This is a genomic window from Neisseria mucosa (assembly GCF_003044445.1).
Classification (GTDB): Bacteria; Pseudomonadota; Gammaproteobacteria; order Burkholderiales; family Neisseriaceae; genus Neisseria; species Neisseria mucosa_A.
This window is the reverse complement of the sequence record NZ_POWX01000008.1, coordinates 1-108,092: the sequence shown is the minus strand read 5'-3', so window position 1 is coordinate 108,092 and position 108,092 is coordinate 1. Positions and strand designations below refer to the sequence as shown.

Sequence of the window (108,092 nt, the reverse complement as noted above, 5' to 3'; positions counted from 1 at the left end):
CGAATTTCTGAGTATGTCCCCCAGACACACCCAAACAACGAATTTCTGAGTGTGTCCCCCAGACACACCCAAACAACGAATTTCTGAGTGTGTCCCCCAGACACACCCAAACAACGAATTTCTGAGTGTGTCCCCCAGACACACCCAAACAACGAATTTAATTTCCGCAACTGGCTCAAAAATCCGACCAGTTTACCTACTTAGCCCGAGGAGCTTTTTCATGAGTGCAAAACACCGTATCGTTATTCCGCCTTTCGCCATTCAAACACCGCCAGAATGGTCTCAGAAAATACCGACGGTCAAACAGTCGTTCTTCTCCAACGGGTATGACTATAACGGCGAAGAAAAGCGGTTAGGCAATTTGTTTGGCGGTGTCCACCAGATCAATATTTTTAACGTTAAAAAGGATAATTCTGAATATGAGGCGGTGCGCCAATTCTCCAGTCACAGACAGTTGCTTCAAAAATATATCCGAGACAAACGTCTAGCCCCTCTTATGGGAGCTGATAGCATCAATCCATTTTTTAAAAATGCCGGTGCTACTTTGGAAGACATCGAAATTTTTATGAGCGCTGATTCCAAGTTTGACAGTATCGGCAAACTGCGTGATGTCCAGCAGGACTATGTGTTGCTGCATACCAAACAGGCGGTACGTGCATGGGAGGGGATGAATGATAAAAACCGTATCCGCGAACGCTGGCCGGGTATCCGTTATGTAATGGCATTGACGGCTGAACTGATTAAAATGACCCAAGACGGTAATCCGTTTGCCCATGCCGCACTAATCAAGTTCGAACACGAGTTGTCTCAGACTGCGGATTTTTTGAAGGCCGAAACCGATAAAATGCGTTTGTTGGTGGAACGGGTTAACACTTCCGGAATCCATATCGGTGTGGTTGAAAACGAGAAGCCGGTAAGCATTCCTGTCGGCCATATCCGTGGTTACGGTTTTAGCCTAATCCAACTGTTGACGGCATACGACATGTATATCCGTCTGGCCAAAACACTGATGCTGAAAGGTCTGTTGGAAAACTCGGTATGTAACAAAATCATCCGTGAGGGCGGTTCGCATATCAGAAGACTGAACCAAAATCTGTACTTGGTTACGATGAAAATGCGCAAGATTAAAAACCTTTCACGTCACGACTTCCTGAATGATGAAGACGGTTCGCTGGGCAAACGTCTGAAAACAGCGATTGATGAAAAAGCGGTTGATCCTATTCCACACAATGTGTTGATCTATGAAACCGTACCTCAATACATTTTCCTGCGCTGTCCGTTCTCGGCTGCCGATTTGGAAAAAATGACGGCTTATGCGGCGCAATACGGGCTTTTGGCTATCGGGGAAGAAGCATAAGAGTAAATTTTCTTCGGTGGAAAATTCGTGTAATTAAAGTCAACGTACTGAAAGGCTTTTAAGGGTAAGGGGTGAAGCTGCGGCAAAATGCTGTTCACACTGTGAACACCTGAAACCGATTACCGAGACTGTACATACTATGCAAACCCAAACAACGAATTTCTGAGTGTGTCCCCCAGACACACCTCAAAAATGAAAATCAGGGTGTTCACCCCCTGAACACCCACAGAAACATACAGCAGAGTGTATACCCCCTATACACCCTGTTTGCAGACACAGCATATGCGTTGCGGACATTTCCGTCATGGCAATATCGTGGGTTGATTGGAAATTATTAACTGGCAAGTGGATAGCATGAAACGACAAGATATAACTGCGGATACGCTATACGGGCGTTTCGGCAGTTTGAAACGTATTAAGGGCATTGATGCCGTAAATGGGCAAATCTGCCGTTTTGAAACAGAATGGCGCGAGCTGACCATGGATGCGAAGGTGTTTGTTGCAGAAGTCAAGGAAATGCGAGAACAGGGCATTTTGTTTCTAGGGGTTCGTTCCCGTAGGAACTACGGTATGGGTAAAAACCTACCGCATTATCCTCGGGACGAGTACCACATTCCCTATGTGTGCTTTTTGTATCGAGGGCAGAACCTCAACGAATGGGAACAGGTTTTCGAATTGCTGCAAAAAAAGAACTCATCGTTCGATGAAATCATGATTCACTTCCAAGTGCATTTTGCCATGAAGGACTATTTCCACCGTGCGGGGTTGTTAGTATTCAGGCTGAGGCAGCTGTACGACATGAAAGTGGAAATTGAGGCAGCGTTGGCTGTGAGCGGTTTTGAAAAAAAGATGCTGCCCGACAGGGTGCGTTACAACCCGATTGAAGAAGACCTGCCCGGATATTGAGGCAGAAACCGGAGGTGTTCAGGGCTGAACACTGACTGTGTACAGTATGCACACCTAACCGATTACCGAGACTGTTCACACTGTGAACACCTGAAATCAACAAGGAGTATGAAATAGATAATCTGCAAATGATGCAACAACACACTGGGAACCGGCAGACATTTAGATGGCTGGAAGAGGAAGCGGCCCGAAAGCAACTGTACCGGCCGGCGGCATTTCGTGATTTTGTGTACCGGTTTGCGGTTAAGTTGGGCAATATGTACCGGCAACTGGGGATCGAGCCCACAGCCGCCAATGTAGTCATGACGACTGAGGCATTCATATTGCAGTTAGATCCATCGGAACAAGATATTTGTATCTTGAAACAGTAATTAAGCCTTAGTGCCGAGAAGGAGTTGGAAGTGATTGTGGAATTATATAGCCATTATAGGGATGAACAGGATATTTGCTATTTGAAATCCGATTTGTCTGAAGCGGAAGCTAATATCCGTTGTGCGTACATTCAAATACTGCTGTGTGAACTTCCATGCGGTGATGAGAATCCTTTTAGTGCAAATGAAATGAAAGAACTGTTATTGGAATTGTATCCGGCAGAATTTATGGAATCTCAAAATCAAGGAAGAGCAGACTATTCCATGAACTTATACGAAAATTGGGAATATTGGTGTGCAGGACACGGAACTTTTGCCGACAGTACGGCCTATTTGGAAGTTTTAAACCGTATTGAAGCCGCTGTGGATGCCCGACCTGCCGTATTGTCGATGTTTATACGTCAAATAGAATCTTCTTGGCGGGATGACATAGCCAATAAAGACATTCTGCTTTCGGAATTAAAAAATAAGTTGTTGGAAGTACCGAGTTCAGACGGTCATGCGTAAAGGTAATGTTGCATGGTAAGCACGCAGACCGTCTGTCAGCTGGCTATTTTAGGTTTTCGTTTAAAATTTTCTCAACGTAGTCGATTAGTTTATCTGACATATGGGGTTGTAATTGAAGATAATCTGAACCAATCGATATTCGCTCGGCCTTAACCAGATTGTCCAGCCTTGGAATTTTTTGTTTTCCTGTCGGTGGTGTATAACATGCCACCCAAAACCCTGTCGGTCGAGAGTTTTCTATCCATAAAAGGTTGAAATCCTCTAGACTACTATCGAACCAGCAACGAGTCCATAAGGTACGGGTGTATTGCTTGAACACCTTTTTATCTTGTTGAGGGAAATCTGCCAGCGTGCATAATACATAGGGCAACTCATGTTCCTGCAAACCTTCGTATTCCCATATGCGCAACCGATTTGCTTCTTTCAACAAGTTTCCCAATTCGGATGGGGCGAGATTTTCGATTAAGTTTTTCCGAATAAATTCGTAATGTTGTTTCCAATTTTGTTTAAACTGTTTTTTCAGATACGAGGCTTGTTCAAGATTCGGTTTTGTCGGGAATTTGTTCAGATACGGTCTGGCATTTAGAACCTTGGAGGGACAGGGACCGCTTTTTTGCATATGGGCAAAGTGAGCGTGAGTATGGGATGTAGAGGCAGCCCTGATCTGCATATCCTGTTTACAGAAGCGGCAGCGTGGTCGTGGCCGTAAATCATGTACAGAGCCGATGATGCGCATTCCAAATTCTTTGATATATTCATCAGGAGTCATTGTGACATCCTTGTGAGGATGCAAAGCAGTTAGCATATTTGTTTCCTTTTTTGGTTGGTTATCGGGGTTGGAGCCATAACTATACCAAAAACGTCGGCAGACGCTAAACTGCTGACAACCGGGAAAGACCGGTATCAATTTCCGTACTGTGCAGGGTATGCACAGGCAATCAAACACCGTTCACACTATGAACAGCACCGGCAAGGCCGTCTGAAAGTTATTTTCAGACGGCCTTGCTGCCGCCGAAGGCAAAGGTGTTCAGTGGGGGGGACACCCCTGATGTTGTTCCTGGGAGTAAAACCTGTGGCAGCGATCGAGGTGTATACCCCCTATACACTCGCAGAAACGGATATGAGCCGGAGGCTTGTGTGTACTACGCTTCCTGTGGCAGGGTTACGCTTATTTCATTTGTTTTCAACCGTTTGGGTATTAAAATGGCCTTCTGTAAAATTTTCAAAATAAACTATTGACAAATAAAAAATGCGGGAGTAAATTTCACTCTACCCCCATCTCTATCGGTAGAGCTTCTGTTCTACCGTATTCAAAGCACAGGCAATCCGAAAGGAATGCCTGCTATGTCTATTGATCTGAAAATCCGAGGTAATCTCGGTCAAAATATTACCCTCAAAAAAATCCAACGTTCTGGCGGCGAAGAAGCCACTGTATTGAACTTTTCCATCGCCTCTACCGAATACCGTCCCGATAATTCGTCGGGCGAGCGCCGTTATGTCGCAGGCCATACAGAATGGGTCGAATGCGAATACTGGGAGCGCCGTGCCGAGCATTTGGCCGGTATTCTGGTCAAGGGTCTGCCGGTAACGATTACCGGCCGCGAAAGCATCGGTTCTTACGAGAAAGACGGTGTGGTTCACCGTACCCGTAAAATCCGCGTAGAAGACATCTACCTCAATCTGGATTCGACCCGCATCGAATCCGTCACCTTACGTCCACCCCGCCCGAACGATTCCGAAGCGGACGACGCGCCGTACTGATTCCCTGCTATACGGAATAAGGGCGGCCTTCTGCCGCCCCTGGCTACTCTCACTTTGGGGCAAACATGTCTAAACCCGATATTTTTGAAATCAACCGCAACCGCGACGGCGGCCGTCAGTTTGTCAGTCTGATTGCCGGCGACGATGCGGACGGAATTTTCTATTACGAAAACGAAAATGCGATTGCGACCATGGGGCTGTTCGATCCGCTTCCGGGCTGGAATGCGGAAATGGGCAATTCCTTTGACGAATTGCTGGAAATCCAATATCCGGCAGGCACGCTGATGTCTTTTCACAATTTCGGTATCCCCGATATTGACGAAGTAACCGGCCGTTACGAGGCGGAGCGCCTGGGAGCCTCCGGCGACGAATCGGTCGCTTTGGCCAAAGAAGCGGTAGCCGGACGTGCCGAATACCTCCGCTTGGGAACGAAACGCAAACTGCTGCATGCCAGCGATGCCAAAATCCTGCAACCGGTGTGTACTTGGACGCTCAAGATTCCGCTTAAAACCAAACGCCCTTTGGACGGCTCGGAAGAGGAATACCGGAAGTTTATGAAGGAATGTGAGGGTTTTAAACGGTTGTACAGCCAGTGTCTGAGCCAGTTGCGCTCGGCCGGTCTTAATATCCGATTGGCCGATCGTTCCGAGGCGATGGCGATTTTACGGCGCCCCTTTGATATGGACGGCAAATGGGACGGCGGAATTGATGAGGAAATGCCGTTGAATGTGCAGCTTTTCCCACCGGGAACATCGGTGGACTGGGGAGTATTCCGACAGGGAATGCTGCTCTGTAAAGGCTTTTCGCATGACGGTAAAAATCAAAACGTCGGCATTCTGACAATCGACCGTTATCCGACCCAAGAGAAGCCCTGGCATATGTCGCGCATGATCGATTTGATCGGTCATCCGAGCGGCAGCGGCCCGCAGCCGGGTATGCCGTATATGTTCCAGACCACGATTCATTTTCCAAATCAGGATAAAAAGCGCAGCAAGGTCAGCTCCAACCACCTGATGACGGAACGGGCAGCCAAAGTACCGGGAGCATTGAATATTTCCCCTCGGCTGCGCCGCCGTCTCGCAGGTTTCAAAATGATACAGGAAGAAACCACTAAAGGTGGGCAGATGGTCGAGGTCTGCACGACGTATTCGCTGTTCCATCATTCCCGCCGGCAGATCCGTGAAAGTTTGGCACGCATGGCGGCATATTTTCGCAGTAACGGCTTTCTTATGCGTCAAGAACGGCTGTTACCGGCAGTCAGCTTCTTCAATACGCTGCCGATGAACGCATCGCCAGAGAGCATCAAACGGACTTTCCGTTTTAAAACCATGCCGACCGCTCTGGCGGCACACCTGCTGCCAGTGATGGACGAATGGCGGGGTTTCGGCAATCGCAGCATGTTTACCACCCGTCGCGGCAAACCTTTCCGATTCGGTATTTTCGACTCGCAGAACTCAAACTACAACGGTCTGATCTTGGGCCAGTCCGGCCAGGGTAAATCGGTACTATCTCAGCGCATGATTCAGGACGAACTGTCGCTGGGAACCAAGGTTTGGACCATCGACCGGGGTATGAGTTATGTGGCGGCGGCACAAATTGCGGGCGCACAGGTTATCGACTTTCATCCGAACTCCGACATCTGCCTGAATCCGTTTACCCGTATCAGCGACATCGAGCGTGAGATGGAAATCTTGATTCCGATTTTCGGGAAGATGGCCAAACCGACCGAAGGTTTGGACGATTTGGAAAGCGCCTTGCTGATGGAAGCGATCCAGTCGGTATTTACGGCCAAAGCCAATGATGCCGAAGTAACTGACGTGATTCAGTATTTACAGGCACAAAGCGGCCATATGAGCGGAAAACAACATGAGTTGGCCATGCTGCTGATGCCTTTCGGCTCGACCGGCAGCATGGGGCGTTGGTTCCGGGGTAAAAACAACCTGCGGACCGAGGCGGACTGGACGGTGCTGGAAATGTCGGGACTGGCGACCAACCGCCATCTGCACGATGTGGTGCTGATGATGACGGCAACTGGCATCAGTCAGGAAATGTTTATTAAACATGACGGTCGCAAACGGCTGTTGTGGCTGGAAGAGTGCGGTGACTTGCTGAAGGATGCGCCGTTCGCGCAATGGACAGGGCAGTTGTGTTCCAAAGTCCGTAAAGAAGATGGCGGAGTATGGGTAGTCGGCCAAACCTTCAACCAAGTATTCGCCACCAAATTTGGTTACGACATCATGGGTTCAACCTACACCAAATTCATGTTCCGTCAGACCGGCGATTCGTTGGAACAGGCGACGCGGGAAGGCTGGTTCAAGCCCTCTCCCTATATTTCGAACCTGTTGCAGAAAATTCATACAGTCAAAGGCGAGTACGGCGAGTTCGTTTTGATTTCCGGCGAAGAGACGGCTGGTATTGTGCGGCTGATCGAAACCCCGTTCAACCGCGTACTGTTCAGTACCGAAGGGGCATTTTTTACCGATTTGAAAAACCGCATCCGTGCCGGTGAGAAAGTGGCAGACCTTATCCGCCGCGAAGCCTGGAACCGTTACGGCGACGGTACGTTTGACTAAAACAAGGATTATGCAATGAGTACGACATTCTCATTCGGCGATTTGGTGTATTACCGCGAAACACCAGAAATTACCGGCGTGGTGGTCGGTAGCGAGAACGATGGTTGGATTGATGTGGTTTTCGATATGGCGGAAGGACCGCTGACCGAACACTTCGAAGCCGGCAAACTGGTATTGCTCCAAAGCCGCGAGCAGAGCCGTCTCGATACAGCACGCTGTGACTGGCTGGATGAAAAATTCGAACATTACGATTGGGAACAGGTAGCCCACTATTACTGGGATGGAACGGCCCGTCAAACCATTGACGGCCTGATGGTCGAGGCCGCCCGTTACGAAGGCAAAACGGCACAAACGGAATCTGAAAAGGAGCAGGCATGAGCAGCAAAACCAAAACAGACAATCAGCAGGAAACAACCGTCCGTCCCGATGCGGCCGACAACGGTTCCGGCAGCCTGCTGGCCTTGGGATTGGCGGCGGTGGCACTAATGCTGGCCGGCTACAACTTTTACCAATCGTCGTTCGGCCTTATGGCCAAACCTGCCGCAGGATTTTATGTAGTCGACAGCGACCGCTTGGCGGCGTCTTACCTGACACAGGCAATGAGCAGGTCGCAAAACCAAGACCCTGACGAGGTGCGCCGGATGCTGACGCAGAATCTTGAGCAGGTGCAGGAGAAACTCAGCCAGATGTCCGATGACGGCATGATTATCGTCCAACGCTCGGCCGTCGTAACCTACCCTAAAGGGGCGGACATTACCGAGCGGGTGGCGCAGGAACTCGGCATTACGCTGATTGCACCGCAAACAGGTGTTTCTCCCGATGCCGTGCTGCCGCCGACTTCCCTGCCTCAAGACGGCGGCTTGCCGGCAACCGGTACGGCAGGTGGCGGAGCGGAGTTGGACTGATGAAAGTGTTGGGGAAAGAGCTAACCCGGAACGACTGGCTGCGCGGCCTGTGGGCGGTGCCGTTGGTTTTGGCGGTCAAGCTCGCCTCGGTCGGCATTACCGAGCGTTACGGCATCATGCTGGAGCGCACGATTTCCGGCTGCCTGCCGTGGTCGGTCTATCTTTGGGATAAAACAGAAGCCGTCGGACAGTTGGAGCGTTACGATTTGGTGCTGTTCCCGGCCAAAAACATGCAACCGGTACTGGCAGACGGCGAGACGGTCGGTAAGCTGGTTGCGGGACTGCCCGGAGACATGGTGACGATCAAAAACGGCAATCTGTACATCAATGGCAAATTTTTGGGCGATGTGCGTTACGTTGCCAGCAAGTGGAACAAACCTCTGACGGCATGGGATACCGAATACCGTCTAGGAAAGGATGAAGTTTTCGTATATGGAACGGAAAAACACTCGTATGACTCCCGTTACTGGGGTCCGTATCCTGTCAGCGCTTTGGCTGGCCGCCTACGCGTTCTGTTTTGAGGCAAAAGCCGATGATGCGGCATTTTTAAGCGACCTGATCCGGCAGCAGAAAGCACGCAGTGTGCAGTTTACAAAAGAGGCCGAGCAACTGACGGCGGGGAGCCGCCGTCTGCCGACCGGACAGAATCCGACCATGGAGGAATTACAGCACACGCGTACAGTGGTCTTTTTAAGCCGTTCCATGCCGGAACAAATTGTGCTGGGTCTGTTGGAACAGGGGGCCGGACGTAAAGACGTGGTGTTTGCTTATCGTGGTTGGGGGAACGGCAGTGTGGAGGAAATGTTCGATTATACCGACACCCTCTATAAAAAACTGTCGCAGCGTGCCAAGAAAAACCTGCCGAATATCATCGTGCAGCCGGCTGCATTTGCCGAATACCAGATAACCTACGTTCCGGCACTGGTGCATCAAGACACCGACAACAAATGGTATCTGGTGCAGGGTGTACAAAACATCAACGCCTCGGTCAATGCAGTCAAAAAGCGCAGTTTCAACCAACGCCTGAGCCAGCAGTGGCGAGTGAGCGAACCTGATCAGGCAGACGTTATGCGCCGACAGGCACAAAAGCGCGACTGGAACAAGGAAGCGGCACAAGCCAGTCAGGATGCACAGGCAGCTTTGGCAGGCCGTCTGAACCTGCCGGCAGCCACTGAGCGCAAAATTACCCGCCTGATTCCTTATCAGACGGCTGCTTTCGACATTCGCGATCCGAAGACCGGCAAGGTTCTATATCCGCGCGGAACACGTTTCAATGTTTTGGCCTTGGATCCGGCCGGCGTGCGCGGTTTGGTGGTCATCGACGGCCGCAATGCCTGGCAGGTACGTTTCGCCCAAGCCATGAAGAAATACCATCCTGATCTGGTGGTGCTGTACACACGATTAGGTCGTTTGGGCGGGGCGGAGCTAAATGCCGCTCCGTTGAACGACAGAACCCGTAAGCTGTTGCAGGTCAAAGCCGTACCGACCTATTACCGTCAGAACGGCAAGCATTTCGATGTCGTCGAAGTGAAAAATCCGTAGGAGTTTGTCATGTTGAAAAAAATGCTTGCCACTCTGCTTTTTTGTACCGCAGCCGGTTTTGCTTCAGCTAATAGTTGTTCCAATGCCGGTATGGGCGCAATCACCGACTTCTGCTTTGATTCTGCTTTCCCTTTACGCATCATGGGCAACACCGTTATTTCCGGTAGCGACGTACCCAATCCACCGCACGCGACCAATAAGAGTATCTGTAAATGTGGCAAAGAACCGTATGTCCGCTACGGCTATACGCGCGGTATGTGGCTGCCTACCCGCTTGGTCGAAGTCGTGCGCAATCCTTCCTGCTCGCCTGTTTACGGCGACAAAGTCGGACAGGTTCTGAAACAGATGTCCCGTGTTGGCGGACTGACCGGCGAGGTTTCCGCCAACGGCGGTAGCGTCGGCCAAGGAAAATATGATACTGGTTTCTATCACTACCACAGCTGGGAATTCCCGCTGTACAACATTTACGGCTGGACACCACGCTGTTTTTATCGCGGCTCTTTCGAGAGTTCGGTATTGCAGCCTACTTGGTCGAAAAGCGACGTGGTATGGAGCAACCTGCTCTATCCGGAGTGGATGGCCATCGGCAGTGTAGTCAACAATCCCCTGTTCGATATGTCGGCGCATACTGCCTCCTGTGTGGCCAATACCACCGGAGTCGGTTGGGGTTATGCCGACGATACCGCTTTTTGGTTGGGCGGCTGCATGGGGAATAACCTTCCGGCCGTCGGTTCGCTGTCGGCCGAGCGCGACAGCACCGTCGCCACCTCGACGATTCTAAACCGGTCCATCATGGTATCCAACCGCACTGGCGGTTTTGCCAGCATGAGTACCGTCGGCGACAACGCATTGTGTTCTCCGATACCTGCTCCTTATCCGCGCAAATCCGAATTTAAGTCCACCATGCTGTATCCGTACAGCGAATCTTCTTCCGGTTCGGCTTCCGGCAGTGCCGCGGGTTTGAATTTGGGGGCAGCCGTCAAGCAAGGCGCGGGAGAGGTGGCGAGCTTTTTGAACATTACCAGTCGTTGTGCCCATCGTCTCGGTGCCAGCAGCCTGCGTTGGGGTATGGGCCGCAGCGAGAAAGGTACGAAAACCGGTGACGAAGATGCAGTTTACCTGTTGTGGCGTTGGGTGGACTGCTGTGAATTTGATTGAGGAGTGAGAGATGAATACCGTTAAAACCGCTGCCGTCTGTCTGACTCTGTTGACCGCTCTGAATGCGGCGGCACAGGACGGCAAACAGGAAATGGACAGAAAAGTTTTCGGTGAAGAGCGCCGCAGTATCGGTAAGCCGGCTGCCAAAGCACCGGCAGAGAAAAAAGCGGACAGCACTGCCCCGAAAACCGGTTACAAGCGTAAACCAAGCGAACAGGAGGCGGCACGACAACTGTACGAACGCTTTACCCACGGCGACAACCTATATGCAGCCAAGCTGAGGGATGCGGCCAACGGAGGCAACCGTTGGGCTTCGCTGTATTACGGCTACCTGGCCGAAACCGGCAAACTGTCCGGCCGTCAGGATATGCAACTGGCACTGCGTTCCTATCAAAAAGCAGTTAAGAATCCCGACGGCAGTCTGACCGGCAACCATTTGGCCGCCTACAACCTCGGTTTGGCCTACTACTACGGCAAGGGTGTGGCGGCGGACAGCCGCAACGCATTGAAATGGTTTCTGACCGCGATACAGGCATACCGCGAAAGCAAAGGCCGCAACGCCGTGTTTTGGCCGGCCGAATACCATGCCGGCCTGATTAAGGAAGCAGCTGCCAAAACCGCACCGGCGCAGCTGGCCGAGGCGCGCAGCCATTATGCCAATGCCGCCCGGATGCGCGACCCGAACGCGCTTTACCGTTACGGCCTGCTGATTGCCACTGAAAACCAGCCTGCGGCGCTTCCCTACTACAACCGTGCTGCCGACCGCTGGCACAGCGGCGCGATGGTGGCTTTGGCACGCTATTACGGCAAAGGTGACAGCCTGCACAAAGCAAACCGTCTCGAAGCTGCACGCTGGTTGCAAATCGCGGCGGCAACCGACAAACGGTACGCATCTTATGCCAAACGCGCCATGAACAGCCTGAAGCCGGACGAGCAGAAGCGGGTCGGCAGTTCCGTCACCATGTGGCTGCAACGCCGGGGCATCCGCCCTGCTCCGTTCGACTACGCCGCCCCGCTGTTTGAAGACCCTGCCACCATACGATAGAGGCCGAATACGATGAAAAACTGGAAAACAAAAACCGCCGCCGGTCTGATGCTGGCCGCTTTGGTCGGTGCGGGTTGGAGCATGCAGGCACTGGCAGAGGGTTCCGCCTTCGGCAAGGCTATCGACGACGGCTACTTCTGGTACAAGGACAGACCTGCCGCTAAACCCAAACCTAAGTCCAAAGGAGAGCCCAAACCGGAAGCTGTGCCGGCTCCGAAGCCGTATGAAAAACAAGAAGCACCCAAGACCGAAAAAAAGGCTGAGTTCGGCTCCGCCACCTGGATACGCGACAAACAGAAAGAGTTGCTCGAGCTGGCGATTTCCAATCCGACCGAAGAGAACGTCCGCGCCTATCTATACGTCAACCGGCTGATGCTCGATAAGGCCGACGAATTTGCCCGTATGAGCAAAAAAGTCACCGATGCCGACCCGATGTTGTCAGAATCGGTGCGCGTACCGATTTCCGCCTTGGCACGCCAACAGGTACTGTGGCAGATCGACCAGGCCAAAGAAGGCATCATCAAGGATTTGAGCCGCAAAGCTGGTATTTGGATGTTTTTCGACAGCAGTTGCGCCTTTTGCCAAAGCCAGTACCAAGTCACCAAGATGCTGGAAAAGAAATACAACATGCAGGTGCGCTATATCAGTACCGACGGCGGTGTCATCAACGGCATGAAACCCGCGCAAATCCGTTATGACCGTGGCGGACAACGCGCACGCAGCATGGGCATCCAACTGACACCTGCAACCATTTTGGTTGCCCCGCCCGACCGCGTGGCCGTCGTCGCCCACGGCGCAATGAGTATGAGTGAATTGGAGCAAAAAATCGTCATGGCGGCCATCGACATGAATCTGGCTGATCCGAACCTGACCAACATCGCCAAACTGAACGAACGCGGAATGATCAGCAGCAAGGATCTGAATGCCGCTAAAACCAAGTTGGAAGACCCAGACAATATGGACGAAGTGGTCAAAATGCTGAACGGCATCATCAAAAACAAAATGTAGGAGACCCAAGTTATGTCGATTCTGAAAAACAAAGCCAAAAGCACTTACGCGACCATCAAAATCGGCGTAGTGGCCGCCTCACTGCTGTTTGCCGCCCTGCCTTCGACCGTTCAGGCCGACATCGCTTCCGGCATGGATGCGATGTGGACGACGACCTCTCCCGAATTGGGAGCTGTCAACGGAAACTACGGCGGTTCGCTTGGTGGTCTGAGTATGCGTTCGCCAGTGCGTTCGTTCAATATTCTGGCCTACGACCCGCCGCGCTTTTCGGCCGGATGCGGCGGTATTGATGCCTACTTTGGTTCGTTTTCCATGATCTCCGTGGACAATATGCGCAACATCATCCGCGCAATCATGGCCAACGGTACCGGATATGCCCTCAAAATCGCTTTGAACAATATGTGTCCGTCCTGCGAAAACATTATGAGCGGTCTGCACGACATGACTAGCAAGATTAACGGAGCAGCCAAAAATACCTGCCAAATCAGCAGTGCGATGGTTGAAGCGGCACGCGGCGACACTTCACAGATAAGTAGTATGCTCGGCGAAACCAAAGGCAGCTTCGAGGCGGCATGGGGCGCGGCCAAAGGTGTGGTTTCCGATTTTTCGGAAGCCCTGCAAAAGCGCAGCTATTCCGGTAAAAATGCCAATCGTCCCGATGATGCGGCTGAACAGTCTACCATTTACGGCAACAACATGATGAACACCCTAGCATCCGCAGGCGTATTCGGCAAAAACGGTCAGAGCGGAGGCGGTATCAATACCGAGCCTTACGGTGGCGACCAGAGCTACCTGCAACTGGCGATGAACCTGTACGGCACCACCATTGCGCTGACCGGAAGCAATGCCGCTTCCAGCACTTCCGGCGGCATGTTTGCTAAGGAATCCAAAGAAAAAGGCGATAAGGTGTATGAACCGATTTGGTCGTTCCGTGATTTGGTGTATGGCAGAGAGACCGGTGCGGCATTGGACGGCTACAAATGTTCCGATTTCAACATCAATAAGGCCGACAGCTGCCAAACTGTGACCATGGCTGAAACCGAGTTTCCCGGCGTGAAACGCTACATCATCAATATGATGGCCGGCAAACAGACCGCTTACGGCGACAGCAGCAGTATGGGTGACTCCGTCGTAACCGCTATCGCTTCCGATTCGATTATGGCGCACCTGGCTGACAATACCATCCCCCAAAGTAACAAGCAGATTGCCTTCGTTAATTCGATTCCGGAAGAAATCCGCAGCAAGTTGGCCGCAGCAGCCAAATCCGGTACGCGCCTGCAAACCCAGGCCGTCTCAGCATTTGCTGATGCATGGGCGGAGCAGATGGGCGCAGAACTGGTGATGGCCATGAACAAAAACATCGCCTCGGCCTACTCTGCCAATGTGACCCAAAACGGCAAGCACATCGTGCCGCTGAGTGACAGCCAAAAAACACAAATGGCAAAACTGGAGCAAGAAGCCAACAACCGCCTGGCCTTCAATGCGCGTTCCCAAACAATGCAGAACCTGTCGCAGATGCTGGATACCGCATTGGCGATTAAAAACGGATTGACCTCCGCAGCAAAATAAGGAAACCGTATCATGCCTTACCTGAAACGCCACCTTGCCCGCCTCAGTGCTGTTTTGGCTTTATTGGCGGCTTTCGTACCCGCCTATGCCGCCATTCCCGACAGCGAAATTCCCGGAAATGCCGATATTTCGACCATTTGGGTGGTCGGTGACATCGACATGGTTGCCCGTACCTTCAGTATGATTGCCATGCTGTTCAACAGCGATTCCGGCTCTATGGTCATCTCCGCCATTCAGCTGGCCATCCTGATTGCCATCACGCTAATGTGCCTGAGCGCGGCAACCTCGATGAAATTAGAGCCGTTCAAAACCATCCTGATGATCATCTTTTTGGCGTTCGCGATTATTCCGACTACGCCGGTATATGTTGCCTCCTATTACGACCAAGCATTGAACAGCAATGCCGGAGCGGTGCGTTTCCGTAAGGTGGACAACATCCCGGTTGGTGTGGCATGGACGTTGGGCTTGTTCAGTAAGTTGGGTAAGAGTTTTACCGAAGGCATCGACACGGCCAGTAGCGTAGTGCCCGATGTCAACTGGACGGGTACGGCAGCTGTCGAAGGGCCGGTAGCCGGCAATCTGTCGGTACACGGAACGCAGGGCTTTTTTAGTCCGCTGCGTACACTGATGCAGTTGCGCCGTCAGTTCAATACCCCTGAAAACGCCTTAATCATGACCAATATGGCCATTGCTACCCGCTCCTGCGGCTGGAATGTGCGTTGGAGCGACGTGAGTAAAGAAGGCTTCCTGCGCGTGCTGACCAGCGGACATCAAAGCGGTATGACACAGATTATGGTTCCCGATCCGGCTAGTGGCGGCAAGGCTATCCAAACTTCGATGAACTGTGCCGATGCCGGCAAAATCATCGCTGCCCAAGTATTGAGCCACACTACTCCGGCAACCGCGCAAAGCGCTTCGGCAGCTGCCAATCAGATTGTGGCTACCCGCAACATGAGTGGCAGCTCCGGTGTAACGTTAGACTCGTCTGCGCGTGCAGTCAAAATTCAGACCGAGTTGGATGAATTACCCGGTGCATTGGCGAACCAGGTCAGAGGCTCTTCTGGCAGCAATCCGCGACCGGCGGACGTATTGACGACGGCCTACGCTATGGCAAAGCAGAGCGGTACCCTGACACCAAATGCCCTGGCACAGTATTACAGTGCCGGCGTGCAGATTGATGCGGCTTCGATTCAGGCTTCGATGATTTTTAATCAAATCGCAAATCAGTGTATCGGCGCACAAGATGCCTCCTGTACCCAGGCCGCCGCCATGATGACGGATGCCATCGGTACTTCCGCCGTGGATGCCGCCGGTGAAGCGTCGATTTTTCAGACGCTGGCCGAAGGCTTCTTGAACCTGATGCTGTGCCTGTATATAGGGGTGACCCCGCTGATGGTATTCATGATAGTGATTCGCGGCTGGGCGGGTTTCAAACTGTTGGGCATGTACATCATGTTGGCGGCGTGGATTAACGCCTGGTTGCCGATTGACACCCTGATTGCCCATTTCATGCAGCAAAACCTGATGGACAACCTATACAAAGCTACCTTGGCCATTATGTACAGCGGTACGCCGAACGTGGTGCTGTCTCCGGGATTTACCGCCGGACTGTTCGACAGCATCCAAAAATCCATCCTAACCGGTTCATCGCTGATGGCCTATATACCGACCATTCTGTTCTTTATTTTGAGCGGTTCAGCCTATGGATTTGCGGCGATTGCCAACCGTGCCAACTTGGTTGGTCAAAATGCCATCAAGGAAGAACTGGAAGCGCCAGATCTCCATAAAACCAGCGTCATCGGTGCAGAGAGGATGATTCAGAATGCGACTCAATACGGCCCTGTGGAAAGCATGGAGGATTTGCAGTCCAACGCCTATGCAAACAGCCCAACTACTTTCAACCTCGCCATGACCGACAGTCAGACCGAAACGGCTAAGCGCGTACTGTCCGCACAGGCCAGTGCGTTGGGTACGACTGCAGAGCAGATGACGTTTGCCCATGTCGATTCAGACGGAGTAGCCACCTCTTCCGGCTGGGTCATCGACCAGGCAACCGGTCAGCAGGCTTCGGCGCGTTATGTGGAAGCGGGTACGCATGTGATGGCGGATTCAACTACGAAGGGAATAGGAGGAAAGGTATATGCGGGAGCTGATGCTTCATTAAAACTATCTACTCCGGGAGCAGAATTGCTAGGCTTTGGTGCATCTGCAAGTGCCAAAGCAGGAGGTATGGTTGAGCTTTCTGCAAATGGCCAAACTTCCGACACCAACAGCACCAGTACCGGTAGCGAGAAATCGGAGGATACGACGACCAGCAGCAGTGTAACCAACCGCAACGGTCTGACCATGACGGCGGCAAGCCTAGACTCGCAGACACTGCAACAGGTTCACAGCCAGACCCTTTCCGATTTGCGTTCCGATATGAGCAGCCTGGAAAATGCCGCCTCCCTGCAACAATCTGGCAGCAGTGCCACCAGCATCGACCAAAAAATGTTCAACGAAGTCATGATTAATGTCGACCGCGACAGTCAGGCCGCTGACATCCAGCGTAATGCGGCTATTACCGCTGCCGAGAAGTACAGCGGCAAAGTGGCTCAGACCATTATGGATGCAGGTCGTTTCGGCGGTAATGCCAATGGTGCACTGTTCGACAAATTGATGGCATTCAATGCCGGAGGCAGCGACGAGGAACGGTTAGCGGCCAATGCCGCCATGCGCGAAATCTTCACCCACAGTGATATGCAGGGTATCGAAACCCACAAAGCTATGCTGGAAGGCCGTATGGATATGCTGGAACATCAGAAGATGATGCAGGGACAGGCAGCGGCGCGTATCAACCAAGACGTCGACCCGCAGAACGCAGCTTCCGCCGGTAGTTTCCGTCAGGATTTGAATGTCGGCGAACGGCTGGGCGGTACCCGCAACCTCGGTCCGCAGGTCGGCGAAAAGGTCAACAGCATGGGCATGACCATCGCCGAGCAGCGTAAGGTTATTGAGGCCAACAATGCCATGAAAGTGGCTGCGATTGAGGAGAAGCAGGCGATTGAGAAGCAACTGCGCCAACGTAGTAGTCTAGAAAAAATTGCTGATGGTGCGGCATCTATTACTCATCTAACAGAAGAAAGTGGGGGGGGCTTACTGGGTAAAACAGCCGTATTTAGCGATACTGATGCTCTCAATAAACGCTATGCTGAACTGAACAAGATGTTGGACAACTACAATCCCAACGATTCCAGCAAAACTTTTAACGGCTCGTCGGTTGAAAGCATTATCGGCCGCAAACTGACTGCACCGACGGCAGATCAAATGCTGGATTACAGCGACCAAAATTATGCACCTTCCTCCAGTGGCCTGCACAAAACCTCGTTGAATGCACAGGACGGTGGCAGTTACCTGCCCACTGACCGTGAAGGACTGACTACATTGGCACACAACAAAGCCTTTGGTGGCGAAGCCAAAAACGGGGTGAAAACCCGGGAAGGTGTATTAGCGATGGCGCACGCAATGGAAAAACTGTTCGATACCGACAAACAGGATGTCCGCTTCAGTGCTTTCAACGACTCCTATCATGTCGATCACCGTCCAAACAGTACACATGTACGCGGTTTGGCACTTGATATGGTTTTAGATCAAGAAGGCAAAAGCACGCAGGCTTTGGGTACCGGCCATACCAGCTGGATGGCGGCAGAACATAAAATCCGTGACTTTATGCAGCAAAACGGATTCAGTGACAAAGACTATTATGTGGATTATGAGAAGAAAGGCGAAGGCGGTGCCACCGGTGACCACATCCACTTCAACTTTAAGAATCAGGCGGCTGCGGAGCGCTTCGAAAGGCTGGCCGAATCCGGTCAAGTACGCGGTCTGGGCGAAGTTACTTCAAGCAGTTCAACTACTGCATCCGCAGCACCGGACAATGCCGCGCCGATGTCAGCATTGCGCTCCCTCATCAGTAAAGGAGAAGGCGGTTACAATTCGGTCAATTTAGGAGAACGCTACGGACAGAGAGCCGCTACACGCAATTTGACCAGTATGACGGTAAACGAAATCATGGCCGCCCAACGAAAAAAGGAGTTTAATACCGTCGGCCGCTATCAGATGACTCCGCCCACCTTCGCCTCTGGTGTCAAAGCATTGGGGCTGTCCGGTAACGAAAAATTTACGCCGGAATTGCAGGAGCGTTTCTTCAGCGAATACCTGATTGGCAAAGCAGGCGGCGGTGCGGCTTTGGACTTTATTAAAGGCAAGCACAACGACCTTGATAAGGCGATGATAGCCATGGCTCAGGAATGGGCCTCCTTCCCTGTGCCGCACGCCATGAAAGGCCATGTGCAGCAGGTGGCTGCCGGCCAAAGCTATTATCACGGAGTGGGCAAAAACAAGGCCCATTTGAGCCTGAGTGATGTTCGGGCTGCGCTGCTACATGCCAAGAGTACGTTTGGTGGAGCATAAAAAAGAGCTGGCTAACCAGCCAGCTCTTTTTTAAAAAGTCATTCTAAATTAACCAAATATAAGTGCATAAACAGTAAAGAGAACGGGTACCATGAATATGCTTCCTACTATTAAAAATATAATTGCAGCAAAGTTTTTTGCAATTTTATTTTGGCGTTTATAGTATTGTGTTCCTTTAAAGGCATCAATCAACCGATCCATAGATTCACTATCCAACTGGGTCAAATCCACTTTGGTCAGGTCGATGTTCTGATTATTCTGTTTCATAGCCTTACTCCTGTCGAAGATTTCCAAAAATATCCCGTTTGTTTGTCCGAGGTATTGCAAAATGAAAAAAAACGTCGTTATCGTTTTGGCGGCCGTACTTTTGGCCGCACAACCCGCTTTCGCCAAAAGTGCCAAAGAGCAGGTAGAGGGGTGTCTGCAAGGCAAAATTGCTAACAAATCCTGTCTGACGATGATTGCAAACTACTGGAAATACAGTCCCGCCATTGAAAAAATCGCACGCGAGGAAGGTGTTGATCCAGATTTGTTCAAGGCACTGGTGGCTTACGAAAGCCGTTACAACCGCAAGGCGGTTTCACAGGTCAAAGCGACAGGTCTGACCCAAGTCATGCCAGGTACCGCTGCCGATTTGGGTGTGCACCATTTGCAGTTATTCGATGCCGAAGTTTCCATCCGTACCGGTAGCCGCTATTTGCGTAAGATGCTAGACGAATTTAAATCCGTCGATCTGGCATTGGCTGCCTATAATGCGGGACCGGGAAAAGTCCGCAAATACGGTCACAGTATTCCCCCATTTAGGGAAACCCGCGCCTATGTCCGCAATATTACTTCCCTATACCGTCTGTTTCAAGAAAAATCATCCAAAACAGAGAATTATAGACAGGGAAATCTGCAAAAAATTTCCGTTTCCGCAATGGCTGAAACACCCCGTGTCAGCCTGCCTTCCAAGCCAACGCCGATGCGCGGGTCTGGCCGTCTTAACACAGCCCAAGCCACTAAAAAATCCGTTAAGAAACAGGAAGGCTATTTCCATACAACTGAACGCACTGCCGTGCGCCCAAGTAGTAGCGGAAACTTCCAGTCCACCGGCAAGGCCATATCCCATGCTGCGACCGATACCGGCGGCTATTTCCAATCTACTGGCAGTTGATGCGGGTTACGTTTAATCAAAGCGGAATATCATCAATACTGCTGTACATCTTCATAATTTTCTTAACCGTAGTCGGGCTGCATTCTGCCAATTTTGCTGTTTCGTTGATGCTTGTACCCGCATTGCGCAACCGGAATACGTTGCGGTGTAGGTTGACATCAGGGCGGCGGCCACGGTATTTACCCTGTTGCCGCGCTTGCCAGATACCTTGATGTTGTCGTTCCTTGCGGGTCTCGTAATCCTGACGCGCAATCAGCAAAGCGACTTTCAACAACATATCTGACAGGCCGTTCAGGTAAATCTTGGCAATTTCCGGCTGACCATCCATGTTCAGTTGCGACAAATCCAACAACCCGGGAATCGACAATACCGCCCCCTTGTCTTTAATCCGATTGACCAACCGTTCGGCATCCGGCAGCCGCAGACGGCTGATCCGGTCGATGTTCTCGGCAATAACGACATCTCCGAGTTGCAAATCGTCGATCAGTTCGTTCAGTTTAGGCCGGTCGGCCGTTGTTCCCGAAGCCTTTTCCATATAGGTCTTAGCAACATAATAACCTTGTTTTCTAGCCTCTTCTTCCAAACGGTACTGTCGTTTGAAATCTTGGTCATCCGTACTGACACGGCCGTAAATACGGGCTATTTTCATCACAATCCTGCCTTGGCGGAACATTTTTGCACAGTCATGTCAATTCTGTCGCCGTGATGTTCGCCAGTTACTTTCAGCTTGCGCCCTTCCGGTCTAAGCATTAAAAACGAACGGCTGCCGGCACCTTCGCTGATTTCGACTGCGGCGGCAACAAACATACCGTCCGTTTGGTTGGTGCTGATGATGCGTGCCGGTGTGAAATCCGTAAACTGGGTAAATGAGTTTTTGCCGATACGCAACCATTCAGCCGGATCGCTGTTCCGGCAGTTAGCCGCCCAAGCGCCACGGTATTTTTCAGGAAATACGATTTTGTCTGTAAAAATGTAACGGCCGGTATAAACGGTTTTTTCTGTTTTACTGCAACTGTTACCTGCCGAAAGTTTTAAAACGCCGACCTGCTCCCATTTTGCCGAAATCAGACATCTGCTTTTGGCATCATCTTCATAATACGGGCTGGTTTGGCCGAATGTGTAGTCATTTCCGGCTACCGGTTTTTTGGTATTGCGGGATTGGTAAAGAATACCGTTTTTCGTCATCGGCCGGCCTGCACTGTCGGAAATATTCAGGCTGTACACAACCGTAGCGTCATCGGGATGATGTGAAAATACAATCCGCCGCCCTTCACTGCCGGTATATAAGCCTTGATTGACCGCAAAGGCTGCTCCGCTAAAACCTAAAGCCACCGCCGCTAAAATCAATTTCTTCATTTCAAATCTCCTCAACTTTGTCTTGCACCTTGCTCAACCGGTAAATCCGCGACTTGTTACTGCCTTCCCCCACCAATAAATCCGCCTCTACAAAACCGGCCAAGTAACGTCGGATGGTCGGAGCCGATTTGCCAGTCAGTTCTGCTGCTTTCTGTGCGGTAATGGTATGGTGGTTAGTCAAATATTTCAAAATGGTCTGATAGACCTCGGTTGCCTTATCGCTCATTTTGTCGCTCAAGTTATCGCTCGTCTCGTGAGCGATAGGCATGACCGGATATTTTTTAAGGGTTTGCAGGATCATATCCAGCATGAACTCAATGAATCCGGTGGAATTATTGGCTGCATCGGCTTTTCTCAGCTCCCGATAATAGGCTTCCTGATGCTCATGTACCATCGTCTCAACAGGCAGCCATGCGAATAACGGATTCCAGCGACTTAATAATACGCTTTGCCATAAGCGCCCCATCCGGCCGTTACCGTCTTCAAAAGGATGAATCATCTCAATTTCATAATGGACAACGGCGCTTTTAATCAGCAACGGTGTTTCGTCCTGTTTAGCCCATTTAAATAAATCTGCAACCAATCCTTGCACAAATTGCGGTCTTGCCCCGACATGAATGACCTGTCCTTGGGCATTGTAAATACCGACATCGCCACTGCGAAAGCGACCGGACTGTTTGACTAATCCCTGCGTAAGCAATTTGTGTGCTTTTAAAAAATCTTTTGCGCTAAATGGATTGTAGGTCAAGATTTCCTCATAGGCTTCGTAGGCATTTTTGACTTCCTGAATGTCTTTCGGAGGCCCCAGTACCCGACGGCCGTCCAAAATGGCTGTTACCTGTTCTAAAGAGAGGGAATTGTTTTCAATGGCGAGCGATGACTGGATCGACTGAATCCGGCTTTCTCGCCGCAATGCGAGGTTGCGCTCATGCTGTACTTGCAACTGACCGATCAAGCGGGAAATTTCCACCATATCGTTCAGCATCTTATTGGTCAGATTAAAGGGAGGTTTCATCATGATGGCATCCGGTTATGGGTTATAAAAGACGGCATCTGTCTAAACATGCCTGTACGTCGCCCGTTAACAGCGTACGCTGCTTTTGCAGTACGATCTTTTATCTAATTTTTATCAACCCTGTGGGGATATACATCCCAACAGGGGCGGTATATCCCCCTTTTTTATGGAGGATGTACCTTTATGATTTACAAAAACTCCGCCGTATTGACGGCAAAATGGGAAAGCGGCAGCTTTCGGGAGGGACGAAATGTTAACCCTTTTGTCTAAGCTCCTGTTTTTGAAACTACCGCCGAACGAAAGAATGTTCAAATTTTGGTTTGACTTCTTCGAGTGGGCATTCAGGCTTTTGGTCGCTGCCGAATCATCACTTGTGTATTATGTGATTTTTGGCAAAGGCAGTTTTAATGAGAATGCTTTACCCATGTTGATGCTGCTAATCCCCACATATACTGCATATTGTGCAATTCACTTTATGAATGATTGTGAGGATTTTTTGAAAGGAAAGGATTGAATCATGGACTTTGGTAATGAGGCAATGCTGTAATTGTTTTGTCTTTAATTATTACTGCTGCCCTTCTCTTGATTATGGCTTGTTTCAAGCATCTTATTAATGAAGAGAAAAAACGACGCGGTTTGAAAAAGTAACCTTCCCTCTTAACTCTGTCGGCCGCACAGCTAACTAATATCCGAATCGGATATTGAAGACCCTGCCCTGCTTTGAAGCGGCGGGGTCTTTTTTTGTTTATACTAGGTCACTTAGGGTATAGCCTAAGTGACCTAGCAATTTTAGTAGGAATTTTAATTAGTGTCTAATTTAAAGTGCCTATTACAAGCTGACCTACTTAAAGTTACCATAAATCAAATTAATTAATTAAAAAATACATTTCGATTGTATTTTGAAATTAAATTTATATCGTACGATATAAATTTAAAAAAGAATGAGAATTAAAAAATAAATTTTTGTTTAGGTAACAGTTCTGGCATCGGAAACCCAAATACCAGATGAAATTTCTCTAAAGTTGCTCCAAGCAGCTTTGGGGAAATTTTATCCGCCAACCGGAGGGCGGCAGCAATAGGGTACCGACTGCAACAACTGTTGTTTTGTACTCAAATCGTACAATAAAAAAACGGCCACATCAGTGGCCGTTGGTTTGTACGGATTACACGTTTGCAGCCAGCTTCTCCAGCTTGGCCACAATATCGTCGTATCCGCCTAAAAGGTTATGCAGATATACGCTCAGATCGAGGAAATACACCGAACCCGTCCAGTCGTTACTGAAATTCAGAAAAAACGAATGGTTCCAGTTGCCTGAAAAAGCATGGGCGTACACTTTGACAAATTCCAAGCGGATTTTGCCTTCGTAGCCGTCTGAATCAACCCAGCACTTCGCACCAGCGTGATGCAGGGCATCCGGGTGTTGGTGCAGGACTTTCAAGGCGGTAATCAGCGACGGCAGATAGAGGATGACCCGTAAATCCGGGACTGCCAAATCATACTCGTCGCTGCACGACACATTCTCCAAATCGTTGCATTCCGGCGGTAAAACCAGCTGCAAGGCGGGTTGGCCGCTGTGTTCGATGCGTTCGAACTTTTGCATAGCAACATCAAAATTTTCTTGTTCCATCATAAACTCCATTTTAAAAAAACGGAGGCAACCCCTTGGGGATTGCCCCCATAGGGTTGCGATTGTTTATCGGACGGGATTACTCGTCTTCATCATCGTCGTCTTCGTACTCATAGCCGAAGTGTTCGATGGCGAATTTGCGGTAATCATCGTCTGCACAAGGGTTGTCGTACAAATCGGGACCGATGTTGTCGTAGTAACCGGCGAAACACATACCGTCTTCGATGTATTTGCCGACCAGTTCCAAGTCAGGATAGGCGGCACAGATGGCTCTGTACACGCCCTCCGGCGGAGACCATGCGGTTTCGAAGGATATTTCCAACAGGCCGTCTGAACGGCTGATGTAACAACAATCGGCGTTCCACTTGGTTCCCCGAATTCGCCAATTGTACCAGCCGGGTGCGCCGTGGTGTTTGATGTTGTAGGCCGTCTTTCGGGCGGCATCGGGGTTTAAGCCGAGGCTGCTTTGAAGGTCGGGACACACATCATTCAGCCAGCGGTTGACGTGGCCGATGGTCAGTTTCTGGCAATCGAACGTCTTTTCCAATTCGGCTTTGAGCTTTTGGTAAAACCCGTCGCTGATTGCACCGGCAATTTGCGGCATGGTCAGACTTTCGTCAAGACCGCCCCAATAGATTTCGTCTTCAGAACAAAACGAGCTGACATTCAACAAATCTTCGGGCATCGGGCAGATGCCGTTGAAATCGAAAGTCATCTCTGTCGGCTTGTCCGGATGGGGGCGGACGATTTTTTCGGCCAGCTCTGCCACTTTTGCGGCATCGCCGGAGACGGTCATGTGGTTGGAACACCAATTAGGCATGATAAAACTCCAAATAAAAGGCGGGTTATCATGCCCTTGCGGGTGTGATAACCCGCAGGGTTGGTAAAAAAAGCCGCCGCTGGAGGATTCAGGCTGCACATTTCAGACGGCAGGTGCATGAGGGGAAAGACTAGCCGGGTTGCGCGGTTTCCAAATGCTGTTGCAGCACGGCTCCCGCCCATTTGCACACGACTTCCCATTTGGCCGAAGCCGGATTGTCCAGCGGCCACAACACATCGCAATGGAATGCATACAGGTCGGTCAAGTGTTCGCACATCCATTGGCTGATGGCCTCCTGATGGCGGTGGTACAGCCAAGCGGTATCTTCTTCGGTCAATTCTCTATCCAAATATGCTTCGTAGTTGGACAGGTTCAGCTCCGAAAAACACGTTTTCAGCAGATAGGCGATGTCCTGCAACGCTTCATCCTGTTCCGCCAGAACGGTCGGAACAAACACCGCCGTCGTATAGCAGTTGCTGCTGCGGCTGGGGGTGTTTTCATAGAGGTTTTCGCGTTCTAGGTACTCGACTACCGTATCCACCATGGCAATCCGGCTTTTCGGATAGCCTAACCGCACTTCCATAAAGCGGCCGATGGTTTGCTCCGGTGTTTCTTCCGGTGTCGCCGGTTGAAATACAGTTTGGCCGTTTAACGCGGTTGCGACTTCTTCGGCTTCATCGTAGCAGTCTTTCAACCAGACGATGTAGGTTTGGGTAGGTTGTTGCATGGGTTGCTCCTTAAAAAAACGGGGGAACAACCCGCAAGGGGATGTTTCCCCCTATGGGTTAAAAGCCGTTTATCCCCCGAATGTGTGGATAAACGGTGTGGCAGATACGCCGGAGTACGGCATGATGCTGCTTTGCTAAAATGCTTAATTTTTAAGCAATGGTGCGGAAGTTTCAGACGGCCGAGGCCGTCTGAAAAAACTTCTGCGGGTTAATAGTCACTCGCCAGCAAAACCGTGGTCACGCTGCGATCCTCCTCGGTAATGACGTAGATTTTTTCGCCCAATACAGTGTATGCTGAAAGAATCCGTCCTTCGTTACCGGGTTCGAGTGAGGCATAGTTCAGCCGTTGGTCGCTTTTATCCAATTCATCCCAGCAGCCGGTGCTGTGGGCGCGAATCAGAATACACGCCCACAGATTGTCCTCCAGTAGTACTTCGGGCAGATTGTCTGCCGCCCACGATACGACGTTGCGGGTACAGACGGTCTGGCCGAGTGCGAACAGTTCGGGTTTGCTGCGAGCGAGGTATTCGGACATCAAAGCGGGAAGCGCGGTTGACGGTGTGGGTAGAGAGGCTTGGGGTTGCATAGGGTTCTCCTGATGGAAAACGGGTATGCAACCCCGTTACGGGCGGCATACCCGTAGGGTTTGAAAAAAGAAAAATACGTTTACTTGATGGTCAGTACATCACCGAACTCCGCGCTGCCGGCCGTGAGGTCGATGGCGCGGATGCTGGGAACGAAGCGGTCGAGGTTGGTGGTGACGTACTGCACGCTGCCGTCGTCTTTTACCTGCTCTTCCGTGGTCGTTACCTTGGTTTTGTGCGTACTGCCTTTAATCAGCAGCCGTCGGCCGTCGGGTGAAGTAACGATGCCGTTAACCTGTCCGGCGGCCAATGCCAAAGCAGCGTGCCATTTGCCCAGCGCACACAGCGGCCGACGTTTTTCCTGCAACAGACCTTCGCCGAAAAACGAACCGAAATGCGGCCACAGGGTCTGCGGCATCAGCGTTTCCAGCTCTTCGGCCAAACCTTCCGCTTCCACCGAATAATTCAGCGGCCGGAACGGTTTGACGGCCGATTCGGGTATTTCATACCAAAAATCGGTTTCTGCCTGATCGACGGGGACGGCAGTCTCCGGCTGCAACAACATCTGCTGTTGCTGTTTGATCAGGGTTTTGCCGATGCCGTTGCGGTTTTTGGGTTTGATACCGAAGATGACAACCTGACGGTAGGTATCGACGGCGGCTTTATACATCCGCAGACCGGTAAAGCGTGAAGCGATTTCAAAGGTCAGCTTCTCGGTCAGCGCGGCCACCGGAATAACCAGCACCATCACGCCCTCATCCTGCAACGCTGGAACGGTCAGGTCGAAAAAAATTTCTTCCAGCCGCTTGGTACGGTTGTTGCTAAGGTTGTCGGCGGCGGTAAAGCCGTAAGGCGGATTCAGGAACAGCAATCCGACGGTACGCGGCTGCAAAATGCAGCTTTCGATGTCGCCTTGGATGACGGTATCGAGCAGGCTTCTTGCCGTTTGCGCACGGCCTTTATCCAATTCGACACCGAAGCTGTGGCAGGAAGCACCGCTCTCGGCGAGGTGTTCGCCGATAACGGCCAAAGCCGAACCGGTACCGCAGCAGGGATCAAAAATACGGATGTCGCCGCCGGCGATGTCCAAACGTGCCGTAATACCGGCAAGCGTGGCATCGTCGGTCGGGAAATAGCCGTTGTCGGCATGGTTGTGCGCTGTGCGCGGGTGCATCAAATGGTTGGTGGCCATGGCATTCTCCAAAGAAACAGGGAAACGCCATGCCCCGAGGGGAACGGTGTCCCCACAGGGTTAAGTAAAATCCCACCGTCGCACACAAGGTGCAAAGCGGTGGGAAGGTAGGCTCAATCGAGCCGGATTGGATAAAAACCGGTTAACGGTTGTGTTGTTCCTCGTTCAAATGGTCGTTTTCAAGCTGTTTACTGATCCAGTGATTGAAAGCAAGCAACAAAGCGAGGATGAATAAAAGTCCGCCGATTAACATGACGTGTCCTTTCGATTTAATGAATCACGGTGTTTGCGTAATTTGTCGGCACTGATTTGGGCGAAATACCCAATAACGGCCAATACCACTACGCCGATAGCGCGTTCGGTCAATGAATGCGAATTGAGCCAGAGCAGCGGCAAAACCGCAATCATTGCAGCTTTGGTCACATCATCCAGCAATTTAATCCACGATTCAAGTGTTTCCTTGTGTAACGGGAAACTGAATTTCAAGTATTTGAAAAATTTCACATTGGTGTCTCCATAAAAAACGGGGACACACCAATGCCCTTGTGGAGATGATATGTCCCCACAGGGTTGATAAAGAGTTTAAAAAATAGCCGTACACCTACGGATAGGCGGTGGCAATGTTTAACGGCAGTACCCAGACAGTAAAACGACTGTCGGCGTGTAAAACGCTATCAGCACAACCCCAATTCAATCTGACGGGTCATGGCCTTGAAGTTTAAAAAGCCTCGCGGGTCTTGGCTGGGGCTGCTCGGCACGGGGCATTTTCGGTCGCTTTCGTGTTTCAAGCAGCCGTGTTTGCGGTGGCCTTTGGGTATGAACATCCATTTGTCGCTTTCAACCAATGCGGCAACGTAATTATGAAAATCCTTATTCTTGCTGTATTTCATTGGTCTCTCCTGCAAAGCAATGCGCTTTTTCAGACGGCCTCAAACCAAAGCCGTCTGAAAAAGCCCACTGACGTGGGCAAGGCAGTTTAAAAAACTGCGGGTTGGTGCTGCGTGTCCAGCAGGCGTTTGGCCAACTGAACTTCGACCGAATCTTCGGCCTGGTTCAGGATGTCCAAACCGGTATCGGGCATTTCGCCGGATGTGGATTGCGCGACGGCGATTTTCTGTCCCATCAGTTCGAGACAGATCTGCTGTGCGGTGTCCATATAGCCTGCAAAATACACTTTGACCGGTTCTTTCTGACCAATCCGCCACGAACGTCTGGCCGCCTGCATCAGCGTATAGACGTTGTAGCCGGTCTGCATGAAGTAGATGGTTGGAAAGGCCAATAAATCAAGACCTGTTTTAACCAGCTCGGGATTGCAGATAATGACCTGATAACCATCATCCAGCTTTTCGGCTACCCAGTCTTCCCGTACATCCGCTTTCACGGAAGCACGCATGACCGCCGCTTTGATACCGTTGGCTTTCAGGATTTCCTGCAAGCGTGTGGTGGTATCGCGGGTATCGGTGTAGATGGAATACACAAGGCATTTGCGTCCGGCTGTCAGTTCGGTTTTGACGACTTCGAGCATATCGGCCTCTTTGGGCGACAACTCGTATTCGTTAAACACCGCCGGCGCGGAAAACAAAACCTGTTGTTTGCTTTTCCATACCACATGCTCGGGATTGTGACCGCAATCGGGCCAAGCCAACAGCGTATTGGTAACAACGCCGGTCAGGGTGTTGTCGCCTTTGGCCAAAGCCTGTTTCAGTACCTGCTGCAAAGATGCGCTCATTTGCTTGTACACGTCTTCCTGCTTTTCGGTCATCGCCACCGGCCGGAATATTTCCTCATACGGCGGCAGCACCCCTTTGCCCAAATCTTTGAGCTTCAAGAATACCGTCATCGGCAGGATGTAGCGCATGATACCCAGCGGACTGAACCCCGGTGCTTTGGCGGTACGCACGGAACTGCGTTTGGCTTTGGAACTGGTAAACGATCCGCCGTCAAACTCGCTGCCGTTGCTGCGTATGATGTCCTTTAAAACACCGTGTTGGCGCATAAAGGCCATGGCCGCCGTACCGAGCGTATTGGACTTGTTGTAGCCGAAACCGTCTTCCATCATCGCCTGCGGGTGCAAACGCCATAACAGATAGAACAAGTCGTCGGCGTAACCGCCCATCAGCGTGCCGGTCAGACAGATGGTCTTTTTGACACAGCGTGCCAATACCCCCATCGCCTGACCTTGAGCCGTGCCGTAGTTCTTGTACTCGTGGCCTTCATCCACCACCATCAGCCCGAAATAATGCTTGGGCAGATAGCGTTTGATGAACTCGGTCGGCTGATAGCCGCCCAAACCCAGCGAGAACTCGGTTTTACTCAAAGCGCGGTCGAGACGGGCGGCCTGACGGTCGTCAAACACAAACTCGCCGTGTTCATCCATCAGATTGGAAAACGCCTGAATGTTGTTTTCCAAAATACCGGCCAACATCTCTTCGCCGAACTGCGCAACCAGACGTTCCGCCGTTTTCGGGCCGAGACCTGGTAAAGCGGCAACCGCACCGATAACGCGCTCATACACGCTCTTTTGCGGGGCATTGCTGTCTTTACGGCACAATGTCCACAACGGCTCACCGCAGACCTTACGGTTCGCGCCTTTGCCGGTAGTAGCGGTACAGAAGCGACGGGATTTGCCCAGTGCGGCGACAACCTGCTCTTCCCAGTCAAACGGCTTGCCATCCTCATCCGTGATTTCCCGACTGCATTTCGGGCAGCAAAAGGATTTGGCGGCAACACGGTAGCGGTTGCCCTCGGCATCCAAATGGGTGTCGTAGCGCTTGCGTACCGAATACGCCGGCCGCCAGTGGTAGCCCATACGCATTCTGACCCGTCCCATCACAAAAAATTCCGGAACGGTCGGTGCTTCGCGCATCTGACGGATTTTAAGCAGCTTGGCCAAGGTATCGGTGCCGTTCAAAATCCACACCCGCGCATTCGGCACGGTACTGAGGATTTCGCGACGCCACTTGTACACCAAATGCGGCGGACTCAGCACCAAAGTACGGTGCAGTCCGGCAGCGTGGGCGGCTGCGGCACAGGCAATGGCCATCATGGTCTTACCGGTACCCATTTCCGCATTGATGACCGCCGCTGGTTGGTCTTCTTCCAACAGCAGTTGGTTGACCGCACACACGACTTCGCGCTGCGCCGGAAACAGCTTGCGCGTCAAACCGTCCAGCGCCGTTTCGTGCGCCGGATAAGTCTGACCCTGATACAGCGGTTGGTTTTGCTCGGTAACAGCCTGAAACAGGCTGTCGCCGAAATCGGCCAAAAACTGGGACAGGGAAAGATCGCTGCTTTTAAGCTGGGACAGCAAAAGATTGAACTGGTTGACGGCTTCGATATGCTGGGGCAGTACCGGCTGGGGAGCAGGTACCGTATCGACTACTTCGAGCAAATCGAGCGCTTCGAGTTCTTTGAAGACTTGTTGTAAAGATACGGGGTTTTGCATGATGTTCTCCTAAAAGAAAACAGGGCAAAACCCCGCAGACGGGGAATTGCCCCGTCAGGGTGGGAAGTAAAAAATAAAGCGGTAAAACGGCTCAATCGGCCAATACTTCATCCGCCCAACGATAATACCAATCGGGCAGTTTGGGTGCATCGGCCGGATAATGGCGTATGGACTTGGCCAAGCAATAATCGTTCATCTCGTCGGCAGCCTGTTTGAACGTCTTATTCGAACCGATAAAGTCATCAAACGCATGAACCTGATACCAAGAAGGTTCGGTACTGCGCTCCTTATCGGGCGCTTGCGCTTTCAGACGGCCTACCGATTCGTCGGTAACCAACTCATCACCGTCCAATTCGGCATATTCGAAACAGGCATCCATATCGCCGGACAAACATATCGACTGACTGCGAGAGTAGTCAGGGTAATGGCTTTCGACAAAATCCCAATCTAAATCGGGTCTGATAACAACGACATCACTACGATGACCGTTTTGCGTGTCGGCGGAAGTAATGTGATACATGGTACGTCTCCTAAAAATAAAAACAAAAAGAAAAGGGACATACCGCCCTATGGGGAGTATGTCCCCACAGGGTCAAATCAAAATACGGTTTACTTACAGATATTCGCGGACGGTATCGAAGATATGATGTCATTTATCAATCGCATCATAATCCACGGCAGCAACCGCCATCGTCAGTCTCGGCAGAATTTCCGCCACTGTCATATCTGACAAAGTGTCATACAGCGGTATTTTGGCGCTCTTCAAAGTTAGGAACGGCAAACCGTCGCCGTATTCTCTGATGATTTCTTTTTGAGCAAGTTCAAATATATCCGAATCGCCCAAACCCAGCTTCGTCAGCCTCTTCAGTTCTTCCTCGTCCAATACGTCTTTTCTTCTGCAAACGTATCGCGGTAGGAAAAACGGTAGAACACATCGTTGTTGGGGGCAAACCAATAAACCGGCACATGCGGCAGGGTTGAATCATTCATGGCACATCTCCTTAAAAAAACAAGGATATGTCGACCCGGTGGGACGTATATCCCCACAGGGTTGGTTAAAAAAACAAGAAAAAAGGTTGGAATAAAAGCCGTACCGCACGAATGCGGTTGATGATGGTTAACGGCAGCATCAAGACAGTGAAACGACTGTCGGCGTATGAAACAGGTTTTTTCAGACGGCCTCAGTCAAAGCCGGCTGAAAAAACCTGCTATTGCAGGTTTGGGATCGATCAGCAATAATCGATCGAATAACGGTGATTCACAATCGCAGCCACTGCCTGAAGCAGCGCCATGTTGTAAATACCGTTACGCACACAGGAAAGCGGATAGATGTTGTCGCCGACCGGCAAAGGCTCGGCCGACCACACCAACACATCTTCGTTCGGTGCGCTGCCGTCAAATAGGAACTCCGATTGGGAGAGGCTGTTCAACCGCAGGGTTTCAGGGCGGATGTCCTGATTTTCATCCAGCTCGACCACGCAATGAAAACGGATATGGCCGCCGTAAACGGGAACGTCCAAATCCGCATATTTCAAAAACATGCTGTCGTCGGTGGAATAGAGGTAAACACGCAATTCATTCTGAACCATCATGATTTATCCTCCTATGCAGCCGCCAGTTGCGGATGATAGCGTGCCGAAGTCCATGCCGAAGTACGGAACGACAGGCGTTCTGAACCGATATGGCGCTCAAAGATTTTAAGCACCTTATCACTGACAGCCGCCATCTCACGGGACAAACCGCCGCAGTTGAGCGAGCGGATGGCCGAAGCCCAACGCGCCCGTTCGCCGGCATTGCAGTAATGCCAGTCAATGCGATAGCTGTTCGGATCGGATTCGATACCCCACACATACTGCTGCCACTCCTCGTTCGGGGCGACCACAATCGCAACGCGATCGCCATCGTAAGTCGAAGCAGCAATCACAGCCATGCGGCCGACGTAGCCCAGCACTTCCTCATTGTCGCGGCTCAACCAGTTGTCGCGGTAAAACATACCCGCACCGGAAGGAGCTTCCGCCGCTTCAAAGCCTTTCAGTTGCGATTGCAGCAGTCCGAGTATATCCGCACGCATACTGTCATGCTCCCAGTCGAAATCTTCAATGACTTCGCCGTCGCCGTGACCGTATTCGTCCACATACACCATCCAAGTGTATTCCTCGGTTTGCTGTTGCTCCATGATGGCGGAGCGGTAAAGATAGTTTCCTGCACCCATGATATATCTCCATAAAAAAACGGGGATATATCAATCCCTTTGGGGACGGTATATCCCCACAGGGTTGGTTAAAAAAACAAGAAAAAAGGTTGGAATAAAAGCCGTACCGCACGAATGCGGTTGATGATGGTTAACGGCAGCATCGAGACAGTGAACCGACTGTCGGCGTATGAAACAGGTTTTTTCAGACGGCCTCGGTTAGAGCCGTCTGAAAAAACCTGCTGACGCAGGTTTAAAGGCTAGGAAGTATGAAGCACCCCGGCCTTAATCCAATGGCTGACCTGAAGGTCGAAGTCATCGGGAATACGGATACGGCAAGCCTGTACGCCGACAAGGGCGGCTTCTTCGCTGATACCCGGCGGATACATCCTGACGCATTCCTGCTGTTGCAGATGCGGCAGCACGGCACCGGCCCAACTGTCGAGCAGCGGGACATCGGTCAGACCGTTGATAACGCGCCAAACCTGATCGGTCAGATCGGCTTCGGTATCGGCTGAAACCAGCCAAGCGGTTTTGCTGTCGAGGTTGTATTTGACGATTTCCGACGAATAGACAAACGCATGGGTCAATACACCGTAGTTACGGGTCGGTATCTTGGTCATGTGTTTGTACAGGTCGAAAAAGTAACGGGCTGTGGTGCGCGGGGGATGGTAGCGTTGGTCGTCCGCATCACGGAAACCCAACGGACCCAAATCGACACCGCCGTTATTGTTCATCAAAGCCAGCATGGACAGCATATTGGCATCGCGTCCGTAGAGCGAAGCAAACATCAGCCGTTCGTTGAGGATGAAAAAAGCATCGGCAAACAGATCGTGAGTGGAGGTACGGTACATCTCATTCCCTCCAATACGGATCGTCGAAACGGCGGAAACGGTTGTCGCGTCCAGCAATCAGAACGCCTGATTCGCCGAAATGCATGACCACACGTTCCACATCGGCAGTCGAAGCATTTAACACAACGAAGTCTGACTTGGTGTGCCTGCCTGCTTTCAGATGTACCGGCATGAAAAAACTGCCGTCCGAAATCCTGATTTCATTGCCGGCTTCCTCGGTCATACCGCCGAAACGCGCTTTGGACAATTTCATACGCATCTCACACCTCCTTACTCGGCCAAAATCCAAGACTGGTCAACCGCATTGAAGCGGTAGCCTTTAGCCTTGAGTTCGTCGCGCAGTTTGCGGAACAGCGTACGGTCTTCCATGGTCGCATCCAGCTTGACCGGTTCGGACAACGAGATACGCAGTTGCAGCGTATGTATATCCGAAACCAAGTCATCGTCGTCGATGGCGGCAGAGGTCGTCTGAACGGGTGCTGCCGGTTGGGAAACAGGTGCAGGCGTTTCAGCTTCAACAGAAGCTGTTTCTTCCGCTACCATTTCCGCAACGGCCAAACCGGTACTCGGAATCGCTTCCTCGGATTGAGCCATAATGCGCAAGGCTTCCCAATCCAAATCGGCACAGAGTTTCGTCCAAGTGCCGTTTTTCCAGGTCACGCTTTGCGTATAAACACGGGTAATGATGAACACACCTTGATAACTGCCTTCTTGGAATTGCTCCAATACACGGTGTTTGAGGTCGAACGTACCGATGTCGGTAATGAGTTCGGCCACCATAAATGCACCTTTGCGGCCGGTGCGTTCGATTACATTGAGGGTTGCAGGGATAGAATATGACATGGTATATCTCCAAAAGAAAACGGGGATATACCTATCCCGTTGAGGATAAACATATCCCCAAAGGGTAGAAAGAAATGCCTGAATCAGGCGGATAAGAATTGGCGGATAGCCTCGGGACTGCTGCGCAAACCCAAACGTGTCAGCAGGCGTTTGTCGGCCTGATGCAGTTGACTGGCTTTCTTCCACAGGGCTTCGATTTCGAAGCCGCAGCGGAGTTTGTAGCCGCGCAGGCAGTATTGCTGTGCCAGCTCTTTTTCAGACGGTCCGAACAGGTGTCCGTAGTCGTCTATCAAAAGCAGCCCGCTTGATGCAGCATATACCGCTGTGCGGCGCGTGCCGGTGGGCAGATGAGTCAGAACCATACCTTTGCGGATTCCCGCAGATTTGATGGGGAGAACGCCGGTATTTCGGCGGGAAAAGAAATGAAACATGGTGCACTCCAAAAAAAGGGACACCAAACCCGCCGGGGAAGGTGCCCCGATGGGTTGAAAGAAAAGGCCGTACCTGATGAACCAGGTTTGCACTGTTTAACGGCAATGCAGAGAAAGAAGGCAGTCTTTCAGCTGTGAAATAGGTTTACCAAAAGCTCCGGCCTTTGGTAAACCCGCTCGCAGCGGGCAATAGCCGCATCTTGGATATACGGCGAGTAACGAAAACACCACCCTGTCCTTCGACAACAGGGGCAAGGGATATTGATACGGTCAACATCCAGTGTCGCCGTAGAGCAAGGCTTGTCAAAGTGTTCCGTTTTAAACAAGACAACCGGTAAACACCGTGGGGAGGAATACCGAATTGCCCCTGTAAGATTGACAGTTCCACAGGGGGAGATAGAAAAAAGCCGCGTCCATACGAATATGGCTGATGCTGTTTATCGGCGACATCGAGACTGATATAGCTAGTCAGGCTGTGGGAACTTTTATCCTCCCCTACTTCAGAGGATTCCAGCATGCTTATCCGAAAATACGAGCCATACGTTCGGATAAGCCTGCTGATGCAAGCTTACCTAAAAAGACCTAAAACAAGGTCATGCAGCCGGAAAATACCGGCTGCGTATATAAAATCAAGTCCAAATTGTTAAGGAGCAAAGTGAAAACCGATTATTTGCTTGCAGATACCGGCCCAAAGACCGGCATCGACAAAAAAACAATCGTTAGAAAGCTCGTCCGATAAAGGCCGGACGTACCTTTTTTGACATTGGAAGCAGAAATTATAAGATGATTGAGAAGACAGTTGTCCAAATATAACTTGGCTTGAAAAATTGCATTTGGACAACTGTCAGAAAGATATAAAACAAAATTTTAGAAGTATTACACAGCCCTCGCCAATGAAGGCGGTACGGATTAGGGCATCCGCACATATCTACCGCTTATCTTGAATTGTAACCGATAAAATCGAATTTTACCAAGATAAGGTAGGTTTTCCGGAGAAATCTCTCATAAAATCTCTTTGGAAAACCTACGCCGAAGCGCAGGTTTTTAAATTTCAGGTTACTTATTTTACAGAATGTTTTTTGCGCGTTTAAATAATCTTCTCATGTTTATCCTCCGTAAAATGAATTAAAAAAGCCGGGATAAACACAAGCCCCTACGGGATAGTGTTTATCCCGGCGGGAAAATAGCAAAGCGAAAGTCCTAAGACTTTCGCTTCAAAGACAGTAATTACTGTCGGTTATTCGCGGTGCGAACCATAATTGTCCTGATGAAACTGTTCGGGAACAGCATTATCGGAAGCAGCAGAATCCACTGCCTGATTGACATTAGATTCATCACGATAGAACACTTCGCCCCGTACTTTCAGATATTTGATTCTGATCAGACGGCCGTCAATAGTCGGAGTCAGGATTTTTTCTCCTGTCTTCCGGTCGTTGGCTTCATACGTTTTTGCGTAAATATCGCCGACACGGAAACCGATGGTAACGGTTGGACGTTTTTTGTAGTCATCGGACAGCAAATCAGGATAGGCTTCCAATAAATCTTCAAAAACCTTCTGTGCTTGTCCACCAACGACGCGAACGTCAAAGCGGGTCTTGTCTTCTTCGTCGCCACGAAGTGCCTGAATGGTACAGGCAATATACTTACTTTTCTTACTTTCAACCCAGCGGGGGCGGTTCATATATCCGACACCTTCGCAGGTCAGGTTGAAGAAAGTTTTTTCAGTTTTGCTGGTTTGCATGATGTATCTCCATAAATAAATTAAGGGGATACGCCATGCCCTTTGGGGATGTGTATCCCCAAGAGGGTTAGATAAAAAGCCATGCCCGAATAGACGGGTGTATGCGTGAATGGCGACATACCGTACTTTTTTAGTGAAAGTACAAAACACATGAAACATTTTTATATTGAACGATTTAAAATTCTCTGTCAAGATAATCAGTTTAATATTTTTACCATACTCAGTAACTTCCTAACAGCGCGTCTTTCAGCGCGCCCCAACGGGACTTGTTCAACTGCGTATCGTGGTGTGCGGCAATTTTTTTAGCCTTTTCAAATACCTTTTCCAACTCAACAATACTTTTAGGATTCCCGGAGTTGTCTTTTTCCTCAAATGACTGTTCCAGCAACAGAAAAAATAATTCATCACTAGATAATCCTGTCCAAAGGGATTTTGCAGACTCATAAAAACCACCTACACCGAGTGACCAAGGCATTTCATATACCTCTCCAGTCTTATTGCCGATGAAATCATAACCGTATACTTGGAAAATATCACGCCACCCAACCGTTCGGACGCCGTAATTTCTCATAATACGGTCTGTTAAGCGAGGAAACATGACCTTTTGTACGATCTTGCCATCCAATACAGCCCAATATTGTGTTTCATGAGCGGTTTCCCGGAAAACCAGTTGAATCTGTTCTGGATCGGGATAGTTGTATTCGCTGATATTGACCGCTAGCTTGGGTTGTTGGTGCTTGCGCATAAACGCTACTCTGCGCTTGCCTTCATGAGCAACAATGAAACCTAATGGTTTGAAATACATGTAACTGCTTGCATTATCATGACTAAAACAGGTTGAGTATTTCTGAATGCGCTGCTCTACTTCATCCTCCGGTACATCATCAGGATAACCGTTTATGCTCGTACTGATAACACGAGAGGGAGAAACATATGCCGGATATGTTGGGCTTTTTTCACGAGAGAGGGACAAAAACGGTACTATTCTAGATAAAAACGTATGCGGCCACATAGCACAATTTAAATTGGCATGTAAGCTGTCACCTACAAAATCCAGGCCTAAGTCGTAACGGCAATACTGATCCAGATCGACCTTCAGGCTGCTCAACCACTCTACCGCTGAAACCATATTGGCAGGGATATATTCCTGCTGTGTGAAATCGGTTACGGATTCCATACCAGACTACCCCCTCCATTCACGCAGACGGCCTGTATCAACGTGGGTAAAGGTATTGTAATGCCCTACTCCGCCGCCATTAAAATGTTTGGCCATTTCAGCAACCTGCCAGTTTTCAATTCCGCGCACAGTAATATCTACAGCTTTCCCCTGAACATGAAGAGAGTTTAGTGCCGCACCTTCAATTCGTGCATTTCTACGCCGGGTACGGTAGGCGCTATTGATAGTAATCAGAGGGTCGGACTTACCGGCCATACGTGCCCACTCCTGTATCGCATACAGAAGATTCAGAAGCTGTACGTCCATTTGTGCAACGGAATTATTGTCTTTAGCATCCCGCAGATGCCAGCAGGCTTTACGGTATCCCTCTTTCAGATAACCGTACTGCCTGGAATAATGTTGGATAACGCCCTTTTCGCCAGTGTCGGCACGTCTGAAGTGAATCAGACGGTCACGCTGCCAAAATCCGTTATCATCTGACAAAGCAAATGCCTCATCAGGAAAAAGAAGCCCGGCGGCTCCGACTGCATAAACTGCCGTGACCGACTGGAGGGCTTTAGTCAAAAAGTCCCTTCTGTTCATACTGCTGCTCCAAAATCAAAAATTCATGGACGAGGGGCAATCATGCGTGTATTGCGCAAACACATTCTGTTTTGGCTGCCTCCTCTGCTGCAGTTAAGCGAAGTAAAGACATAAGGTTCGGTAGCATGTTTAGGATAATCTGGATTCTTACGGATATAACCCAAATCCAACAAAGCACGGTAAGTCAGCTTACTGTCAGAGTAAACAGTCTCATCTAACGGGTCGTTGGATTTCTTCTTTGATGTTTTGGAACCTGCATTCGCAACAGAATCCAGTGCGGCATTGGTACCAGAAATACCGGCATTGATTTTCTGCGCGGCACGCTCAATCGGATTATCGGCCCAGTTGATGCTACCGTCAGGATTGGTGGAACATGCGGCCAACAAGCAAACGGCCAAGGTGGGGATTAACATCTTTTTCATCTGAAATTCCTTCTTGTTTGAATGTTGAAATAGGTATGCTGCATCAGTAAAAAAAGCAGACTGCTGTATGACAACTTAAAGTTAAGGTTGTTCAACTTACACATCTCACTGCAACCACTCAAAATGCCTGCATTCGGGGTACTTAGAACACCCCAAATACTTTTTCTCAGGCGCATTCTTCAGTGTTCTTTCCTGCAACACGCCACCGCAATCAGGGCAGGCATCGCCGGCTTTATGCTTGGCCACATTTTTCGGCTTACCGGAAGTCGCCGGTTTTGCCACTCTCAGCCGTTTGGCGGCATCGGCTTTGGCCTGATCGACTAGCTGTCGGATCAAGTCTTCCTGATAAGCCATAAAATCCTCCATGGTCAACTTGCCCGATTCTATGCCGGCCAGAGCCAGCTCCCACTTGGCGGTAGTAACGGGATCGGCCACCATTGCCGGTATTTGGGCAATCATTTTGCGGCCTTTTTCGGTGGAAACAATTTTGCCTTTCTGCTTCTCGATGTAGTTCATCTCAAACAACCGGTCGATGATGTTGGCACGAGTAGCTTCAGTTCCCAATCCTTCGGTACTGCGGAGGATTTTTTTAATCTGTTCATCCTCCACAGTTTTGAGGAAGTCGGACAGCGTTTGCATTTCATCCAGCAGCGTCGCCTCGGTAAAGCGCGGCGGCGGTGCGGTTTTCTTGGTTTCAGGGTTGCTGCTGGTTACGGTCAGTTGTTGGCCGTCTGAAATGGCCGGCAATACGGTACTGTCGTTATCATCGCCGCCGTCTTCGTCGGTTTTACCCAACCATGTTTTCCAGCCCTGAACTTTAGGGGTTTGGCCGGTGGCTTTGAATTGTTGGCCGCAGCTTTCTACCAAGATGACGGTCGCGTCGTATTCGTAGTCGGGATAAAACTGGGCGATGTAGCGGTTGCGTATCATCAGATAGATTTCACGCTCGTTTTTATCCAGTTGCGACAAACTGAAATATGCGGTCTTGGTCGGGATGATTGCATGGTGCGAATGCTTATTGACCTGACCGTCGTTCCATACCCGCGACGAGCTGTTCGGGTCGGCTTTGGCCAACACCGATGTCAGGCTGCCGTCGATAGCGGCCATGGCCGCAAACACCTCGGCCACTTCGCTTTGTTGCGACTGAGGCAGGTAACGGCACGGTGTACGCGGGTAAGAGGTAATTTTGTGCTTCTCGTATAGCTCTTGGGCGATTTTCAATACCTTGGAGGCGGAAATACCCAGCTTTTTACCGGCTTCTTTTTGTAAGGCTGAAAGACTGTACGGCAACGGAGCCGGTGTTTTTTTGCGCTCTGTCTTGGCGGAAACGACAGTACCTGTCGCGTTGGCCAACTGTTTGGCCAAGTTTGCGACAAATGCTTTGTCGGTACACAGGCCGTCTGAATTTTTCAGCGCATCGGGAATCTGCCATTGTGCTGCAAACTGTTCTTTTGAGATCGTCTGAAAAACAGCACTCAAAACGTAATACGGATAGGGTTGGAAATTTTCGATAATGTGGTCGCGGCGTACCACCAAGTTCAAGGTCGGGGTCTGAATACGGCCAATGGACAACGTATGTTCTTTGCCGAAACCCTCGGAATACGCCACGGTGTAAGCGCGGCTCAGATTCATCCCGACTAGCCAGTCGGCGCGGGAACGTGCCAAACCTGCCTGATACAGGGTTTCCTTCTGTTTGCCGGGCATAATGGAAGCCAAGGCTTTTTTGACTGAGGCAGTATCCAAACCGCTGGTCCAGAAACGGGAGACTTTTTTGCGATAGCCGCACAGATCCAAAATTTCCCGTGCGATTACTTCGCCTTCGCGGTCGGCATCGGTGGCGATGACGACCTCGTCGGCTTTGGCCAACAATCCCTTAATGACTTTGAACTGCTTGGCCGCTTTGGTCTGAACTTCCATTTTCCAGTTGTCGGGTAGTACAGGCAGTGCGTCGATGTTGCCGAAATCGGCGAATTCCTCCCCGTATGCGGCAGGCATGGCTTGACTCAAAATGTGGCCGAACGCCCAAGTAACGGCCGTATCGCCTTTTTGGAAGTAACCGTCGAAACGTCCGCCGGTTACACCCAGCACCTTGCCGATGTCTTTTGCCTGGGAAGGTTTTTCACAAAGAAAGAGTTTCATCACGCCCTCCTGTCTGCCCTTTTATCGTTATAAGGGGATACTGGCTGAAAATAAAGCCAACACACCTGCTGGAATCACAATGAGGCAGGCAATAATACCGACCACGGCCAACAAACCTTTCCATCCACCGAACATCATACCGATAGCGGCCACCAAAATGGCGATTAAAACGATGAATCCACCCATACTGCCTTGCATCATACTGAGCAGCCAGTCGATACCGTCTTGGAAGGTTTGGTCGCCACCGGCATGTGCTGGTGCAGATACAGCAGCAAACAGTAAAGCCGTTAATGTTGTTTGGCGTGCATTGGAATATTTCTTCTGCAATTTTTTGGCGATATTCGTCTGAGCCATTTTCATTTCCTTTTTGTGAAAAAACATGAGTTAAAAAACTTACTGCAACGGCGGAATCACACCGGCCGGTAAAGAATCGGGAATCGCCTGATTGTCCTGCTGGCGGTTGTTTTGACGTGCGGACGGTACTGTTTTCGCGGTTTCTTCGGCTGCTTCTTGGGCAGTGTCTACATCACTTTCAGTTTCCGCTTCATCCTGCTGGGCTACGACCAGTGGTGTAATCCGCCGTGAACTTTGCAAACCCTGCGAGGCGGAATAACCGACATCCCACTTCCTCGGCGTCACTTCGGAAAATACGCGGCTCGGATAAACCAAATTACCGCTTTCATCTTCGTAGGCATTGACCCATACGCGCATGACTTTGGCAGGTTCCAATAACGGTTTTGGTTCGCCGATAGCTGCTACATTAGGTACGCTTTCCGGTAAAAAGGGAGCTACGCCTCCTGATGTTCTCTTGTTTTTGCCGCCTTTTTCATCGACCAATCCGATTTGGATGACTTCGTCAGGATCGTATTCTTGCGCCGCATAGTAGGCGGCTCGAACGGTAACGCAAGGCATGCCTTTTACCGATTGCGGACAGGAAAGTTTGCTGCTGTCGCCGACGTTGAATGTTGAGGAGCAAGCTGAAAGTAGCATTACCGGCAATACTGTCGCTCCCAAAATTAAGGATTTCATTTGCGGCCTTTCTTTGTGTCATGAACGATGTGTAAAAATACCCCTTGAGTCAGAATGATTTCCCCTGTGCGCAACGGCTCGACCTCAACCACCGGAATGGCTTGCGTGCCATAACTGCTGTAAATATCGGCGATACGGTCAAAAGTTTTGCTGGCCGCTTTACCGGCTGCCTGTCCGCTGACTCCGCCTAAGTTGATTTGCGTACTAGTAGAGGTACTTCTCGAACTACCGGTATTGATATTGATGCCGTTGGCGACCCCGGTGGCAATATTGGCCATGGTTTCCATCGCGCCGACTTTGAGCAGTTGTGAAATCACTTTGCCGGTTTTGGAAACCAAACGGCCTTGGAAGCCCGGCTTCCCATCTTCTCCAAATACTGTCCCTTGGATGTTTGCTTCGACCGCTTTCCCATCATTGCGGATACAGGAAATGGTTTTTGTGCGCATCATGGCGCGGGAATCCATGTATTGCCCAAAAGTTGAGGCTAGTACGAAACAGTTGGATAAATCGGAACGGTAGCCGTTAGGCAGAATGGCCGTTCCCCTAACCTGCATCAACACTGGCAACGGATCTTTGCTGTCATTGTTGGTATTGGTCGGTGCGTTGACACCGGACAGAAGCGCTATCGACAAGGTAGCACCTGGGGGCAGGTAGGTTTTACTTTCATCATCTGCATCAGCAGCCTTCTTGGATGTCCCTGTCGCAGTTTTTTTAACGCCACCGGTACTTTGGAAGGCAGATTTTGATTCATCACCCTGCTCTTCTTCCGTCGGTACGGTTTCAGACGGTAAAGTGACTTTGCTGCCATCTCCGTTGCCATCGGCAAGCGGAGCGCCGGGATTGACCGTGTCACGCTCGGAAGCACCTTTAGCGGCTTCTGCTGCCTGCAATGCGTCAGCAATCTTGCGGTTTACCTCGTCTTCACTTAAACCCTTTTCCTGCACCCCTTGTCCTGGCTGCTGCGTCATACGTTCGCGCCGGTCGGCTTCCATCTGCTGTCGCAGTGCTTGAATTTCTGCCGCCATTTTCTCTTCGTTCATATTCCGTGTTGCAGGAGTTAAAACTTGGGTTTCAGTATTCTTCTCTGGCTTACGCAGCATCCCGTTGCTGTAATCCCGCATGGCGGCGGTAATCAGAATCAACAGACCGAGACCGCCGACGCTACCAAGTACGGCGATCTGTTTCTGTTTGCCGGTCATGTTCGACCATTTGCTTTTGAGGCTCATTATTTCGCTCCCAGTTTTGATACCATGATCAGCACATCTGTGGTTTCGCCCGGATAAACGCTGACTTTAGGGTAGAAAGCTACGGCCATCACACGTTTGTTGGCGCCGAACATTTCTTCAGCCAGCACTTGAGGCGTATCGGTCGTATTGGTCAGGCGGTAGCGATATACGTCAAACTGGCTGCTGCTGTACCGTTCAACCGGTACCGAAGCCATACCGTTGGCCATGCGCATTTTTTCACTCAGAGGACGGACGGTATAACCGGTCGGTACAACCCCTTTGACAATATCCTGTAATACAGCCGACAGCATTTGGGTAAACTCGCCCTGCTTACCGACACGGGTACCGCTTTTTTCCAAGGGAGAAAGCCCGCCCGTCGCCAGACTGATGGTCTGTGAATTTAATTTGGCTTGCGGCGATAAAGTCAGAGACACAGGCAGCGTCGGATTACCCTCGTCGTATACCATGACCATGAATTTCTGTGCCGTATTTGGTTTGAGAATGAAATTCGGACCATGGATTTCTGCGTCATACAGTTTTTTGTTACCCACCATTTTGGGATTGGCAAACGGCGTCATAATAATGGACGGATAATTCAAGGCAATCGGCACAGTATGGTTTTCGCCGTAAAGTGAAGTAATATTGTGTACTCCACGCACCATGCCTTCTTGGATATTGTCCTGATAACCGCCGCTGACAGGTGTTTTAATCTGAACAACACGGCGTTGCGCATAGCTGCTTTTATTGGGCAGATTGGCATTTTTAGTAGTTATAGCTTTGCTGCCTTTAACTGTCGTTTTCTTAGCAGGTTTGGCCACCACATCCGGCCAAACTTCTTCTACCGGCCGGTAAACCTCCTCTTTGGGTTCGGGTTGTGATTGTGGTGCCGATACACAGCCTGTCAATGCCGTTAAGACGGCCAAACTCAACAAACGGTAATTTTTCATGGTCTTCCTCACGGTAAAATGTCCTCTTTGCCGACTGGCGGCTCTACACCGTCAATACTGGTACCCGAAGGCTGCAATCCGACTGGGTTGGTTGTTTCTGTCGGAACTTCCGATACCGGTTGCGTGACTGGGGCGCTCTGAACCGCTTGCTCCAACTCGGTAGCCTGTATTGTTGGATCCCGTTGTATTTCACTTTCACGGGCATCGGGAACAACCTGTTTCATCCGCTCCTGACGTTTTTCAGCCTGGTCTTTATGGGAGCGCACCCATTCTTCGGTCATCGGCTCACCTACATAGGCTTTGAAGTAGCTGACTCGCGGAAGACCGTTTTTCATATACATCTTCAATTCGTAAGTAGCCTGTACCGAACCGATACTCTGTACTGCACCTTTACTGTACGCTGACGAAGTAAGTTTGCCGCTAACGTAGAATTTTTTAGTGGAAGGTTCGTAAATCACGCCGTTGGTCGGTTGAAAATAACTCATGGCATTGATGCCGTTGTATTTTGGATTACTTTTTACAGCCAACAACTGCGGTCTTAACGAAACCCACACCTCTGGATCAAAAAACTGTTCCATACTGTCTGAAATAAAGTCCACGGACTCCGGCACAACTGAAGAAATGGTTGAAACGATGTAAATCGCCATCGGTTCGAAATACTCAACGGAAGCGTGGTCAAATGCAGCAACTGCACTTTTAGTCAAGTTCGGCGGTTGGATGACAATGCGCTCGTGCATGGTGGCAACTTTATAGGTCAAACCCACACTAACAATCCCCAAACACAGGCAGACAATTTTCAAAGTCCGGTTTTCGCCCAATAAATCCGCCATCTTCTTACGGGCTGTTTTCAGTTGCATATCAATCCTCCACTCGACGCAACAGGCCATTGTTAAAGACTTTGTTCAGCGGTAGGCCGCATAAGTAAATCAGGTGGATAAACGCGCCGGGCAAGGCATTCCGTTTCAATCTGATATACATTACACTCATCAGGATGCCGCCAAGCAGCCCGAATATGTACAGCATGGGTGAACGGACCTGCATATTGATAATGGCCGCTGCCGCCAACCCCAAAAAGATAGGCATCAGATCGTCGGCTTCAAAAATTAGAACCTGCTGCATGGTATCGATACATTCAGGGTAATACACTTCTTCATTCGTCATTTTCTGTTCTCCTTACTGGCACAAATTGGCATCCGGAAGCCGGTATTTGCCGTAAGCGCATTCTTTGTCCACGCTGATGCCGTGATAACGAAGGTAAGAGGCTACTGCATCGGCACGTCTGCGCGATAATTCCAAGTTATAAGAACCAGAGGCTCTTGGGTCTGCATATCCTGACAATATCGCTCCGCTTTCAGGCAGTGATTTGACAATTGCTTCTAAACGCTGTTTCTCTTTTTTACTAATGGTGGCGGAATCGGTAGCGAAATACACCGTATGCAGGTGCTTCGAACCGCCATCACTGTTACCGAAAGAAAGTTGGATTCCGAACGGACTGATTTCTTGCGGTTTCCAGATATAGGTACCTTCCTCTATCCCTATCAAAGCCACATCCGAATATCCGGCAGGTTGGCGCAGCACCACCAATTCCGTACGCTCGCTCACCGGCATTACGGCCGTCTCTGCTTGTGCCTGACCCTGTTGGATAGGGTATGCACAAGCCCCCAACAACCATGTCGTCATCACGACTGCTGCCGAATTACTTTTGCTGATTACCATTATTTATGCCTTTCCAAGCAGCTGCCGCTGCAAACAACCAAAACCAAACTGTGTTAATCAATACCGCCCAAGCTATAACGGACATCCAATTTTTATAACTGCGGTAAGCATGTTGCTGCAACGGTCTCAATGCCTCGGCCGTCCAACTGTCTATCCCATTTGACTCCGATACCGGAGCAAAGCATTTCGGATAGAGCGACAGGCTAAATACTGTTTTGCTTGCCATCAGCATGGGCTTGTCCAAATGTTGCGCAACAAACCGACCCGTATCAATCTGCTCATTAGGTAGCTGGCATGTTTGGGCTGGAGGAACATTAATCATGCAGAGACCGTACAGTACGGTTGCCGTCCAAAAAGCCAGGCGGCGGTAAGGTTTAAATCTTTTCCATCGCATCTGATACCAATCCGTTTAATAACTGGGTCAGCAAACTGTAATCACCGTTGGTAAAGCCGGCGTGGGTCGTGTATTTGCCGACAACACCGAAAGAAGGCGTAACCGAAACTCGGTAGCGGCGTGACAAGTCTATGGCTCGAGCAATGCGGTTTTGGGTGTTTTTACTGTTTAGTGACGCATTGATTTGCGCCTGACTGAAACCCATGCTGCGTAGGATGCCTACATAGGTATCCGGTGTTACCCTGCGGTTGGTCGTTTCACCATAAGCCAACCGCATGTATTCGTTAATGCGGTTAGGAGCCATGTCTCTAACGATGTAGAAAGCCGTAGCAGCCGCGTTTTGTGTTTTTGTTCCGAACAGTGGCACAAAAACCAGCTGGTACGGCTCAGGCAGGGTTCGACCCCACTGGGCAAAGCCTGCCCACGTGCTGGCACAATACGGACATTCAAACGATACAAACATATAAATCCGCGTCGCCTCATCTTTAAAGTTGCCGACGGTTTGATACGGTTTGATGATGCCGCTTAAATCAGCGGCTGTTTTCGAAGCTTGCTGTGTCTGCAAATCAGGTGCCGCCGCCGCCATACTCGGAAACAGCAAACCTGCCAAAGTGATACCTATTGCGGTTTTATACAGTTTCATAACTTGCCCCAACATCCGATAAAAAAGTTTCTTGAGTTACGGATAACGCATCGTAAAAATCGACTTTGGCTACTGCTGACAGTTCTAGTGCCGCTTCGGTCAATGTCCGGTACACAGATTGCTTGAATAATGCGGCACGCACACCGTCTAAGTCCTGAGAAAGAATGGCCTGCCGGACCTCGCTGGTATTAAATGCCATTTCAAATACGGGAATCCGCCCTTTATGGCCCTGATGTCCGCACAATTCACAGCCCTTTTCGTTAATGGCGTAATAGGATCTGTTCGGGAAACGCGTTGGTAATTGATCCTGTTGCTCCTCACTCAGATTGACCGTTTTAGCGCAGTTACTGCATAGTTTTCTGACCAAGCGCTGGGAAAAGAAACACAGCAGAGCCTCAGCCAACGCATACGGTTCGGCATTCAAATCCATCAAGCGCAGTAATGTTGCCGGTGCGTTATTGGCATGGACACTGGAGAGCAGCAAGTGGCCGGTATTGGCCGCAGTTGTAGCAATCGCAGCAGTTTCCGTGTCACGGATTTCGCCTACCATGATGATGTCCGGATCCTGTCGCAAGAAAGAGCGCAGAACCTTGGCAAAGGTACGGTGCGGATTAATGCTGACCTGATTGGCTCCGGGAATACGATTTTCAACGGGATCTTCTACCGTCATGATGTTGATGGTTTCTTTATTCAGATGACTGATGCTGGCTGCTAGAGTCGCACTTTTACCGGAGCCGGTAGGTCCGCTGACAATGATCATGCCCTGTTTGCTGTCCAATACTTGCAAATAAGCAGAACGCACATCTTCTGGCATGTCGATTTTGGATAACGGCAAATCAGTAGCCTGATTACCCAACCGACACACAATGTTTTGACCAAAGGTTGTCGGTGCGATGCTGACCCGGATATCAATCATGGCTTCGCCATCACTATCTAGCATCCAAAACGATGAATCCAGGCAGGAGTCAATATCGTGTATTGGCAAGCGGCATTTGGCACGAATTTGGTTATTGATGATGAGCGCGGCCTGACGGGTAAACAGCCATTCGTTGGCTATCTGCATGTTTTCGTGACGGATACGGATTTGGCAGCCGTTTTCGCGGCTGGAAAAATGCACATCGGACGCTTTAATGGATTTGGCGTAAGGAAATACCCAATTCAGAAAGCTGACAACTTTTTCATCGCCTTCGTTCTGCTTGATAAACCTGCCAGAGTCGCCAATGTCGTATTTTTTGCCTACTTCTTGCAGCAGCATCTCAAATTCGGCGGGAATGGCGGTTTGGTTATTTGTCTGCATGATGCGACCCTTGTACATGCCCATATTCTTAAAGAAGGACGCTGGAACAGACGCTATACGGTGACGCCTGCATGGAACAGGATAGCCAACGCCCCTCTTTAAGAATACGAAGCAGGTTAAAGTAAAGGTACCCCCACCTCTATCTTCAAACCACAGGTCGGTTTTAAATTAAAAGTTGTCGTAATAAGCGACGGGATTGATTGTGAAACTTTGTCAAAAATTTTGACAGAAATAATATGAATTTGATTTTTATCGCATTGTTTCTTGACAAAATCGAAATAGTATGAATCTAAATGGTAAAGGACTTATCAGAAAAGCCAAAAAGGAAATATGCTTAAAACCGCATATTTCCTTTTTAAAAGGCTTAATGGTTAATGGAAACGCCTTAAATGTAAGAGTTAAAAAGACTTAAAGGAAAAAGAAACAGCCATAAAGGTAACGACAGCCATGGACAACCATGGCTGTCAAAAAGAGAAAAGGCCGAAAAGAGTTCATGGTTTTGGACTTTTGTCAAGAAACAATACGAAAAAGCCCTGATTCGGATTATCGCTTGCCTACCTTTCTACATAGGATAACATTTGCTTTACTAAAACCACTTTCGGAAACTCACCATGGACAATTATCATTTCAACCAACTCTGCTTCAGCTTGGAACGTTTTGACAAAGCCAGCCCGAGGTGGTCCGGCATTTTGTTATCAATGTTGCACCAGTGTGAGGGTTTTATCGAGCAATATACCCTGAATGAAACATCCACAGAGGCGTTTTTGGTTGAAAAAACCACCAGTTTGCTGGAACAACTTCCTGTAACTGCGACTGATGAACATATCGCTGACTTATTAAGCCGGGAGTTCGAAGGCTGCTACTTCATCGCACAAACACCGAACGGCAACTGGAACAGTCTGAATGAACCGTTCTGCGAATTTTACCGCTATTGCCCCAATGCCAATCTGTATATCAGCGACCAGCCTCATGCGCCGGCACTACAATTCAAACTTAAAATGATGCGGATGATCCATCCCGACTATGTGGCTTACGCATGATGGACTGGCTATCCTACACAGGCTTGGCATTAATAGGCGGCGCGGGAGCTGCCTATTTCTACCTTAACCGCAAACCTTCAAAACCGCAGCAATCCCCTGCACCGGTTTCAGTTGCCGTTCAAAAAATTTATGGCGATAAGTTTCTGATTCTGTCGGCTGATGAGTTGATTGCAGAATTAGATTTACAGCCTTCTATTGCCAACATCAAAGCCAATCTCGGTCTCTCAAATGAAAACTGGAACAGAGACGGTCTGCCCTTATTACGCAATTTCATAGCTTTTGTTCAGCGTCTTCCTGCCTCAGAATCTCACCATCATGCTGGCGACGGCGGCTTGGTCAAACATACGCTTGACGTTGCCGCCCTCGCCCTGCTCGCTTCTTCTTCGCGCAGTTGGCCGCCGAACGCAAAAACCGAAGACATAGCACGTCTGACTGCCGTGTGGCGCTACGGTATCCTGACGGCCGCCCTGCTACACGACATCGGTAAAACGCTGACTTCTTTCGAAATTGAGTTATACGAAAAAGCCAATAGTAGAAAATTTTCCTTATGGATGCCCGATACAGGCAACATGGACGAAAGTGGTAAAAAACTGTACCGCGTGACCTTTCCGAATCATAAAGCTGCTTACGAAGCTCATGCCGCGCTGGGTTGGACGTTTTTCCAAAGCATCGTGCCGTCCAATGCACGCAAATGGATGAATGAAGCCGATCCGAATTTGATTAAAGCATTGCGTAGCTATCTTTCTGGCCAGCAACAGGACAGTCCACTGACGGACATTATCAAACAAGCCGACATGACGTCCACAGCTCGAGACCTACGTCACGGCTCAAGACAGCGTTTCTCCTCAGCAAAACGTCCGCCTCTCATCGAAATCGTGATGAATACTTTGCGTAGCATGTTGGCCGAACGTGGCGCCCATTTCAGCATTGCCTCTACCGCCGGCGGCGATATTTTTAGAAAAGACGATTTGGTCTTTATGATGGCCAAGAATGTTCCCGATTACATCCGAACCTATCTTGGCAAAAGTAAACACCCTGACGCAGCTTTATTTCCATCAGATAATCAGCGTATTTTCGATACTTTGCTGGAATACGGTGCTGTCCTCCCCAACCCGAAAGACAACCGTAAAGCCGTTACTCCTGTTGCCGTCAGTTTTGAACGCATGGATGGTGCCGTTAAATCGCATTTTTTTACAATGCTGTGTTTCAAACTGAACACACTGTACCCTGACGGCCAATACCCGCACGAATTTCAGGGAATGTTGGAAGTATGCCCTGATGTAACGTTGCAGATGTACGAACCTGCACCAGAAGATACTGCTGATTTGAAAAACGAGCCAGGAATTATGGCTGAATCTGCTTTAACGCCAACAGAAAAAGTCGACGAAATCGACAACACCCCCCTTCCGCCTGTGCGCAAAATGGATTTTTTGGCAGTACAGGAAGATATTCCCAAACAGAAAACTGAGGTTATACCTGCCCCATCCTCCCTTTCTAAGTCGGAAGTAGAAATCCTGCCGCCACCTCAAGCCAAACCAAAAAAAGACAAACCGAAAGCAAAATCAGGTATTGATGCACTTTTGAGCCTGCACAACCTACTGGAAGAGGAAGATACTGATACTTCAAGTGATATTCCCCCCAAGATACAAGAATCACCGAATCCGACGGAACAGAAGAAACAACCAGCTCTGCCCGATCAGGTTACTACTACGACGTCTGAAGTACAGACCGCTAGCAGTCTGTCCACAGCTAAACGGCAGGAGAAACAACCTAAGAAAAAAGCAATGTCTGTTCTGGACTCTCTGTTCTCCGACTTTAACGGACAAAGAGCCGAAAAACCCAACTCGTCATCTGAAAACGATACCAATCCTGATATTCAAGATAAACCAGTTTTACCACAACAAAGTGTGCCGCAATATCTTTCCTCAGAGGATACCGCAGCCGCCGCTTTGGATGAAATCCAAGACGAACGGAAATCCCTACCGACACGCTCCCCACGACCGGTCACGGTTCACCGACAGGACAATATGCTGGAACAGCAACCTGCCATCCACAAAAAAGCCAATGATGTACTGGACGGGCAAAAGCAGGCACTAAAAGATGAGGGAAAACGCTTTTGGAACTGGTTGGCCAACGGACTGGCCGAGGGCAGTATTACCGTTAACCAAAGCGGCTCCCCCGTCCATTTTGTCGAACAAGGAATGTTACTGGTTACGCCGGCCATCTTTAGAGAATACGCCGGTGGGGTCTTTGACAAAAACAACCCAAGCTGCCCTGGCCTCTTGGCACAAAAAGGATTTACCGCACTGGGTCTTCATGGTCGCACCAAGCGTTCTGCTATCTATACCGCCTTAGCCGTGAAAGCACAGCGGAAGTTATTGTTTCACTGCTATCTGATACCTGAAGACAAACTACACCTAATTGTGAAAGCCGACAGCAGACCACCAAACAACATTGATATTGCACTGGCTGACAGCCAAAACCTACTTCAATCTAAACCGACTGGAGAAGATTCATGAGTCTGACCATCCGTCTTCCTGAAAATGTATACCGCTACCCCTATGAATTTTGCAGCGCTGCATCCTATTCTGCCGCGACGCTGGCAGCCACACTCATGCCCTTGCCCGGAATCAGTCGCTATGCGGTTATTCCGGTTCTAAGCGGGCTGGCAGTCAAACGCTATTTTGAAGGCAACCGCATCCGCCGGTATCGGAAAAATGTGAAAAACCTCCCCTATTATGCGGCTACTCCCGATCAAATTCCGGTATCCGACAAAGCATTGTTTTTAGGAAAAGGGTTTAGATGGACGCAGAAGCATACCCAGCGTTTGATGATGATTCGCCAGCCAGAAAACGACCACCTCCGTCTTCCAGGAAAGTTGTATAAGGCTGCACGGCTGCATGAAATCAAAACACCGGGAGAAACATGGCTGACCAAGCTGACTTCATCAAATGCTTGGTGGAATCCGGTGGCCCCCTTGCCTCCCGTCGGTGGCTCTCCTGAAATTCACGGCGTCGAACTTGAGGAAGAGGAAATCTACATGTCGTTGGGTGAGCGCGTCGGCCATACTGGGGTTTGGGGAACCACCCGTGTCGGTAAAACCCGCCTTGCAGAGGTCATGATTAACCAAGACATCTGCCGTGGTGACGTAACCATTATGTTCGACCCTAAGGGTGATGCTGATGTAATGCTGATGATGTATGCGCGCGCAAAAAAGATGAAACGGCCATTTTACCTTTTTCACCTAGGTTTTCCCGAAGTATCCTGCCGTTACAATCCTGTTGGAGATTTCTCCCGGATTACCGAAGTGGCCACCCGTATGTCCAATGGTTTGCCAGGAGAAGGCAATTCGGCAGCATTTAAAGCATTCGTATGGCGTTTTGTAAACGTGCTAGCCAAAATTATGGAAGCCATTTCCATCAAACCAACCTATTTGAGCATTTACCAATGCGCTGTGAATATGGATGATTTGGCTAAAGCCTATTTTGAAAAAACGCTCAACTTGGAATATCCAGGATGGGAAAAAGAATATGAATCTTACGATTTGGAATCAGAACAAAAGAAAACGGCCGGCAAAACCGGTCGGGATATGGAAACGGTTAGAACCGCGTATTTCCTGAAATCAAAAGGATCGAACAATCCATTGACGGATGCCGTCATCGGCATTTTAGGTAATGAGCGCACCTACTTCGATAAATTAGTTTCATCACTGTACCCATTACTTGAAAAACTGACCAGCGGCAAAGTAGCCGAATTAATCAGTCCGGATTTCAATGATTTAACGGATGAGCGACCAGTTATGGACTGGCGTAAAGTCATGGCTTCCGAAGCAGTGGTATATGTGGGTCTGGATGCACTGACCGATGCTGAAGTAGCCGCAGCAGTTGGTAATGCTATGTTTGCAGACCTGACTTCGCTTTCCGGTCATATCTACAAGCACGGCCATGGCTTTGGTCAGTCAGGAATAACTAAAAAACGGAAAGTGGCTATTCATGCAGACGAATTTAACGAATTAATCGGGGATGAGTTCATTCCGCTGCTGAATAAAGCCGGCGGTGCCGGTTATCAAGTAACCGTTTACACGCAAACATGGTCTGATGTCGAAGCCAAAATCGGTTCGGCCGCTAAAGCAGGTCAAATTGCCGGCAACTTGAACAATATGATTATGCTCCGCGTCAAGCACGAATCAACCGCCGAATTGCTGACCAGCCAGCTACCGGATGTCAAAGTCGTTTCAGGTACCCAGGTATCTTCCGCCGGAGATGTCGCCCTTCCGAAAGACATGGAGGATTTTACCAGTTCGAACGAAGACCGGTTAGCAACAGAAACCGTCCCGATGCTGCAAACATCGGACTTGATCAACCTGCCCAAAGGACAGGCTTTTGCGCTACTAGAGGGCGGGCAGCTCTATAAAATCCGGCTACCACTCCCTTTGCCTGACCCGGACATTGACGTTCCATCCGATTTGACTGCCGTTGCAGAAAAAATGCGCGAAATCGTCCGTTTGAACCGCACTGATGACTTAGAAAACAATGCTTTTGTAGAAGGGCAATATTATGGCTAACCAATCTCCCGAATTTCTGGCCAAGTCAACCAGCATTGGTTTTTTGACAAAACCGTTCAAATGGACTTTTATCATTTTGTTGGTTACTGCAATCCTGTTTTTTTCGTCGGTAACTATTCAAACCTACTTCGGACAGGATGATTTATTGAAATCAGAACTGATTCGAACCCAAGAGATTTTTGCTCAAAGCAGTACAGCCGAGCTACCGTTCCATATTGCCGTTATCCGCTGGATTTACGACGGCTTATATTTGGTTGTCTTCAAACTCAGTGGAATCGAACCTTTGATTAACGGCCAGCAGAATGATGCTCTAAGTTCCGGTTTCGCCGGAATATTGGAAAATTTTGCAGCCGAGCTGTCCATCCTTAACGATACGCTTAAAATCATCGCCATCCGAATCGGGAATATCATGGCTTTTATTCCGTTATTGATTATTATGGTATGCAGTGCGGTTTTTGATGGTTTCATGAAGAGAAAAATCCGGCAACAAAATGCGGCAAGGGAATCTGCTGCGATTTACCACCGTGCCAAATTTTGGCGATCCGGTATCATTTGGACAACCGTATTTATTTACTTAAGTATGCCCTTCTCTATTGATCCAATTATTCTGTTACTTCCTGTCGTTTTATTAAGCATCGCTGGATTTTTTCAAGCAAAATACCTCAAAAAATATTTATGAATTATGAAATGATTATAAGACAAAGTCTTCTTAAAATTTAAAAATTACAACAAAATCTTAGAAATACCTATGGTTGACTTTAATTACATAAAAGGTTTACTATCATACTATACCTAAAAAACAGTAATTGCTGACATGCTATGTGGGAAAAGCATTTGGCCTATATTCTTGATTATTTTTGAAATTTACATAGTATGCATTATGTGAACTTATACATTATGCCTTACTTTGTAAATGTCCATCCTGCATGGTCATTACTCTTTCAAACCGCATGGCAAGCTCATCATCGTGAGTAACAACAATCAGGCTTGTATTTAATTCTGTTTTCAGGTCCATCATCATGTCCAAAATGTTTTGGGCATTTTTCCTATCTAAATTACCTGTCGGTTCATCAGCCAGAAGGCATTTGGGGCGTGTAACTAAGGCTCTTGCAATGGCAGCGCGCTGTCTTTCACCTCCTGACAGTTCGCTTGGACGATGTAATATCCTTTGTTTCAATCCAACTTTTTCAAGCATATCGGCAGCTTGCGTTTCTGCTTCCGCTTTGTTTTTTTTGCCGATTAAAAGCGGCATCATTACGTTTTCAAGTGCAGAAAATTCAGGTAGCAAATGATGGAATTGGTAAACAAAACCCAGATAATTATTGCGTAATTCTCCCAGTTTTCTTTGAGACATATCGCTTATATCCCGATTCATCAGGGTAATTTTCCCCTCTGATGGTTTGTCCAAGCCGCCTAAAATATGTAAAAGGGTTGATTTACCGCTACCTGACGAACCGATAATACTGATTCCTTCTCCTTCTTTTACTTCAAGATTCAGGTTTTTCAATACTTGTACGTTTAATGAACCGTCCCGGTAACTTTTTCCGATATTTGTGCATTTCAATACTATATTGTTATTCATATCGTAAGGCCTCCGCCGGTTGTGTTTTGGCTGCACGCCAACTTGGATAAAGTGTGGCAAGGAATGACAATCCTAAAGAAATACAGGAAATAACCGCCACATCTCGCATGTTTACGTCGCTGGGTAAATAGTCGATAAAATAGATTTGTGAGTTGATAAGGTGGACGCCGAAAAGTTTTTCAAAGAATGCAACGATTTTACCGACGTTCCAACCCAGTAATACGCCGCATACCACGCCGATAAGCGTTCCAAAAAAGCCTGCAAAAGCCCCTTGTACCATGAAAATTTTCATAACTCCTGATGGCGCAAGACCCAATGTGCGCAAAATGGCAATATCGGCTTGTTTCTCCGTTACCGCCATCACTAAGGACGATACCAAATTGAAGGCTGCAACGGCGATAATCAATGTCAGGATGATGAACATCATGCGTTTTTCCAACTCTACTGCTTCAAAGTAGCTGCGGTTATTGAACGTCCAGTCTCTGACCCAAATTGAATCTTTTTTGGAAGGCGGGATTAAATTTGCAGTAAACGAGGGAGCATTTTGCGGGTCAGCCAGTTTCAGGCGCAGCCCGCCGAAATTTTCACCCAATCTATACAATACTTGGGCATCTTGGATATGCGTCATTGCCAGGGAATTGTCTACTTCATATACGCCAGTTTTGACTAAGCCTACGACGTTGAACTGTTTCAGACGAGGTACGACGCCTGCGGGGGTAACATTGCCCTCAGGGGTGATAACGGTAACTTTTCCTCCGACTTCCGCGCCTAAAGCTTGAGCCAGGCCTTCTCCTAAAATGATATCGAAGTTACCGGGTTTCAGGCTGTCAAAACTGCCCGCAGGCATATCTTTTCCATAATCTACAACATTCTTTTCTTCGGATGGTAAGATACCGCGGATTTGAACCCCTCTAACTTCCCCCGCATTGGCAAGTAAGGCTTGATCGGATATGTAAGGCGCGCTTGCCAGCACTTCTTTTTTATCTTTGACGATTTCACGAAGGTTTTGCCACCCTAACCCATTGCCATTATCGTAATAACCGATTTCAGCATGAGGGGCGACATTCAGTAACTGCCCTCTGATTTCCTTTTGAAAACCGTTCATTACAGACAGTACGGTAATCAGCGCGGTAACGCCTAATGCAATACCGATAATTGAAATCATGGTGATAAACGACATGAATCCATTGCGTTTTTTCGCCCTGAGATAGCGAAGTCCGATCCATGTTTCCAAAGAAACCATCCGAATGCTCCAGTGTATGTTGAAAATCGAATATTGTACCGTAAAATACCGTCCTAGTCCGAGTCATTCCGATAAGCCGACATCCGTATGTAAATGCCGACGGTCAAATTGCCAAGTACCGTAAATTTCGCCCTGAGACTTGCATAATCCGTCATATGGCCTTATTCTGAGCAAACGGTACACACTACCGATATTAAAAAAGGAAACAACCTCATGAAAATCAGTAAAATTTTGGTTTTGCCCATCATTGCTGCCGGCTTGGCTTTGAGTGCCAATTCATACGCAAAAGAAATCAAAATTAGTTCAAATAACACATCTTACTCTGATGCAGACGTCCAAAAACTGGCTGCGACTGCAGTCGGGATGGGTGTTAAAGAGCCTGTCAGCCTGAATGCGGGTAGCGGGATTGTTACTGTATCCGGCAACAGCGCGACAACCTGTACATTTAAAGTCGGCAACGGTTCGTCTCCGCAAATTCAAGGTGTAAACTGTAAATAATTTATCCGATTGATTTCATTACATCATGTTTTCATAACAAAGGTCGTCTGAACATTTTCAGACGACCTTTGTCATTGTTAGCGTTGATTGCCCTACTCTTCCATTGAATCGGTTTTCAACATACGCCGTTCATATACTGCCTGTGCCAAAGTGCCCGCATCGACGTATTCAAGCTCTCCGCCTAAAGGAATGCCTCGTGCAAGGCGGCTGACTTTATAGGGTAAAGGTTTGAATAATTCCGCCAACACATAGGCTGTCGCATCACCTTCGGCGGTAAAGTTGGTTGCGATAATAATTTCTTCCACTTCGCTGTTTTGTAGGCGTGCAACCAGTTTGTCTAAAGAAATATGAGAAATATCCATGCCTTGGGCAGGACTGACCTGCCCCATTAAAACGAAATAAAGTCCGTCATGGCAATTGGCTGTTTCCATATTAGAAACATCGGCAGGCATATGGACTATCATCAGCCTGCGGGGATCACGGTTGGCATCGGAACAAATCTCGCATAAATCACTTTCGCAAAAATTGTTGCACATCTGGCAATGCTGAACTTGCAACAAAGCGTATTGCAAAGCCTCAACCAAATTTTCGGCTTCCTGCCGTTTATGCTGCAAAAGTTGATGTGCCATCCTTTGTGCAGACTTGGGACCGACATTGGGCAGAACTTTCAAAGCGTTAATCAGGCGTGTCAACGCATCGGGTGATTTACTCATTTTTTCAGACGACCTTTGAGGGCTTTGTAAACGAAACGGTCGCGAATATCCGACCGTTTGCTTAAAATGTGCCGTTTTATTCGGCAGAATTATCCAGTTTTTGCGAACCTTGAACCTGCTCAATCTGCTTACTCAGATATTGCAGCAACCGGCTGAATATATTGGCAGATTGATTTTGTACCAAAGCCTGTTTGGCAGCGGGAATTTGTGCTGAAACATTTTCCGGTGCAGCAATGCTTTGAACTTCCATAATAACCGGCGAAGGCAACCCTTCCAACAAAGCAAAAGCCGGTTTGCCATTCGCAGGGCGGGCTTTGACCAATTCGTTGTAGGCTTCGGGCGGCATGGATTTTCGAGCGTCCTGTGCTGACAATTGCTCAACGGGCGACCATTGTAAATCTACGTTCTTTCCTGCTTTCAAGTCCGCCAAAGTTTCTTGCGCTTTCTTCTCGGCAAGTTTAACAGATTCGCTACGGACATAGGCAGCCTGAACTTTATCTCTCGCTTCGGCAAATCCGGCTGTTTTTTCTTCACGGACTTCTTTGGCGCGAACGACCCAAACAGTATTGTTGTCAATATTGATAATGTCTGAATTGTGTTTTTTCTTCAAGACATCTTCGCTGAATGCCGCGCTAATCAACGCATCGGGCATACCTGCCGCTTTGGCATCGGCCTGCGTCAGCCATTGATCGGAAGTTTCGATTTTCAAACCTAGTTTTTTCGCCGCCTCATCTAAGGAATTCGGATGATTAAACGCTTCTTCAGCAAGGTTTTCTTTGGCGGCATTAAAATCAGCGGAGGCTTTTTTAAGTTTCAAAGCAGCCTCAATGCGTGCTTTTTCTTTGTCAAACTCAGGCTTAGGAGCATTTTGTGGCAATGCGGCAACTTCTTCGTCAAATGCTTTTTTGACTTCATCCGCACTGACGCTTTGCTTCTCCGCCAAATGAGCTGCATTCAGGGCAACGTATTCAAGCTTCACAGCTTGGGGAATCAGATAATCTTTTTTATGCGATTCATAATAACGTTGCAAAGTGGCATCATCCGTTTTGACTTGTGCCGCAAATGTTTCCGGGCTGAATGTAAATGAACGGATGGTACGGTTTGACTGAGTCAGCTTAATCAGCTGCTCTGCTTGAGAATCGCTGATAATTGCCCCGTTCTGAACCAAGTTAATCAAATTTTGTAAGGCAAACTGCTCTCGTAAATCATCGATAAATTGGTCTTCGGACATATGGCGTTGGCTCAGATATTGCGTAAACAATGCCTGACTGAATTTACCGTTGGCATCATGAAATGCCGGATCATCGACAATAGCCTGCTTAACCTGATCCATAGACACATCTATGCCCATCATCTTTGCGCCCTCTTTCAGATAGGCACGCTGAACCAGTCCGCTAAATATAGCTTCGCGGCTTTGCCCGCCGCCTGCGGCCTGTTCCGCCTGTACGGCATTATTCAAGGTATGATCGCTTATTTTTTCGCTGCCGACCTTAACGATATAGTCGGAGCTGGAGTTTCTCGCAGTTTCAACACCAAAGCCGATAAAGGTCAACGCAATCAGACCCAGTAGGATTTGGGCGGGAGTTTTATATTTTTCAACGGTATGGAACATATTGGTTTGAGGGCGTAATGGTTAATGGCAAGCGCGCATTGTAGCGTTTTTTCAAGGAATCCGCATCTTTCAGACGACGTTTTATTCCGAAAAAATCTTCTGATAGTTTTCAACAGAAAATCCGACGTAAACCCTGCCGTCTTTACGCAAAACCGGACGTTTGATCAAACTTGGATTTTCCTCCATCAGTCGGACTGCCTCGTCCAGATTATTTTCGGCTGCTTGACGGTCTGCATCGTCAAGTTTGCGCCATGTCGTACCACGTTTGTTGAGCAGGATTTCCAAAGGAACCTGTTCCAACCATTGACGGATAACTGCCTCGCTTGGGGCGTTTTTCTTAAAATCGGAAAATTCGTACACAATATTATTTTCAGCCAACCAGTTGCGTGCCTTTTTAACTGTGTCGCAATTTGTGATTCCGTATAATTCAATCATGCTGTTTCTTTCTTGCTGATGCTTGGTAAGCTCTCATTTTACTACATTCCCCAAGTGAAATAAGCTAGAATACCTATCCGCAATCCCTTAATCGGGAAACAGGTTATAGAAGGATTCCCTATGCAAAGCCGTTTACCTTTTTTCAGCGTCATCCGTGTCGGCGGAGAAGATCGCGCTTCATTTCTCCATGGCCAACTATCTAATGACATTAATCACTTACCTGTAAATCATGCCTGCTACGCGACTTACAACACACCTAAGGGACGTGTTTTGGCGAATATGATTGTATTAAACCGAGGGGAAGATTTATTGCTGGTCATGGCGGCGGATTTGGCTGAATCTATCGTGAAACGGCTGCGTATGTTCGTATTACGCGCCAAAGTCGAATTTACCCCCCTACCCGATTTTGCCGTTGCAGGCATGCTCGATGAAAGCTGCCATGCTACCCCGCCCGACTCACCCAACCTTTCTTTCGAGGCATCACTGGAAAACGGTGTATATACCATTCCCCTACCCCATAAAGGTCGTCTGAAAATCGGTGAGGCGGCGCAGCTCCCCGAATATGATGCCCAAGCCGAAAATGCGTGGAATCTGCACGAAATTCGCAGCGGCTATCCATGGATTTCTGCCGCGACCAAAGAAACCGCTGTTGCACAAATGCTCAACCAACACATCATCGGCGGCGTACATTTCAAAAAAGGCTGCTATCCCGGTCAAGAAATTATTGCGCGCGCCCAATATCGAGGCCAAGTAAAACGCCGGCTGGCGGTATTGAGCGGAGATTCATTGGAAGCAGCAGGTGTAGGCGTGGTTTCCGAAGGTGCGGAAGCCGGACAAATCATCAACACTGCGCTAACTGAAAACGGCAGCTTAAGCCTTGCCGTCATCAAGTTTTCCGCAGCGCAATCTCCTCTTACGGATGCAGACGGCAACGTATTGAAACAGGAAAAACTTTTCTTTTCCATTTCTGAAGAATAGCCCGTCCGCGATAACAAGGTCGTCTGAAATCTTTTTGAAATAAGGTTTCAGACGACCTTTTGTCCCCTCCTTACATCTCTTTTCGATGGCTGTTATATAATTCTTCCTCACACACTCCCCTACTCTTTCCCCATGAAACTCAACCCCCAACAGCAAGCCGCCGTCAAATACCTCGGCGGGCCTCTGCTCGTGCTTGCCGGCGCCGGCAGCGGCAAAACCGGCGTGATTACGCAAAAAATCAAGCATTTGATTATCAACGTCGGCTATCTGCCGCATACCGTCGCCGCGATTACCTTTACCAATAAAGCCGCCACGGAAATGCAGGAGCGCGTCGCCAAAATGCTGCCCAAGTCGCAAACGCGCGGGCTGACGATTTGCACGTTCCATTCTTTGGGCATGAAGATTTTGCGCGAAGAGGCGAACCATATCGGTTACAAAAAAAACTTCTCTATCCTCGATTCCACCGACAGCGCGAAAATCATCGGCGAACTCTTGAGCGGCACGGGAAAAGAAGCCTTATTCAAGGCGCAGCACCAGATTTCCCTGTGGAAAAACGATTTGAAAACGCCCGAAGACGTGCTTCAGACTGCCTCCAACGCATGGGAAGAACAAATCGCGCGCGTGTATGCGAGCTATCAGGAAACCCTGCAAAGCTATCAGGCGGTGGACTTCGACGATTTAATCCGCCTGCCCGCCGTGCTGTTGCAGCAAAACAGCGAAGTGCGCAACAAATGGCAGCGGCGGCTGCGTTATCTGTTGGTTGACGAATGTCAGGACACCAACACCTGCCAATTTACGCTGATGAAACTCTTGACCGGCGCGGAAGGCATGTTTACCGCCGTCGGCGACGACGACCAATCCATCTACGCATGGCGCGGCGCAAACATGGAAAACCTGCGCAAAATGCAGGAAGATTATCCGCAGATGAAAGTCATCAAGCTGGAGCAAAACTACCGCTCCACCGCGCGGATTCTCAAAATCGCCAACAAAGTCATCGAAAACAACCCCAAGCTGTTCACGAAAAAACTTTGGTCGCAGTTCGGCGAAGGCGAAATCGTCAAAGTCGTTGCCTGCCAAAACGAGCAACACGAAGCCGACTGGGTCGTCAGCCAAATCGTCAAGCAGAAGCTGGTCGGCAGCGACAAAACCCAATACGCCGATTTCGCCGTGTTATACCGCGGCAACCATCAAGCGCGGATTTTTGAAGAAGCCTTGCGCAGCGCGCGCGTTCCTTATCAACTCTCAGGCGGGCAGAGTTTTTTCGACAAAGCCGAAATCAAAGACGTTTTGTCCTATTTGCGCCTGCTTGCCAACCCCAACGACGATCCCGCCTTCCTGCGCGCCGTCACCACGCCCAAACGCGGCATCGGCGATGTAACGCTGGGCAAGCTCAACACCTACGCGCACGAACACGAATGTAGCCTGTATGAAGCCGCACAAACCGAAGAAGCCCTTGCCCTATTGAACAACACCAACCGCCAACACCTGCAAGCCTTTATGGATATGTTCGGCAGCTACCGCGCCAAAGCCGAAACCAGCGAAGCGGGCGAACTCATCAACAGCCTGCTCAAAGAAATCGACTACGAAAACCACCTGCTTGCCAGCGAAGAGGGTAAAGCCGGCGAAATCAAATGGCGCAACGTCAGCGACCTGACCGGCTGGCTAGAGCGCAAAGGCGAGCAAGACGGCAAAAACATCATCGAACTCGCCCAAACCGTCGCCTTGATGACGCTTTTGGAAGGCAAAAGCGAAGAAGAAGTCGATGCCGTCAAACTCTCGACCCTGCACGCCTCCAAAGGTTTGGAATACCCATACGTTTTCCTCGTCGGCTGCGAAGAGGGCATTCTGCCGCACAACGACAGCATCGAAGAAGACAACGTCGAAGAAGAACGCCGCCTGATGTACGTCGGCATCACCCGCGCCAAACGCCAGCTTACGCTGACCCACTGCGTCAAACGCAAAAAACAAGGCACATGGCAGTTCCCCGAGCCCAGCCGCTTCATAGACGAAATGCCGCAGGAAGACATCAAGATTTTAGGGCGCAAAGGCGGCGAGCCGATTGTGAGTAAGGAAGAGGGCAGAAGCCACCTTGCAGAGATGCTGGATATGTTGGCAGCGAAAGGGAAGGGCTGAAACGAGAGATGGACAAGCAAAAGGTCGTCTGAAATAGAAAGCAGCGTTGTCGAATGTACAATACATGGCTACAATCCGCCTTACAAGTTTTCCGACGGATAGCGAAAAGTCTGTCTTTCGGCTGCTCTTTTCAGTTAAAATTTTATTAAATAATGTTTTTGATGGTTAAGGAAAATCCTAACTTTTCTTAACCATATAAAAGACTGAAAATAATGAAATTTTTTAACCGAGTGCAGTCGGAAGACTTGCCCCACGAATCGGGGATTAAGATTTCAATACTCATTGTTGCCCTCTTCGGTTAGAAGTCGGAAGACTTGCCCCACTAATCGGGGATAAAAATCAAACGGCCTTGATGGTTCATCCCATAAGGCCGTTTTTGCATCATACGTATTTTCGAGGTCTTTTCGATATTGAATTAGGCGCAAAACAAGACAGATTCGAGTGCGTCAAATCAAGCTGCTATCGCATCAAATTCTCAACGAATGCCCAATAAGTCCAATTTCCACCCTCTCCTTTTACGCTCCAAATCCATCATATCAAATCAATCCCGCTTACCGGATTGGAGGTATTTTCATATACGGTAATCAAACGATTTTCCCACTTTCATCAAACACAATTTCCAAATAAGGTTTATCGACATAAAGAGGTCGTCTGAAAATCTGTCCTTTCATTTTCAGACGACCTCTTGTTAGTATAGTGGATTAAATTTAAATCAGGACAAGGCGACGAAGCCGCAGACAGTACAGATAGTACGGCAAGGCGAGGTAACGCCGTCCTGGTTTAAAGTTAATCCACTATACAACTCAAAAACCTCGTTATTGCCAACAAGGCTCTCAGTCTATCTTAGCCGACGCGGTAAAACGCCAAGCTGCCCAAAAGGTTGGGGAAATGTTTGACCTGTTTGTTGCCCGCCATGACGGCGCGTTCGAGAACGCGGATTTTGTTTTTGGCGCACAATAAATCAAAGTCTTTGAGCGTACACCAATGGATGTTCGGCGTGTCGTACCAATGGTAGGGCATACGTTCGGAGACGGGCATATGGCCGCCGATGGCGATTTGGAAGCGGTTGCGCCAGTAGCCGAAATTCGGGAAACTGACAATCGCCTGTTTCGCCACGCGCATGAGGCAGCGCAGGATTTTTTCGGTATTTTGCATGGCTTGGATGGTTTGGCTCAGGACGATAACGTCAAAGGTCTGGTCGCCAAACTCCGCCAAACCTTGCTCCAAATCGGCTTGGATGACGTTCACGCCGCGCGACATGGCGGCGATGACGCTGTCGGTGTCGATTTCGATACCGTAGCCGCTGCATTTTTTGTGTTCCACCAAAGCCGCCAGCAATTCGCCGTCGCCGCAGCCCAAGTCCAAAACGCGGCTGCCTTCGGGAATCCAGTCGTAAATCAACTGCAAATCGTCGCGCAAGTTCATGATCGGCAATCCTTATCCACATTGTTCATATAAGCCGCTACGGCGCGCATATAGGCTTCGTCTTCCATCAAAAAAGCGTCATGGCCGTGGTTGGATTTGACTTCGATATACTGCACCGGCTTGTGCGCGGCAATCAACGCTTTAACCAGCTCCTTGGAACGCGCGGGTGAGAAACGCCAGTCGGTGCTGAAGCTGGCGACAAAAAATTTCGCTTTCACATTTTGCAGGGCGCGGGTCAGGCTGTCGCCGAAATCCGCCGCCGGATCGAAATAGTCCAAAGCCTTGGTCATGAGCAGGTAAGTGTTGGCGTCGAACCGTCCGACGAATTTGTCGCCCTGATAGCGCAGATAGGATTCCACTTCGAATTCAACGCCAAAGCCGTATTGATAGCCGTTTGAACGCAAATCGCGTCCGAATTTTTTGCCCAAACCGTCTTCGGCAAGATAAGTGATGTGCCCCATCATGCGGGCAATCCGCAAGCCCCGTGCGGGAACGGTATTGTGGCTGCGGTAATGTCCTTCATTGAAATCAGGGTCGGTCAAAATCGCCTGACGCGCCACATCGTTGAACGCGATATTTTGCGTGGACAGTTTCGGCGCAGATGCAATCACCAACGCATGACGCACGCGCTCGGGATAGGAAATCGTCCATTGCAAAGCCTGCATACCGCCCAAGCTGCCGCCGACAATCGCCGCCCATTGCTCGATGCCGAGATAATCGGCAAGCGCGGCTTGGGATTTTACCCAGTCCTTCACCGTAACCACCGGAAAATCCGCGCCGTATTCCCTGCCCGTTTCAGGATTAATCGACAAAGGCCCGCTGCTGCCGTCGCAGCCGCCCAGATTGTTCAAACCAACCACGAAAAAACGTTCCGTATCAATCGGTTTGCCGGGCCCGACCATATTGTCCCACCAGCCCGTATATTTATCCTCCGCCGAATGCCTGCCCGCAACATGATGGTTGCCCGACAGCGCATGGCAGATTAAAACCGCATTGTTTTTTTCGGCATTCAGCTCGCCGTAGGTTTCAATCATCAGATCGAAACGCGGCAAAGTTTTACCGTTTTCCAAAACCAGCGGCATCTCAAACGGAATTTTTTGGGGCGTTACAATGCCCACCGAGGCATTTTGACTCATATCCTGTTCCAACAAATGCGGCGAAAAGCGTTATTATATAGCAAACGGCATGACTTTTTGACACGGTCGGACAAGCAGCCTGATGCGCTGAAACATCCGTCCCCATGCCGCCACGCCCGAACCATACTTTTTCAGACGACCTCCCCACTTCCCGACATGATAGGCAGACTTTTCCGTATTTTTTTCTTTTTCGCACTTGCCGCGCTGATTATCAACCGCCTCTTCAGCCGCAAGCAGAAACGCGCCCTGCGCGATGTTGCCAAAATCAGCGCATGGGTGCTGCTTGGCGCAGCCGCCGCGACGCTGTTTTGGTATCTGGTCATGCTGTATTTCAAACACATCCCGGATTCTTATTGACCGGATGTTGGTAGCCAAACAAATAAAAGGTCGTCTGAAAACCCAAATTCAGGTTTCAGACGACCTCTGTCCGATTGATGGAAAAGCAGCCCGAGAGGAAATGTTTGAAACGTTATAATAAAACTGTGTTTTTTAGCATAACCGCTTTAGCAGAATGGGTACAAAACTTCGAATAGACAAACGGTACATTTGAAACACGTTTTGATGAAATTCCTGAAAACTTACCCCCAAAGTTACCCCATAAATGATAAAAACCCAAGCATACGCCAGCATAACCAAGGCAATAAAAAAGCCTTAAAACCATTATGGCTCAAGGCTCTATGTGTATTACAGGATACTGCTGAAAATTAGGTTTGGTGGAGGCGGGGGGAATTGAACCCACCTAGCCCGTAACCAGTAGTATGTGTATAGACAAACGCCCTTGATTTAGGGCGTTTTTTATCTGTTCATATACTACTGGTTGCGGTCATTTGTGCCACAATTTGTGCCAAACCCAACGAGGGTATTCCCATTGATACTCAAACCAACCAATACAAAAAAACAAACCGCTCGGTGCCAAGTCTCGGGTCGGTCTTTCAGACGACCTTCATTATTGCTTTGGCCGTATTCGGTCTGTTGCATCAACTGTCCGGCAGCATCGTAGCCGTAGGCAGTAATTTTGCCGTCCCAGCCGGTTTCTTGGATCAGGTTGTCGGTCGGGTCGTAATCGAGACGGTAGGTTTCGCCGTTTTCGTTGGTGAGGACGGTCAGACGGCGGGCTTTGTCGTAGGCGTAGGCGAAGGTATGGCCCAGCGCGTTGGTGCGTTTGAGCGGCAGTCCGTCCACTGCGAGTTCGTAGGCGGTTTTGGCACCGAGTCCGTCGATGTGGGCGGTCAGACGGTTGAGGCGGTCGTATTCGAAGGTTTCGTGACTGCCGTCGGGATAGTCGGTACGGACGGGGTTGCCTGCTGCGTCGTAATGGTGGCGGGTGGTATGGCCCAGCGCATCGGTAACGGTTTCGAGATCGCCGTATTCGGTGTAACCGAAACGGGTGGTTTCACCGGTACAGTCGGTAAAGCAGACGAGCTGGTCGAGGGTATCGTATTGTAGGCGTCGGGTTTTGCCTAAGGCGTCAGTAATGGTTTCGGGCAGCCATTGGGCGTTGTAGTCGTAGCTGGTGGTGTAACCGGCGGGGTCGGTGATGCTGATGAGGTTGCCGCGTCCGTCGTAGGTATAGGCGGTAATCCTGCCTGCGGGATCGTTGACGGCAACCGGCAGGTTGAGGGTTTCGTGGTAGTCGATTTGGGTGCTGCTGCCGTCCGGCGCGGTGATGGCGATGACGTTGCCTTCGGTATCGTAGAGATAGCGGGTTTCGCGTCCGAGCGGGTCGCGTTCTACGGTAATGCGGCCGTAGCTGTCGCGTTCGCTGTCGCTGCGTTGTCCGTCGGCGTCGATGCGGTAGACGAGTTCGCGGTTTTCGTCGAAACCGTACACCTCCGTCCGTCCCAATGCGTCGGTAACGACGGTATGGTCTTTGCGGTAGTCGAACGTCCATTCTTCGCCGAGGTTGTTGCTGCTTTTGAGCACTTTGCCGTCGGGGTCGTAACGGTCGTATTCGTAGCGGGACACCAGTCCGTCGGGCTGGCTGTGTTCGACCATAATGTGGTTGCGGTAGGCGAAACCGCGCAGTTTTTTGCCGTCGCGTCCGTAAACGGCGGTCAAATCGCCGTAGCCGTCGTAGTCGTAGCGCACCAGTTCTTTGCCGTTGAAGGTGATGGAAGTGAGGCGGTGCGCCGCCGTCGGGAGAGACGATTTAGTAGAGGTCGTCTGAAAGTTGGTTTTCAGACGACCTCTATGTTAACTGCCAATGAGATTGTTAAAGAACAAATGGTTCAGACGACATCAAAGAAGATAGTGAGGTCGTCTTAAAAACAGAAACCGCGTGCGCACGTACCGCACACACTCTACGTCAGAACTGAAGGTTTTGTGCGGGCTACGGCTTCCTGTGGTTGCTATTTGTTCTTCAGACGACCTTACGGTTTGGTTGGATCTCGAACTGACCATTCGTTTAAAGATAAGGCAAATCTAAGGCCTCATCATAACTTTCATCTAAGATTTTATTGACTGAGGCAGCAAACTGAATAGCCTTCATATCAATAGTTTCAGGATTATTAGGAATCGGAAAGACAGCTATACCTATATTATTTTCTATCAACCATGGTATCCCATCCTCTAAAAATTCTTCTATCTCAATTTCATAAATATCAGAATTCTTATCTTCAGAATTTGCCATAATTCTTGCGAATTCTAATTCAGGCCATATGGCTAAAGATGAATTTTTCTCATCTCCCCATAATATCCAATCTCCTTCTTCGTCTGCTAAAACATATAGAACTCCAGAGTCAGCTATCCTTTTTAAAGTATGCTCACAACGTTCTTGACTGGACAAATTAAGAATCGCATTTATTGCTTTTTGATGTAAAACCATTGTTAATTTCCTAATAAATAATTTCAATTTATTTCCGTGAATCTTTAATTTCTTGTTCAGTTTTACCTCCACATTTTTTTGACCCCATTCTTGGCTGTTTCCTACCACCATTATCTTTTTTATGCTGTAATCTATGGAGTATACGAGTAAGAAGACTTGTGAAGGTATAACTAAACCCTTTAGCACTTTCGTAGCCTCTCCAATGTGCCAAATCAAAACCAGGAGGGAGTCTTAACCTACCACTTCTTCCCGCAGCTTTTAATCCTTCTACTCTTCTAATTTCATTCTGCACCCAGCCACGGACAAAACGAGGTTGAGATTTATCAGTTGCAAGTGCCCTAATACGTTCCTGTTTTCCTGCATAACTTCTTCGCAGTCCTAAAAAATCAACCCAATTTTGAATATTAGAAGCAAACTGATAAAGATTATCCCCGCCCAACAACCCAATCGGATCCTGATTCACAAACCGCCCGGCCTCAGGCTCGTAATAGCGCATCAGGTTGTAATGCAGCCCGGTCTCTTCATCGAAGTATTGGTTTTGCAATCTGAACGGCTGGTGCGCGTTCTTGTAAACCCGCTCATCCTTTTTCAGACGACCCCATGCGGTGTATTCGCCGTACCATAAGAGATTGCCGTGGATGTCGGTCATCTCCCTCGGTATGCCGATTTGGTCGTTGTGGAAATAGGCGAGGTATTGGGTTTCGTCTTTGGCGTTGTCAAAGACTTGCGCCAGCGGTTCGTAGCTGTCTTGGTCGGTATAGATATAGGTGTAGTTTCCTTTGTAGGTGTACTCCTGAAGTAATCGCGTGCCGTCCCAGACGAAGTGGGTGCGTTTCGGTTCGGTGCTCGTCCAGGCGAGTTTGTCTTGGCGTTCTTTGGAAAGGCGTCGTCCGAACGGGTCGTAGGCGTATGTCCAAATCTCAGTATTGCCGGCGGGCTTTTTGATTTCGGCGCGGACGAGTTGGTTTTCTAAATCGTATTGGTAATATTGGTTTTCGCCATTGGGCAGCTGACGGTAGATTAGGTTGCCCAAGGCGTCGTAGGTGTATTCGATGCCGTTGTATTCTTTGAGGCGGTTGCCGCTGACAAGGTTAGGGTTGGCAGGTGATTTCAGACGACCTTGAGTTTTGGGGTCGTCTGAAATCGGCGCGGTCGTTTTGCCCTCTCCCACGGGAGAGGGAGTAGATGCTGGGATGTCGAGGATGTTGTGGGCGGGGTCGAAGGCGAAGGTTTCGCTGCGGCCGGTTTGGCTGTTGCGGGCTTCCTGAATGCGTCCGATTTTGTCGTAAACGTAATTAAGGACGCCGCTTCTTTGGTCGGCACTTTGAATCAGGTTGCCGGCTTTGTCGTAGGCGTAGCGGCGGTTGACGGCGCCGCCGGTCAGCGGGTTTTGTTTGCCGCGGGGTGTTGGTGTGCCGTTCCAGACGGTACGCTGGTTTTTCAGACGGCCCATGGGGTCGTAGTCGTACAGGCTGCTGATGCTGCCCTGCGTCCTTTGAATTTCTCGGTGCAGTTTGTCGCGCTCGATGTCGGTTATGACTTCGCCGTCGAGGCTGATTTGGTGCAGGTGTCCGCTGCCGTAGTACAGGTAATCGATATGGCGGCCGTCGGGCAGGATGGTGCGGATGCGGTTGCCCAACGGGTCGTATCGGTAGCCTACGGTGGCGCTTTGGCCGTTGTGGACGGTGGTTTCGCCGATGAGGCGGTCGAGTTCGTCGTAGGCGAGTTCGACGCTGCTGTGTTGGTTGCGGGCTTTGGTCAGGTTGCCGGTAATGGGGTCGTATTCGAAACGGGTGCGGCTGATGCCTTCGTCTTTGCTTTGTCCGTTGCGGCTGGAGACTTTGCGGCTTTGTTTTTCGATCAGTTGGCCGAGGATGTTGCGTTTAAACCGGTGGATGTGCCAAGTCTCGGGACGGTCTTTCAGACGACCTTGATCGGTGCTTTGGCCGTATTCGGTCTGTTGGACCAGTTGTCCGGCGGCATCGTAGCCGTAGGCGGTGATTTTGCCGTCCCAGCCGGTTTCTTGGATCAGGTTGTCGGTCGGGTCGTAATCGAGACGGTAGGTTTCGCCGTTTTCGTTGGTGAGGACGGTCAGACGGCGGGCTTTGTCGTAGGCGTAGGCGAAGGTATGGCCCAGCGCGTTGGTGCGTTTGAGCGGCAGTCCGTCCACTGCGAGTTCGTAGGCGGTTTTGGCACCGAGTCCGTCGATGTGGGCGGTCAGACGGTTGAGGCGGTCGTATTCGAAGGTTTCGTGACTGCCGTCGGGATAGTCGGTACGGACGGGGTTGCCTGCTGCGTCGTAATGGTGGCGGGTGGTATGGCCCAGCGCATCGGTAACGGTTTCGAGATCGCCGTATTCGGTGTAACCGAAACGGGTGGTTTCACCGGTACAGTCGGTAAAGCAGACGAGCTGGTCGAGGGTATCGTATTGTAGGCGTCGGGTTTTGCCTAAGGCGTCAGTAATGGTTTCGGGCAGCCATTGGGCGTTGTAGTCGTAGCTGGTGGTGTAACCGGCGGGGTCGGTGATGCTGATGAGGTTGCCGCGTCCGTCGTAGGTATAGGCGGTAATCCTGCCTGCGGGATCGTTGACGGCAACCGGCAGGTTGAGGGTTTCGTGGTAGTCGATTTGGGTGCTGCTGCCGTCCGGCGCGGTGATGGCGATGACGTTGCCTTCGGTATCGTAGAGATAGCGGGTTTCGCGTCCGAGCGGGTCGCGTTCTACGGTAATGCGGCCGTAGCTGTCGCGTTCGCTGTCGCTGCGTTGTCCGTCGGCGTCGATGCGGTAGACGAGTTCGCGGTTTTCGTCGAAACCGTACACCTCCGTCCGTCCCAATGCGTCGGTAACGACGGTATGGTCTTTGCGGTAGTCGAACGTCCATTCTTCGCCGAGGTTGTTGCTGCTTTTGAGCACTTTGCCGTCGGGGTCGTAACGGTCGTATTCGTAGCGGGACACCAGTCCGTCGGGCTGGCTGTGTTCGACCATAATGTGGTTGCGGTAGGCGAAACCGCGCAGTTTTTTGCCGTCGCGTCCGTAAACGGCGGTCAAATCGCCGTAGCCGTCGTAGTCGTAGCGCACCAGTTCCTTGCCGTTGAAGGTGACGGAGGTGAGGCGGTTGACGTAGAAACGCTCGTCTTCGGAAACGAAGACGTCCCGTTCCCCGGCCGGGTCGAAATCGGGATCGTTGTCGTGCAGACGGATGGAGGAGAATACAGGTTGGAAGTGTCGGCCGCTGCCGTCGTAAATACTGTGCGGCAGCCCGTTGTCGTCGTAGCAGAGGCGGATATGGCGGCCGTTGCGGTCGAGTTGTGCGACCAGTTGGTAAATGCCGCAGCCGGAATCGACTTCGGCAAACAACAGCCGTGCGCCGCCGTCGGGGGAGGCGATTTGGTAGAGGTCGTCTGAAATCTGTGAAAAGAAGATTTGTTCGTAAGGATCAAAATAGGCGTCATCCAGACCGTAGGGATCTTCTTCGGCGGAAGCAGGTCTTGGTGCAGCCTTTTCTTCATATAAATCGTCTTCATCATCGTCGGCTGCTGAATAAGGCTCGTCCGCTTCGTCACTGATATCCGGCAACGGAATTTCCCTGCCCTGTTCATCAATATAAAGGAATCCGTCGGCAGTACGGACAAGACGCATGGAGAACGGCAGCGACCACCCCTGCCCCAACCAGCCGTTTCCTATTTGGTCGGAATAGTAGCTGCGCTGCCAAACAAGTGGAAGCGGGGAATCGAAGGCAAAGTCGGTCTCGGTATCGTCAAATAGGACTTTGATACCGAGCACTGCATTTACGGGGTTACCAACATTTGTGGCAGCAGCTACCTTACAAGGAATACAGTGGCCATGACCCGAGGTAACCACCCCGCCATCGAAGCCCATGCCCATGCCGCCGCTAAAACCACTGACCATTTTACGGGAAGGCGGCTTGGGGCCCGGCTGACCGGGTATCATGGACGCAAGGGAAACCAGTTCGGATATGGCATCAACTGCATCGGCTGCAGCAGAATCAGGCGCAACTATGGAAAGGGCAGTGGAAGCAACATCGGCAACCATTTCTATCACATCGACCGGTCCTGCGGCATTGGTCAGCGGCTCGGGTGGATTGGCAGAGCCTTGAGACACCATGGCTGGTGCGGCTGGTTTAGGAATGAGAACACCGAAAGTGTTACCGAAAGAGGCCATGCACTTACTCCCTCCGTCGAGCTTCTATTGCTTTTAAAATGAAAAACCTGAGATCTCCACAGGTTTGAAGATTAAGGCAAAATTAATTTCTGATATTTTAAAATGGGTTTGTTTTCGCTGATTATAACAAACAACATACAGCAAATAAATTGTATTATACGACAGTAAAATAATAAAAAATGTTCCGTAAATATCTTTTTTACATAACTTAATTACCTTACCTATTATTTTAAATAGAAAAAAATATATTAATACATAAACCAAAATTATGGTAAAGTATATATACGCATCAGCCATATTGGATATGGTTTAAGGCAAAGGCATAATTAATACCTTAAGTAACTTTATCTTTTGTTAATTTTACACTGCGTGATTGTTATTTATGCAGCAAATAGAAACCTACTTTTTCGGAAAATTAAATCAATCTCGTGATTTTATTGTTTCTGACAATCTCCAAGCTAACGATAAAAACTTTTGGGATGGATGGTTTGGTCGTTGCACCAACCAAGATAAGTTAATTCCATTTACCCGAAAGGTACTTTTCGCATCTCGTATTTGGCTGTTTTGTATTAAACTGCCTGCGAACATAACCTATACAGGTATAACTGCCCTTAGCTCCGACCAAACAGGTCGACAATATCCTTTTATATTATTTCAAAAGCCTTACACTCCTTCCGAACAGTTAAAATCTATTAATTTCTTTTATAAAAATATAGATTTTTTTAACCAAACATTGATTAATGGTAAATGTGTTTTAAAAGATTGCTTAGATACAATTCACAAACCTACCAATCCGCTATCTGAATCTTTCCTCATTTTTTTATCCAAAACAGATAACATCGGTAGCTTTTGGATGGAATGCGAAAGTGGTAACCATATAGAAAGAGACGGGGAGCCGACGTGCTCTCTGTTTAATAAAATATTTGGATTATAAGTAGATGAGTACATTTCCTCTATGGGCTGAACCAATTTCCGCCGACACCCCTGAAGGGGTAAATATTGAATATGATAGCCGCTTTTTAGAGCTTCAAAGCGCTGCCGAAGGAAAACCGGAACGTCAATATGGTGACACCATCATTCCTGCTGAAGAACCTGATTGGGCTACAGTAGAGAAGCTATGTAATCAACTGCTGGCTGAATCAAAAGACCTCCATGTTTTAGCCTATTACACACAGGCTCTTACCGCAAAACACGGGCTGGTTGGCTTTTGCGCTGGCTGCGAAGCCATCAAAACCAATGTGGATCTATATTGGAAATCCCTATATCCCAAACTCGAAGATGAGGACGGCGAACCCGACCCGTTTTATCGAATCAATGCATTAAGTGCATTCACGACACTTGATGGCATCGCCAAAGAAGTATTTTCAGCCAAATTATTAGTAAATGGCCTGACCCAACAGCCTATTACCGTTAAAGAAGCAGTTTCTGTCTTGCAAGGCAATGACCCGCAAAGTTATCCGGGCGGCAAAGAACGTTTGATGCTCGATATTAGGGTAAGTGCTGATACCGGCAAACCGGAATTGATTGCCTTAATCCAGGCATTAGACCATCTGAAAGATATTCAAAACACTTTCTCGACCCAGCTGCAAGACGAACACTCACTCAATTTTGAAGTGATTCAAAAACCGCTCACCCTGATCCACAAAGCCATCAATTACAACGATGGAAGTACCCCGCAGCTGCAACAGGCTGAACAAACAGAACAACCCGCTGAAACACCCGTTTTGACCGTTGCCCAAGAGCAATCAACCCTTCAAGAAGCGGATGCTTGGCGTCGTCTGAATATCAAAAATCGTGCTGATGTCGATTTGGCTTTGGAAAAAATCTGTATCTACTTCGAAACGCTGGAACCCAGCCACCCTGCCCCACTATTTATCCGTAGGGTACAGCGACAAATGAATATGAACTTCTACGACATCATGAAAGATATTAGTCCTGAAAGCATTGCCAATCTGGAAGTTTTGATCGGGAAGCAGGACGAAGAAACGGGAACTTCCAACGAATAAGCTAGTCTATCCGCAATATTTAAAGTTCGTTTAAATAAACAACTTTTATCATTTAAAGGTCATTGAATATGTCACGAAACAAATCATCCGGACAAAAATTTATTGCCCGCAACCGGGCACCTCGCGTACAGATTGAGTACGATGTAGAACTTTACGGTTCTGAGAAAAAAATTGAGCTTCCATTCGTTATGGGTGTGATGGCAGATTTGGTCGGTAAACCCGTAGAGCCGCTACCTGAATTGGCCGAACGTAAATTTTTGGAAATTGACGTAGATAATTTCGATGAACGCATGAAAGCCCTCAAACCGCGTGTCGCATTTAATGTCAAAAACACGCTTACCGGGGAAGGCAACTTGAATGTAGAACTTGAATTGGAAAGCATGGATGATTTCTCTCCGGCAGCAATCGCCAAAAAAGTAGGTCCTTTAAACGAACTCCTACAAGCGCGTACAGAGCTTGCCAACCTGCTTTCATATATGGATGGTAAGAGTGGTGCTGAAGAATTAATCGGAAAAGTCTTGGGAGACAGCGAGCTGCTGAAAAGCCTTGCAGCTGCGCCTAAAGCGACACCCAAAGACGAGCAGTAATTTCAGATGAAATCAATAAAGTGAGCGTGAATCATGACTGAAAAGCAATTAGATATCCAAGGGGATAGCGGCGCGAAAAGCGTATTTGCCGCAAATGAATTTGAACAGCTGCTGCAAAAAGAATTCAAACCCAAAACCGAAGAAGCTAAAAGCGCTGTAAATAATGCTGTGGCGACACTGGCCCAACAGGCCTTACAAAATGCCATTACTATTTCAGATGACACTTATCAAACTATCGAAGCAATTATTGCCGAGCTCGACAGAAAACTCTCTGAACAGATTAATCTGATTCTGCATCATGAAGATTTCCAAAAGTTGGAAGGCGAATGGCGCGGCCTGCATCATTTGGTTACCAACACCGAAACTGATACTTTATTAAAAATCAAGGTATTGCCCATTTCTAAAAAAGAAGTTGCCCGCAACTTAAAACGCTTCAAAGGCACTGCTTGGGACCAAAGCCCCCTATTCAAACGCGTTTATGAAGAAGAATACGGTCAATTTGGTGGCGAACCTTTTGGCTGTTTGATTGGCGACTACTATTTTGACCACTCTGCACCCGATGTAGAAATGCTCAATAGTCTTGAAAAAATTGCTGCCGCCGCACACTGCCCATTTATTGCCGGCGCATCTCCCAAATTAATGCAGATGGAGTCTTGGCAGGAATTGGCCAATCCTCGTGATTTAAGCAAAATTTTCCAAAATGCCGAGTATGCCCCATGGCGCAGCCTGCGTGATTCCGAAGATTCGCGTTATATCGGTTTGGCCCTGCCACGTTTCTTGTCCCGTCTGCCTTACGGTGCCACGACAAATCCTGTCGATGAGTTTGACTTCGAAGAAGAAACTGAAGGCGCGGATCACAACAAATACACATGGGCCAATGCGGCTTATGCAATGGCGGTAAATATTAACCGTTCATTCAAATATTATGGTTGGTGTACCTCAATCCGCGGCGTGGAATCCGGCGGTATCGTTGAAAACCTTCCCTGCCACACATTCCCGACGGATGACGGAGGCGTGGATATGAAATGTCCAACCGAAATCGCCATCAGTGACCGCCGCGAGGCCGAATTGGCAGCATTGGGATTCATGCCGTTGATTCACCGTAAAAATACCGACTTGGCCGCGTTTATTGGTGCTCAATCACTGCATAAACCGTCTGAATATTATGATCCGGATGCTACCGCCAACGCCCGGTTGTCTGCGCGTCTGCCTTACCTGTTTGCGTGCTGTCGTTTCGCGCACTATCTGAAATGTATCGTACGCGACAAAGTCGGTTCGTTCCGCGAGCGTGAAGACATGGAACGTTGGCTAAACGAATGGATTATGAATTATGTAGATGGAGACCCGATTAACTCCACTCAAGAAACAAAAGCCCGTAAACCGTTGGCCGCTGCCGAAGTGGTTGTGGAAGAAGTTGAAGACAATCCCGGATATTACACTTCCAAATTCTTTCTGCGCCCGCACTACCAACTCGAAGGCCTTACCGTTTCATTGCGCTTGGTTTCCAAACTGCCTTCGGCTAAACAGGAATAGTCGGGTTTGGTTTATTTAGGTGGGCATGCTCATGCCCTGTTGTTGAATCCCTTAATTTTTTAACCTTTTAACAAGGAGAGTAAAAACATGGCTATTGATATGTTCATGAAAGTTGAAGGTGTTAACGGCGAATCAAAAGATTCCAACCACAAAGACTGGACCAACATCGAAAGTTTTGACTGGGGTGCCGAGCAACCTGGTTCGATGACCAGCGGTGGTGGCGGTGGTGCCGGTAAAGTCAATTTCAATGACTTGACCGTAGTTGCCGCTATTGATAAAGCCGCTCCGACCATTCTGAAAAACTGTGCTACCGGCCAACACTTGAGCAAAGTAGAAATTTCCGTATGCAAAGCCGGTGGTGAACAGATCGAATATTCGCGCACCACTTTGGAAGATGTCTTGGTAACCGGCGTAAAATTCATCGGTGTACAAGACAACGATGCGCTGAAAATGCGTTATTCATTCCAAGCTGCCAAAGTGAAAAACCAATATTGGGAACAAACCGATAAAGGTTCTAAAGGCGCTGAAGTTCAAATGGCCTTCAACATCAAAGAAAACAAATCCGCATAACCACTATGCGCATTTAACTGCAGAAACCTGGCTTAAAAGGCGTTTTAAGTCAGGCTTTATTACAATAAATTTACTTTTCAGACGACCTCCGTCCTCCTGAAAAGTTAATCGGGTTTCAACTATTACACACTTTATACAAATAAATAAGGAGTTGCTGGGATGGATTTGAAGACTAAATTAACGGACATGATTGAGCTTGTACGTTCAAATCCTGACAATCAGGAACATCGTTTGGCATTGATTCAATACCTCTGTCTGAGTGCCAAATGGGAACAGGCTTTAAAGCAAATCGGGCAATACCAAAAACTGTTTCCCGATACTCAAAAGCCTCTGATGCTCTACCTTATTGAAAACATTTCTGCCGAAATGCGTCGTCAAGCAGTCTTGGAAACACAGCAAAAACCCAAAACTCTGGAACAGCACGCCAGCAAACTCGATATTCTTCAAAAACAACTCTCTTTAGTTGCTCATGTTGCAGAGAAAAAAAACTCTGCCCTCACTGCCGACTACGAAGCCTTATCCGACTGTATCAACGGTACACCAGCGCACATCACTTATCTTCTAGCAGATAAATCGGTTGCCGAAACCGACAGCAACTGGATTATGGATGGCGACGTACGTACTGCTTTTGTTTATGAATTCTTCTATCAAGGCCACTACTATTGGCAAACTTGGGACTCTATTGAAAGTATAGCTTTTAAAGCACCAAGCTCGTTGCTCGACATCATCTGGAGGTCGTCTGAAATCAAATTTACCGACGGCGAATGCATTCAATGTACCAGCCCCGCCCGCTATGCCGTTTTACCGGACGCAGAAACCGAATGGTCGGATATGTTGATGAACTGTTCGCAAACAGACTGGATAGAAGTAGCCGAACAGCTCTTTACAGGCATGGGTCAAAAAACCCTGTATACCGACAGCCATGATTTTGGTCTCTTGGATATTCGTAATATCAAATTCGGACAACAGCGTTAAACCTTACCCATCCTCCGACTACCGCAATCAATCATGTCGCAATTCAGAAACCAACTGCTGCCTTCTTTGTTTGACAGACTGACAGATGAAGAACCGCGCAAGAAAAAAGAAGCACGCCCAGATCAGGTCATCAATCTTGATCAATATCGGCAGGCTGTTCTGCGCGATATTCTTTACTTACTGAATACCTGCAACATGCAAGCGGAAAGTATGGAGAAAGATCTGCCTGTCAATGTACGCTCTTCCACACTCAATTACGGCATACCGCCCCTGTCGGGAGTGAATTTCTCCGACATAGAATGGCAGAACGTAGAACAAAACATCAAACAAGCCATCATCGACTTCGAACCACGTCTCGAAAGCAAAACCCTGCAAGTTATCGTAAATACCGTAGACGATGATGACGATGCTTTACACAACAAACTTATTATTGAAGTCAAAGGTTACCTGAAACTCAATCCTTATCCCAAAGAGTTCCTGCTACGAACCAGTATGGATGTTGAGACCGGGTTGTTTGACTTGTTAGATGGGGGAAATAGGTCTTGAATAACAAGTTATTGTCTTACTACAATAAAGAACTGACCTTCCTGAAGGAAATGGGCAGGGAATTTGCACAGCAATACCCCAAAATCGCCTCCCGCTTGGCACTGGATACAACCGACATCCCCGACCCTTATGTCGAAAGGCTATTGGAAGGTGTAAGCTTTCTTACTGCCCGCACCCAGCTCAAGCTGGATGCGGAATATCCCCGTTTCGTACAAAGAATCTTAGAAGTCGTTTACCCTGACTTCATCAATCAGAAACCGGCGGCAGCTATTGTCAATTTGGAACCTACCGGTCAATACAACGCCGACGTGATCAATCTACTGGAACGTGGCAGAGTATTGCGCTCATTACCCATCGACGAATTCAAAGTAAGTTGCCCGTTTTCCGTAACCAAAGCCACTGAAATCCTACCTTTACGCATAGAAAAAGCCAAATATACCGATTCGCTCGGCTATTTACCAAGTACGCTTCCCGCGCTCAAAGCATCTGCCGGGAAAAAAGTGCAATCTGCCTTACGTTTGGACTTCTCGCTCAGCGTACCGGGCGCATGTTCGGAAATGTTGCCGGATGAATTATCTGTGTTTTTAGGTACGGAGCTTTCTAAGTCATCTGCACTGCTGTTTTTACTGGCCTCAGAATGCGTAGGCGTCGTTTGCCACAGTTATGAGAACCCCAAACAATGGTATTACCCGTTGTCCTCCAAACCGGAACATCGGGGATTTCGGGAAGATGAAGCCTTATCGTTTAATTTGGACAAATCCGTCAGTGCATTCAGGATTATGCAGGAATACGCGCGTCTGCCGGAAAAATTCCTGTTTATCGCTCAAAAAGATATCAAACAGGCTGTCCGTCAGGCTGAGAATGACGGACATTTACCCAAAGTGCCCGAACATTTGGAAGAAATCGTAAATGATAAGGGCGTCAATAAAAAAATCATTACTTACCGCAAACGCTATTTCAGTCTTTCATTTTTATTCAGCAACAAAATACCTGAATTGACAGAACTGATCGGCGTAGAGGATTTTTCTGTCAATGCGGTGCCGGTGGTGAATCTATTCAGAAAAAAAAGCTCCCGCTTTCCTGTAAATATCCAAGATCAGGAACACCACGTCATCATCGACCGTACGCAGCCTTTGAATTATGAAGTCTACGCCATCGAACAAGTAAAAGGTTTTGACACCAACAACCGTCAAACCGTTGCATTTTCTCCGATGTACAAAGCGCCGGATATGGGACTCTTCCCCGAAGCCCAAACTCAGCATGCTTATTTTTCAGCACGGCGTGCAGACAGAGTTCCATCAGAAAATTCTGTTAAAAATGGCTTCCGTTCTTCCTACTTGGGCAGTGAAGTGTTTTTGTCTCTGGCCGACAATCGGGATTACGCCTTCAATTCTGGCATACAACATCTTTCCGTAGATGCTTGGTGTACCAGCAGGGATTTGCCACTGATGATGCCGCGCGACGGAGAGTCTGATTTCCTGATTGAAGGCTTCCTGCCGGTTAACTCTATCAAGCTGATTTCTAAGTTAACACGTCCTCAAGCGGCTGTGAGTGAGGATCGAACGCTTTGGTCGTTTTTAAACCAATTAAGCTTGAACTATCTGTCATTATTAAACATCGACCAAGAAGATGCACCCGTCACCTTAAAAGAGCTTTTAATGGTGTTTGTTTCTTCCGAAAATGATTTGCTGAAAAAACAGATTGAATCGATTACACGTGTTGAGACTTCCATTGTGAACAAGGTAGTCCGTCATTACGGAGTTGCAGCACCTGTTCGAGGCATCAAAATCACGGTTACGCTGGATGAAGCGCAATTGGGCGGTATCCATCCCTTCCTATTCGGCTCGGTTTTAAACCATTACTTCCAACGTTTGGTGTCGATTAACTCATTCATACAGCTTCAAATTGACACGCTCCAACAAGGACATATGGCTACTTGGCCGACTGCTGTTGGAGAGAGGGTAATCGTATGAGTCCGGTTAACGCTCAAACAGATTTTGGCGACGCATTGGACGATACATGGGACGAAAAACTGACTGGCTTTTTAAACAAAATCGCCTCCCAGCCCTATAAATACGATTATTTTTCACTCTTGCGCCAGCTTGAATCCGTCAAATTTGTTACTGGCGGAAAATTATTAGGCAAAGCCGTCAGCCCCAAAATGGAGAAAATAAGGATTCGCCAAGAGCCATCACTTATTTTTGCTCCGCGCAACATCCAATCGGTTGCCCTATCGCCGCGTTATGTGGAAATTTCCATCAACGGATTCGGTTTGTTCGGTCCATCCGGCCCCCTGCCCTTGCATTTGACTGAATATGCCTATGAGCGTCAACACCAACACGGCGACCGGACATGGACAGGTTTTGCCAATATGTTGCAACACCGTCTGGCTGTCTTATTCTATCGGGCATGGGCCAACGCTCAGAGCATTATTTCTTTAGATAAAAATGCTGAAGACCGTTTTGGGAAATATATCGCCAGCTTTAATGGGCTGGATACACCGGCCATACATAACAAAGGCTTAATCCACGAATTTGCCAAGCGTTATTTTGCCGGCCTACTGATGAAGCAAAGCCGTTCGACAGCCAATCTTCAACAATTACTCAACCGTTATTTCAAAGTCCCCGTTACCATTCAAACCAATGTCGGATACTGGGTTGAGGTTTCGGAAGAAAAAACGCAAATCGGCATCATGGGCAACTATACCTTGGGAGATGGCTTGCTGCTGGGTGACAAGCTTTATGATGTTCAAAGTAAATTCCGCATCATCATCGGTCCGCTTAACCTGCCCGCTTACCGATCATTCTTCAAAGACGGTATCAATACCGCCCGTTTACGCGAGTGGGTACGGCTGTTTGCCGCAGATGAATATGAATGGGATATACAGCCTGTTTTAATGCAAAAAGAAATACCGCTCATGGACTTAGGTGGACAAACACAACTCGGCTTAACAACTTGGCTGGGAAATGTTTCCCGTGATGCTGAAGACTTGATCGTCAGCAACCATTAAACAGCTTTTTCAGACGACCCCTTTGTCGGAAAAAGCTTCTTTCAAACTATTTTTAGACATACTTGGAATAACTCAATTAAGGACACATCATGTCAAACATCAGCCGCAGCGTATTATTTGGCAAGTTGAATACCACCTTGTATAAAACTCTGGAAAATGCCTACACCTTCTGCCGTCTTCGTGAAAACAGCTACGTTGAGTTGGTTCATTGGCTTCATTCTCTTCTGCAAACCGAGAAAACCGACATCTTCTGTCTGATCAACAGTTTTAATTTAGACGAAGCCAGAGTCCGCAAAGATGTATTAACAGCAGTTGAAAAACTTCCCGCCGGCTCGACTGCCGTTATCGATTTTTCCGAACATATCCAAACCCTTGTCGAGCAAACTTGGACATACAGCTCGCTCAAATTCGGTACCGACAAAATCCGTACTGCTCACATTTTCTATACCATTCTTGAAAATAAAACTTTACAGAGCATTGTGGCCAATATTTCATCCGAGTTCCTCAAAATCAAACCTGAAACATTGGCAAACAACATTGTCGCTATTACTGCGAACTCTGAAGAAAATCTCGATGTTACCCAAAACGCCTTATCTTCGGAGCCTAATGCTACCCACAAAGAAAGTGCCTTGGCCAAATACGGCAGCAATCTCACTGAAAAGGCAAAGAATGGCGAAATAGATCCTCTTACCGGTCGCGATGCCGAAATCAGACAAATGATCGACATCCTGATGCGCCGCCGTCAAAACAATCCGATTCTCACAGGTGAAGCTGGTGTCGGTAAGACAGCCGTAGTCGAAGCATTGGCATTGCGTTTGGCTGCCGGAGATGTTCCGCCTGCATTGAAAGACGTTCAATTAATCCTGCTGGATATCGGTTTGCTCAAAGCCGGTGCCAGCGTCAGTGGAGAATTTGAATCACGCCTTAGAGCGGTTATGGACGAAGTGGAATCCAGCCCGACTCCCATTGTGCTCTTCATTGATGAAATCCATACCTTGATCGGTGCTGGCGGCGCAGCCGGTACGGGCGATGCAGCCAACCTGCTCAAACCTGCACTGGCCCGAGGCAAACTGCGTACCATCGGCGCGACAACATGGGCAGAGTACAAAAAATACTTTGAAAAAGACCCTGCCTTAACCCGCCGTTTCCAAGTGGTGCAAGTGGATGAGCCCGACGAAAACAAAGCCATCAACATGCTTAGGGCATTGAATGCTTCTTTGGAAAAACACCATAACGTGATTATTCTCGATGAAGCAATTCAGGCAGCCGTGAAACTTTCCCACCGCTACATCCCTGCACGCCAACTTCCCGATAAAGCTGTCGGCTTGATTGATACTGCCTGCGCACGAGTTGCAGTCAGCCAGCATGCTGTTCCCGGCAGTATTGAATTTTTGCGGAAGAAATCCGAGGCATTAAAACTTGAACAAGCAAATTTGGAACGTGAGAAAAAACTCAGTTTCGATTCTGAAACACGGATAACCAATATCGGCAAAGAATTAACTGAAGTCGAAGGTCGTCTGAAAAAATTAGAAGACAGATGGAAATCTGAAGCAGACTTGGTTACTGAGCTGTTAGAGGTACGTGAACAAATCATGCAAGCGGAAGAAGGAACGGCTGAGAAAGAAACCAAGCAGCTGCATACCCGCCAAAAAGAGTTGGTTAACAAACTGAAAAAACTGCAAGGCATCCAACCGCTGGTTATGCCCTTAGTGGACAGCCGTACCGTTGCCGACGTTGTGGCTGACTGGACAGGTATTCCCGTTGGCAAAATGATGAAAGACGAAGTTGAGGCCGTCTTGCAACTTGCCGATACTTTAAACAAACGCATCATTGGCCAACGACACGGTTTGGATGCAATCGCCCGTCGTATCCAAACATCACGTGCGAATCTGGATAACCCCAACAAACCTATCGGCGTTTTCATGTTGGCAGGCCCTTCCGGCGTGGGCAAAACCGAAACGGCATTGGCTCTGGCCGATACATTGTACGGCGGTGAACAAAACGTAATTACCATCAATATGAGTGAATATCAGGAAGCTCATACCGTATCCACCCTGAAAGGCGCGCCCCCGGGTTATGTCGGTTATGGTGAAGGCGGCGTACTGACCGAAGCCGTACGACGCAAACCCTATAGCGTCATCTTGCTTGATGAAGTAGAGAAAGCACATCCGGATGTACACGAAATCTTCTTCCAAGTATTTGACAAAGGCTGGATGGAAGATGGAGAAGGCCGTTATATCGACTTCAAAAACACCATTATTATCCTGACCACCAATGTGGGCACAGATTTGATTATGGATATGTGTGACGACCCTGAAATGCTGCCTACTCCAGAAGGTTTAACCAAAGCCTTACGCGCCCCTATGCTGAAAACTTTCCCTGCCGCGCTATTAGGCCGTATGCAGGTGATTCCTTACTATCCGCTATCTGACGATATGCTCTCAAAAATTGTGGAATTGCAATTAGGCCGTATCGTAGATCGAATTAAAGATAACCACGGTATCGACCTACACTACACGCCTGAAGTGCTAAAACTGATTACTTCGCGCTGCACAGAAGTTGAGTCAGGTGGTCGCATGATCGATGCGATTCTGACCAATACTGTTTTACCGCAAATCAGTCGGGAACTGCTTACTTGTGCAACTCAAGGCAAACAAGTTTTAAGCGTAAATATTGATGCAAGTAATCATGACTTTACTTATCAATATAAATATAAACTTCGCAAGAAAAATACCTTATAATTCCATGCTAAATCAGAAAATTTAGTCTTTCTAATTAAAATACACCCATTTATTCCCCTGTTATTACATATTTCATTGGAAGTATTTATTGTTTGTACCAATATTTATCAATCTAAAGGCGAATTAAGATGCATAAACAACTAATAAAATATATATCATTCTTAATGATATCCTTAATGGTAAGCTCATGTGCTTCCGACCATAAACCCCCTAAAGAATCTGATGAGAGTGGGGAAAAAATTGATGTACAAATCATAGTTTCTCCTGATTCGAACCCTAATATAATTGGCCAACCTTCTCCCATCAGACTGGATTTATATCAATTGTCTTCTGACGGGGAGTTCAAAAAATCAAATTATTTTGAACTTACCAACAATGCCAAAGAAAATTTAGGTGAAAAATTAATCCAGCAGAACCAATTCATGCTACATCCTGATACGGTTACCATATTGCCAATTAAAATGGATTCCCACCTGAAATATTTAGGTGTAGTCGCGAGTTATCGAGATTTGGATAACAGTCAATGGCAATTGGTATTGTTAAAACAGAAAAAACGATGGTATCAATTCGGCAAGCATTATTTTTATGTAAATATTGGTAAAAATAAATTAACTCAATTATCAAAGTCAGAAATGAAGGATATGTTAAAAGAATACAAAGAGCGACACCCTGACAATAAACAAATTAAAGAAAATGGAAAAATTCGTAAATACGATAATGACCTTAGTAAAGGTATTTTCCGTGAAGAAAAATAATAACTAAAAAATTAAGGATGAAGACATGGCAATAGAAGCGAAAGTAGTCTGGTCAGAGGGTATCTTTATTACTCCTCAACATTTCCAGCAATTTGAACGTTATCTTGAATCCGGCCTACGCCAATTAGCCGTTTCTCAAGAGGGGCATTTTTGGGGATTCTCTTCGCTGGTATTAAATTCAGACAGCCTCAAACGGGGGGTAATTAGTATTAGTGAAGCAGAAGGGGTTTTTCCCGATGGCTCTGTATTTTTGTTCTCGCAAAAACAGCTCGAAAATCTGACTCTAAAAGTTCCTGCAAATATTAAAGACACCAAAATCTGCCTAGCTGTCTCTCTGCCTTCTTCTGTAAATAATGAGATTTATTTTCCAAATCAGGACTCTTCAGACTCATGTCGCTACAAAGCTTTTAATAAAACTCTAGCAGACACTACAAATACTGAATTAGATGGTCGTCAGGTAACACTAGCAGATCTTAATCCGATGTTAGTTTTAGAAAACGACTTAACCAGCGGACAAACTGCCCTGCCCATTGCTCTCATCCGTTCCAGCTCTGCGGACTTTGAAATCATTCTGGACGAATCATATATTCCGCCTTGTCTCGGAAGTCAAAAGCAACAGCATCTAAAGGCTTATATTTCAGAGATCTATGGTTTATTGATGCAAAAAAGCAATAGCTTGGCTAATGCTGTGAATGATCCTAATACCGGCGGCTCTGTTGAAGTTATGGACTTCATGATGCTTCAAACCATTAATCGATATTTGGCATATTTGCATCACGAAAATGAAGGCGCACGACAAACACACCCTGAACAATTATTTATTAATTTATCCAAACTATGTGCTGATTTAATGACCTTCCTGCCTTCTCGCAAAGTAGGTGATATCCCAGTATATGAGCATAATGACCTAACCTCATGTTTCGGTAAGTTATTTTTCAATTTACGTAAATCATTATCTATCGTACTTGAACAACGAGCGATTAGGATTCCGCTTGATATGCGTGATGAAGCGACTCGCGTTGCTCAAACACCAGACCAAAGTTTACTGGACAAAGCTTCATTTGTTCTTGCGATTAAAGCCGATATGCCGAACGAAGCACTGCGCCAAAAAATTCCTAGCGTAGTAAAAATAGGTACCGTGGAAAAAGTAAAAGAATTGGTTGCTTACCACCTGCCTGGAATTAGGGTGCACGCTTTATCTGTTGCACCAAGAGAATTGCCATACCACAGCGGTTATGTCTATTTTGAATTGGACAAAAAGCACGAGTTGTGGGACATGTTTGATACTTCATCAGGCATGGCCTTCCATTTAGCCGGTAATTTTCCGAATTTAGATGTTGAATTTTGGGCAATTAAGTCTTTAAGTTAATTTAGTTTAATTTGGAATTTCATTATGGATAACCAGAATAATGCTGCACACAGCATCGCAAATATTTATAACCCTTTGATTGAGGCTGCCAAACCAGTTTTTATCTTAGTCAATGCGATGCAACAAACTACCAGTCAATTGTCTACTGACAGTTTGATCAACAAATTTTCTATCCTAATCAATAATTTTGAAGAAAATGCTGAAAAAAATGGAGCAAGGTACGACGCTATCCAGGCCGCAAAATACTGCCTATGTACTTTCGTAGATGAATTAGCTGTTCGTGCGGGTTGGGCAGATGAAACTTGGTCCAAAAACAGCCTGCTAGTATCTTTCTATGACGAAACATGGGGAGGAGAGCGTTTTTTTGAGATTATTCAAAATCTAAAGCAGGATCCGGATAAAAATATTGATTTATTAGAGTTCATGTACTTATGTTTGCAATTCGGCTACAAAGGCAAGTATCAAGTATTAAACAGTGGCGAACTCGAAATTGACAAGATTAAGAGAGATTTGCTTGCCTTAATTCACAGCAAACGGCCGGATCAAACTGCTGAGCTTTTCAAACACAATCCAATTATTACCAATACCATCCAAAGAAAACAGAGACTTACTATTCCTTTATGGGTAGTAGGTGTTTTAGGAGCTGTTGTCTTGGGAATAGGCTACTTTGCTATGCAATGGTCTTTAGGTAATGATTTTGATACCGCCAGTACAAAAGTCAACAATCTCAAACTTCCTCCTGTCACAGCCAAACAGCAAGAAACACAAGGCACCATTCGGTTACGGCCTTTATTGGAAAATGAAATCGCCAGAAAGCTAGTCTCTGTGGAAGACTTCCAAGATAGAAGTACGGTTACTATTTTAGGTGATGGTCTTTTTGAGTCTGGTTCAGCGCAAATCCAAGACCAGTATTACCCTGTCCTAGCTAGAGTCAGCCAAGCTTTGGATAGCGTAGAAGGACAAATCGTAGTGACCGGATATACTGACGATAAACCTATTCAGAGTCTGAACTTCCCATCTAATTGGCATCTCTCTCAGGCTCGGGCAGATGCAGTAAAAGAAATTTTATTGAATTACATCAAAAATGGTGGAACACGTATTCGTTCCGAAGGACGTGGCTCGACCGATCCTGTTGCGCCAAATAATACTTTGGAAAATAGAGCTAAAAACCGAAGAGTTGAAATAACCCTATTCACAACGGGAACCGGCCCTAAACTGGGGAGAGCAGTGGAAGTAAAAACCAATACTTCAACTACTCAGCCAAACAGTGATGTAAATACACATCAATAATCTGAAATTGGATTGATACGGAAAAACAAATATGAAAAAAATTCTTTATTTTCTAGGCTCCCGTTCTTTATGGGTAATGTTGGGTATCGCCGGTCTGATTATATTGGTATGGTTTATCGGCCCACTGATTTCCATAGGTGAAATTCGTCCCTTAGAAAGTAAGGTCATTCGCCTTGCTGTGTGTGTCGCCATTGTCGGCATTTGGTTGGCTAAAGCTATATTTCGCCAATATCGTGAGTCACGCCGCAACGCTGCCTTACTGAAGGAAATTCGCGCAGCGCAAGAACCTATCTTAAAAAATGCAAGTGATGTTAGCTCAATGAGCCGTCAGTTTGCTGAAATGGATAAAGTACTGAAAAACGCTAAATTCTCCAAATCTAAAAATAGTTTATTGGCGAGATTGGAAGAAGGTCAGTATCTTTATCAAATGCCGTGGTATGTTGTTTTAGGTGCTGCCGGCTCCGGTAAAACAACAGCGTTAAAACGTTCCGGTCTCAACTTCCCCCTAGAAAGCACTTTAGGAACATCTGTAAGTGGCTTGGCAGGAACGCGTGATTGCGATTGGTTTTTATCGGATGAAATTGTACTTCTCGATACTGCGGGCAGATTGTCTTTACATGACAACCACAGTAATAAAGACTCCAGCGACTGGGAAGAATTTGTCTCTCTGTTGAAGCGTTACCGCCCCAAACAACCTATCAACGGTGTATTGGTTACCGTAGGAGTAGATGATCTTTTAGGAGGTAAAACCAATATTCCCGAAATTTCTGCAGAGCTTCGCAAAAGAATCCATGAGATGCATACTAAATTAGGTATACATTTCCCCGTTTATCTCATGATAACTAAACTGGATTTACTGCATGGTTTTGACAAATTCTTTGATCATCTGACTGAAGAACAAAGAAATCAATATCTGGGAATTTCTCTTTCTGATACGGAAGGAATGGAAACTCCTATTGCCACTGCTTCCAACGCTTTATCAGAAGTTGTGGATAAATTGCGCTCCTCTATGCTGGGCACTATTCACCAATTGGAATCTTCTGAAGATAAAGCCGCAGCTTTTGCTTTTCCTGAAGAATTTGAACGTCTTAATCAGGCGGTACTTTCTCTATTTAAAGAGCTATCTAAATCTTCAAAATTTGAACAACCTATTTCCTGGAGAGGTGTTTATTTTTCAAGCGGCACCCAAACGGGACAACATTTCAATCCTATCTTGGATAGCTTGCAAAATGATTTCCAATTATCGAAAAAATACTTGGATTCAGACCGAACCAAAACTCAAAACAACGAGCGAAGCTTTTTCCTGAACAGACTGTTTTCTGACGTTATCCTTAGCGAAGCAAACTTGGCTGGAGAAAATAAATCTTGGTTTGTCAAAAAACAAATGCTCTATTGGTTAGGCATTGGAGCCATTGTCACCATAGTTGCTGCTTGCTTAGCCATGATGCTAAACAGTTACTCAAATAATCGCTCATATCTTGATCAGGTTGGCGATAAAGCAACCAAACTGGGTCAAGAGGCCAAGCAATACACTGAAGCACCCGATCTGCTTAAAGCGGTAACATTTGCAGAAAATGTCAAAGATACGACCAGCAGCAAAGAGATTCCTGATCTGTCTTCCCCTCCCCTCAGCTATCGTATGGGTCTTTACCAAGGCGGGCAAATGGAAGATGTAGGGGAATCTGCCTACCGCAGAATCCTGCAAGACAACGTGATGCCTTTGATTAGCTTTAAATTAGATGAACTTCTGCGTACAACCAGCGGCTCAGACGGAGTTAATGGCTACAATGCTTTAAAAGCTTATCTGATGATGTATGACAAAGACCATTTTGATGCCGCTTTTATGCAAAACTGGCTGATGACTAATTTGTCTAAAGCAGAATCTTCAGGCATGAGCGACCAACAGAAAAAATCTGTTGAAAAAGCTTTAAACCAGATTCTTTCCAAGCAAAGCATTACTCCTAGCGTACCCTATGATGAAGCATTGGTTGAACGTCGTAGACAAGAAATTGCCCAAAGAGATATTGCAACTATGGTGCTGGAGGATACCATCAATACTGTTACTCTCTCAGGCAAAGAAGGAATCACACCTGTTTCTCTTTCAAGTATGGGCGGCGTGCAAAGCCACTTATTATTCCGTCGTAAAACTGGTAGAGCTTTAAAAGAGCCTATTAACTTCATTTATACCAAAGAAGCCTACATTACCAAAGTATTACCTGCTATGGTTAAATCGGCAGAACAATTTTTTAATGAAGACAACTGGGTATTGGGTAGCTATGCCTCACAAAGCCAAAGTAAAGCTACTGTTCTTTCTGATGCTCAAAAGCTTTATTTCAGCAATTACATCAAGGCATGGAATAACTATTTGTCTGATTTGTCATTGGTTGTACCTAAATCATCTCGAGAAAGTATTCAGATTGCCAAGCTTTTGTCAGAGAAAAATTCACCCTTGGTTAACATTATCAAAGGTATCAGTGACAACACGACGCTCACCATTGATAAAAAGATAACCGATAAAGCAGACAGTAAAATTGCCGACTGGTTAAATAGAGCAGGTCTGTCAAAGCTTTTAGACGCTGAAGGAGAGGCCAATGTGAAAAATGAATTGGCTGCTTTGAAACTGGCCACTCCTGTTGATGATGCTTTTGCAGATTTCCATAGCTTAACTGAAACCACAAACGATCAACCTCCGGCTATTAACAGCGTTACTGAAGCCATTAATGATCTGTACGTTTATTTGGTTGCCGTTAATGTTGCAGTTGAAAAAGGCGTAGATTTACCTCCTGATGATCCGTTTGTGAAATACAAAGCTGAAGTAAACCGGCTTCCTATGCCCTTCCGCCCAATGTTAGACAGTTTTTCTGAGATTATTTTGAAAAACACCGACAAGATTGTCGATGAAAAACTTATGTCCACCTTGGAAAAACAGTTGGCAACCGTAACAAACAGTTGCCAAGAAATACATCAACAGGGCTACCCTTTTGATAGAGGTTCTGAGACCAATGTTGCCTTGGAAAGCTTCAGCAATATATTTGGTCCAAACGGCATGTACAGCAAGTTTACCAATTTGTCAGGGGAGGCCGCCGTATTGGCGCGTTCAGAGAAACTGGAAACATTAACGGCCAAAAACAGCGCATTTAAAGACCGTTTTTCCAAACTGAACGACATTGCAACAATCCGACAAGGATATTTCGACAAAGGATCTGAAACGCCTACTTTTGACTTTACAGTCAAGGTCTTGCTCCTTGATTCCAGCCTGGAAAGTGTGAATGTTTCTTATGCAGGGAAAAGCTATGTATACAGTCATGGCCCAGTCAATCCTGCAACCTTTACCTGGCCTTCAAAAGAAGAAAATGCCTTGGCAAAAATCGATGTTTCCTCTCCGCAAATCAATAGTGCGGGTATCAGCTCAACCGGACCATGGTCGATATTCCGTCTGATTGAAAAAGGAAAAATCATTCGTCAAACAGGAAACACTACCGTTGTCGAATACAACATCCAAGGCAAAAACGTTGTGCTTGAATTTACTACTTCTACAGCCTTCAACCCCTTTAATTTAAATAAATTAAGGAATTTTCAGTGCGTTTGAAGGTCGTAGTACGAATGTAAGCAGGTCGTCTGAAATCACATATTCCAACAAGTTTCTGCCACAGTCCTGTGTGTGATTGAAAAATAGAAAATCTGACACTGAAGCGAAATTGGTTTTTAATGTAAACAAGGAATTTCCCGAAATGAATAGAACAGTCGTTGCTCATACACCTTTGGGATCACAACTATTATTCAAAAAAATGCTTGGAACCGAATTTGTTTCAAACCTTTTTGAGTTTAATATCACTTTAGTTTCCAAAGATTCCAATTTACAAGGCAAAGATATTATCGGTCAGCCTATAACATTGGAAATTGATACAGAAGCAGGCAGTCCGCGCTATTTGAACGGTTTGGTGACTGACTTCGGCTATATCGGCGAAGATGAAGATGAAGAAGACTATCATGCCTATACCTGCACAGCCCGTCCGTTTATGTGGTACCTCACGCAGAACACCGATAGCAGGGTATTTGTCGATAAGTCTGTTCTGGATATTACCAATGAAGTTTTGTCCCCGTTCGGATTCCCTTTCCAAGTAAAATGCCAAAAAAGCTATCGTACAAGGGGCTTTTGTGTCCAATATCAGGAAAACAGTTTTGACTTCCTGAGCCGCCTATTTGAACAGGAAGGCATCTACTATTACTTTACCCACAGCAACGGTTCGCACGAGCTGGTTATTGCTGATGATGTCAGTATTCTGGAAGCCATCTCTTCTCCTAACATTCCTTACCATTCCAAAAATACTGCACCCGGAGCACCCAACATCGCCTATATCGACGTATGGGAAGAACGGGATGCCTTGAAATCCAGCCAGTTCGTGACTCAGGAATACAATTATAAAAACGCTAAAGTTCCGATGAAGTCCTCCGATTCGGTTCACGATTTCAGTTCTGTTCCTATGGAACATTATGATTTTTATACCGGCTTTAGCGATGTTTCGGAAGCGCAAAATTACAGTCAGGTACGCAGTGAAGATCTGAAAAGCCAAACCAAGATCATTACCGGTTCAGGCACTGCATTGACAGTGGCTCCGGGTTATACATTTACACTGAGTAAGCACCCGCACTCGTCATCCAATACCGAATACACCATTCTGAAAGCAGACTATGATTTTGAAGAAGCCGGCTATACTACCGGCGATCGTATCGGCAAATTCAGAATTTCATTCCGCGTATTGCCCAAATCCTACCCATACCGCCCTCCCCTTAAAACGCCAAAACCCAAAGTTTTAGGCACACAAGCGGCGACAGTAACAGGTCCTGCCGGAGAAGAGGTTTATACCAACGAGTATGGCGATATTAAAGTCCAGTTCCATTGGGACCGCTACGGCAAAATGGATGAAAACAGCTCCAACTGGGTTCGCGTAACACAAGGTTCTGCCGGCGCGGGATATGGTTCTATCAACACCCCGCGTATCGGTGAAGAAGTATTGGTTGACTTCATCAACGGCGATGCCGACCGACCGATTGTATTGGGTCGCCTGTACAACAGCGCAATGTCACCACCATGGGGCTTTCCTGCTGCGGCCAAGCAGTCAGGTATCAAAAGTAAGAGCTTCAACTCTCCACTTGCCAACTTCAATGAACTGATGTTCAACGATACTGCCGGTTCCGAGATGGTCAATTTCCAAGCGCAAAAAGACCTGACCTCGCTGGTTAAAAATAACGAAACCCGCAACGTTAACAACGACCGTACCACCACAATCGGGAACAATGAAACCGTAACAGTAGTGGGCGATCGGGCCAAAACCGTCCAAAAAAACGAAACGGCTTCAATTACCCAAAACCGTACCAAATCGGTGGGTCAAAACGAGACCTCCAGCATTACCCAAAACCAAAGTATTAGTGTTGGTGACAACCAAAGTACCAGCGTAGGTAAAGACCAAAGCGTCAATGTGGGTAAAAACCGCAGCCGTTCTGTTGGCTTGAATGAAAAAGTAGGCATAGGTCAGAGCCAAGCGTTGACTGTCGGACAAGATCAGAACGTTGCTGTCGGCAAAAACCAAGCGCTGACCGTCGGTGCCAACCGCAACAAGACTGTTGTTGCCAACGAAGTCAGCAGTATCGGCGGCAACAAACAGGAAACCGTCAGCCTGAACGGTATGAACAATGTCGGCATCGGTCAGATGACCAACATCGGTGCCGGCTATATGCTGAACGTCGGTGCAGGCTGGATGACCAATGTCGTCGGCGCAGAAATGCATAGCGTCGGCTTGGTGATGGGTCTCAACGCCGGTATGAACATCGGTCTCAACGCCGGTAGAAACATCACCCTGTCCGCAGGCAAGAAAATTACCATACAAGTCGGCAGTTCTATGATTCTGATTGATAAAAACAAAATCAGCATCGTCAGCAAATCAATCAAGATCGTCGGCACCAAAGTAGTGGATATCGACGGCAAAAAAGTCGACATCAACTAGAGAAGATGCGCCATGTTCGAGTTGCAGAACTTTACCTGCTTTCATACGCAGCAGTTTAAAAACATCGACCAAACAGATCGGGCTTATGATGTAATAGTCGCCAAAGTCAGCTACGAGTTTGAAATTGACCCGGAAACAGGAAAAACGGAGCTTGCGTTTGCCCGTAAGCAAACGCCACTTACGTTTGCCGATACCTATTACGGCGATCCTTCACAAACCTCGACTCAGTTTGAAAGCGACTTCAGCCTCTACAAGCCCAAAACCGACTTGGTTGTCAATGCCACCGCCTATGCAGCCGACGATATTCCCTCTCGGCAATTTACCGTATCCGTAAGCATCGGCGATTACCAAAAAAGCCTGGCACTTACAGGAGAGCGTTACTGGGTGCGGGAGGTGACCGGGTGGTCTTTGAGCGAACCCGACCCTATCCTTTCGCTGCCTATCCGCTATGAGTTTGCCTTTGGCGGCAGCGCAGTCGAAGACGATCACACAGGCTATCAGCAGAACGCCATCGGTATCGGCTACTATCCGAAAGCCGAACTCAAAAAAAACGGGTTTAAGCGGACGCTGAAAGCACATCAAATCTACGACCCTGCACACCCCGTGCGCGATCCGTCCGATAAGGCTGCGCCCGAAGGCTTCGGCTTTATGCCCCGTTATTTTGCACTGCGTGCCCAACATACCGGTACTGCCGATGCGCAATGGATAGCCAACCGCGCCCCGCTACTGCCTGAAGATTTTTCTATGGCTTATTGGAACGGCGCCCATCCCTCATTGCAACTTCCACATCTGAAACCCAACCATATTTACGAACTGACCTTTACCGGCATGGTGCATTCCTTCCAAGCGCCCAACCAACGCTTTACCGTTGATTTGCCGGTAGAAACCGTGTTCGTCCACGCCCATACGGCAACCAACTCGTCATTGTGTAAAGACATGGTATTGGACACTATCCTCGTCGATGTAGAACAACGCCGCATTGATTGCAGCTACCGCACATCTTTTCCGGAGGAACTGGAAATTGCGGCATGCCAGCTCAGATTCATCGCCCGACATGAACGGGCAGACCAAATCGCGGCCGCTCAAGCCTGTCGGGATTCTCAGGATGAATTTATCCCAATCCCGCCATCTTTGGCAGCACACGTATAAACCACGCATAGGTCGTCTGAAACCCTAAACCCTCACTCATCCATCTTTCAGACGACCCCATCCCAACAGGAGCAAGCCGCCATGGCATTCAATAAAATCGCCCGTAAAAGCAGTGACTTCAGGGTCGTCTTTACCGTCCCCGATTTCTGCTGGCCGCCCCCTCCTGCTCCACCGGTCGCACCGCCCATCCCCTTCCCCCTCTTTGCCGACTTGGGTGGTGCCCAAACCGTCGCCACAGACGTCCGCCTCAACCGCAAGCCTGCCTTCGTCTTCAATGCCAGTAAAACCAACCGCACCACCGGCGACGAACCCGCCGTGCCCGGCCGCAAAGGGGTGTTGTCGCGTACCGCCACCAAACCCGCCTGGCCGATGATGCACTCCTCTTCGGTTAAAATCCGCAAGCGCTACATTATTCGCGCCGGCGATATGTTCCACATGAACAACAAGTTCAAGAAGAAACTGCCGCCCAAACCCTGTATTTCCTGCAAAGCCGCCGCCGCTGCCGGCCGCCCGGTGAATCCGATACACGGGCTGAAGTTTTTGGAGAATGAAACCGACTTTGCTTTTGAAGGCATCCTGCCGCTGGTTTGGAGCCGCAGCTATTATTCCGACCAAGACGGTACCGGTTGGCTCGGCGAGGGCTGGAGCGTGCCGGGTTGCCAACGCATTATCCGCGATGCGGCGGGATTGGCCTATATCGACGATCAGGGGCGTTTGTTCCCGCTGCCGGAAGTCGATGAAGATGATGAAGAACCGGTATTGTTCGAAAGCGAACAGATTTGGTTCAGTAAGAATCCGGACGGGCATTATGTCATTGCTTCGCTGGACGGTTCGATAGCGCTGCGTTTTGCGCCTTTGGTGGTGGCGGAAGACGGTTCGGACGAAGACTCCACCCTCTTCCCGCTGGTGGCGGTAGAAGACGCCAACGGCAACCATCAGCGTTTCGTCTATCATCCGCTGACCGGTCTGCCGCAATATGTCATCGACGGCAACGGCCGGGTGTTCTCGCTGAACTTCGGCAATGTGGCGGACGGGCAGTCGCCTAAAATGCGGCTGCTGTCGGTGTCGCTGTTGGAGGGTTTGCCGGTCTTCGGCGAAGCGGTCCGGGTCGGCCGTCCGCTGGTCCGCTACGAATACAACAGCAGCGGCGACCTACTGCGCGTTATCGGCCGCGACGGCAAGGTCAAACGCAGTTTCGGCTATAAAAACAATCTGATGGTGTCGCACACGGATGCGGCAGGATTGGTATCGGAATACGAATACGACCATTACACCCCGACCGGCAAGGTGTTGCGTAACCGGACTTCCTTGGGCGAGGAATGGCGCTTTACCTATCACGACGGTTATACCGAAGTCACCGACGTGTTGGGCCGTACCGAGCAATATCATTACGATTACAACAACGAGTTGACCAAACGGGTGTTTGCCGACGGCAGCGCCGTATTGATGGAACGCGACGGTTTGGGCCGTCTGCTCAGCCATACCGATGCGATGGGGCGCGTTACCCGCTATCAGTACAGCAACGAGGGACAGGTTGAAACCATCGTCCGCCCCGACGGCGCCATCCTGCATTTCGACTATGACGACTGCTACCGTCTGATCCGTAAAAGCGATGCGGAAGGCCGTTATGACGGTTATACCTACGACGAAGCGGGCAACCTGCTGACCCATACCGACCCGCTGAAACATACCACCCGTTTCGAATACGCCGACAACGGTCTGCTGCTGTCGGTAACCGATCCGAACGGCAGCAGCACCGCCTATCACTATAATGAAAACCGCCAGCCCGACCTCATTACCGACTGCTCCGGTTACGAAACCCGTCTGGCCTACACCCCCGAAGGACAGCTGGCGCGGATTACCGACGCGCTGGGACAGCACACCGAATACCATTACGACGCCGACCAAAACCTCACCCTCGCCCTCTATCCCGACGGCAGCAAAGAAACCTTCGGCTACGATGCCGCAGGTCGTCTGAAAACCCATACCGACGGCGAAGGCCATACCACTTCCTACGAATACGGCCAAGACGGTCTGCCGACCCGACGCACCAATGCGCTGGGGCATACCTTCGGCTACCATTACGACAAAGCCCGCCGCCTGGTCGGCCTCACCAATGAAAACGGTGCGCGCTACCGCTTTGCGTACGACGTCCTCGACCGCCTGATTGCCGAAAGCGGTTTCGACCATAAGCTGACCGGCTACCGCTACAACGCCGGCAACGAACTGGTCGAGCAGCGCGAGTTTGGCGACGACGCCTCCCTCGCCGCCAAACTGATGGCGCAGCTGGGCGGACAACCTATCCCCAAAAAAGACGCTGTCCCGCTTTCAGACGACCTCGACCGCCAAAACCCGCTGCGGGTTACCGAGTTCAAACGCGATATATTGGGACGCTTAATCCACACCCTTGCCCGAGATAACGACCAAGTTCAGGAAACCGCTTACCGATACGACCCGAACGGCAACCTCGTCCGCGCCGCCAACCGCCACAGCATCACCTGCTTCGACTATAACGAAAACAACCAACTCATCGCCCGGCACCAATGGAAGGTGCCGAGCAAAGAAGAGAACGCCCGAAACGGTTTGCCCGAAACCGACTGGCGCGATGCGCAGTACGACATGTTGTACCTGCCCGTTACCGAAACCGTCCGCTACCACTACGACTTCAACGGCAACCGTACCGCCACCGTCCTGCCCGACGGCAGACAGATCAACTATCTGTATTACGGCAGCGGCCACCTGCACCAAATCAGCCTCGACGACGAAGTCATCACCGACATCGAACGCGATCAGCTGCACCGCGAAATCTACCGCACACAGGGTAAACTCGCCAGCCGTTACGAACTCGACCCCTTAGGTCGTCTGAAAAAACAAATCGCCACCCTCAACGAATTGACAGAAGGCGGCAAAGGCAAAACCAAAGTAGCGGCGGGCTATGGCCAAACCGCCGTCAAACGCAGCTACGGCTACGACCGCACCGGCAACCTGACCCACAGCACCGACCAGCGGACGGGCACGACGCATTTCGAGTACGACAAACTCGGTCGAATCACCAAAGCGGGCAACGAACGGTTTGCCTTCGACCCTGCGCATAATATCCTGTCTGATAACAATAGCCCTACCATCCCCGACAACCGCCTGAAAACCTACAACGGCACGACCTATTACTACGACGACCTCGGCAATCTCATCCACCGCGAACTGGCCGACGGCGAAGTACAGAACTATTTCTACGACCTGCACGACCAACTGGTTAAAGTCGAAATCTTCAAAAAAGACGGCACGAAAGAGACTTGGGCGTACAGCTACGACGCCTTGGGCAGAAGGATAGGCAAAGGTCGCCTGAAAACAGACGGCAGCCTAGAAGACGAAACCCGCTTCGTTTGGGACGGCAGCCATCTCTTGCAGGAAATCCACCCGGACGGCAGATATACCTATATCTACACCGACCAAGACTCCTACGAACCTTTAGCGCAAGTCCGCGATTGGACAACCGAAGACGGCGAAAATCAACAACAAACCCACTACTTCCACTGCGACCAAATCGGCATCCCGAGAGAGATGACCGATAAGGATGGCAATTTATTGTGGTTTGGGGATTATTACGGCTGGGGTCGCCTGAAAGAGGAAACCAAGGTAACGGATGGCGCATACCAGCCGTTCCGTTTACAGAACCAGTATTGCGATGAAGAAACGGGGCTGCATTACAACTTCTTCAGATATTACGAGCCGGAATGTGGAAGATTTATCAACCAAGATCCGATTGGATTGATGGGAGGTAGTAACTTCTATCAATTTGCGCCTAATACTCAAACATGGTTTGATTTATTTGGATTGAGTGCAACAGGTGCAGTATTATCTGGATTAGGTGTAGACCTCACGATAGTGGAGCCAACGGATGCGGTCCCTCAAAAATGGGCAGGCTGGGGAATTGCACTGGCTTTAGCAGTCGTAACTGATGCAGGGATATGGGTATACTCGAAATTACAAGCAAATTCAAAATCACAAGCAGAAGAAAGGCAACGTGAATATGAGATAGCAAAGAATTTTTGCGATACTCCCCCACAACCTGGAGATAATAAATGTGCAACTTTGCATAGGCAAATTGAACATGCGAAAAAATGTATTGAGCTATATGAAGAATGGGATAAAAAATGGTTACCAGGTAGACATGCTCAAAAAATACAGGAACGTAAAAACAGATTAAATAATCTAAAAGAAGAGCATAAGAAAAATTGCGTCACTAGTAATAAATAAAATCTAGAATATTCAATTTATAAATTCATGATTAAAGTTATAGGTGTTATTAATGAAAAAAGAACTAACAAATATTTTAAAAAAATATGAAACGCATCCTGATTTTTTGGGTGATGCTATTGAAGATATCAATCAAGTAGGAGGCATGGATGATACAGTTTTACATATTGCAGCCAGAAATAATTCTTTAAATGATGCTCTTATATTTCTTCAAAATGGAGCATTGATCGATCTTAAGGGTGACTTAGGATATACACCACTACATTATGCATGCATGTTTGGAAATATAGAAATGGTAAGATTACTCCTTGACAATGGATCTGATAAAAATATACAAAATGAATTTGGAGAAAATGCCGTTAGAGTTGCAACTAACTCATCGAGTGAAAATAAAGAGATGATAGTAAAACTGTTAAACAATTTCAAAAGGAAAAAACGCAAATAAGCAATATCTTTAATAAACCCCATGTACAAAACAATTTTCATAATTTCATTTAAGATATAAGATTGTGCTCCTTTCGATAACAAGAGTTATTAAAATTTTATACTCAATACCATTCTTAAAATGAAGAACCTCTTCTAAATATCAGAAAAAATAGTATAGCCAATGATGTAATTACAAGTTTTGATGCTTTTTAGAATATAAGGAAGCCGTAGTCCCCATGAAACCTCCAATCCCGACGTAGGGTGCGTGCGGTACGCACACACACGGGTTCCGCTTTTCAGACGACCCCATCCCCAACAGGAGCAAGCCGCCATGGCATTCAATAAAATCGCCCGTAAAAGCAGTGACTTCAGGGTCGTCTTTACCGTCCCCGATTTCTGCTGGCCGCCCCCTCCTGCTCCACCGGTCGCACCGCCCATCCCCTTCCCCCTCTTTGCCGACTTGGGTGGTGCCCAAACCGTCGCCACAGACGTCCGCCTCAACCGCAAGCCTGCCTTCGTCTTCAATGCCAGTAAAACCAACCGCACCACCGGCGACGAACCCGCCGTGCCCGGCCGCAAAGGGGTGTTGTCGCGTACCGCCACCAAACCCGCCTGGCCGATGATGCACTCCTCTTCGGTTAAAATCCGCAAGCGCTACATTATTCGCGCCGGCGATATGTTCCACATGAACAACAAGTTCAAGAAGAAACTGCCGCCCAAACCCTGTATTTCCTGCAAAGCCGCCGCCGCTGCCGGCCGCCCGGTGAATCCGATACACGGGCTGAAGTTTTTGGAGAATGAAACCGACTTTGCTTTTGAAGGCATCCTGCCGCTGGTTTGGAGCCGCAGCTATTATTCCGACCAAGACGGTACCGGTTGGCTCGGCGAGGGCTGGAGCGTGCCGGGTTGCCAACGCATTATCCGCGATGCGGCGGGATTGGCCTATATCGACGATCAGGGGCGTTTGTTCCCGCTGCCGGAAGTCGATGAAGATGATGAAGAACCGGTATTGTTCGAAAGCGAACAGATTTGGTTCAGTAAGAATCCGGACGGGCATTATGTCATTGCTTCGCTGGACGGTTCGATAGCGCTGCGTTTTGCGCCTTTGGTGGTGGCGGAAGACGGTTCGGACGAAGACTCCACCCTCTTCCCGCTGGTGGCGGTAGAAGACGCCAACGGCAACCATCAGCGTTTCGTCTATCATCCGCTGACCGGTCTGCCGCAATATGTCATCGACGGCAACGGCCGGGTGTTCTCGCTGAACTTCGGCAATGTGGCGGACGGGCAGTCGCCTAAAATGCGGCTGCTGTCGGTGTCGCTGTTGGAGGGTTTGCCGGTCTTCGGCGAAGCGGTCCGGGTCGGCCGTCCGCTGGTCCGCTACGAATACAACAGCAGCGGCGACCTACTGCGCGTTATCGGCCGCGACGGCAAGGTCAAACGCAGTTTCGGCTATAAAAACAATCTGATGGTGTCGCACACGGATGCGGCAGGATTGGTATCGGAATACGAATACGACCATTACACCCCGACCGGCAAGGTGTTGCGTAACCGGACTTCCTTGGGCGAGGAATGGCGCTTTACCTATCACGACGGTTATACCGAAGTCACCGACGTGTTGGGCCGTACCGAGCAATATCATTACGATTACAACAACGAGTTGACCAAACGGGTGTTTGCCGACGGCAGCGCCGTATTGATGGAACGCGACGGTTTGGGCCGTCTGCTCAGCCATACCGATGCGATGGGGCGCGTTACCCGCTATCAGTACAGCAACGAGGGACAGGTTGAAACCATCGTCCGCCCCGACGGCGCCATCCTGCATTTCGACTATGACGACTGCTACCGTCTGATCCGTAAAAGCGATGCGGAAGGCCGTTATGACGGTTATACCTACGACGAAGCGGGCAACCTGCTGACCCATACCGACCCGCTGAAACATACCACCCGTTTCGAATACGCCGACAACGGTCTGCTGCTGTCGGTAACCGATCCGAACGGCAGCAGCACCGCCTATCACTATAATGAAAACCGCCAGCCCGACCTCATTACCGACTGCTCCGGTTACGAAACCCGTCTGGCCTACACCCCCGAAGGACAGCTGGCGCGGATTACCGACGCGCTGGGACAGCACACCGAATACCATTACGACGCCGACCAAAACCTCACCCTCGCCCTCTATCCCGACGGCAGCAAAGAAACCTTCGGCTACGATGCCGCAGGTCGTCTGAAAACCCATACCGACGGCGAAGGCCATACCACTTCCTACGAATACGGCCAAGACGGTCTGCCGACCCGACGCACCAATGCGCTGGGGCATACCTTCGGCTACCATTACGACAAAGCCCGCCGCCTGGTCGGCCTCACCAATGAAAACGGTGCGCGCTACCGCTTTGCGTACGACGTCCTCGACCGCCTGATTGCCGAAAGCGGTTTCGACCATAAGCTGACCGGCTACCGCTACAACGCCGGCAACGAACTGGTCGAGCAGCGCGAGTTTGGCGACGACGCCTCCCTCGCCGCCAAACTGATGGCGCAGCTGGGCGGACAACCTATCCCCAAAAAAGACGCTGTCCCGCTTTCAGACGACCTCGACCGCCAAAACCCGCTGCGGGTTACCGAGTTCAAACGCGATATATTGGGACGCTTAATCCACACCCTTGCCCGAGATAACGACCAAGTTCAGGAAACCGCTTACCGATACGACCCGAACGGCAACCTCGTCCGCGCCGCCAACCGCCACAGCATCACCTGCTTCGACTATAACGAAAACAACCAACTCATCGCCCGGCACCAATGGAAGGTGCCGAGCAAAGAAGAGAACGCCCGAAACGGTTTGCCCGAAACCGACTGGCGCGATGCGCAGTACGACATGTTGTACCTGCCCGTTACCGAAACCGTCCGCTACCACTACGACTTCAACGGCAACCGTACCGCCACCGTCCTGCCCGACGGCAGACAGATCAACTATCTGTATTACGGCAGCGGCCACCTGCACCAAATCAGCCTCGACGACGAAGTCATCACCGACATCGAACGCGATCAGCTGCACCGCGAAATCTACCGCACACAGGGTAAACTCGCCAGCCGTTACGAACTCGACCCCTTAGGTCGTCTGAAAAAACAAATCGCCACCCTCAACGAATTGACAGAAGGCGGCAAAGGCAAAACCAAAGTAGCGGCGGGCTATGGCCAAACCGCCGTCAAACGCAGCTACGGCTACGACCGCACCGGCAACCTGACCCACAGTACCGACCAGCGGACGGGAACGACGCATTTCGAGTACGACAGACTGGGCAGGATTACCCAAGCCGGTAACGAACGGTTCGCCTTCGATCCTGCGCACAATATCCTTTCAGACGACCTCAATGCCGTCCCCGACAACCGCCTGAAAACCTACAACGGCACGACCTATTACTACGACGAGCTCGGCAACCTGATCCACCGCGAGCTGGCCGACGGCGAAGTGCAGAACTATTTCTACGACCTGCACGACCAACTGGTTAAGGCCGAAATCTTCAAAAAAGACGGCACGAAAGAAACTTGGGCGTACACCTACGACGCCTTGGGCAGAAGGATAGGCAAAGGTCGTCTGAAAGACGGAGAAGTTTCAGAAACGTCATTCCCGCATGATTTAAGCGGGAACGACTTCGAAAACCAAACCCGCTTCGTTTGGGACGGCAGCCATTTGCTGCAGGAAATCCACTTGGATGGCAGGTATACTTATATCTACGCCGACCCGGATTCTTACGAACCGCTGGCGCAAGTCCGCGATTGGACAACCGAAGACGGCGAAAGCAAACAGGAAATCAACTACTTCCACTGCGACCAAATCGGCATCCCGAGAGAGATGACCAATAGCGAAGGTAATCTGGTTTGGTTTGGGGATTATTACGGTTGGGGTAAACTGAAGAGCGAAACGAACGTAACGGAAACGGCGCACCAACCCTTCCGATTGCAGAACCAGTATTGCGACCTTGAAACTGGGCTGCATTACAACTTCTTCAGGTATTATGAGCCTGACTGCGGAAGATTCATCAATCAGGATCCAATTGGACTAGGCGGGGGAGATAATTTATATGGATCAACACCCAATGCACAGGGATGGATTGATCCGTATGGATTATTTTGGGGACTAGTAATTCGTATTGGTGGAATTATTATTTTAGGAATAGGTAAACTCATTGCAAAAGGAGGAAAAGCTGTTAAGCAGTGCATTGGAAAATGCGGTGAAAAAGCCAAAAAAACACTAAAAAAAGGTAAGGGACCAATTAAAAATATTGATGAGGTAATGGAAAATCCTAATATTTTAAAAGGGCATACTCCAGAAACATTTTTAAAAGAAATTGGAGGCACTCCAAAAGGATGGAAGCAAGACGTAATGCGTAAAACTCGTGGAGACAATAAAGGATTTACATTAAGAGAATTAAACTCACGGGGTAATGAATTTACTGATCGTTACATTCAATACCACCCAGGGAGCCCTAGACATTATGAGGGAGCACCTTATTGGAAAGTATCTTCTGGTAAAGGTGGAACGCAAAGATTTCCTGCAGAATAATATGAAAGGTTGATAATGAATATTTATGATGAAATTATCCCCGCGAAGAGTTTAGGGGGAATCAGATTAAAAGACAATATTAAAAATTACTCTAGTATCATTAATGAATATAATTTAAATGGAAAATTAAAATTTTTTCAAACTAATATTTATTCATGCAGATATATATTTACTGATATACCAATTGAAATTAACGTAGATATTACTTCAGGAGAAATTTATAAAATTTCTGCATTAGAAGGATATCAAGGCAAATTTAGAACTATTAAAATAGGAATGCCTATTAATGATATCTTAAATTCTAATTTAGGTTTCTATTATGATGAATGTGAAGAAGCTTTTTTTTCAAAAATTATTGAAGGAATTGCACTGGAAGTTTCTGAAGATGATCCTCCGTTCGAAGAAGCTATCAAAATGAATATAAAATATATCTCTGTTTTTGATCCAACTGCATTTGATAAATAAATTTGATTAGACGTTTAATATTAATTCTGATTAAACAGGAATTCAAATAGTCGTCCTATGGTGGGTTGAGACCCAATGTTCCAGTAAGGTCGCCTGAAAATTTTCAGACAACCTTTCCCTATACATATTCCGTTCCTGCTTCGACTACAACGAAAACGGCCAGCTTATCGCCCAGCACCAATGGAAGGTGCCGTCCAAAGAAGAAAACGCCCGAAACGGTTTGCCCGACACCGACTGGCGTGATGCGCAGTACGATATGCTGTACCTGCCCGTTACCGAAACCGTCCGCTACCACTACGACTTCAACGGCAACCGTACCGCCACCGTCCTGCCCGACGGCAGACAGATCAACTACCTGTATTACGGCAGCGGCCACCTGCACCAAATCAGCCTCGACGACGAAGTCATCACCGACATCGAACGCGATCAGCTGCACCGCGAAATCTTCCGCACACAGGGTAAACTCGCCAGCCGTTACGAACTCGACCCATTAGGTCGTCTGAAAAAACAAATCGCCACCCTCAAGGACCTGACCGAAGGCGGCAAAGGCAAAACCAAAGTCGCGACGGGTTATGGCCAAACCGCGGTCAAACGCAGCTACGGCTACGACCGCACCGGCAACCTGACCCACAGCACCGACCAGCGGACGGGAACGACGCATTTCGAGTACGACAGACTGGGCAGGATTACCCAAGCCGGTAACGAACGGTTCGCCTTCGATCCTGCGCACAATATCCTTTCAGACGACCTCAATGCCGTCCCCGACAACCGCCTGAAAACCTACAACGGCACGACCTATTACTACGACGAGCTCGGCAACCTGATCCACCGCGAGCTGGCCGACGGCGAAGTGCAGAACTATTTCTACGACCTGCACGACCAACTGGTTAAGGCCGAAATCTTCAAAAAAGACGGCACGAAAGAAACTTGGGCGTACACCTACGACGCCTTGGGCAGAAGGATAGGCAAAGGTCGTCTGAAAGACGGAGAAGTTTCAGAAACGTCATTCCCGCATGATTTAAGCGGGAACGACTTCGAAAACCAAACCCGCTTCGTTTGGGACGGCAGCCATTTGCTGCAGGAAATCCACTTGGATGGCAGGTATACTTATATCTACGCCGACCCGGATTCTTACGAACCGCTGGCGCAAGTCCGCGATTGGACAACCGAAGCAGGAGAAAACCAACAAGAAACAAACTACTTCCACTGCGACCAGATCGGCATCCCAAGAGAAATGACCGATAAAGACGGTAACCTCTTGTGGTTCGGCAACTACACCGGCTGGGGTCGTCTGAAAGAGGAAACCAAGGTAACGGGAACGGCGCACCAACCGTTCCGCCTGCAAAACCAATATGCCGACCGTGAGACAGGGCTGCATTACAACTTCTTCAGGTATTATGAGCCGGTGTGCGGGCGATTTATTAGACAGGATCCAATTAGGTTAGAGGGCGGAACAAATCTATACAGTTTTGCCTCTAATGTGCAAAACTGGATTGATCCTCTAGGGCTTTTTGCTTTTGCGATCCCTCTGATAATAGAAGCTGGTGCAATTATAAAAGGCCTTTTATTTGTAGGTTCAGCAGCAGCAGTTGGATATGCTGGCAGTAAAGCTATTCAGGCCGTACAGTCTCAATCACAAACTAAAACGCAAGCTATTGCCAAACCCGTACCACCTGCCATAGCACAAAGTAAAGCTGGTAAAAAAGGATGTGGAAAATGTACTCGTGCGGATAATAGTATAGCGGGTGCGGGAGCAGGTGCACCTATGCCACCTGATGACGATGATGATAAGGATAAAAATCTTTCTATTTCTGATAAACGATCAATTCGCTCATACAAAAAACAAATTAAGAATCATAAAAAGAAAATTGAAGAATTCAAAAATAACCCCACAGTCAGACCAGGAATGGAAAAATTACCTAAAGAAGTGATTAAAGCTCAACAAGAGAGTAGAATAAGACACCTAGAAAGAGAAATTAAAGCATTTCAGAAAAACATTGATGATATTTACAAAAAATATTAACTAACATTAAAAAGGATTATCTAAAATGATTAATTATATAAATATAAATCTTGATTCGGATTTAAGTAAAATTAAAATAGAAAAAGATAAACCTGTAGTGGCTTTAATCAGTCAAAACTATCTGAAAACAATAAATTATAATGATTTATTTAAATTAATTAAACAATACCCTTTATTCTGGATAGTTCTTATTGGGGAGAACTCTGATATTTTAGAAGATGAATTTGATACTCTTTTGGAATTGGAATCAATTAAAAATGACGAAATGTTAAATGTAGTAACAACTAACTTTCAATTTCGTAATTTAACAGTAACAGATATAGAAGATATCTCTTATGAATTCTTAATTTTACCCTGTCCAAATGGTAACTGCCAATATTTATCATTCTTAGACTTGAATCATACTAGCGACAGGAAAATTTTTGATTTCATCAAAACACAGCTTAATAATAAAGTAACTTAGCAAATCTTAGCCCGCATAAAACCTCCAATCCCGATGTAAGGTGTGCGCGATACGCACGCAGTTCTACTTTTCAGACGACCTCAATCCTTTTTCGAGGTCGTCTGAAATATTTATTTCGTAACAATCTAAGCTAAAACCACCCGCGAATACAGCCAGGACGGTCTGAGACCTTTGCAAAAAAGCCCTTCCCCCGACAGCCGGAACCCAAACACAGGTTTTCGGCTGTTTTCGCCCCTAATTGCGCCTAATTTTACCCAAATACCCCCTTAATCCTCCCCGGACGCCCCATAA

General features: G+C 48.5%; 93 protein-coding genes and 1 pseudogene. 47 read left to right on the top strand and 47 right to left on the bottom strand.

Annotated features, from left to right (window positions below; translation table 11 throughout):
* Positions 1-220 precede the first annotated feature (220 nt).
* From DBY90_RS06525 to DBY90_RS06510, 4 genes are all read left to right on the top strand, one after another.
* Positions 221-1,357 (top strand): AcaB family transcriptional regulator, encoded by a 1,137-nt coding sequence (locus DBY90_RS06525; protein WP_107986854.1) that lies wholly within the window; start codon positions 221-223, stop codon positions 1,355-1,357.
* A gap of 354 nt (positions 1,358-1,711) precedes the next feature.
* Positions 1,712-2,263, top strand: a complete 552-nt coding sequence (locus DBY90_RS06520) for a hypothetical protein (RefSeq protein ID WP_107986852.1) — start codon at positions 1,712-1,714, stop codon at positions 2,261-2,263.
* A gap of 128 nt (positions 2,264-2,391) precedes the next feature.
* Complete coding sequence (locus DBY90_RS06515; protein ID WP_107986850.1) at positions 2,392-2,634, top strand: hypothetical protein; 243 nt, start codon at positions 2,392-2,394, stop codon at positions 2,632-2,634.
* A 30-nt stretch (positions 2,635-2,664) separates the two neighbouring features.
* Positions 2,665-3,141: a hypothetical protein gene (locus DBY90_RS06510; RefSeq protein WP_107986848.1), complete on the top strand. Its 477-nt coding sequence runs from the start codon at positions 2,665-2,667 to the stop codon at positions 3,139-3,141.
* A gap of 43 nt (positions 3,142-3,184) precedes the next feature.
* Here DBY90_RS06510 and DBY90_RS06505 read toward each other — a convergent pair whose 3' ends face one another.
* Positions 3,185-3,946 carry a DUF7830 domain-containing protein gene (locus tag DBY90_RS06505; RefSeq protein WP_107986846.1) on the bottom strand — a complete coding sequence of 254 codons (762 nt, stop codon included), beginning with the start codon at positions 3,944-3,946 and terminating at the stop codon, positions 3,185-3,187.
* A gap of 539 nt (positions 3,947-4,485) precedes the next feature.
* Here DBY90_RS06505 and DBY90_RS06500 point away from each other — a divergent pair.
* The 11 genes from DBY90_RS06500 to DBY90_RS06450 all read left to right on the top strand — a co-directional run bounded on the left by DBY90_RS06500 (position 4,486) and on the right by DBY90_RS06450 (position 19,154).
* Entirely contained in the window at positions 4,486-4,902 is a 417-nt protein-coding gene (locus DBY90_RS06500; protein ID WP_185952195.1) for a single-stranded DNA-binding protein, read from the top strand.
* 65 nt (positions 4,903-4,967) lie between these two features.
* Positions 4,968-7,475, top strand: coding sequence for a TraC family protein (locus tag DBY90_RS06495; RefSeq protein WP_107986842.1), 2,508 nt, complete (start codon positions 4,968-4,970; stop codon positions 7,473-7,475).
* Positions 7,476-7,490: 15 nt separating this feature from the next.
* Positions 7,491-7,853, top strand: coding sequence for a hypothetical protein (locus DBY90_RS06490; protein ID WP_107986840.1), 363 nt, complete (start codon positions 7,491-7,493; stop codon positions 7,851-7,853).
* On the top strand, positions 7,850-8,380 hold the full coding sequence (locus DBY90_RS06485; protein WP_107986838.1) for a hypothetical protein: 531 nt from the start codon (positions 7,850-7,852) through the stop codon (positions 8,378-8,380). Before DBY90_RS06490 ends, DBY90_RS06485 begins: the two co-directional genes overlap by 4 nt.
* Positions 8,380-8,901 carry a signal peptidase I gene (gene lepB / locus DBY90_RS06480; protein ID WP_107986836.1) on the top strand — a complete coding sequence of 174 codons (522 nt, stop codon included), beginning with the start codon at positions 8,380-8,382 and terminating at the stop codon, positions 8,899-8,901. The genes DBY90_RS06485 and lepB overlap by 1 nt, the downstream gene beginning before the upstream one ends.
* Complete coding sequence (locus DBY90_RS06475) at positions 8,834-9,922, top strand: TrbC family F-type conjugative pilus assembly protein (RefSeq protein WP_185952194.1); 1,089 nt, start codon at positions 8,834-8,836, stop codon at positions 9,920-9,922. The genes lepB and DBY90_RS06475 overlap by 68 nt, the downstream gene beginning before the upstream one ends.
* A gap of 9 nt (positions 9,923-9,931) precedes the next feature.
* Entirely contained in the window at positions 9,932-11,080 is a 1,149-nt protein-coding gene (locus DBY90_RS06470; RefSeq protein WP_107986832.1) for a TraU family protein, read from the top strand.
* 10 nt (positions 11,081-11,090) lie between these two features.
* Positions 11,091-12,125, top strand: a complete 1,035-nt coding sequence (locus tag DBY90_RS06465) for a tetratricopeptide repeat protein (RefSeq protein ID WP_107986830.1) — start codon at positions 11,091-11,093, stop codon at positions 12,123-12,125.
* Between the two features lie 12 nt (positions 12,126-12,137).
* Positions 12,138-13,133, top strand: a complete 996-nt coding sequence (gene traF / locus DBY90_RS06460; protein ID WP_107986828.1) for a conjugal transfer protein TraF — start codon at positions 12,138-12,140, stop codon at positions 13,131-13,133.
* Between the two features lie 12 nt (positions 13,134-13,145).
* Positions 13,146-14,702, top strand: coding sequence for a conjugal transfer protein TraH (locus tag DBY90_RS06455; RefSeq protein WP_107986826.1), 1,557 nt, complete (start codon positions 13,146-13,148; stop codon positions 14,700-14,702).
* A gap of 12 nt (positions 14,703-14,714) precedes the next feature.
* A complete protein-coding gene (locus tag DBY90_RS06450; protein WP_107986824.1) occupies positions 14,715-19,154 on the top strand; it encodes a conjugal transfer protein TraG N-terminal domain-containing protein in 4,440 nt (1,479 codons plus the stop codon).
* A 48-nt stretch (positions 19,155-19,202) separates the two neighbouring features.
* Here DBY90_RS06450 and DBY90_RS06445 read toward each other — a convergent pair whose 3' ends face one another.
* A complete protein-coding gene (locus DBY90_RS06445) occupies positions 19,203-19,421 on the bottom strand; it encodes a hypothetical protein (protein WP_185952193.1) in 219 nt (72 codons plus the stop codon).
* 61 nt (positions 19,422-19,482) lie between these two features.
* On the opposite strand from DBY90_RS06445, the gene DBY90_RS06440 reads away from it, so the two are divergent.
* The gene (locus tag DBY90_RS06440; protein ID WP_199904699.1) at positions 19,483-20,310 is read left to right on the top strand and encodes a lytic transglycosylase domain-containing protein; all 828 of its coding nucleotides are present in this window, start codon (positions 19,483-19,485) and stop codon (positions 20,308-20,310) included.
* Positions 20,311-20,326: 16 nt separating this feature from the next.
* On the opposite strand, the gene DBY90_RS06435 is transcribed toward DBY90_RS06440, so the two are convergent.
* The 6 genes from DBY90_RS06435 to DBY90_RS06405 form a co-directional block, all read right to left on the bottom strand.
* The gene (locus DBY90_RS06435) at positions 20,327-20,959 is read right to left on the bottom strand and encodes a recombinase family protein (RefSeq protein ID WP_107986820.1); all 633 of its coding nucleotides are present in this window, start codon (positions 20,957-20,959) and stop codon (positions 20,327-20,329) included.
* Positions 20,959-21,666 (bottom strand): hypothetical protein, encoded by a 708-nt coding sequence (locus tag DBY90_RS06430; protein WP_107986818.1) that lies wholly within the window; start codon positions 21,664-21,666, stop codon positions 20,959-20,961. Before DBY90_RS06430 ends, DBY90_RS06435 begins: the two co-directional genes overlap by 1 nt.
* 1 nt (position 21,667) lies before the next feature.
* Positions 21,668-22,684: a Fic family protein gene (locus DBY90_RS06425; RefSeq protein WP_234405110.1), complete on the bottom strand. Its 1,017-nt coding sequence runs from the start codon at positions 22,682-22,684 to the stop codon at positions 21,668-21,670.
* Positions 22,685-23,844: 1,160 nt separating this feature from the next.
* Positions 23,845-24,312: a hypothetical protein gene (locus tag DBY90_RS06415; protein WP_185952192.1), complete on the bottom strand. Its 468-nt coding sequence runs from the start codon at positions 24,310-24,312 to the stop codon at positions 23,845-23,847.
* 76 nt (positions 24,313-24,388) lie between these two features.
* Positions 24,389-25,129: a DUF1281 family ferredoxin-like fold protein gene (locus tag DBY90_RS06410; RefSeq protein ID WP_185952191.1), complete on the bottom strand. Its 741-nt coding sequence runs from the start codon at positions 25,127-25,129 to the stop codon at positions 24,389-24,391.
* A 130-nt stretch (positions 25,130-25,259) separates the two neighbouring features.
* Complete coding sequence (locus DBY90_RS06405; protein WP_107986810.1) at positions 25,260-25,856, bottom strand: hypothetical protein; 597 nt, start codon at positions 25,854-25,856, stop codon at positions 25,260-25,262.
* Between DBY90_RS06405 and DBY90_RS12790 the strand changes: the two genes are divergently transcribed.
* The gene (locus tag DBY90_RS12790; protein ID WP_185952190.1) at positions 25,855-25,995 is read left to right on the top strand and encodes a hypothetical protein; all 141 of its coding nucleotides are present in this window, start codon (positions 25,855-25,857) and stop codon (positions 25,993-25,995) included. The genes DBY90_RS06405 and DBY90_RS12790 overlap by 2 nt on opposite strands.
* Positions 25,996-26,065: 70 nt before the next feature.
* On the opposite strand, the gene DBY90_RS06400 is transcribed toward DBY90_RS12790, so the two are convergent.
* The 29 genes from DBY90_RS06400 to DBY90_RS06265 all read right to left on the bottom strand — a co-directional run bounded on the left by DBY90_RS06400 (position 26,066) and on the right by DBY90_RS06265 (position 48,710).
* Positions 26,066-26,443 (bottom strand): hypothetical protein, encoded by a 378-nt coding sequence (locus DBY90_RS06400; protein WP_107986808.1) that lies wholly within the window; start codon positions 26,441-26,443, stop codon positions 26,066-26,068.
* An 80-nt stretch (positions 26,444-26,523) separates the two neighbouring features.
* Entirely contained in the window at positions 26,524-27,633 is a 1,110-nt protein-coding gene (locus DBY90_RS06395; protein ID WP_107986805.1) for a DUF6094 domain-containing protein, read from the bottom strand.
* A 246-nt stretch (positions 27,634-27,879) separates the two neighbouring features.
* On the bottom strand, positions 27,880-28,137 hold the full coding sequence (locus DBY90_RS06390) for a hypothetical protein (protein ID WP_107986803.1): 258 nt from the start codon (positions 28,135-28,137) through the stop codon (positions 27,880-27,882).
* A gap of 170 nt (positions 28,138-28,307) precedes the next feature.
* Positions 28,308-28,523, bottom strand: a complete 216-nt coding sequence (locus tag DBY90_RS06385; protein WP_107986801.1) for a hypothetical protein — start codon at positions 28,521-28,523, stop codon at positions 28,308-28,310.
* 86 nt (positions 28,524-28,609) lie between these two features.
* Complete coding sequence (locus DBY90_RS06380; RefSeq protein WP_107986799.1) at positions 28,610-31,078, bottom strand: DEAD/DEAH box helicase family protein; 2,469 nt, start codon at positions 31,076-31,078, stop codon at positions 28,610-28,612.
* A 91-nt stretch (positions 31,079-31,169) separates the two neighbouring features.
* Positions 31,170-31,598, bottom strand: coding sequence for a hypothetical protein (locus tag DBY90_RS06375; protein WP_107986797.1), 429 nt, complete (start codon positions 31,596-31,598; stop codon positions 31,170-31,172).
* Positions 31,599-31,727: 129 nt separating this feature from the next.
* Positions 31,728-31,961, bottom strand: a complete 234-nt coding sequence (locus tag DBY90_RS06370) for a hypothetical protein (RefSeq protein WP_107986795.1) — start codon at positions 31,959-31,961, stop codon at positions 31,728-31,730.
* Complete coding sequence (locus DBY90_RS13490; RefSeq protein ID WP_267894286.1) at positions 31,943-32,068, bottom strand: hypothetical protein; 126 nt, start codon at positions 32,066-32,068, stop codon at positions 31,943-31,945. Before DBY90_RS13490 ends, DBY90_RS06370 begins: the two co-directional genes overlap by 19 nt.
* 239 nt (positions 32,069-32,307) lie before the next feature.
* Positions 32,308-32,670: a hypothetical protein gene (locus tag DBY90_RS06365; protein WP_107986793.1), complete on the bottom strand. Its 363-nt coding sequence runs from the start codon at positions 32,668-32,670 to the stop codon at positions 32,308-32,310.
* 11 nt (positions 32,671-32,681) lie between these two features.
* A complete protein-coding gene (locus DBY90_RS06360; RefSeq protein ID WP_107986791.1) occupies positions 32,682-33,290 on the bottom strand; it encodes a hypothetical protein in 609 nt (202 codons plus the stop codon).
* Positions 33,291-33,529: 239 nt separating this feature from the next.
* Positions 33,530-34,123: a hypothetical protein gene (locus tag DBY90_RS06355; RefSeq protein WP_107986789.1), complete on the bottom strand. Its 594-nt coding sequence runs from the start codon at positions 34,121-34,123 to the stop codon at positions 33,530-33,532.
* A 1-nt stretch (position 34,124) separates the two neighbouring features.
* Complete coding sequence (locus DBY90_RS06350; protein WP_107986787.1) at positions 34,125-34,382, bottom strand: hypothetical protein; 258 nt, start codon at positions 34,380-34,382, stop codon at positions 34,125-34,127.
* An 11-nt stretch (positions 34,383-34,393) separates the two neighbouring features.
* Entirely contained in the window at positions 34,394-34,966 is a 573-nt protein-coding gene (locus DBY90_RS06345; RefSeq protein ID WP_107986785.1) for a DUF3275 family protein, read from the bottom strand.
* Between the two features lie 83 nt (positions 34,967-35,049).
* Positions 35,050-35,397, bottom strand: a complete 348-nt coding sequence (locus DBY90_RS06340) for a hypothetical protein (protein WP_107986783.1) — start codon at positions 35,395-35,397, stop codon at positions 35,050-35,052.
* 1,237 nt (positions 35,398-36,634) lie between these two features.
* Positions 36,635-37,330, bottom strand: a complete 696-nt coding sequence (locus DBY90_RS06335) for a DUF3577 domain-containing protein (RefSeq protein ID WP_234405109.1) — start codon at positions 37,328-37,330, stop codon at positions 36,635-36,637.
* 28 nt (positions 37,331-37,358) lie between these two features.
* Positions 37,359-38,315: a hypothetical protein gene (locus DBY90_RS06330; protein WP_107986779.1), complete on the bottom strand. Its 957-nt coding sequence runs from the start codon at positions 38,313-38,315 to the stop codon at positions 37,359-37,361.
* Between the two features lie 6 nt (positions 38,316-38,321).
* Positions 38,322-38,879 carry a YcbK family protein gene (locus DBY90_RS06325; protein ID WP_234405108.1) on the bottom strand — a complete coding sequence of 186 codons (558 nt, stop codon included), beginning with the start codon at positions 38,877-38,879 and terminating at the stop codon, positions 38,322-38,324.
* 41 nt (positions 38,880-38,920) lie between these two features.
* The gene (locus DBY90_RS06320; RefSeq protein WP_107986775.1) at positions 38,921-39,319 is read right to left on the bottom strand and encodes a hypothetical protein; all 399 of its coding nucleotides are present in this window, start codon (positions 39,317-39,319) and stop codon (positions 38,921-38,923) included.
* A 105-nt stretch (positions 39,320-39,424) separates the two neighbouring features.
* Positions 39,425-41,458, bottom strand: a complete 2,034-nt coding sequence (locus tag DBY90_RS06315) for a DNA topoisomerase 3 (protein WP_107986773.1) — start codon at positions 41,456-41,458, stop codon at positions 39,425-39,427.
* Between the two features lie 27 nt (positions 41,459-41,485).
* Positions 41,486-41,812 (bottom strand): TrbC/VirB2 family protein, encoded by a 327-nt coding sequence (locus tag DBY90_RS06310; protein ID WP_185952189.1) that lies wholly within the window; start codon positions 41,810-41,812, stop codon positions 41,486-41,488.
* Positions 41,813-41,851: 39 nt separating this feature from the next.
* The gene (locus DBY90_RS06305; protein ID WP_107986769.1) at positions 41,852-42,487 is read right to left on the bottom strand and encodes a TraV family lipoprotein; all 636 of its coding nucleotides are present in this window, start codon (positions 42,485-42,487) and stop codon (positions 41,852-41,854) included.
* On the bottom strand, positions 42,484-43,713 hold the full coding sequence (locus DBY90_RS06300; RefSeq protein ID WP_107986767.1) for a TraB/VirB10 family protein: 1,230 nt from the start codon (positions 43,711-43,713) through the stop codon (positions 42,484-42,486). Before DBY90_RS06300 ends, DBY90_RS06305 begins: the two co-directional genes overlap by 4 nt.
* A complete protein-coding gene (locus DBY90_RS06295) occupies positions 43,713-44,660 on the bottom strand; it encodes a TraK domain-containing protein (protein ID WP_107986765.1) in 948 nt (315 codons plus the stop codon). The genes DBY90_RS06300 and DBY90_RS06295 overlap by 1 nt, the downstream gene beginning before the upstream one ends.
* 8 nt (positions 44,661-44,668) lie before the next feature.
* Entirely contained in the window at positions 44,669-45,517 is an 849-nt protein-coding gene (locus tag DBY90_RS06290) for a TraE/TraK family type IV conjugative transfer system protein (protein ID WP_185952188.1), read from the bottom strand.
* 1 nt (position 45,518) lies between these two features.
* Positions 45,519-45,821 carry a type IV conjugative transfer system protein TraL gene (locus tag DBY90_RS06285; RefSeq protein ID WP_107986761.1) on the bottom strand — a complete coding sequence of 101 codons (303 nt, stop codon included), beginning with the start codon at positions 45,819-45,821 and terminating at the stop codon, positions 45,519-45,521.
* Between the two features lie 12 nt (positions 45,822-45,833).
* The gene (locus DBY90_RS06280) at positions 45,834-46,376 is read right to left on the bottom strand and encodes an OmpA family protein (RefSeq protein WP_107986759.1); all 543 of its coding nucleotides are present in this window, start codon (positions 46,374-46,376) and stop codon (positions 45,834-45,836) included.
* Positions 46,357-46,698 carry a hypothetical protein gene (locus tag DBY90_RS06275; RefSeq protein ID WP_185952187.1) on the bottom strand — a complete coding sequence of 114 codons (342 nt, stop codon included), beginning with the start codon at positions 46,696-46,698 and terminating at the stop codon, positions 46,357-46,359. The genes DBY90_RS06280 and DBY90_RS06275 overlap by 20 nt, the downstream gene beginning before the upstream one ends.
* A 52-nt stretch (positions 46,699-46,750) precedes the next feature.
* A complete protein-coding gene (locus DBY90_RS06270) occupies positions 46,751-47,413 on the bottom strand; it encodes a thioredoxin domain-containing protein (protein WP_107986755.1) in 663 nt (220 codons plus the stop codon).
* Entirely contained in the window at positions 47,400-48,710 is a 1,311-nt protein-coding gene (locus tag DBY90_RS06265; protein WP_185952186.1) for a GspE/PulE family protein, read from the bottom strand. The genes DBY90_RS06270 and DBY90_RS06265 overlap by 14 nt, the downstream gene beginning before the upstream one ends.
* 611 nt (positions 48,711-49,321) lie before the next feature.
* Here DBY90_RS06265 and DBY90_RS06260 point away from each other — a divergent pair.
* Genes DBY90_RS06260 through DBY90_RS06245 form a run of 4 tightly spaced genes read left to right on the top strand, consistent with a single transcriptional unit; the run spans position 49,322 to position 54,993 of the window.
* The gene (locus DBY90_RS06260) at positions 49,322-49,750 is read left to right on the top strand and encodes a hypothetical protein (protein ID WP_107986751.1); all 429 of its coding nucleotides are present in this window, start codon (positions 49,322-49,324) and stop codon (positions 49,748-49,750) included.
* Entirely contained in the window at positions 49,747-52,269 is a 2,523-nt protein-coding gene (gene mobH, locus DBY90_RS06255) for a MobH family relaxase (RefSeq protein WP_107986749.1), read from the top strand. The genes DBY90_RS06260 and mobH overlap by 4 nt, the downstream gene beginning before the upstream one ends.
* Complete coding sequence (traD, locus tag DBY90_RS06250) at positions 52,266-54,314, top strand: type IV conjugative transfer system coupling protein TraD (RefSeq protein WP_107986747.1); 2,049 nt, start codon at positions 52,266-52,268, stop codon at positions 54,312-54,314. The genes mobH and traD overlap by 4 nt, the downstream gene beginning before the upstream one ends.
* Positions 54,307-54,993 carry a DUF4400 domain-containing protein gene (locus tag DBY90_RS06245; protein WP_107986745.1) on the top strand — a complete coding sequence of 229 codons (687 nt, stop codon included), beginning with the start codon at positions 54,307-54,309 and terminating at the stop codon, positions 54,991-54,993. The genes traD and DBY90_RS06245 overlap by 8 nt, the downstream gene beginning before the upstream one ends.
* A gap of 216 nt (positions 54,994-55,209) precedes the next feature.
* Here DBY90_RS06245 and lolD read toward each other — a convergent pair whose 3' ends face one another.
* Positions 55,210-55,896 carry a lipoprotein-releasing ABC transporter ATP-binding protein LolD gene (lolD, locus tag DBY90_RS06240; RefSeq protein ID WP_070493104.1) on the bottom strand — a complete coding sequence of 229 codons (687 nt, stop codon included), beginning with the start codon at positions 55,894-55,896 and terminating at the stop codon, positions 55,210-55,212.
* Positions 55,889-57,139 carry a lipoprotein-releasing ABC transporter permease subunit gene (locus DBY90_RS06235; protein ID WP_070493101.1) on the bottom strand — a complete coding sequence of 417 codons (1,251 nt, stop codon included), beginning with the start codon at positions 57,137-57,139 and terminating at the stop codon, positions 55,889-55,891. Before DBY90_RS06235 ends, lolD begins: the two co-directional genes overlap by 8 nt.
* A 213-nt stretch (positions 57,140-57,352) precedes the next feature.
* On the opposite strand from DBY90_RS06235, the gene DBY90_RS06230 reads away from it, so the two are divergent.
* A complete protein-coding gene (locus DBY90_RS06230) occupies positions 57,353-57,637 on the top strand; it encodes a hypothetical protein (RefSeq protein WP_003743264.1) in 285 nt (94 codons plus the stop codon).
* A gap of 92 nt (positions 57,638-57,729) precedes the next feature.
* Here DBY90_RS06230 and recR read toward each other — a convergent pair whose 3' ends face one another.
* From recR to DBY90_RS06215, 3 genes are all read right to left on the bottom strand, one after another.
* The gene (gene recR, locus DBY90_RS06225) at positions 57,730-58,350 is read right to left on the bottom strand and encodes a recombination mediator RecR (protein ID WP_049229323.1); all 621 of its coding nucleotides are present in this window, start codon (positions 58,348-58,350) and stop codon (positions 57,730-57,732) included.
* A 76-nt stretch (positions 58,351-58,426) separates the two neighbouring features.
* On the bottom strand, positions 58,427-59,962 hold the full coding sequence (locus tag DBY90_RS06220) for a SurA N-terminal domain-containing protein (RefSeq protein ID WP_070493097.1): 1,536 nt from the start codon (positions 59,960-59,962) through the stop codon (positions 58,427-58,429).
* Between the two features lie 81 nt (positions 59,963-60,043).
* A complete protein-coding gene (locus DBY90_RS06215) occupies positions 60,044-60,397 on the bottom strand; it encodes an ArsC family reductase (protein ID WP_070493094.1) in 354 nt (117 codons plus the stop codon).
* Positions 60,398-60,517: 120 nt separating this feature from the next.
* Here DBY90_RS06215 and ygfZ point away from each other — a divergent pair, with 120 nt between their 5' ends.
* Both ygfZ and rep read left to right on the top strand, forming a co-directional pair.
* Entirely contained in the window at positions 60,518-61,375 is an 858-nt protein-coding gene (gene ygfZ / locus DBY90_RS06210) for a CAF17-like 4Fe-4S cluster assembly/insertion protein YgfZ (RefSeq protein ID WP_070493091.1), read from the top strand.
* A 132-nt stretch (positions 61,376-61,507) separates the two neighbouring features.
* On the top strand, positions 61,508-63,508 hold the full coding sequence (rep, locus tag DBY90_RS06205; RefSeq protein WP_070493088.1) for a DNA helicase Rep: 2,001 nt from the start codon (positions 61,508-61,510) through the stop codon (positions 63,506-63,508).
* An 843-nt stretch (positions 63,509-64,351) separates the two neighbouring features.
* On the opposite strand, the gene metW is transcribed toward rep, so the two are convergent.
* Together metW and metX are read right to left on the bottom strand one after the other, a co-directional pair.
* Positions 64,352-64,933, bottom strand: a complete 582-nt coding sequence (gene metW, locus DBY90_RS06190) for a methionine biosynthesis protein MetW (protein WP_003675051.1) — start codon at positions 64,931-64,933, stop codon at positions 64,352-64,354.
* A complete protein-coding gene (metX, locus tag DBY90_RS06185) occupies positions 64,930-66,069 on the bottom strand; it encodes a homoserine O-succinyltransferase MetX (RefSeq protein WP_107824843.1) in 1,140 nt (379 codons plus the stop codon). The genes metW and metX overlap by 4 nt, the downstream gene beginning before the upstream one ends.
* A gap of 156 nt (positions 66,070-66,225) precedes the next feature.
* On the opposite strand from metX, the gene DBY90_RS13155 reads away from it, so the two are divergent.
* Positions 66,226-66,426, top strand: a complete 201-nt coding sequence (locus DBY90_RS13155) for a protein MIGRI (RefSeq protein WP_003675061.1) — start codon at positions 66,226-66,228, stop codon at positions 66,424-66,426.
* Positions 66,427-66,879: 453 nt separating this feature from the next.
* Here DBY90_RS13155 and DBY90_RS06175 read toward each other — a convergent pair whose 3' ends face one another.
* The 3 genes from DBY90_RS06175 to DBY90_RS06165 all read right to left on the bottom strand — a co-directional run bounded on the left by DBY90_RS06175 (position 66,880) and on the right by DBY90_RS06165 (position 73,073).
* Positions 66,880-68,157: an RHS repeat protein gene (locus DBY90_RS06175; RefSeq protein WP_199904698.1), complete on the bottom strand. Its 1,278-nt coding sequence runs from the start codon at positions 68,155-68,157 to the stop codon at positions 66,880-66,882.
* Positions 68,158-68,473: 316 nt separating this feature from the next.
* Positions 68,474-68,893 (bottom strand): DUF2750 domain-containing protein, encoded by a 420-nt coding sequence (locus DBY90_RS06170; RefSeq protein ID WP_070492678.1) that lies wholly within the window; start codon positions 68,891-68,893, stop codon positions 68,474-68,476.
* 28 nt (positions 68,894-68,921) lie between these two features.
* On the bottom strand, positions 68,922-73,073 hold the full coding sequence (locus tag DBY90_RS06165; protein ID WP_185952185.1) for a DUF6531 domain-containing protein: 4,152 nt from the start codon (positions 73,071-73,073) through the stop codon (positions 68,922-68,924).
* Between the two features lie 382 nt (positions 73,074-73,455).
* Here DBY90_RS06165 and DBY90_RS06155 point away from each other — a divergent pair, with 382 nt between their 5' ends.
* The 22 genes and pseudogenes from DBY90_RS06155 (at position 73,456) to DBY90_RS06050 (ending at position 107,801) form a co-directional block, all read left to right on the top strand.
* Entirely contained in the window at positions 73,456-74,007 is a 552-nt protein-coding gene (locus DBY90_RS06155) for a TagF domain-containing protein (RefSeq protein ID WP_070655625.1), read from the top strand.
* 4 nt (positions 74,008-74,011) lie between these two features.
* Positions 74,012-75,079, top strand: coding sequence for a type VI secretion system protein TssA (tssA, locus tag DBY90_RS06150; protein WP_070490935.1), 1,068 nt, complete (start codon positions 74,012-74,014; stop codon positions 75,077-75,079).
* A gap of 68 nt (positions 75,080-75,147) precedes the next feature.
* Positions 75,148-75,666 (top strand): type VI secretion system contractile sheath small subunit, encoded by a 519-nt coding sequence (gene tssB / locus DBY90_RS06145; protein WP_049254633.1) that lies wholly within the window; start codon positions 75,148-75,150, stop codon positions 75,664-75,666.
* 33 nt (positions 75,667-75,699) lie between these two features.
* Positions 75,700-77,199, top strand: a complete 1,500-nt coding sequence (gene tssC / locus DBY90_RS06140; RefSeq protein ID WP_070490937.1) for a type VI secretion system contractile sheath large subunit — start codon at positions 75,700-75,702, stop codon at positions 77,197-77,199.
* An 87-nt stretch (positions 77,200-77,286) separates the two neighbouring features.
* Positions 77,287-77,769, top strand: coding sequence for an Hcp family type VI secretion system effector (locus tag DBY90_RS06135; RefSeq protein WP_003761730.1), 483 nt, complete (start codon positions 77,287-77,289; stop codon positions 77,767-77,769).
* Between the two features lie 159 nt (positions 77,770-77,928).
* Positions 77,929-78,744 (top strand): type VI secretion system accessory protein TagJ, encoded by an 816-nt coding sequence (locus tag DBY90_RS06130; RefSeq protein WP_070490939.1) that lies wholly within the window; start codon positions 77,929-77,931, stop codon positions 78,742-78,744.
* Positions 78,745-78,777: 33 nt separating this feature from the next.
* The gene (gene tssE, locus DBY90_RS06125) at positions 78,778-79,290 is read left to right on the top strand and encodes a type VI secretion system baseplate subunit TssE (protein WP_070490941.1); all 513 of its coding nucleotides are present in this window, start codon (positions 78,778-78,780) and stop codon (positions 79,288-79,290) included.
* The gene (locus DBY90_RS06120; RefSeq protein WP_070490943.1) at positions 79,287-81,263 is read left to right on the top strand and encodes a type VI secretion system baseplate subunit TssF; all 1,977 of its coding nucleotides are present in this window, start codon (positions 79,287-79,289) and stop codon (positions 81,261-81,263) included. The genes tssE and DBY90_RS06120 overlap by 4 nt, the downstream gene beginning before the upstream one ends.
* Positions 81,260-82,300, top strand: a complete 1,041-nt coding sequence (tssG, locus tag DBY90_RS06115; protein WP_070490945.1) for a type VI secretion system baseplate subunit TssG — start codon at positions 81,260-81,262, stop codon at positions 82,298-82,300. The genes DBY90_RS06120 and tssG overlap by 4 nt, the downstream gene beginning before the upstream one ends.
* An 89-nt stretch (positions 82,301-82,389) precedes the next feature.
* Positions 82,390-85,041 carry a type VI secretion system ATPase TssH gene (tssH, locus tag DBY90_RS06110; RefSeq protein ID WP_070490947.1) on the top strand — a complete coding sequence of 884 codons (2,652 nt, stop codon included), beginning with the start codon at positions 82,390-82,392 and terminating at the stop codon, positions 85,039-85,041.
* A gap of 128 nt (positions 85,042-85,169) precedes the next feature.
* Complete coding sequence (tssJ, locus tag DBY90_RS06105; protein ID WP_070490949.1) at positions 85,170-85,796, top strand: type VI secretion system lipoprotein TssJ; 627 nt, start codon at positions 85,170-85,172, stop codon at positions 85,794-85,796.
* A gap of 25 nt (positions 85,797-85,821) precedes the next feature.
* Positions 85,822-87,165 carry a type VI secretion system baseplate subunit TssK gene (gene tssK / locus DBY90_RS06100; protein ID WP_070490951.1) on the top strand — a complete coding sequence of 448 codons (1,344 nt, stop codon included), beginning with the start codon at positions 85,822-85,824 and terminating at the stop codon, positions 87,163-87,165.
* Positions 87,166-87,189: 24 nt separating this feature from the next.
* Complete coding sequence (gene tssL / locus DBY90_RS06095; RefSeq protein ID WP_070490953.1) at positions 87,190-88,455, top strand: type VI secretion system protein TssL, long form; 1,266 nt, start codon at positions 87,190-87,192, stop codon at positions 88,453-88,455.
* A gap of 31 nt (positions 88,456-88,486) precedes the next feature.
* The gene (gene tssM / locus DBY90_RS06090) at positions 88,487-92,044 is read left to right on the top strand and encodes a type VI secretion system membrane subunit TssM (protein ID WP_070490955.1); all 3,558 of its coding nucleotides are present in this window, start codon (positions 88,487-88,489) and stop codon (positions 92,042-92,044) included.
* 142 nt (positions 92,045-92,186) lie between these two features.
* Entirely contained in the window at positions 92,187-94,460 is a 2,274-nt protein-coding gene (locus DBY90_RS06085) for a type VI secretion system Vgr family protein (RefSeq protein WP_070490957.1), read from the top strand.
* A gap of 12 nt (positions 94,461-94,472) precedes the next feature.
* Positions 94,473-95,609, top strand: coding sequence for a DUF2169 family type VI secretion system accessory protein (locus DBY90_RS06080; protein WP_070490959.1), 1,137 nt, complete (start codon positions 94,473-94,475; stop codon positions 95,607-95,609).
* 81 nt (positions 95,610-95,690) lie between these two features.
* Positions 95,691-99,866, top strand: a complete 4,176-nt coding sequence (locus DBY90_RS06075) for a DUF6531 domain-containing protein (protein ID WP_107986741.1) — start codon at positions 95,691-95,693, stop codon at positions 99,864-99,866.
* Between the two features lie 52 nt (positions 99,867-99,918).
* Positions 99,919-100,311 carry an ankyrin repeat domain-containing protein gene (locus tag DBY90_RS06070; RefSeq protein WP_003744794.1) on the top strand — a complete coding sequence of 131 codons (393 nt, stop codon included), beginning with the start codon at positions 99,919-99,921 and terminating at the stop codon, positions 100,309-100,311.
* 312 nt (positions 100,312-100,623) lie between these two features.
* On the top strand, positions 100,624-104,850 hold the full coding sequence (locus tag DBY90_RS13320) for a DUF6531 domain-containing protein (protein ID WP_107986739.1): 4,227 nt from the start codon (positions 100,624-100,626) through the stop codon (positions 104,848-104,850).
* Between the two features lie 15 nt (positions 104,851-104,865).
* Positions 104,866-105,315 (top strand): hypothetical protein, encoded by a 450-nt coding sequence (locus DBY90_RS06060; RefSeq protein WP_049228197.1) that lies wholly within the window; start codon positions 104,866-104,868, stop codon positions 105,313-105,315.
* A 133-nt stretch (positions 105,316-105,448) separates the two neighbouring features.
* A pseudogene (locus DBY90_RS06055) lies at positions 105,449-107,338 on the top strand (RHS repeat-associated core domain-containing protein); the annotation flags it as partial.
* A 25-nt stretch (positions 107,339-107,363) separates the two neighbouring features.
* Positions 107,364-107,801, top strand: coding sequence for a hypothetical protein (locus DBY90_RS06050; RefSeq protein WP_003744786.1), 438 nt, complete (start codon positions 107,364-107,366; stop codon positions 107,799-107,801).
* Positions 107,802-108,092: the final 291 nt, after the last annotated feature.

Excerpts from the sequence above, each read along its gene's own strand:
- DBY90_RS06525 (WP_107986854.1), top strand. The coding sequence starts at position 221 with ATGAGTGCAAAACACCGTATCGTTATTCCGCCTTTCGCCATTCAAACA.
- metW (WP_003675051.1), bottom strand. The coding sequence starts at position 64,933 with ATGAACTTGCGCGACGATTTGCAGTTGATTTACGACTGGATTCCCGAA.
- DBY90_RS06395 (WP_107986805.1), bottom strand. The coding sequence starts at position 27,633 with ATGGCCACCAACCATTTGATGCACCCGCGCACAGCGCACAACCATGCC.
- DBY90_RS06505 (WP_107986846.1), bottom strand. The coding sequence starts at position 3,946 with ATGCTAACTGCTTTGCATCCTCACAAGGATGTCACAATGACTCCTGAT.
- tssE (WP_070490941.1), top strand. The coding sequence starts at position 78,778 with ATGTCGCAATTCAGAAACCAACTGCTGCCTTCTTTGTTTGACAGACTG.
- DBY90_RS06415 (WP_185952192.1), bottom strand. The coding sequence starts at position 24,312 with ATGATGGAACAAGAAAATTTTGATGTTGCTATGCAAAAGTTCGAACGC.
- DBY90_RS06265 (WP_185952186.1), bottom strand. The coding sequence starts at position 48,710 with ATGCAGACAAATAACCAAACCGCCATTCCCGCCGAATTTGAGATGCTG.
- DBY90_RS13155 (WP_003675061.1), top strand. The coding sequence starts at position 66,226 with ATGATAGGCAGACTTTTCCGTATTTTTTTCTTTTTCGCACTTGCCGCG.
- DBY90_RS06355 (WP_107986789.1), bottom strand. The coding sequence starts at position 34,123 with ATGTACCGTACCTCCACTCACGATCTGTTTGCCGATGCTTTTTTCATC.
- DBY90_RS06220 (WP_070493097.1), bottom strand. The coding sequence starts at position 59,962 with ATGTTCCATACCGTTGAAAAATATAAAACTCCCGCCCAAATCCTACTG.
- DBY90_RS06440 (WP_199904699.1), top strand. The coding sequence starts at position 19,483 with ATGAAAAAAAACGTCGTTATCGTTTTGGCGGCCGTACTTTTGGCCGCA.
- DBY90_RS06470 (WP_107986832.1), top strand. The coding sequence starts at position 9,932 with ATGTTGAAAAAAATGCTTGCCACTCTGCTTTTTTGTACCGCAGCCGGT.
- mobH (WP_107986749.1), top strand. The coding sequence starts at position 49,747 with ATGATGGACTGGCTATCCTACACAGGCTTGGCATTAATAGGCGGCGCG.
- DBY90_RS06305 (WP_107986769.1), bottom strand. The coding sequence starts at position 42,487 with ATGAAATCCTTAATTTTGGGAGCGACAGTATTGCCGGTAATGCTACTT.
- DBY90_RS06425 (WP_234405110.1), bottom strand. The coding sequence starts at position 22,684 with ATGATGAAACCTCCCTTTAATCTGACCAATAAGATGCTGAACGATATG.
- DBY90_RS06445 (WP_185952193.1), bottom strand. The coding sequence starts at position 19,421 with ATGAAACAGAATAATCAGAACATCGACCTGACCAAAGTGGATTTGACC.
- DBY90_RS06050 (WP_003744786.1), top strand. The coding sequence starts at position 107,364 with ATGATTAATTATATAAATATAAATCTTGATTCGGATTTAAGTAAAATT.
- DBY90_RS06500 (WP_185952195.1), top strand. The coding sequence starts at position 4,486 with ATGTCTATTGATCTGAAAATCCGAGGTAATCTCGGTCAAAATATTACC.
- DBY90_RS06380 (WP_107986799.1), bottom strand. The coding sequence starts at position 31,078 with ATGCAAAACCCCGTATCTTTACAACAAGTCTTCAAAGAACTCGAAGCG.
- DBY90_RS06490 (WP_107986840.1), top strand. The coding sequence starts at position 7,491 with ATGAGTACGACATTCTCATTCGGCGATTTGGTGTATTACCGCGAAACA.
- DBY90_RS06385 (WP_107986801.1), bottom strand. The coding sequence starts at position 28,523 with ATGAAATACAGCAAGAATAAGGATTTTCATAATTACGTTGCCGCATTG.
- DBY90_RS06295 (WP_107986765.1), bottom strand. The coding sequence starts at position 44,660 with ATGAAAAATTACCGTTTGTTGAGTTTGGCCGTCTTAACGGCATTGACA.
- DBY90_RS06270 (WP_107986755.1), bottom strand. The coding sequence starts at position 47,413 with ATGAAACTGTATAAAACCGCAATAGGTATCACTTTGGCAGGTTTGCTG.
- DBY90_RS06235 (WP_070493101.1), bottom strand. The coding sequence starts at position 57,139 with ATGGTTTCTTTGGAAACATGGATCGGACTTCGCTATCTCAGGGCGAAA.
- tssG (WP_070490945.1), top strand. The coding sequence starts at position 81,260 with ATGAGTCCGGTTAACGCTCAAACAGATTTTGGCGACGCATTGGACGAT.
- DBY90_RS06515 (WP_107986850.1), top strand. The coding sequence starts at position 2,392 with ATGATGCAACAACACACTGGGAACCGGCAGACATTTAGATGGCTGGAA.
- DBY90_RS06485 (WP_107986838.1), top strand. The coding sequence starts at position 7,850 with ATGAGCAGCAAAACCAAAACAGACAATCAGCAGGAAACAACCGTCCGT.
- traD (WP_107986747.1), top strand. The coding sequence starts at position 52,266 with ATGAGTCTGACCATCCGTCTTCCTGAAAATGTATACCGCTACCCCTAT.
- DBY90_RS06455 (WP_107986826.1), top strand. The coding sequence starts at position 13,146 with ATGTCGATTCTGAAAAACAAAGCCAAAAGCACTTACGCGACCATCAAA.
- traF (WP_107986828.1), top strand. The coding sequence starts at position 12,138 with ATGAAAAACTGGAAAACAAAAACCGCCGCCGGTCTGATGCTGGCCGCT.
- rep (WP_070493088.1), top strand. The coding sequence starts at position 61,508 with ATGAAACTCAACCCCCAACAGCAAGCCGCCGTCAAATACCTCGGCGGG.
- DBY90_RS06280 (WP_107986759.1), bottom strand. The coding sequence starts at position 46,376 with ATGGTAATCAGCAAAAGTAATTCGGCAGCAGTCGTGATGACGACATGG.
- DBY90_RS06070 (WP_003744794.1), top strand. The coding sequence starts at position 99,919 with ATGAAAAAAGAACTAACAAATATTTTAAAAAAATATGAAACGCATCCT.
- DBY90_RS06310 (WP_185952189.1), bottom strand. The coding sequence starts at position 41,812 with ATGGCTCAGACGAATATCGCCAAAAAATTGCAGAAGAAATATTCCAAT.
- DBY90_RS06260 (WP_107986751.1), top strand. The coding sequence starts at position 49,322 with ATGGACAATTATCATTTCAACCAACTCTGCTTCAGCTTGGAACGTTTT.
- tssB (WP_049254633.1), top strand. The coding sequence starts at position 75,148 with ATGTCACGAAACAAATCATCCGGACAAAAATTTATTGCCCGCAACCGG.
- DBY90_RS06060 (WP_049228197.1), top strand. The coding sequence starts at position 104,866 with ATGAATATTTATGATGAAATTATCCCCGCGAAGAGTTTAGGGGGAATC.
- DBY90_RS06435 (WP_107986820.1), bottom strand. The coding sequence starts at position 20,959 with ATGAAAATAGCCCGTATTTACGGCCGTGTCAGTACGGATGACCAAGAT.
- DBY90_RS06365 (WP_107986793.1), bottom strand. The coding sequence starts at position 32,670 with ATGATGGTTCAGAATGAATTGCGTGTTTACCTCTATTCCACCGACGAC.
- DBY90_RS06450 (WP_107986824.1), top strand. The coding sequence starts at position 14,715 with ATGCCTTACCTGAAACGCCACCTTGCCCGCCTCAGTGCTGTTTTGGCT.
- lepB (WP_107986836.1), top strand. The coding sequence starts at position 8,380 with ATGAAAGTGTTGGGGAAAGAGCTAACCCGGAACGACTGGCTGCGCGGC.
- ygfZ (WP_070493091.1), top strand. The coding sequence starts at position 60,518 with ATGCAAAGCCGTTTACCTTTTTTCAGCGTCATCCGTGTCGGCGGAGAA.
- DBY90_RS06315 (WP_107986773.1), bottom strand. The coding sequence starts at position 41,458 with ATGAAACTCTTTCTTTGTGAAAAACCTTCCCAGGCAAAAGACATCGGC.
- DBY90_RS06085 (WP_070490957.1), top strand. The coding sequence starts at position 92,187 with ATGAATAGAACAGTCGTTGCTCATACACCTTTGGGATCACAACTATTA.
- lolD (WP_070493104.1), bottom strand. The coding sequence starts at position 55,896 with ATGAATAACAATATAGTATTGAAATGCACAAATATCGGAAAAAGTTAC.
- DBY90_RS06130 (WP_070490939.1), top strand. The coding sequence starts at position 77,929 with ATGGATTTGAAGACTAAATTAACGGACATGATTGAGCTTGTACGTTCA.
- DBY90_RS06410 (WP_185952191.1), bottom strand. The coding sequence starts at position 25,129 with ATGCCTAATTGGTGTTCCAACCACATGACCGTCTCCGGCGATGCCGCA.
- DBY90_RS06340 (WP_107986783.1), bottom strand. The coding sequence starts at position 35,397 with ATGTTTCATTTCTTTTCCCGCCGAAATACCGGCGTTCTCCCCATCAAA.
- DBY90_RS06475 (WP_185952194.1), top strand. The coding sequence starts at position 8,834 with ATGACTCCCGTTACTGGGGTCCGTATCCTGTCAGCGCTTTGGCTGGCC.
- DBY90_RS06300 (WP_107986767.1), bottom strand. The coding sequence starts at position 43,713 with ATGAGCCTCAAAAGCAAATGGTCGAACATGACCGGCAAACAGAAACAG.
- DBY90_RS06465 (WP_107986830.1), top strand. The coding sequence starts at position 11,091 with ATGAATACCGTTAAAACCGCTGCCGTCTGTCTGACTCTGTTGACCGCT.
- DBY90_RS06075 (WP_107986741.1), top strand. The coding sequence starts at position 95,691 with ATGGCATTCAATAAAATCGCCCGTAAAAGCAGTGACTTCAGGGTCGTC.
- DBY90_RS06230 (WP_003743264.1), top strand. The coding sequence starts at position 57,353 with ATGAAAATCAGTAAAATTTTGGTTTTGCCCATCATTGCTGCCGGCTTG.
- tssK (WP_070490951.1), top strand. The coding sequence starts at position 85,822 with ATGGCAATAGAAGCGAAAGTAGTCTGGTCAGAGGGTATCTTTATTACT.
- DBY90_RS13320 (WP_107986739.1), top strand. The coding sequence starts at position 100,624 with ATGGCATTCAATAAAATCGCCCGTAAAAGCAGTGACTTCAGGGTCGTC.
- DBY90_RS06215 (WP_070493094.1), bottom strand. The coding sequence starts at position 60,397 with ATGATTGAATTATACGGAATCACAAATTGCGACACAGTTAAAAAGGCA.
- tssM (WP_070490955.1), top strand. The coding sequence starts at position 88,487 with ATGAAAAAAATTCTTTATTTTCTAGGCTCCCGTTCTTTATGGGTAATG.
- tssJ (WP_070490949.1), top strand. The coding sequence starts at position 85,170 with ATGCATAAACAACTAATAAAATATATATCATTCTTAATGATATCCTTA.
- DBY90_RS12790 (WP_185952190.1), top strand. The coding sequence starts at position 25,855 with ATGGGTTGCTCCTTAAAAAAACGGGGGAACAACCCGCAAGGGGATGTT.
- tssC (WP_070490937.1), top strand. The coding sequence starts at position 75,700 with ATGACTGAAAAGCAATTAGATATCCAAGGGGATAGCGGCGCGAAAAGC.
- recR (WP_049229323.1), bottom strand. The coding sequence starts at position 58,350 with ATGAGTAAATCACCCGATGCGTTGACACGCCTGATTAACGCTTTGAAA.
- DBY90_RS06520 (WP_107986852.1), top strand. The coding sequence starts at position 1,712 with ATGAAACGACAAGATATAACTGCGGATACGCTATACGGGCGTTTCGGC.
- DBY90_RS06170 (WP_070492678.1), bottom strand. The coding sequence starts at position 68,893 with ATGGTTTTACATCAAAAAGCAATAAATGCGATTCTTAATTTGTCCAGT.
- DBY90_RS06320 (WP_107986775.1), bottom strand. The coding sequence starts at position 39,319 with ATGAAAAAGATGTTAATCCCCACCTTGGCCGTTTGCTTGTTGGCCGCA.
- tssH (WP_070490947.1), top strand. The coding sequence starts at position 82,390 with ATGTCAAACATCAGCCGCAGCGTATTATTTGGCAAGTTGAATACCACC.
- DBY90_RS06290 (WP_185952188.1), bottom strand. The coding sequence starts at position 45,517 with ATGCAACTGAAAACAGCCCGTAAGAAGATGGCGGATTTATTGGGCGAA.
- DBY90_RS06375 (WP_107986797.1), bottom strand. The coding sequence starts at position 31,598 with ATGTATCACATTACTTCCGCCGACACGCAAAACGGTCATCGTAGTGAT.
- DBY90_RS06285 (WP_107986761.1), bottom strand. The coding sequence starts at position 45,821 with ATGACGAATGAAGAAGTGTATTACCCTGAATGTATCGATACCATGCAG.
- DBY90_RS06430 (WP_107986818.1), bottom strand. The coding sequence starts at position 21,666 with ATGAAGAAATTGATTTTAGCGGCGGTGGCTTTAGGTTTTAGCGGAGCA.
- DBY90_RS06080 (WP_070490959.1), top strand. The coding sequence starts at position 94,473 with ATGTTCGAGTTGCAGAACTTTACCTGCTTTCATACGCAGCAGTTTAAA.
- tssA (WP_070490935.1), top strand. The coding sequence starts at position 74,012 with ATGAGTACATTTCCTCTATGGGCTGAACCAATTTCCGCCGACACCCCT.
- DBY90_RS06135 (WP_003761730.1), top strand. The coding sequence starts at position 77,287 with ATGGCTATTGATATGTTCATGAAAGTTGAAGGTGTTAACGGCGAATCA.
- DBY90_RS06155 (WP_070655625.1), top strand. The coding sequence starts at position 73,456 with ATGCAGCAAATAGAAACCTACTTTTTCGGAAAATTAAATCAATCTCGT.
- tssL (WP_070490953.1), top strand. The coding sequence starts at position 87,190 with ATGGATAACCAGAATAATGCTGCACACAGCATCGCAAATATTTATAAC.
- DBY90_RS06350 (WP_107986787.1), bottom strand. The coding sequence starts at position 34,382 with ATGCGTATGAAATTGTCCAAAGCGCGTTTCGGCGGTATGACCGAGGAA.
- DBY90_RS06275 (WP_185952187.1), bottom strand. The coding sequence starts at position 46,698 with ATGATTAATGTTCCTCCAGCCCAAACATGCCAGCTACCTAATGAGCAG.
- DBY90_RS06345 (WP_107986785.1), bottom strand. The coding sequence starts at position 34,966 with ATGTCATATTCTATCCCTGCAACCCTCAATGTAATCGAACGCACCGGC.
- metX (WP_107824843.1), bottom strand. The coding sequence starts at position 66,069 with ATGAGTCAAAATGCCTCGGTGGGCATTGTAACGCCCCAAAAAATTCCG.
- DBY90_RS06360 (WP_107986791.1), bottom strand. The coding sequence starts at position 33,290 with ATGGGTGCAGGAAACTATCTTTACCGCTCCGCCATCATGGAGCAACAG.
- DBY90_RS13490 (WP_267894286.1), bottom strand. The coding sequence starts at position 32,068 with ATGAATGATTCAACCCTGCCGCATGTGCCGGTTTATTGGTTTGCCCCC.
- DBY90_RS06405 (WP_107986810.1), bottom strand. The coding sequence starts at position 25,856 with ATGCAACAACCTACCCAAACCTACATCGTCTGGTTGAAAGACTGCTAC.
- DBY90_RS06400 (WP_107986808.1), bottom strand. The coding sequence starts at position 26,443 with ATGCAACCCCAAGCCTCTCTACCCACACCGTCAACCGCGCTTCCCGCT.
- DBY90_RS06330 (WP_107986779.1), bottom strand. The coding sequence starts at position 38,315 with ATGGAATCCGTAACCGATTTCACACAGCAGGAATATATCCCTGCCAAT.
- DBY90_RS06165 (WP_185952185.1), bottom strand. The coding sequence starts at position 73,073 with ATGGCCTCTTTCGGTAACACTTTCGGTGTTCTCATTCCTAAACCAGCC.
- DBY90_RS06245 (WP_107986745.1), top strand. The coding sequence starts at position 54,307 with ATGGCTAACCAATCTCCCGAATTTCTGGCCAAGTCAACCAGCATTGGT.
- DBY90_RS06495 (WP_107986842.1), top strand. The coding sequence starts at position 4,968 with ATGTCTAAACCCGATATTTTTGAAATCAACCGCAACCGCGACGGCGGC.